Origin of the sequence: Acinetobacter sp. YH01020, from assembly GCF_013420275.1 — a bacterium.
GTDB lineage: Bacteria > Pseudomonadota > Gammaproteobacteria > Pseudomonadales > Moraxellaceae > Acinetobacter > Acinetobacter amyesii.
In genome coordinates this window covers 1-112,942 of sequence record NZ_VOYN01000004.1, presented here as the reverse complement: position 1 = coordinate 112,942, position 112,942 = coordinate 1, and the positions used below count along the sequence as shown (strand labels likewise).

The following is a 112,942-nucleotide window of genomic DNA, read 5'->3' as shown; positions in this document are numbered from 1 at the left end:
AGCGCAAACGCTGCAAGGTGTGGACAGAGCAGGAGAGGTAAATTGCTACATCTTCCTGCGGAAACAACTGTTGATCTGATGCAGTAAGGAAGCGGTTTAAGCGCATATCTTTGTCTTGCTGCGACATTTCATTTAGCTTAATTTTCACTTTTCACCTCCAATCTTTTACCTGCTTTGATTTCTTCATCGGTGGCGTGGGAGATAAGCTCAATTAAGAGCTTTTCCTCATATCCCCACTTAGTTGATGCAACAACATACTTCTCAGCAAATCTTTTAATTTCAAACAAAGCGCTAAACATTGGATGAAAAATAAAATCCCCAACCTCAAAAATATTGTACTGGCGGCGATTCTCTAATGCGGCCTTTTCTCTTAGCTGCTGCATCAAGAGTTGGTTTTCTTCCCAACTAATTCCAATTTGATCAGGACTTCTCACGACACATCTCCCAAAGTCTTTACCACGCCATTCGGCAACCCAAACACATCTTTAAAAGCCTTATCAAATTCACCGCTTGCAATAAACCGATCAATATCAGAACTTGGATGGTCGTGCTCCTTTATATAACTACTCAATGCCTGATATATACCGTTTGAATTTCCCTTTGTTACACCGACATGAATCTTGTCACCAATATTTTTAACTGAAAATTCAACATTCAGATTTGAAGCGTCAATGATTTCCATAAATGGTACAAATTCGTCCTGATTAAAAATCAGATCAAATGGCATTCCTTTGTGTAGCTCGTCGCAAACATAGTTAGCCAGTTGAAGTTTTGTTAATTGAATTTCAGTCATTCCACTCTTCCTCAAACACTGTTTCACTAAGCTCCCCACCACAAAAACAACAAAACTTAAAAGAGTGTTCCGATGGCAGCATACAGTCATTAAAAACAAAGGTTTCACCACACTCTGTTTCCCAATTTGCATCTTGACTCTCAACCCAAGCACATTGTTTTTCAGTCATTGGTTGGCTCCTGTGCTTCGATCATGGCTTTATTCTTTTCAACTATAGCCATGCATTCCTCATGAGTGCCAACAAAGAAATTAGCTTTCTCTGATGGGTCAATCGCTTCAGCAAACCAAGTGCCGGAAAGTTTTTCAGTTTGGATATGCGCTTGGGTGTGCTTATTGATTTCCATAATGTCACCAAGCTCAATACAGTCACCAAGGTTGTCAAAATCGGATTCAGATGAACAAAAGTTTTCAGGTTCATCATTGTCTTGCCAATAACAAAAAATATTTTCTTTCGGCACCAAAACAAATCCCTCAGGAATAGCTTGGGCTTTGGCTGCTTGCCATGTGCACCAGCTTGAATTAATTTCATTCAGGGCTTCGCTATATTCCTCATCCCATTCAATTAGCTCATAAACATTTTCCAATTCGCTATATTGAATATTCGGCAAATATTTGAAATCCACACCTTGTGAAAGCAGGTGTTTTTCATGAGCAATTCTTTCTTTTTTAATATCCATCACGCCACCTCTTCTTGAGAAAGATGCACACCCACTAAGCGGCTACCTTCAACACAGAAATTGACTGTGTTTAAACCGAATACGCTTGATAAAAGCTCACTCAGTTGGTCTTGCTGTAGAGTCAGTTCGCTTTTACGTGTGACCACTGTTTTGATCTGGTCTTTTAATAAAGCGATAGCATCAGGCTCACTTAGGTGAGGATCATGAGCTGGTGTTTCTACTGCAGGTTGCACTTCAATCACATTTTCTTCAGCAACTGGGGCCGCAATAACTTCAGTATTCATTTCTTGGCCATTAGTTTTTAATTGATATTTGTAGCTGCCGAATTTACCAGTGCGGATAATTTCACCATCGTTTTTCAGCTTATAAATGCCATTAGCGAATTGCTTGTCATTCAATTGCAAAGCAGCCATCAATTCAGGCTTTGTTAAACCTACAGGAAAGTCGTGCAAATACTGCAAAATTGCATCACAAACCTTTCCCCGCACCACAGGTGTGACTTGTTCTGCTTGTGGCTCAGTTGAAATTTCTGCTTTAGCCATATCCGACAAGAAATAAACACCGTGCTCTTCTTCAACATCAATAACAGATAAAATGTTTTTGACAGTTTTGATACTTAATTTGCAAACCGTCATGAGCTGAGCAATTGATAATCCCATTGCTTCATGCGCAAGTGCTTCCAACACCTTTTCTTTAGATTTCTGCAGAGCAGTATTTTCATTAAATCTTCTAAGTTCAGCTGCAGAGTTCATCGAATTCTCCAGGTTGCTTCTTTAAATTTTGCGTCGATGATAAGTGCCTCTATTTCACCAGCACTGACGTTATGAAAAATATGGTCCATTTTTGCCCCGAACACTGTCAGTGTTCGGGTGATTGTTGAGTATTTAAATTTCATTGGACAACCTCACTTGCTTGATTTTCAAGCTCGAAGCGACGCTTTTTAACGTAGTCCATTAACTTAGGTTGTATTTCAGGACTACGTGCAGAAACATCAATTTCCAAAGCATCTAATGTAGTTAAGTCAGGTGCATTCTGAATCTGAACCATAAGTGAAGGTGGAGTTTTAATTTCAGCTTCTGCAGGTGCAAGCTCACGTAAGCGCTTATGAATAGCATCCAACAATGGTTTACGCTGTACTTCTGTCCAGTTGCGTGTATAGCCGGTAAGGGCGGTGGCTTCTTTAGGTGTTTGAGCATTTGTTGCACGTGTTAGTAGATCATTTAAAAGGTTTTGATATTCATCATCTGTTGATTCACTCGCTAACTTTTTATCTGCTACTAACTTTTCAGCCTCAACCTGCAAACGTTTGAGTTCTTCAACACTTAAGTTGTCAGTCGTATGTTCTGGCTTAGGTGTATATTGCTCAGGATCTAGTTCAAGCAGCTTGTCCTCAGTTAACTTACATAGGTGCTGAGTGTGTTCACGTTCTAAATGACCATTTGCCATGAACACCGGACGTAATGCCAAGACTGCTTCGTTGGTGGTGCATGCATTAATTTGCATAGTGAACTTTTCAACCAGTTTCACTGGATCTGTTTCAATATCTTCAACTGCAGGTTCAACCGATGTCTTTTCTTCAACATCATTTGATGTTTGAGTTTGGATATTTTCAGCTTCTGTAGCCGATTCATCCTCCCAAGGCAATGATGTATCAGAGGCAGGTTTCTCTTTATTTAAAGACCCGCCACTTACTGAAATCAATGCCTGAGCATGAACTACCGCATTATCTTCATATAGATGAACTAAACCACGAGTGAGTAATTCCAAGTCAGATGCAGAGTTTTTCCATTTGAATGATTTACTCAATTCAGTTGTTAAAAGTGATGGAGCAAAACATGGGGTACCTTTTGCAGGTGCTTCGGATATGGCTTCTGGAACTTGCATGGTACCAATGGTCATATATACGACAGCAATACGGAATTCATGATCAGGGTCAAAGAAAACAGTCGCAGGGAAGTTGCGAATGCTATCAAAATCTAAATCAGATCCAGTATGACGACATTCAATATTTTGACCTGCAGCCATGGCAGCAAATGCTTCTTGTCCGTTAAAGATAATCATGAATTTACTCCCGCTTTAGCAATTTGATCTATTTCCTGTTTTACTTCTTGAATTTTTGATACATCGATTTGCATCAGCGAATCTATACCCAGATGTTCGCATACAGTTTTTGTATCTAATCCACGCTCATCGATGAAGGCTAATAGGTCATCACGTTGCGTATCTGATATGCCATTAAATTCAGGTGGACTCATCCACGTTTCTTTATGCTTATCAAAGGTACAATTCAGTTCTTTGGCCTTAAGTAGCATGGCTTGGCGCATGTTTTGGTAATACATATGGCTCTTATCAAGAGACTCAGTTAACTGGTTTAGATCACTGGCATATAGCGCTTCATCACAGCTTTGTTTCCAGTTTTCCAAGTCTTCAAGTGCTTTTGCTGAAGCCAATTGCGCAGGGGTTAATGTATTGATGTGTGCTTTAGCTGCTGAAATTAATTGTGCTAAAAACATCGGTTCTGTTTTTAAGTCAGGTACCCAAACTTCACCAGTTTCTCCACCAAGAGCACCTGAGTTTTTTGCATGATGAGTTGGAGATGGTTTGAAATTGATGACACGCGCATTCTTACCTTCGCCAGTAGTGACAGTAGTCATGTAGCCCATCATATCTGCAATACGGTACAGCTCATTTCTATTCTTACCACCCAAGTCAGGACGGTAGATGATCTGATCGTTGTTTTGATCCTCAGAGGCATGAGCAATAAAAACAACATCCTTACCCATGCTGATTAGGGTATTCACATACTGCTTGAATGTTTGATTGGCCAAACCTTGGGCTTTAAGTTTTAAAGCGCCATCTTTCTGCCGGTTGTTTGGATGAAGTAGTAGGTGAGTTTTAATGCATTCAAGCATCGCGCCTACAGTATCAATAACGACAGTGTTGTAAGGTGCTAAGTCTTGAGTTGTAAGACCTGCAACGTCAGCCCATTGTTGAACTGGAATTACTGCACCACGACGAAGTTCACCGGTACGATGAGCACCACGGTCGAAGTCAAAGGAAACAGCTTTATCAGCAGTAAAGCCTAAAGAGGATTTACCGAGGCCTGGATCTGCATAGATGTAAGTGATGATGGCGCTGACATTTAGAGCTTGGTCTGCTGGAATAATATTAATAGTCATTACACTTCTCCCAACAAACGGTTTTTAATCATGTGCTGCACCAACATTTCATTGATGTTTCGGTGGTCGTTGTAGTCCGTGAAGTCAGGGAATGGGTTGCCGTATTCATCTGTGATGTGATCTACAGATAGCTGGGTAATTTCAGCCGTATCAAATTCACTGCCAGGGACGCCGTAGCTGTCTTCAAATGGTTCAAAGTCAAAGCTTACATCTAGGGTGAAGTTATCTAAACGGATAACAGCATTACCTGAAGTTTTAGATGTGAGTTGCATTGCTGCGACGGTAGTAACTTCTGGAATGCTTTTATGAAGCACCTGAGTGTTACTTAAAGCAGGCTTATAGGCACATGCTAAAACACCGATTGTTACGGTTGCAGCGACAAGTGTTACCTTGAGGCTATTGAAAGGGGTTAAGGTTTTGTTCATACTTATCTCGCAGTTTGCAAAGCACATCGGGGGTAGAAGATCGATGTGCTTTTTTTGTTGTCTGTGAGACAAATATAACTATAGTTATTTTTATAGTCAATACTATAGTTATAAAAATATTATTATAGTTATATTAATTTATATTTTTAGTTATAGTAGGCAAAAGAAAACCCACTATCGAAGGCGAGAAGATGAGTTTAGGAAACGAGATGCACGAGTGGCGTAAGCAGTTAGTAGAAAAACTATTGCTGAATGGTGTTAAGGCTGAAGATTTGGAGGGGCAGGTGAGTGCAGCTGAGCTGGTTGTGTTTGGTGGTCAGGTTGCTACTGTGACAATTGAAGTGCCACTCAAGCATGCGAAAGAATTAAAAACCATTCTTTTGGATTTCTCGCAAAAGAATGGCAGCTTTGTGATTGCTAAGACTGATAACTAGAACGTGCGTGACCCACTAGCAACAGGTTTCTGATAGGTTCTACCTTTATTACATTCATCTTCAATTTCAGAAAGTGATGCTTTGTAAGTCTCAACCCAATCAGATGCAGTGGTGTCCTTATTGATAAGTTTTGACTTAGTAAGCTCTAACGCTAGGGCTTCTATAATTTCAGGTTTCATATTTTCTCCGGTATTTAGGGATGTTTGAGAACAATGTTGGTGCAGAGTCTCAACTTCATAATATCAGGGAAAATATGGATTTTTTAAAAAAGAAAACCCACCGCAGGGGTGGGTTGTATGGAGTCTCACTATGCTAGATCATAATGAAAAACTAAAACTTGTGATTGAGTTTATTCAGTCTGGTATTAAAGATGCTGATGCAATTATCTTTAATATCAATAAAATTGAGAAAGAGCTTTTTAAGGAAAAGAATTAATTATTCCTCTAGAAGTTTATCAATATCTACACTAGTGCGATTAACAACTTTATGGCATTGATTATAGAGTTTTAAGAAATACTCTCTAGAGTTGGGTTTTAGATAACCCTCACCAGTAGCATTTTCTAGATAGGCGATTCTATCCATTAAATCAAAGGCAACCCTCTCTATAGAGTTGTCTTTGATTTCAATTGGTTTGCTGATTTCAGTTTTATCAACCATTTTTCTCTCCACCCGATCTGTTCTAAAGGACTGCGTCGGGTTCGCAGTTAAGGTATTTTTATGAAATTAGAAACTCTTGTTTTAATAGAAAATAGACTTCATTCAAATTCAACACAGATTTATCTTGAGCACATAAAAGAAGATGTGCCTGAATTTTTCGTTCCGGTCGGCGACTATACAAAACCGATGGGGTATCTAAAATTTAAAAATATCGCTAAAAAAGGCTGCTTTGAATTAAGTTCATTAGAGAACCTAGACCATCCCAACCCACATCCACAATTTTCGTTGACAGGTGTTTTATATTCTCGGCAGGCAGCTCTTGAAGCACATCATGCAATTTCTTCTTATCAGCAGGAGATAAATCAGATTGATCCGTCCTGATCTGAAATATGTACTGCATAAGGTTCGCGTCCAGTTGATCTTGTGATTCAATGCATGTTGCAACAACATCACACAATATAAATACAGGAAAATTGAAATGATAAGCAACAAGGATGCAAAGACTATCAAGGCTTTGTTAATTACATCAATAGCATTTGGCATTGTTAGCTTTATAGCTCTAGTTGTTGTATTTATTTACCTATGAGGCTTTTATACAAGCTAAATACGCATCATTTGCGAAACTGCTAATAACCTTATTTTTAACACTTTCTGAAGAGTATGCAGGGTGCTCATAAGCTGAGATGATCATGTCTTGAGCGATCCTTTGTGTTGCCTTATTGGGACTCTGATTAGCCTCCATCATCTCCTCTATATTTGCACCATTTTGACGTTTTCCCATAATGGTTTTTGCTAGTCTCATTGATGCACTACAAAGCTCTTTTTTCTCTCGTTCAGCTTTTTGAATTTGCCATTCTGGAATAGGCTCTGGTTTATTTTCAGCAATTATAATTGGTTCAACCTGATGTTTTTTTTCAAATTCGGCAGCAATAGCTTTATTTTGAGCTTGGTCTTTTTCTACTCTAATAGCTTTTGCATTAATCTCGCGCTGTTTTGCTTCATTTGCCAATCTCTCTTCATTAGCCTTGTCTTGCTCAAGCTTCTGCTGATGAGCCATTTCAGCCTGTTTTAGCCGCTCTGCATCAGCCTTATTGCTCTGATTCATAGCATAGAACGCGATTACCACAACAGAAATTAGACCAAGCAAAGCGTACTTCATAGCTGAAACCCTCTATATTTATGCAATTAACCAGCTCGCCAAAATTGACGACCAATAACTTTAAAATTTTTGCCGTTTTCTTCTGTTACGACTTTATCTCTATATTTATCATTAAGGCTGTGAAGAACTAATGAACCATCAGCTTCTTTAAAAACCTGCTTGATCATACCTTCACCAGCTAAATAAACCGCATAAATTTCACCATCAATAACGTCGGTTTGCTGCAAATTAATTCCTACCAAATCACCATCTTTAATAAAGTCAGCCATGCTATCACCTTTGGCTTTAATAATTTTCATGGTTTTTTCTGTAACGTTTCGATCTTTTAGAAATGATGGGGGAAAAGGAATTTTTCCATTGATAGCATCAAAATGAAATTCTATTGATTCGCCGGTACCACATGAAAAATTAGCCTCTACCACATCAATCCAAACGAATTGATCACGGAGATCATCAGTAACAACAATTGGTGCTTTGACCTCATTAGCATCAAATGCATCAGGCGAGTCGCCAGTCGAAAGCCACAATGGATCTACGCTAAAAAATTGGGCAATCAAAGGTAGATAAGCTGATTTTTGATTTTTGCCAGACTCAAGTGCTTGATAGGCAGGTTGACTCATTCCCACAGCCTCAGCAACCTCAGCTTGGGTTTTACCAGCCTTGCGGCGGGAGTCTTTCAGGCGATCTTTAAGTGACATAAATCAATACTCTCATTTCTAAAAATAAATATATAACCTTGGTTATATTTATTCAAACAACTATAGTTATTGACGCATGATAACTATAGTTATAATATGGTTATAAATTAATGGAGATATAACCATGATCCAGAGCCAAACAAAGCTCTACCAATCACTTGTTGAACATTTCGGTAGCCAAGAATGCACTGCCGAGGCTTTGCTGGTAAAGCAGCCAGCTGTGTCTGGTTGGGTACGCGGCACCAAAAAAATGTCTGAGCGCGTGGCTTTGCGTGCTGAAAAAAGTACAGATGGAAAATTCAAAGCATCGGATCTTTGTCCTGCGCTTAAGGAATTCAACAAGCTTTCGGTTTAACCAATTATCACTCGGTCAATGTTTTAAATAAACGTGAAATAAAACAAGGATTTCACAATGCAAGAAATAACACTAAGCCGTGAAGCGCAGACGGCAATTTTTAAAATGATTAATCAGACTAAGGGGATTTCACCAAAAGAAATCGCTCAAGTTACTGGCGATTCACATAACACGATTTGCAACTACGGAAACGTAGGCATGCCAAACCATTTACCGAGTTTAAAAAAGCTCGAGACCATCATGATGTATACGCAAAATCCTGAAATTTTACGCGTATGGGCACATCAGTTGGGTTATGCGCTTGTGCCAGTCAGTTGTGATTCAAGCAAACATCATGAGTTATCCATTTTTGAAGCAATGATGCAGCACAACATTAAGAACGGCAAAGCAAACCATGTTGTGTATGAGGCTTATGAAGATGGCGTTATTACACCTGCGGAATATGAAGAAATTCACCAGTTAACGCAGGGCTTAACAGAATTGATTGCAGCAGTAGATCAGGCTGCGCTTAAGCAAATGAAAAAATACACATCAAATTTAGAAATAGAAAAAGCCTGAGGTCAGATCTCAGGCTTTTAGTAATTCAAAACTTTATAGGGAATTGAATATGCGAACAAATTTAACACAACACCAATGCGCCGACAAGTGCACGGAATTTAAAGAAGAGCAGTGCAAAAACTGTTTGGTGCAGCAACCTGAAGTGACTATTGGTCAAGTGATCGATGAGGCGTTTTTGGAAGTATTTGGAGAGGATGGGGAATGAAAAACCGATTTTATCTAGCATGCTTCCGCGACAACGTTGGCTCAAATGTCAGCTTTCAACGTAAAGAATTTAAGGGTTATCACACTGACATTGATCAAGCTCATGAATGCACCCTAGAGGAAGCGCAATGGGAATTTAATCATGCTCGTGAATATGACCTACCAATTTCAGCAGATCATGTTGATGCGTTAGCTGTATGGAAAGTAGATTGCCAATATATCCCAAAAGAAACTCAACCATTCACCGATATTCACAATACCTATGTGGCTTTTGAAAAAGGTATTTGGGATGGAAATGATGTCTATTGGTTGATTTCAGAGAATCAAAATACATCAACTGACTTTGATCAAGCCTATGTAATGGGTATGGATAAGGCAAAAAAATTAAGCTCCAAATTTGTTGTAATTCCCTTTGATCTAGCAAACAAATCCAAACGTAGAACTTTTGATTTTAGAAAAGTAGATAAGCGAACGATGGTTCAAGGAGCGGGATTAAAAACTCCAGAACATTTAAAAAAAGCTAAGCGCAAGAGCCTAAATCCAAAGACACGTTTTAACTGCCCTGAGTGCGGAAAAATCAATTGGCAGCACAACCCGTATGATTTTGAGGTGTGTAATCACTGCTGCCATCATGGAGATGCTGCCTAATGCACTACTACAAAAAGAATATTGGTGACTATCGCTCAGCTACAGCTCATTTAAGTTTGCTCGAACATGGTGTCTACAATTGGTTGTTAGATACATATTACCTGAACGAAAAACCTTTACCGCTTAATGAGCGTGAGCTTTTTCGTATGGCGTTAGCACGTACTGAAGATGAAAAGAATGCAGTACGCGACATTCTTATTGAGTTCTTTGTGGAAACCGAAAACGGTTGGGTTCATAACCGTTGTGAAAGCGAAGTAAAAGCGTATCACGCTAAAGCAGAAACCAATCGCAAGAATGGTGGGAATGGTGGCAGACCTAAAAAGCAAGCCAAAGAAAACCCAAACGGTTTTCAAATAAATGATAAAGAAACCCAGTCGGTTAATTTTGGCATCCCACAAGAAACCTTAACCAAGAACCAAGAACCATTAACCATAAACCAAGATAATACACACACAAACGCGCAAGCAGATTTTTCAGAAAGCGATCATTGGAAACCAGATCTTGAACAACTGGCGATTGCCTTGAGAACCACAAAATATTCTCAACGAGTTTCTGAAATCCTAAGCATGGAAGATTTTCAATTCCATCTTGGGAATTTTAATACTCACCATGAAAACAATCACCAGCTCACTGATAACCAAAAACTTCGGAAGTTTGCACAGTGGATTTTTCAGGAATTTGAAAAGCAACTGGCTAAGGCCGAGCGTGAAGCTAAAAAATCTACAGGTCGTATTCCTGAAAAACAAAACTCTCGCAACGTAAACGATGCATGGGGTGAAGTTCAGCAGTATGCACCTGCCAGTGACAACGTTGAATTGGAGGATTTGGTATGAACGCATCAATCCTGAATACAAAAATCCAAATGAGCACGGAGTTCTGTGAAGCTCACAAGGTTCAAAAAGTTCGAGTTGGGCAAACAGCAATTTGCAAGCAATGTGCTTCAGAGATTTTAAGCAAAGCTCACAAGGATCACGAGGTCGAAGTAAATCGCATGGTTCGTGAAAAGCATTTTGAGGGGGCTAAGTTACCAGCTCGTCATGCGAATAGCGGCTTCAAAGATTACATCGTAAAAAACATTGGTCAGCAGAACGCCAAGCAACACTGCACAGCATTCACAAAGGACTTCAAGCAAGGCGTTAACCGCAATCTGATCATGGTTGGTCGTACTGGCACAGGCAAAACACATCTGGCATGCGCTGTAGCTCGGAACATCTTGGAATCACGCAAATATGCTCGTTACATCACTTCAGAAGATATGGGTAATGAGATTGCGAATGCTTGGAAAAAAGCAGATGACAATGAATCAAACGCAATTCACCGCTTCACTGAATATGACCTGTTAATTCTTGATGAGTACGGCTTGCATGACCGTCATGAAAATCGTTTGCAGCTTGTACATAAAGTTTTATATGCGCGTTATGACGCTGCTAAGCCAACCATGTTGATTTCCAACATGACGATGGCTGAGTTGCAAAAGGATTTGGGTGACCGTTTATGGTCTCGTTTTCAGCATGATGGCCTGGTGATTGTGGAATGTAATTGGGCGGATCAACGTGTAGGAGGTGGGGTGTGAAGCATGGAACTATAAGCAGCTATAAGCACTACAAGTGCCGCTGTGATGATTGCAGAAAAGCCATTGTTGAGTATGAAAAAGCTCGACTACAGAAGCCGAAATTTGTCTACCCAAAACCATTAGAACACGGGACGTCAAACGCATACACCTATCGCGGATGTCGTTGTGAAATCTGTAAGGCCTTCATGCGTGGTTATCAAATGGGGTACATCAAGCTCAACAAAGAAGCTGCGCTTGATGAACTTGAGGGTCTGCCGATGCTTGAGAAACGTCGTGAGCATGGAACTTCGGAAGCATATTCATTCGGGTGTACTTGCGATCTATGTCTAACAAAAGGTCGTAACGAATATCTGGCGGAGATTGCAGCATGACCAGACTTGAGTATTTATCACAGTTCAGTAATGCGGCGCTTAGTCCTGAATTGAATTGCGATCCAAATAACATGCTTCGGGCAAAGTCTGCTGGTAGAGCGATGTTTGAAAATTTGGCTGTGACGCAAGTAAGCCAAAAAGAAAAAGAATTTCGAAAAATGTGGTGTAAGGAACAGCTTGGGTTGATTGGTGAATTTGGCGCGGTGTTAGGAGGTGGGGTGTGAGTTCTCAATTCAGTCAAAAAATTGATTCAAAAATTCAGAAATTACATGAAACAACAATGAGAGCTGAGCAATTTGATAAGCGATTAATGGTTTTAAGTTTTGCTGTGCATTCCTCAGCTCGCTTCTCAATCTCAGATCTGCAAAAAAATGGAATCGATGCGTCAAATTCCTCAATTAGAACCTATTTATTGGATCTCATGAGTGTTGGTTATGTGGAGCGCGTAACTGTGTGGACCTATAGCGCTACTGAAAAAGCAAAGCAGTTATTTGGAGTGAAGGGATGAAAAAGCGCAATAAGAAATATAACCCGAACAAGATGGCGAATCTGTACAAGTCGCAGTCACAGCAACTTCATACGCTTGAGATGTCATTCAATATCGATGAAGTGAATGACAACATTGATGCGTGGCGTGAAGAAAACGATTTTGCTGATAAGGAGTTGACACCAAAGCATGTGGTTTATGACGTATATCACGGTGATCTGATTATTTGTCTTAAAAACCTGTTAATTCCACTTGAGCAAGAGTGGTTTTTTGGTGTGGATTCGCATTATTACTCAGTTGAAAAAGATGAAGTGCTGACAGTGCCGACCCAGTTTCAGATGCCAAAAATGAGCTTTGAGCAGTTTCGTTTTGGTTGTGATTCAACTGTGGATCGTGGGCATGGGCTTAAAACACGATGGAAGGGTATTAGCGAAGAACTGGGCGCAATCTTGGAGCAAGAAGCGCCAGAAGGTTTTGAGCGTGTGCGTAGTGATGCGTTGTTGCGTGTAGAGACGGCATTTAACAATGTTGAGGATTATTTGTATTTCAAACAGGCAAAGGTGCTGAGAGAGAAGGGAGTAGCGGCATGAACTTAACAATCGAACAAATGCGGGAAATTTCCAATCGTGTGAGTTGGGGTAGTCACTACCGAGTTGATACGGATGAGGTTATATGCTGCCACAACGAAGGTCATTTTTATTTTCAAGATATGGTCAAGCAAGGGGTTAAGTTTATTCGCTTAGATTCAATTCGCGCTGCCATCGCAGACCACGACCGTACTGACTATGTAAGTGACATCAAGAACCACATTAGTCCGACTACAAAGGTGATTGAGAGAGGTGAATCTTGATTATCGGCATTGATCCAGACCTAGAAAAATCAGGGGTGGCTGTCTTAGGGCATTCACTGGAACTTAAAAATTTAACATTTTCTGAAACTGTAGATTTATTTCGCAGTCAGCAAGATCAGATTAAGAAAGTTGTGATTGAAGCAGGGTGGGAAAATAAGAAGTCTAATTTTCATAGTCGTATAGGACAGCATAAGAGCGTCGGAGAGCGAATTGCCAAGAATGTAGGGGAAAACCATGCGACAGGTAAATTACTGGCTGAAATGGCGAAATCGTGCGGTTTAGTGGTGGTACTGGTAAAGCCGACGCGTACAAAGTTGAAGGCAGAAGATTTTAATCGAATTACGGGCTGGCAAGGCAGAACGAATCAAGAGCAACGAGATGCGGGAATGCTGATTTGGGGAATGAAGTGATGGATTTGAATTTAATCAAGGCCAATGCGCCAGCAGGAACAGAATTCTTTGCTCCAGCACCTGAGTGGGTTGGTGGGGCTTTTTACTTCAAAGAGTACGCTGGAAAAATATTGATGATGGATATGAACCAAAATTGGGTACATGTGTGTGACACGGTAGAAGACTTGCTTTGTCGTAGAGGTTTGCCAATCACCTATGAGCCTATCAATTGGGTTGAAAGATTAAATTAAGTTTAAGAGGGGATAGGGATGAATGCAGTAGCAGAAAAATTTGAACCGTTTGAATGGTTGACTAAAGGTATTACAGCGAAGTCACCAAACTTTGAACCGCAGGCACATGGCACTGGGGAGAAGCCATTGAATTATGAAGATCGTTTGGGTGCGATTGCGAGTATGGAGACGCAGCTTGCAAAGTCAGTTACAGCGCTTATTGTCTTTGATGGGAAGTGTGAAAGTGATTATGAGTATGTGCGTAATCACTTGGTTAAAATTATGTTGGTCAATGCTAAGGATGATAAAAAGCGCGAGCCTGAGCATATCACCATGAATCATTTGGCATACTTGGTTGCACGTATGGTAATTGACTTTTCATTAAATCCTGAGCTTGAGGGGAATTTTACAGCACAGGGACGATTGTATTATGCGGGTATTAATTCGATGCAGATGCAAGCCGAACTTTATCGTAAGACGTGGAAGCCATACGAAAACCTGATGTGTTTGGCGCTTGAGTCTGCGATTGATGAAGCATCAAATGCAATTAAAGTGTATAAAAAAAATACTTACAATGCGATTAATAGTTAGAAATCCTGTAGGATTGGATTTTATTTAAATCGATAATTTATATGAGAAAAGACATTATTGATCGGCAATTAATTCTAGTAATTATTCTTTGTACATTTGCTTTATTTTTATATGTAAAGACAAGTGATGATCCTCTAATTGATTTTCTAAATGGATCATGTATTGAAAGCTTGTTTCTAAAATTAGAAATAGGAAATAGCCTTTTGAAGGATTTAAGTATAGGAATCCTAGTTAGCACGATTTTTTGGACATTTAACAACTACTTGCCGAGTAGAAAGTTAATTAATCAAAAGATTGGGAGACTAAATAGGGCTCTTTATTTAATATTAGAATCCTTCAAAGGCAACCCTTTTCATCACGATAAGCATTATATTAATTGCCGAGAATTGAATATTAATGATCTATCAGCAATTAAGCATATAAAAGAACTTCTAGATAGTAAGAAAATTTATGGAAGCATGGGGGAAAAATGCTTTTTTGAAATATGTAGTGAAAGTTATGATTTATTCAAATTTTTAAGTATTGCTGCCAATGAAATTTCTCCTGAACATGGTGCACTATGGGATTCTTTAACAAGAAATATTACAGTTATTGGTCGCCTATATGATCAGTGGTTTGAAGATAGAGCTAAAGAGGGGATAAAGGCGGGAGTTGATTATTCTAAAGGTACTTTATGGCTTAACTTAACTGAAATTCTAGAAGCTTTAGAAAAATGGATGGAGTTAAATAATAAATAGTTTCCATTTTAACGGAATCTAAGCTATAGTTTTACTATACTGGTCGTATTACGCAGTTTCTGACCATGACTAAATTAAGCTCACCAAACGGTGGGCTTTTTAATGCCCTGAGAACTGTTTTTGTGTAAGCAATATCAGGGCACCTATGGTGGTTCCTATTAATTTCTAGTGGTTTTTAAATTGATTACCGCCACCAATATTCAGGAGATCCACATGCTCCAATTTTTAAAACGATTGTTCTGCATTCACGATTACGACTATGAGTCGGATATTTTTATTCAAGTTGAATGTAGAAAGTGCGGTAAAACAAAGTAACCCTTGCCACAACTCCAGTGGCATTTGCCGAACGTATTACGGCACATAAGGCCCCTCACATTCTAGATGTTTAGGGGTTTTGTTTTTTAGGAATAATGCAAAATAGACTATTTCTACATGGTTTAGAATGATTTCTTTTTTTGAATGGGTTTATCCTATGAAAACAATCGTAACTTATGTTGATAATACGGAAGATCTAAACTGTGAAATCTTAACTAAAGAGTATGAGGGGTTTAAAAATGCGTATCTCCCTAATATCGGAGATGTCATTGTGGTTTATTCAGAACATGAGCATGATCAAATTGAGTTTAAAGTGATCGAGTTGCGAGTTTTGGTAAATCGCGACTATGATCAATTTCATTTAATACTTGAACGTACTAACTAATTTTGGAGCCCCATTTTTTAATGGGGCTTTTCTTTTCTATTGGTGCATATGCCATTTATATGTGAATCATCAGGAGATCAAAATGTAGTCTTTAACTGTATTTATTTTGACAGAATTGCCTGATTTTCAAGAAATCAGGCTTTGAAAAGTATTTTCACTTTCAAAGTATTTCCAGCTGGCTTAAAATTGAGCAAAGAAATTATTTAAAAAAGGTAGTTATGTCTGACCATTTTGTATTAAAGGGCGGAATAGGAACCATCGATGCCGAGCGAGATATTTTTTTAGAAGACTATTTCTGGGAAACTCAAGTTTTTAATGATTTAACATGCTTCGATGAGGATGATTTTTCATTCACGAAAAGGGTTATTGTGGGTAGAACAGGATCAGGAAAAACGGCACTTTTAAAAAAAATAAATAGCTTAACTAACATGAAGTCTGTGTCAATTGAAGCTGAGTCGATGATCTTTGAGCATATCAAAAATAATGTTTTTATAAATTCACTGATTGAAAATGATATTGATATACGGATTTTCTATAAATCTTTATGGCTTCATGTATTACTAATTAAGGTTATAGAATTAAGCTTTCCAAAAGATAATTTACTTAAATCCTTACAAGCATTAGTTTTTGAAAAAAATAAATTAGCTACTGAATACGTAGAGACATTTGGCGATAATTTCTTTAATGATAATATTATATCGGAAATTACAAATAAGATGCAGCGTGAGCTTTCAGCAACTTTTGGGGGAGATGTTGCGAGTATCAAGGCAAGTGTAGGCGGAAAACAGAATGCTGAGTTTACTGAAAAAATACAGTCCCAAACTAGTAGATATGTAAATACAGAATTATTGACAAAACAAAAACAAGTAATTAAAGCGTTAATTGATGGTAATCGAGATAAAAGAAGAAAATATATAATTAGTATTGATGATTTAGATCGATCTTGGTTGAACGAAAACTCAATAAGATATGATTTTATTAATGCTTTGTTAGATGCTTTTAGAGAATTAATTAATATTAAAAATACTAAAGTTTTAATATCTATTCGTACTGATATCTTGAAAGGGGTCTATAAGAATAAATTAAGGCAAGAAGAAAAGGATGTATCCTTAATCTCGCATGTTGAGTGGAGAAGAGAGGAAATTGTAGATCTTCTTGATAAACGAATTAGTTTTATTATTGAAAGGCAATATACGAATAAGGGTGTAAATTTTGAGGATCTTTTTGGATTTACAGTAGCTGGGAAACAGGCGAAAGAATATATTTTAGAACGAACGATGCTACGGCCAAGGGATGCGATTGAATTTGTGAATATCTGTTTGTCAAAAGTTTCTGGTGATGTAGCTAGGTTGAACTATAGCGTTGTCCTTGAAGCAGAAGAAAATTTTTATTCTAGTCGAAAGTCTGCTTTATGTTCGGAATGGTATAGCTTATATCCAAATCTAAGAACCTACCTCGATGCTTTATCGGTATTTGAGAACAATACCATCAACAATGAAGTCCTTTTAAATAAAAAAGAAGAGCTATGTGAGATATTGCTTAAATCAGAAAATTTAGATGATGATGAGGTAATTAATAAGTGTATGGCGTCAGATTTTAACGATATTCTTAATATCTGGTTCATATGTGGAGTTATTGGGCGAAACAAAATTGAAGATATAATTATTTATTCAAATCATCAAAAAATGGAATTAGATATTACTGATTTTAATAAAAATTTTAGAATTCATCCTTTATTTTTTAGAAACTAATTTGATGATAAATACTGGTTAAATTTCTAATCCAAACCTCCTTCGGGAGGTTTTTTAATGGGTGAAATATGGAACCTGATGCATATAAAGCGCTAACCAAAAAGATACCTCCCAAAAAGAAACTACGCACCAGGTCATTACCAAAAAACAGTGAAAAATACTTAGAAGCATTTGGCCGCTTAAAAGAAATATTAGACCGGATGGAAATGAAGTATGAGGAGTACTTTCATTTCAAAAGTACGAAACATTGGCGTTTTGACTTACACCTCATTGAACATCGTATGCTAATTGAAATAGCAACAGGTCCATGGTCTGGTGGTCGAAAAGGCAAACTTGCTTCAAAAGCTTGGAGTATGGATCGTTATGAGCATGCAGAAGAAATGGGATATCGATTTCACAGGTTTGAATTAGCAGATATCAATATGGGGCGTGCAATGGCCTGGTTAAGACAATTAAAGGCATCACATGGAACAGATCAGACCATTCCCGCCGACTGAACTTATGGATCAGGCTGAGGAAGAAGACGCTATACGTCTTGCACCAGCACAAGAATTACTGGCCTGGGTGAAAGATAATTACTTAACTATGGGTGGCCAACTACATAACCCAGACCATGATCATATCGCTGAGCTGATTCACGATAATGAAGAGTTTTTGGCATTTGCATGGGCATCTTCTGCGGCTATGACTAAAAAGCGCATGGTACTCGGTCAATGTGAAAAAGTGATGTTTAACCAAGGTGGATGGAAGAAAGCTCGTCAAGAACAACAAATGCGAGACTGGTTTGGCTTTGTACCTCAGTACTTAATCACAATTGATGCTGCATTTTGTGAGCAAACCTCTGATCGTGAATTCTGCCGTTTGATAGAACACGAGCTATATCACATTGGGGTAGAGCGCGATGAAGATGGTGAGATCATTTATAGCGATACGACTGGCTTACCGAAGCATTACTTAGCTGGCCATGATGTTGAAGTTTTCTTTGGTGAAATACGTCAGCATGGAATTGATAGTTCGGTTCAGCGATTATTGGATATTGCTAAAAATGCTCCATTTGTATCGGAGACAAACATTGCAGCGTGCTGTGGGAACTGTGTGATTAACTGAGCCGAAAGGCTCTTTTTTTTGCCTATCTTGCGACACGTAGCGACACAAAGAGGAATTTATGGCAACACTTAAAGAGCCTGTGAAAATTTTTATAATTCAGTCTCTTGCTTGCCGTGACACCCCTCAAGAAGTCGCGGATCTTGTGAAGCAAGAGTTTGATCTGATTCTCGATCGATCTCAGGTGGCTTTGTACAATCCAACCAAGCGACGTGGGAAAAACCTGAGCAAGAAATACGTCCAATTATTTGAGAAAACCCGTGAGGATTTTGATGCTGGATTAATCGATATTCCAATTGCGAACAAGTTCTACCGCTTGAAAGAAATCCAAAAGATGTATGACGACTCTGGTAAGAACAAAGTCGCAAAACAAAAGTTATTAAAGCTTGCACATCAAGAAACTGATGGCAGGACAATTCGTCAGGAGCACACTGGTAAAGATGGTGCTGACTTGGAAATCAAAGTTATTCGAGAGTTTATAGATTAGAAGGATTCCACTGTGGAGCTTAGAATCAAAACTCCACGTTGGTCAAAACCTTGGTTTAAGACAGCACGATATAAGGGTGCTCATGGGGGGCGTGGATCAGGTAAGTCACATTTTGTAGGTGAGCAGCTGGTAGAGGAATGCGTCATTGATAAAGATCTTCGCGCTGTATGTATTCGTGAGATTCAGAAATCGATTAAGTACTCAAGTAAGCAGCTTATTGAGGACAAGATTAAGGCTCTAGGCGTATCACATCTGTTTGATGTGCAACGCGACCTAATCAAGCGAAAGGGTGGTGAGGGAGTAATTCTTTTTCAGGGTATGCAAGACCACACAGCTGATTCAATCAAATCCCTTGAGGGTTTTAAGATAGCTTGGATTGAAGAAGCTAATAGGCTTTCAGCAAAATCCCTCAGACTATTACGTCCAACAATGCGTGCTGAGGGGTCACAAATTTGGGCGACATGGAACCCCGAATCGAAAGACGACCCTATAGATGATTTTCTACGTGGTGAGTTTGCACCTGAAGACTCCATCGTTATTGAAGTAAACATCAACAACAACCCATTTGCTCCGCAAACACTGTTGGACGAATACGAGGAAGATCGTAAGCGTGCAATTAGGATGCAGGCTGCAGGTGATGAAAATGCATGGCCTATGTTTGAGCATGTTTGGCATGGTGCTTACCTTGAATTTAGCCAGGCCATTATCTTCTCTGGTCGTTATGTGGTTGATGAGTTTGAACCTGATGCTGACTGGACAGAAGTGTACTACGGTTCCGATTGGGGGTTCTCACAAGACCCAACAACACTAAACCGAATTTTTATTCATGACGATATTCTCTATATACGTAATGAAGCTCATCAAGTGGGTTGTGAGATTGATCATCTTCCAAATCTTTTTGATGAAGTGCCGGGCGTACGTACTCACGAAATCAGAGCTGATAATTCGCGACCTGAAACTATTAGCTATATGAAACGCCAAGGTTTCAAGATTAAGGCAGCAGACAAATGGCCTGGATCTGTAGAAGACGGTGTGACGTATATGAAGAAATTCAAGCAAATCATTATTCACCCTGATTGCCCTGAAACAGCTAGAGAGTTCAAGTTGTATTCATACAAGGTCAATCGTGCAGGTGATGTACTGCCGGATATTTTGGATCTCAACAACCATCATATGGATGGTATTCGCTATGGCTTACAGCCATTGATTAAGGGTCGAAGCAGCAAAAAACCTGCTGGTGCAGGTAGTCGAACTTATTGATAAGGAAAACACATGGCAAAGTCTAAAAAAGACAAAGCGTCAAAGAAGGCTTTGTCTCTTGGCAACCTATACACTCAAGAAGCGGTAACGCGTTTTTTAGTTAATTTTGGCAAGCAACCAGATACCGATGAGGTGCTTCGTAAGGCTGGCATTACACGTCATAGATTACGAGTATTGCTAGATGATGATGAAGTTGCCCAGGCCGTTGAGACTCGCATAGATGCACTACTGGCTACACCGCTAAGAGTTGAGCCAAGTGATACAGATGAGGCCGAAAAATTAACACTTGTTCTCAAAGAATGGTTTCATGAGATTGCGGCCGGTTCTTTGAATGCCTTGTTTTTTGGCTATTCGGTTCAAGAAGCTGTTTATGAACTTAAACCAGAGGGTTACATCGGCCTGGAATGGATTGGTGAAAAGCCAATGCAATGGTTTGAACCTAAAAATGATGGTCGACTAATTTACCGTCAGGAAGGGACTGCTAATGAGCAGGAGGTCGATCAAGTATTTAAATTCTTCTTAACGCGTCGTAAAGCTTCATATGAACAACCTTATGGAAAAGCATTGCTAGCAACACTGTATTGGCTATTTTTCTTTAAGCAGAATGGATTCAAATTTTGGGCTAAATTCTTAGAGCGTTTTGGTACGCCAATTCTTTTAGGTAAATGTAAAGATACTGAAACTGAAGACATGAACAGAGCATTATTAAATGCTCATGCTCAAAGTGTATTGTCGATCGATGCTGAAGACGATGTTCAGGTACTGGGTACATCTGGTGCGAGTGGTACTGCAGGGGCTGCGTTTGAGTCCTTTAACAATCAACTCGTACGACAGATTCAAAAAGTCATCTTAGGGCAAACACTTACTAGTGGGACTGATGGTGTTGGTAGTAGGGCATTAGGTCAAGTCCATGAAAATGTAAGGATGGATAAACTCAAATCTGACATTCGACTGGTTACGCCTACTTTGCAAGCAGTGGTGAATGCGCTATGCGCTCTAAATGGTTGGGGTGCGTATGAGGTTATGCTCGGTGAAAAACCTAAACCACTCAATAAGGATCAAGCCGAGCGTGATGCTCATCTTAAGAATGCTGGTGCAAACCTAACGCCACAGTATTTTCAGCGTGAGTACGGGCTTCAGGATGGTGATATCGCTGAGTCAAACCAACCTTTTCTAAACACCCAATTCTCAGCTATACCCAAACATGCATTTAGCTTTAAAGCCCAGGCCAATAAACTTTCAGCTGAACAGCAAGAAGTTGAGGAATTAACCGATGGCCAAAAGGATCTGCAGCTTTTAAGTAATGAGCAGATTAAGCAGCTTGTTGCTGAGTCAGATAGTCCCGAAGGCCTGGCATTCAATTTAATGCAGTTGATTCCGTCTGTATCTGAATCTCAGTTTAAGGCCAATTTAGATCAGGCTTTATATGCTGCAGATGTATTGGGGTATGCGACAGCAGCCAAGGGGAAATAGATGCAACCAGTCACATTCCTTGAAGCGCTTCAGTACGCGCATGACAAAAAGATTGTGCTACCTGATGAGTTTTACACAATGGACTTAAAGACTCGGCAGATGGCGACAACAGTGAGCTTTCTATCGAGTCTTGAGCAAGTTGAGACAGTGATTAAGTCATTGAATAGGACTTTGGCCAATGGTGGAACGTTTAACGATTTTCAGAAGTTGATTGAAGAATCTGAAATCATTTTGCCAAAGCATTACTTGGATACTGTGTTTCGCACCAATATTCAAAGTGCTTATGGTCATGGGCGATGGCAGCAGCAGAATCGAAATAAAGCCAAACGTCCTTACCTGATGTATTCGGCGATCGATGATAGTCGTGTACGTCCCGCACATTTAGCTTTGAATCGTATTGTATTGCCAATTGATCATCCATTTTGGCTAACGCATTACCCGCCACTAGGTTTTCGCTGTTTCTTACCAGACACAAAAATTGATGGTGCCTCACATGGTGCCATTAAGAGATTTTACAGCGGGAAGATCGTAAAGCTTGTCACTGAGTCTGGACGCAAGCTGAGGGTCACGGCTAATCACCCAATACTTACGAGTCGTGGTTGGGTTGCGGCTGAGCTCATTAAGCAAGGTGAAAATTTGATTGCTTACGATAGACCAGTCGAAAGTCTTAATGCTAACGGTTTGACGCGGGAGGTATACAACAATGAGTTTGTACCCACTGCTGAAAATCTTTTCAAGACGTTCGTTGGTCATGCTCTTGCTGTCGGAGAAGCTTCTTCTTTCAAGTTCGATGGCGATCTTTTCGCCTTTGATGGTGAAATCCACATTGATATCCTGAATGATGGTTTGTCGATCAAGATTAATCCCAAGGGTGGTCAGGGCATCAAACAGCGAGTGTTCGTGATCAGAAATGATGGAAGCTGTTTCGAGAGCTTTGAAGCCAACAGCACGTCTGTAAGTGGGAATGTTATTTCGAATATTGTTCTTTCTAAGAATTCGATCAACATTGCTAACGGAAGTGTTGAGAATACTAGCAACTTTACGCTTGCCGATATTCTGAGATTGATAGAGATCAAGGACAGCAAGCTCCAACTCTCTATTGGAGTCTCTAGCGGCATCCCAGGCAGCCGAGCATTGACGCTCAACTCCGCCTGGAGTCTGTTTGATGGCCTTCCACTTGAGCGCTTCGGCTTGGCTTCGAGTTCTCAAGACAACACCCTTTTTGATGAATTGTCTAGTCACGGAATGTCTGACGATTCCGGTCTGTTTGGATATTTGGTTAATGCTCATGCCAGTCATGTAGCAGTTGATCCAGTAATCGATGTTATCGAGGACTTTTTCAGCGGTCATGTTTATGATTTCCAAAGTGATAGTGGTTTATTATCCGCAGATGGAATTATAGCACATAACTGCCGCTGTACTGTAATAGCTCTCACAGAGGCTCAGGCGCTTAAATACGGTATTACACCGGATGATAAGTTGCCGGAAGTGGCTGAAGCATTGGACTGGTCATCGCATCCTTTGCAGTTTGGTGATTTGGAAGCATTGGTTGATAAAAAGATCAATGTGTCATTGCTGGATAAGGAATACCTCCTCGAGCAGAAGGAGGTTATCAAGGCTGAATGGATTGCATCGAAAAAGCTGACGAGTCTATTTGCTCCTATGGATGACAAGACTCGGGACTTGTTCGATACGGTGGCCAAAACCGTTATTCCATTAGATCCATCGATTCGACCAAGTGCTATTCGTACTTTCTTGGACTATGTGCAAGGCAATGACCAGGCCATCACAGGCTATTTGAATAGCAAAATCTCATCCAAGGCTGACCAAGTGCTTAAGCAATGGCTGGTTCAGGATATGGAAGCGATTCATGCTGTAGCTAAAAACACCTCAGACGTTATTACTGGCACAACCACACTGGTTTACGCAGCTTCACTCGAAGTAGGCAAGGTGGTGACTTTGGATGCACCAATGCTTTTGGCAGGGCAATCGAACATCATGATTCAAATTGAGAATGCTAATGGCCTGGGGATTGATCTTGAAAAGTTGAATGCTGGTGAAGGGGTCTTGCTACCTTTAGGAATCTCTTTTGAAGTTGTTTCGATGGAGATGATTGAAGGGCAAATGGTTTACACGCTGAAAGCATTGGTGAATTAAATTGAAATTAACTAGAGACCGTCCGAAAGGGCGGTTTTTTTATGGAGCATGAAAATGCCAGAAGCTGAAAAGCCTAATCAGTATTGTTTCCAGCTCGGGCAACTGAGTGTTGATAATGCTGAGGAGGGTAAGAAAAAACGTACTTTCTCCGGTGTTGCTTACAGTGGAGAGCCAATCACTGATCACTGGTATTGGGATCGAATCATTTTTGATTTGGACTCAATGCAGCTAAAGGGCCGAATCCCTGCGTTACTTGAACATCGATCAAGTCAGCGAGCAGGAGCAATTAATACCCACTCAATCAACCATCAAACAGGTTTAACTGTTTCTGGCGATTTAATGAGTAATGAGTTTGGCGCTCAGGTTGCCCAAGACTCGGACGATGGTTTCCCGTGGCAAATGTCTGTTCGGATTGAACCCACAGCTATTGAAGAAATTCAGGCAGGTGCATCCGTATCAGTGAACGGAAAAGTTCATCAGGGTCCAATCACGGTATTCCGTGGTGGACGAATCCGTGAAGTTTCGTTTTGTGCCTTGGGCGCAGATGACAACACAAACGCCGTGGCAGCAAGTCACTCACCTAAAAACTTTAATCAACCAGAGGACACCGACGTGACCGAACTTGAAAAAGAAAAAGCTGCTCGTGAAAAAGCAGAGCAAGACCGCGATTCTGCACAAGCCGAACTTAAAAAGTTTAAAGCAGACAAGCGCGAAGAAGACATCAAAGGCTTAGAAGCAGCAATGAATAAGCAATTCAGTGCTGAAGAAAAGAAATCCTATACAGAAATGGATGATGCTGCATTCGCATTCATGTCACAACAATTGAAGCAATTCTCTGCAGGTATTCAACAGCCAGCTGGTCAACAGCAACAAACGCAGCCAGCACCGGGTGTGAATCCAGCATTTGCACATTTATTCACTCATCAAGCGAATAGCAATCAAAGTGGGCAACAAGGCCAAGGCGATCAGCAAGGTACAGCCTTAGATCATGCGTTTAACCAATTTGCTGCAGCTCAACAAGGAGCAAAAAATTAATGGGAACCATTACTCAAACAATCACGACTACACAGCTTGTAGTCGGTGATGGCGTTCGTACGGAAAACGCCAAAGTAAAAACGGCGACTGCATATAAACGCGGTGATTTGTTGAAGGTAGCTACAAACAACCTTGTAGATCACCCCGTAGTAACAGAAGGCGTCGTCGGTGATTGGAATGCCATTGCTAATACAGATATGACTGTGGAGCAGTCTACTTACCATGCAGCCAATGGTCTGGAAATGCCAATTTACGTACAGGGTGCATTTGATATTGCTGTGGTAACCGTGAATGGTACGCCGTTAACGGAAGCTCAATATGACGCAGTACGTGCCCAGGCCTTAATCAACAAAATCGAACTTCGTAAAGTCGTGGGGAAATAATCAATGAGTCAAACTTTTACATTTCAGAATGCACCGGTTGAACTACTGGATGTGCCTCAGTTGGTGCTGTTAACAGATACCACTCAGAAGGTAGACACGTGGTTAATGGACCGCTTCTTTCCTCAACGCGTCTCGTACACCAAAAAAGAAGTGCCAGTAGGTGAGTTAAATACAGCAACGCCGCTCGCGCCATTCGTGACACCAACAGCTGCTGGTCGCCAAATTAAAGTCGGTGAATCTGGCAACGTGAAATTTGTTAAACCGGCTTATTTAAAGCCGATGATGACGGTCATGCCAAGTGATGTGCAAAATACTGCGCTAATCACTCAACTGCGTAAATTTGGTGTCATTGCAACAGGTTCAAATCGTTTAAGTGATGCAGATCTATTGCTGATTGACCAAGCGCAAAAGGCTTTATACCTGCGCCAGTCCATTGAAAATCGAAAGTTGCTGATTGCTCGTGATGTATTGCTCTATGGTAAGACAACCTTCGCTTCTGCAGACTTCCCAATGTATGAAGTAGATTATGAGCGTAATGCAGCTTGTACATTTGCACCATTAATCAAATGGGGGCAAGTGGGCGCGACACCTGTAAAAGATATCCAAACCATGATTGATCTATCTGTAGAACATTCAGGTACGTCTCCAAACATGGCACTTACAACATCTAAGGTGTACAACACTTTAATCAAAGATCCAGAGTTTAAAGAGAAGTTCATTGCACCATATGCGGGTATTAGTGTTCCTTTGACTCCAACCTTTGATCAGATGGATAAACCGCAGTTCCGTGGTACGGTCGATAACATCGAAATTTGGACGTATGACGTTCAGCACAGCATTGGTGGCGGTACACCAGATCGTTTTATTCCGGAAGACTTCTTTGGACTGATCTCTGATGCTAATGGTTGGATCGCTCACTGTGCTATCCAAAACGTAGAGGCTTTTGGTCAGGCTCTAGAGTTCTATCTAAGCCAATGGCAAGAAAAGAACCCTTCAAGCATTCAAATGCTTGCTGAATCATCTCCACTGGCGATTCCAAACAATAAGAATGGCCTGGTAGGCGGTCGCGGGTTCGTATAAGGAAATTATTATGACGAAGTACATTGCAAAGCAGTCACTTGGACCTTTTCGTCCAGGCCAAGAAATCACAGGGCTTGAAGCTAAACAACTTCAGGCCCTTTTAGCATCTGGGGCGATTGAAGAAGAAAAAGCTCCAGCAGAACCCAAGGCTGATGGTGCAGCCGCACGCTTAGTTGAACTGGAAAAAGCCAATACTGATCTTATTGCAGCAAATAAGCTGATGACTGATGAAAAGGTCAAATCAAATCAGGAGAATGGTGAGCTTAAAGCGAAGGTTACAGAGCTTGAAAAAGCATTAGCTGCATCTGAAGCTGCCCTGAAAAAAACAACTGCCGAAGCGAAGAAGGCTGCTTCAGAAGCTAAGTAGGTGACCTATGTATGCGACTAAATCTGACTTGGTAGCGCGATTTGGTGGTGAGTTGGAGCAATTGTTAATGATGCTACCCAATGTCACCGCTGTAGATGATGCCATTCAGGACGCGACAGAGGAAATTAACGGTCACATAGGTGGCCGTTATTCTTTGCCGTTACCCAATGTGCCAAGTAACTTGAAACGTATGGCATGTGATATTGCACGCTATCGCTTATATTTCCAGCAACCAACTGAAGAAGTCCGAAAGCGCTATGAGGATGCAATCTCATTCTTAAAGCGCGTGGCTGAAAACAAGGCACATTTACAGATCCAGTCTGAGGAATCGGACGAGATTATTGATGATGAGCCTACAAAGAAGCCAAGTACTTTACCTATTGGTAGTACTTATCGTGGTGGGGTATTTGGTGACGATGTCTTAAATATGATGCCTAGCATCAAGTGAGGCAATTATGGCGTTTGCAATCTCCATTAAGGCTGATAGCTCACCAATAGAGGCCATTCTTAATGAACTCACTAATTTTGATACCTATAAAGATGATTTATATGTAGAAATTGGTGGGTACGGTGTTGCTTCAACTCAAGAGCGTTTTTTTAACCAACACAATGTAGATGGTAATCCATGGAAGATGTCTTGGCGTGCAAGCTTGCAGGGACGAGAGGGCATGCAAGGTGGTCAGACTGGTCGTGACAATGGCGATTTGATGAATGAGCTGCATTTTAATTTGCATCCAAACGGCGTTGAGTGGGGATCAAATAAAACGTATGCACATGTCTTTCACTTCGGAGCTCATATCACTCCCAAAAATGGCCAGTACATAACTTTTGCCGTTGGTGGTCAATATCGGAAAGTGAAAGAAGTAAACATCCCTTCAAGAACTTTTCTAGGTATTAACGCAGAGGATGAGCAATCAATACTAAACATTGTTGGAGCTTTTATTGATGAGCACCTTCTTCGCGGTACGTGATGAAATTGCAGAAAAACTGAAAGAAATTTCAGAATTTAAGCAGATTTATACCCCGCTAAATTCAGTAGTGGTCACAGAGATGTCTCAGGTCACTCCATCGGCGCATATCAACTTTGTACGCATAGACAAGAAAGCAAGCGCAGGTAAAGGGGGGATTAATCAGATTGGTCAGCAATGGGCGGTGACTGTGGCGTGTCGCAATGCCCAGTCACAGAAGAATGATGGTCGGGCAGTCAGTGATGAAGCGGGGCTTTTAACTGAAAAAGTAATTCAGCTTCTTTCAGGTTGGAAGCCGCAATCTTCTCGCAATGAATTAGATCTGATTTCGGTTCGTGATGGCTATAGCCACGGGTTTGCATACATCACTATTATCTTTGAATCACAAAAATTTATTTAGGAGCCATTCATGGCCAAACAATATATCGCCCGGCAATCTGTCGGGCGTTTTTCTGCCGGCGATATTGTTGGTGGACTGACAGAGAAGCAAATCAGCAAATTACTCGCAGATAAAATCATTGAAGAAGTGAAGTCATCTGCTCCAAATAAACCCGCTAAAGAGGTGAAAACCGATGGCTAAAAATTATATTTCACTTCAAGGTAAATTCTATTTATCTGAGATTGCAAATGGTGTTGCAGGTGCAATGCGCCATATTGGTAACGTGCCTGAATTTGAACTTGAAATCACTACGGATCAGGTAGAGCACACAGAAAGCACATCTGGTCAGCGTACAACAGACTTTGTGCTAACCAAGACCACAGGTGTGAACTTCTCGGGGCAACTTGAAGAAGTGGACGATGCCAACCTTCAGTACATTCTTTCTGGTATGAAGTCTGATGTTGCTAGCGATACAGTGACAGATCAAGCACTTGGTACCGTGAAAGTCGGTGAAGAAATTAAATTGAATGGTTATAGCCTTACGACAGTTTCGTTTAAAGCTGGTTCTACAGCAGTGGATGAAAGCAAATATGACTTAGATGCTGTGTTTGGTACCGTCATCTTTAAAGACGCGATTACTGAGCCAGTCACGGCCACTTACACCACTGGTGCTGTAAGTCATACCACCATTGCGAGTGATTTCAATAAAGAATATGAGCTGTTCTTTAAAGGGATTAACACTGCAACTGGCGACAATATGGCTGTTCGCTTATGGCGTACCAAAAAATCACCAGAAACCACTTTCCCATTGATTCACGAAGAACTTGGCCAGTATGAAATTTCAGGTCAGGCTTTATCTGATGTAAGCAAAGGATCAGATGAAACACTTGGTCTATATGGCCACGTTGTGACAATTCCGAAAGTGTAAAACCTCAGGCACAAAGAACTCCACGGCGCATAAGCGTCTTTTTTTTGTGCCTGTTTTTTAGATGACCCCCTGTAGGGTTTTACGAAACCCTTGACAAGAATCTATATTTTTCAAAGCGAAGCCGGCCTAACAAGTCGGCTTTTTTAATGCCTGAAATTTGGGCAAACCACTGGCTAGGCTGATCCCCGAAAAGAAGATGGTCGTTTCGACTATTCATTGCATCTTCTTGCCAGTGTTTCTTTTTTAATGAGTAGTCGGAGCAGATCAATGAATGCAATCGTAAAAATTGAAAATCAAACTCCATTTATCGAAGTTGAATTAAATGGAAAAATTCAGCTCGGCGTGAATGCGCGCGACCTGCATAAAATGCTAGAGGTTAAGACGGACTTTTCGGATTGGATTAAGCGACGCATTAAACAATGTGGTTTTGAAGAGAATTTTGATTACACCCTTGTCCTCAAAAAAGAGGAGCAGGTGTCAGGTGCAAAATATTTAAACGAATACATCATCTCAGTAGATATGACCAAGCATCTTGGAATGATGGAGCGCAATAAAAAAGGTCATGAGATTCGAAAATACTATATCGAGCAAGAAGAACTAGCTCGTCAGCTTAAAGATGGGCTACAGGTGCGCATTGGTAAGCTTTCAGCACAAGTTGAGCTGATTACACAGTGCTTGTCTGAGGCAGGGCGGTTTTTGTCTGTAGAAGGTAAGCAGACCAAACCAGCCATGCTTAAAGAATTAGATGAACTGATTAAAGAGGCGCAACCATCCTTAGATTTTGATCAGGATAAAGATAATGACAAATAATGTTCCTGCTTACATTGTGGTGGAGTGCAGACCAGGCACAGAAGAGGATGGTTATGCCGATATTGTTGTTCATAACGACAACTACATTTTTGAAAGTGTAGAGCCGGCAGAAAGCCTACGCGCAGCAATACTAATAGCTATTAATATCGAACGAACTAAGCCAAACCATCGACACATCACGCTGCATGCTGAAAGCATCTCGAAATTATGCAGAGGCATACAGGGTGAAACCATAGATTCCAACAAACATTAAACCCCGCCAAGTGTGGGGTTAATTGTCTCCAAACCAGTGCCACCTACGGGTGGCTTTTTAGAGGTTCAATCATGAATGATTTCTTTTTAGCGAATAGCCGCTCGATCACAATCAAAGTGCTTGGCAATGATATTGAAGTGAAGCAATTGCAGATGCATAACTTTGATTTCTGGTCACCGATCGCATCAGTTATTCGTGACAGCCTAAAGCAAAGTGATTATTCAGATTTAATCGGCGCAGGCCTGATAAAAGATTATGGCGCTCATGTATTTCAACTTTGCTCAATGTGTACAAATACTGATGTAAAGATACTTTTAGATCTTGCTGCATCAGACCCTTTAGAGTTTAGTCATTTGCTTAAACATGTGATCGAAGTAAATGGTGCGTATTTCAAAGAGGCCATTAAGCCAGGCCCTAAAATTCGTAAGAAGAAAGGTGGAGTTGAACAAACTTGGTTTGATTCATTCCAGTACTTGATAGCGTATGGCCATCGTCATGAAGATATTCTGCAAATGACTTATGGGGCTTTTATTGGCTACTTAAAGGCGGCTGAAAAGTATCAACGCAGCCGTGGTAAGTTTGATTCGAACATTATTCGAGCAGCACACCATGCAGATAAAAAAGGCTTTACAACGTTCCAAGATGAGCTAAGTAAACATTGATGTAAGTTACGGTTTTCACTTAATATGTGCTCAATAATTATATATTGAGGGTGTTGGGGTGAAAAAGTTAGTTTTGATTTTGGCATTAATTATGTCAGCTCAAGCATTTGCTGTAGATATGAGAGCGCTGCGTGGTAGCAATGGTTTTGTTGAGCTTGGCAACTCAGAAGCTAGACTAAAGGATGTGCTAGGGCAACCTGAATCTGTAGATCGTCAAGTTGTGCATGACCGCAACGGATGGCCACATAAGGGCACGATCTACATTTATAAAGTAGATGGCCAGACCTACACCATTACTGTTATTGGTGGCAATGTTTACAAGATTAATTGGGAGCGTTGATAGTGAACCTTAAGGTTTTGATTGTGGCTGCTGTATTAATTGTTGGTGGGTTGTTTTACTTCGTTAATCAGAGCAATAAGGCTGATATCGAACGTCTGAAGCAAGCTGAAGTTGCACATCAGCAGAAGTTGGAGCAAGAGAAAGTTGATGAGGCGAAAGCCCTCCAATTATCCGCTCAACGACAAGCTGAGCTGGAAAAGACAAAAGCCTTGAAAGTAGAACAGGAAAGGCTGAATGGAGAAAAAAGAGCGAAAGAGTATGAGCAAGCTAAACAAGATAAATTAACTCAAGAGATTAAATTTATTGAAGATAAGGCAAGGGTTGGGCTATTCGATCCAGAAGCTGCGAAATTTAGAAATATTAAAGGGAATTGCGGGGAAATAAACGCTAAAAACAAAGTTGGCGGATATATTGGTTATCGTCGTTTTATTTATGATGCTGATTTTGACACCGTGTCAATCGAAGATGAGAAGGATGGTTTATACAATCCTAAAATGATGGATATTCTTTGGGATAAGAAATGTCCATAAGATAAAAAGTGCCTTCGGGTGGATTTTATTACCAAATTTGAACAGCTCACTTCCGTGGGCTTTTTTTATGCCTAAAGAAAGAGGTCGCCATGTCCGGTAAAAATCTAACGTTTAAACTTATACTTGATGGCGATAGCAAAGGTCTGGTATCCGCTGCAAAGCAATCGGAAGATGTAACGAAAAGACTTTTTGATTCAATTAAGTCTGAATCCGAAAAAATTAAACAAGCTTCAGAAGCGGCGTCAAGCCAAGTTGGGAATATTATTCCAAAGGGCACGACTGAATTAGCTGATAAATTAACTCAATCTCTAACAGCTGCAACTGGGATTATTCAGGATGCGGGGGATAATGCTAAATCCACAGCGGGTAATTTTACTGATTTTGGGAACAAGGCTGAAAAAGCCTTAGGCCAATTAAAAAGTGACTTGACCGAAGCTAAGCGAAATTTAGAGGCATTCTCCAAAACAAATGCATCACCAGCCGATATTGAAGTCGCACAGCGGCAAGTCGATCAACTTGAAAAAGAAGTTCAGCAAGCAGACCAAGCATTTAACGATTTTCACGCTGAAGTTGGCAGGGCAAATAATAATTTAAAAGAAACTGATAATGCTGCTCAAACCGCTCAGAAAGGTATTGCTGGACTTAAGACTGGGTATACGGCTCTTGTTGGTGCTATGGCTGCTCTTGGCATTGGTCTTGGCATTAAAGAATTAGCTGAAACAGCAGATGCTTATACTAATCTTTCAGCACGTATCAATATTGCGACAAGTGAAGGCGGGAATTTCACTCAGGCTATGACGGGTGTTCATCAAGTTGCATTGATGACAAATACAAGCCTTGACGCCACAGCAGGCCTATTCACGAAAGTGAATGATGTTGGCAAGCAAATGGGGATGACTCAGCAGCAAAGCTTAGATCTGGTCAAGACCATTAACATGGCCATCCAAACAGGTGGTGGATCAGCGCAAGCGAGTGAAGCCGCAATTGTGCAATTAACTCAGGCTCTGCAATCTGGCGTACTTCGTGGTGATGAGTTCAACTCGATCATGGAGCAAGCTCCAGGCATTTCAACAGCATTAGCCAAGTCTCTAGGTGTTACCACTGGTGAGCTGCGTGTAATGGCAGGAGAGGGCCAGTTATCGGCTGAGAAGGTAATTAAAGCTTTACAGGATCAGTCAGCAGCGATTGAAGCGGATTACGCTAAATTTCCGACAACCATTGGGAATGCATTACAGCGTATTTCTACACAATGGCAAATCTTGATCGGCACCATGGATCAGGCGAACGGCGCATCAGCAACGGTTGCGCAATGGTTAGTAACTCTTGCCGATAATATGGGTATTGTTGAAACACTACTTAATGATGTTGGTACTGGTTTTGTTTGGATTGGTGATCAGCTTTCATTTATTGATGCATCTATCTTTGAAAGCCTTAAATCCGCTCTATCAAGCGCTTATGATGCAATCAAAGATGTTGTTTCAACTTTATTTGATCTCGGCAAAACGCTTGTTGATATTTTAGGAACATCAATTACCAATGCTTTGGCTGTCCTTTCATCATTTACAGGTGGGGCAACAGCAGCAGGAGAGCAGGTTAGTTTCCTAGAGCGAGTACTTCAAGGGCTATCTATCACGTTTGGCTTTATCGCTGACGGCGCTGCTGCAATAAAAATTGGTGTAAATCTTCTAGCAGGAGCATTCTTCGACTTAGCATCAGCTGCGAATAGTGTCTTAGCGGCAGTCACATGGGGTGATGTCAGTAAACAATTCGCTGCCAATGCTGATGTTATGAAAAACAAAGCAAAGCAGTATTATGCTGAAGCTGATAAGGATGCAATGGCATTTGAGTCGAAAGGCTTGAAGCGCATGGAGGAAGCTGCGCAAACTCAAGACGAAAAAAATGCTGAAACCCTCTCAAAAAACAAAGAGACTTTTGCTGAATTAACCAAACAAAACGAGGACTTTGCTCAAAAATCCAAGTCATTGACAGATGAGCGTGCGGCGATTGATGCACAGCTCAATCAGGCTCGCAAGGACGGCAACCAATCTACTATTGATTCAATCCTTCAGAAATCCAATGAACTGGAAGCTCGTGAAAAAGAACATGCCACAGCCAAAGCAAAACTGGATAGCGATTTATTAGCATCAGCGCAGGCAACTGCAGAAGCTGCCATTGCCGCCAATGGCGGTGTAATGGATGGCGTGATGCAAGCCGATCTATTAACCAAAGGCTACATCGTAACCATTGATGAAGCTGGCAAGGTATCTGTTCAGGCAGGTGAAAGTGCAGCGCAGGCAGCAGAAAATGCCAGAGTAAAGGAAGAAGCACTTAAGCTAGCCAAAGACAATGTCAAAAAAGCTGACGAAGAATTGCTTGCCTATCAAAAACAGGCTGCTGTTGAGCGGATTTTATTGGACAAGCAGATCGAGGAGGCAAAAAGGACTGGTGACTTAAATGCATTGGCCTCAGCACAAGCGTCAGTCGACGCTATCAATGCTAAGGAAAATGAACTTAAGAATAACCGTGATATCCGTATTGCCGAACTCAACAATGCTACAACTGGTTCTGGTCAAGTTGCTGAATCTGCGTACTCAAGAGCATCCGCAGCAGCAAAACTATTTGGTGTTGATCTTGATGTTTCATTAAACAAAGTATCTAAGTCATTTTCGAGTTCTGGGAATGAGTTAGAGGAGTTTAAAAACCGACTGAGTGAAGCAGGAATTACTGGTAAACAAGCCGGCGATGTAACATATCAGGCCTGGTTAAAGTGGCTTGAAACAGCTAAAAGTCAGGCTGAAATTGATTTTGCTAAAGCCAAATTAAAGGAGTTTGGCGACCAAGGTCAAATCTCTACATCGCAAGTAGAACAAGGCTTAATTGCTGTTAAGTTTCAGGCTCAGGAACTACCAGATGATATTGATCCGGTTACGGAATCTTTTAAACGGTTAGGTATTGAGACAAAGGAAAATCTCAAATTGGCAGCTCAGCAAGCATTGATGGATTTCATTAATGTGCGCGATAGCGGTCAAGCAACTGCTGAGGGTGTCCAAAAGGCCTATGAAAAAGCGGCTCAGGCTGCTGCGGCTTCTGGTGATGCAGGACGAATTGCAGCTGTAAACGCAATGAATGCAGGGCGTAACCTTGAAGTCCAAATAGATGAGACTGGAAAAGCTTCTGTTAAATCCATGTCTGATCTTGAACAGTCAGTGCATCGAGTCAGAAATGCAACATCTGGCGCTGAAGATGGATTCCGCAACCTTGGCCAGACTGGTCGTGACGAAGCGGATTCAGTTAAAAGCGCGTGGGAAGAAGCGGTTAGTGCTGCTTCAAGCGGTATGCATGAGACTCGAAAAGGTACCAAGGGCAAGATGGCTAAAAATGCCGGGGATATCGAAGCTGAGCTTAAGGCTATGGGATATTCAGATGCAGCTGCTAAACAGTATGCAAAAGATATCTATGAAGGAACCAAAGGTGTGAATGGCTATAAATCATCAGGCTTTGGATTCTTTGGTGGCTTAAGCAACGTCGAGCAAGTTAATGCAGAGTTAGAGCGTATGCAGCAATATGCGCCTAATAATGTGTCTACCAAGGCGAGTGGATTAGGCTCTTCATCGAAGAGTATTTCATATGAACTCAAACTAGGTAATGAAACAGTTCAACTAACAGGATCGCCTGAGAGTCAATCAAGCCTTGAAGCGATGCTTAAGCAGTTAGGCACATTGAGTAAATCAACATGAAAATAAAACGCATCTCAACAGCAGAAACCGTCTCAATTGAAGACGGTTTTTTTTGGTCTGATGAATTTAGCTGGAAAGCCAAAGAGCAATCTTTGGAGTATGCCATGGATGGTACGCCGATTATTCAAGAGGGCACCAAGCTATCAGGTCGGCCAATTACGCTTCAGCCAGCCGACAGTGGAATGGGGTGGGCTTCATTAGGTGTTGTCCGTAAATTGCAGGCCTGGTCAGTGCTCAATGAGCAGTTTCAGATTCAATTTGAATGGGCACATGACACACGTACTTTTAACGTGGTTTTTAATCATGTTGATGGTGCTTTAGAGGCGACACCTGTGAAAGGCATCCCACCTGTATCACTGGATGATCCTATGAACTTAACGCTCAGATTTTGGAGTGAATAATGCCAATTGAAACTAAAGATCTAGTGATCTATCACGCAGAGCGTGATACCGATAATGCTGATGGTGGTGGGAAATATAACGGCCAGATCGTTGCAGACGGTTTAAGTAATAACTTGTTCAATGACATATCTGAACTAGATCGTACCGTCGGTGATGTATCGATGCGAAAGATCTTTCCAGCTGTGACCACGAATGATACTGACTTACTTATGGGGGCCACGGTATTCATATCTGAGTTACCCGAGGATCCAAACGTATCAGCATTATTGTTTAGCACAAAGTCTTGGACTGATGAACGCCAGGCCGCACAAAACCGAGTTGAAAATTACTTGGCCAAAGGTGGGCAGATAGCGGGAACGCCTCTCGACACACATTGGCAGGGTATGTCATCACTGCAGGTGGTAATGTTTCCACAAGAAACTGAATCCAGTGTGGGTGACACGGTTGTATTGATTTCTGATGAAGGTAAAGCACTTCAATTCGAACAGTATGTACGGATTACTAAGGTTGATACCCGCACAGCAGTGATGGTAATCGATGGTAGAAATGTCGAATACAAAGTTGCGACCTATCAAATCAATGATCCGTTAGAGCGTGATTTTGTGGGTCTGTCGGCGCGTCAGTGGCATGCAGGTAATACACCGTCTAAAACTATTCTCCGCGATACGATTGTTGCTGATACTGGTTTGTATTATTCATCTACTCAACTGGCATCTGATGCGAATGTGGGTGAGTTTACAGTGAATACTAAAAGTATCTTTGCTCAACTCATTCCATCGGCTCAGACAGAAACCCCAATCATTGACGTGAGTGCTGCTGGTGAAAGTGTGGTGTTGGTCGTGGGTAATGAAGGCACGATTACGGCCAGTTACCCAAATATGGTGATCAGTGAGAGCCAAAATCTGTATATCGGCTCTGCGGTTATTCCATCTAGCGTGGCGTTTACATTGCAGGGGCAGCAGATTACCGATCAGGGCAGATTGCTTAAGAACACCCAAGGCACTCAAGTTGGCACGATTGACTACCAGCGCGGTTTAATCCAGTGGACTTCAGCAGCGCCAGCTGGCACCGCAAGTTTGAATATCACATTTAAACCAGCAGCTGCACCGAATCAGTATTACCAGAGTAGTGCTATTCCAGTGACTCAGAATAACCAAAGTACTAACTGGAGCGGAGTTTTAATTCCAATTCCTGCACCTGGTGCACTGTCCATTTCATACATGTCGCAGGGCAAGTTCTATGAGCTTAAAGATGATGGTTCAGGTCAGTTAAAGGCTGCCAGTCCATCTTTTGGTTCAGGCATGATCAACTATGAAACCGGATCATGGTTACTCACTACAGGTGCTTTGCCTGATGTGGACACACCAATTCTGCTGAACTGGGGTACACCGATTGCAACTTATCAGCGCGCTAATCTGCCTGTGCTGCCTGCAAAAATTCCATTTGAACTGGATCATCAGGCAGTGGCAGCAGATAGCCTAACGATCAGCTGGATGCTAAATGGTGTGGCCAAGTCAGCAACATCGAATGCAATGGGAAATTTAACTGGTGATGCAACTGGTTTTGTGAATAGTGCTCTGGGTATTGGTGAAATCATTCCAAATGAGTTACCGCAAAAAGGTGTGGTGTTCACCATCACTTACGATTATGGAGACAAGAAAGAGCAGGCGGTACCGCCAGTTATTCCAAACGCAAGTCAACAGATCAATTTTACCGTAGGAACCGGCAATGAATTGCAGCCAAACTCTGTGATGCTAGAGATTCCATTAACTTCAAATCTAGGCGATCAAGTCACACTGGTTGTTGTGGATGATGGTCTTGGGAACCTGAAGGACGGCTTTGGTACAACACAGGGCACAATCAATTACACAACTGGTGCTGTGGTGATGACCCCAAGTGTTGCTACAGGCTACTTCTATGAAAAAGAGGAGGTTAAGCCAGTGGTAAATAGTGCAACTGCCGCTACCGTTAAAATTGACTCTAGTAGCAGTTCTGGGTCCTCATCAACAATCCCATCGGTAACTGGAACCGCTGTGGCGCAATACAAAGTTCAAGTCAACCCGTGGGCTAACTATGTTTCAGCATAATAGGTGAAATTATGACAATTTATCAGTCACAACCAAGTAATGTGGTGCTTTCAAGTACGACATATAAAGCCTATAGCGAAACTACTGGGATTAAGGCGCATTATCGAGATACATCGGGTACCAATAGCTCAACCGAAACTGTGCAAGCAGATGCAATGAAATTTGATCTAACCTATGGATTTAGTGAACAGATTTTATCTGGATCGGTTCGCTTTAAACTCGGTGACAGTACCTTCATTGATCGAGATGGTTTGATTTATCGTGATATCAATCCAAGCAATGGCAGCGGTATTCAATCCGGCTTAATCCGCCTTGGCACTGGTGAAATTGAACTGAGCTCATGGACACCAGGGCAAACCAACTCATTAACACTGGAGTCCTTGATTACCACAACCGATCTACCACCAATTAATAAAATCAGCTTTAGAACACCAGTTATCCCAATCCGTCCGCAGTCGATGACTATTGTTGTGGCATCACTCGAACATGGACAACTAACTTTAACCGCTGATGAAAACGGGGTGATTGAAACCAGTCGAGCACATGGTCAGGTGAATTGGGATAATGGTTTTGTGACGATTTACTTCTACACCAAGACCGAAGTGACAGTTGATAATCGTGCGGCGTTAGAAGCTGAGGACTGGTACGATCCGCTTCTTGAATATGAAGAAGCCGGTAAAACCTACATCAATGTGCCAGTGTGGGTAGATGCTTCAAGCGTTCGCTATAACGCGATTGCTTATACCTATCTGCCGATTGATTCTGAATTACTGGGCTTGTCTGCCACGCGTTTACCCATCGATGGCCGTGTACCAATCTTCCGTGTGGGTGGTATTGGCATTGTCAGCTCAACTAAGTCACAGGAATTGCCAAGTGCGATTGCTGGTACGACCTATGACTTAAATGATCAGCGTATTGCGTGGTGTGAGCTTGAGGATGCAAACGGGGTGAAAGTCAGTTATGAACTCTACACCGTAGATTATGATTATGGCCGCGTAACATTGGGTGGTGATTTTGTTCTAGCAAGTTTGGTTGAGCCATTGGTTGCCAAGTATCGTTATCAAGATATGGGGCAGATCCGTGATGTGCAGATTAATGGACAAGTCACTTTTACCAAGCCTTTGACACATAATTATGATGCAGAAAATACCATTGTTGGATCTGCGCTAGTTATTAATGACATGCAGGCGCGTTATACCCGTAAATTCGTACAACAGACCTGGTCAAATCAATGGTTGGATGAGCCAACTGGCACTTTGATCAGTGCGAATTACAATGATGCGCTGTATCCGATTCAAGTCACGAACAAAGGCGCAATTCAAGAGCGTTGGTATATCCAGTTTACGGATGGGACAAACTTTAAATGCGTGGGTGAATATACCGGTCAAATTGCAACAGGGACTATTAATACTGACTTCAGTCCGATAAACCCTGTCACCAATGCTCCTTACTTTGTAATTAAAAAAGAAGGTTGGGGGAGCGGCTGGGTAAATGGCAATATTCTGCGATTCAATACAGTTGCTTGCAACTTTCCTGTTTGGGTGATTCGCACAGTAAAACAGTCAGAACCTGCAGTAATTTCGGATGCATTTCAAATCATGCTGCGCGGTGATATTGATCGCGTTGTTTAAAATTTAAATCAAATATGGCCGCTTTAAGCGGTCTTTTTTTATGGGATAAAAAATGAGTGGTCTGGTAAAGTGGTTTACTTTTGAAGATTTTGGCGCACCTGAGCTCAATAATCGACAAGGCGACTTGATTAATGTTCTTGACGCGTGTTTGATCACAGGTTTTGGTGTGCAAACAATCCATTCAATTACGATTGAAAACGGGGTGGCTGTAGCAACATTTAATTCAGCGCACAGGTTAAGCCAATTTCAAGTCGTGGAGCTATCAGGTGCGTCATCAAACATACTAAATGCTGAGTTTAAAATTCTCGGCTTAACATTCAATACTATTGAGTTCTTAGTTGATCTGCCCGATCAGGTAATTGCTGAAAACATTTCGTGCCGACTCGCACCGCTTGGTTGGTCTAAGCTTTTTAATGGGAATCAAAAAGCGGTATATCAAGCAAAAAACAGTGAGCATAATCCTTATTTTTTACGCATTGATGATAGCCGAGATGCTGCATATAGCGCATCTTATGCAAAATTTGCAAAGGTCGGGATTTTAGAATCATGCAATGACATTGATGACTTAACTGGTGTGCAAGCTCCGTTTGATCCCGGAAGCCCAAATAAGAACTGGACTTCAACGGGTTCTGGTTCATCAGTGATAAGTGGCTGGTTTAAATGGTACTACGCAGTAGCAAATAATGCTGCAACCAACTCAGGCATATATGAGTCAACTGGTGTGACTTCGGGTGCTCGCGAGTGGTTACTGGTTGGTGATGATGATACTTTTTACATCTTGCCCAACTTCACCGTTGGTGGCAACGGTTACTCACTATATGGTTTCGGTATTGTGGAAAACCCTAATATTGGGAATTTTTTACCATTTTTGTCAGCAAGTAATCGAAACTTTAGTGCCGGTACAGCACTTAGTATAACAAGTGCGCTCGGTTCACTTTCAGATTTGGCGATGATAAAAAATGACAGTAATGCTTATCAAAACACAGTGTTCGGTTCTGTGAAGTTGCCGTTCGGCATTACTTCTGCTGGATCATACAACACATTCAAGCATGGGAACGGTTACGATTTTCTGTTCGGCCCATTTTATATGATAGATAACGAAAACAGTTTCGTTGGTGAATTCCCAATTTTACTTTGTTCGCTCTATCAAAACGCAAACATTGCAGACAGAGTGCCAGTTGTTGACAATGGTCGCGCACTTATGAAGTTGACATTCAGACCAGACAGGAACTTGACAGGTCGCCTATGGTTTGACCTCGGAGGTGTGGATTGATTATTCGATTAATTCAGAAAAATCCCAAGCGTGCAACCATGCTGGTTAAAGGTGTGACATTTAAACTTGGCTCACCTACATCCTGTCGAGTCCGTGTGTACAATCGAAGTACAGGTGAGCTTTTAAGCGAAACAATATCTAAATCAAACGGAAGTTATATTTTGTTTGGTAATAACTTTGGCTCAAGTTATGTGGTTGCGATAGATCCTGAGCTTGAATACAACCTTGCGTCACAGGATAACGTGAAATGATCCAAACTTCTTTAGAAGCCGGACTTGCTCAACTGCAAGCATTGGCAAATTACATAGATCAAGGTAGCGCAAATGCTACCTTTATTTTTTACAGCGATGAAAAACCCGGATCATTAACGGTCACAGCGGACGAATCAGCTAAATTAGTCACCCTAACCCTTCCCAAGCCATGTTTTAAAAAACTTAATCTGGATAGCATGGAACTACATCAGACTGATGCAGGTACAGTAATACAGGCAGGCATTGCCGTTTGGGCTCGACTTTTCAACGGCGAAGGGAAAGCTGTTGCTGATTTCGAGGTTGGAACTAATATTACTTTGGCAAATCTAAATCTGGTAATCGGTAGTACCTTAATGATGAACTCACTGATTTTACGACCATCAATATAAATGAGGTGGGCATGTGTCGAACTATATTCCACCAAATAGACACCAGGTAAACCTTAACTTTAAAGAGCCTGCCACAGGTTCGACTAATCTTGAATTTGCCGCTAATGATCAGAATCATGCATCACTTAATGTGGTTGTTGATACAGGGATTACTGCTGAATTAAATACTGAAAGCTACAGTAACAACTTACTTGATGCACAGATTAATACGGGCTTTTATGCTGAATTTAATGTTGTATCAGGTCAGTTCTCGCAGCTCGATGTAATTGTTCAAAATAGTTTTACTGCTGAATTTAGGACAGTCAGGATTGATCAGTACGGTGCTATTGATACTGTAATTCAAACTAGTTTGACTGCACAATTTGAAGCGCTATTTGACATCAATCACTTGGTAGGCGTGTCCTATGGTTTTAATACGCAGTTTCAGAAAGCGATTGCATGCCTGAGTACAACAGAAATACCTTGGGCGAAGCCAATTTTAAGAGTCTCAAATGAGGCTCTTTTTTATGAGCAAAGTTTGGTTATTTCTAACCAAGTGAATGTCTTGTGTGATCAGGCAGAATCGTTGAATCGCGCGATCAGATCTACGCATGAGCAAACCACTGGTTTGAATTCTGATGCTTACATGGTTTGGGAGCAAGGAGAGACTCGATTTATTCACCAGCTTTACGTACATGAAGAATCGATCAAGCTACGTCACAATCGTGAATCAAGATGGCAAGAAATGATTCGCAGGCGCAAGCAATTCACTTATTCACATGAAGTCGCTAAGCAATTCGAAAAGCGCTTTTCGCTCGAGTGGGATAAGGGGCTTGAGATTGTCACCAAGTCTGATTTGCCATGGGGTAAAGCCAAGTCCATTCACTACAGAAAACATCCAGTCCAACCTTGGCCAAAGCCTGACCAAAAGCCTAAACGGCAGCCAGTTCATTTAAATTTTTGTTGTCCATCAAAACAAGTGAATCGCTTTAATGTCGCGCTTAACTTTGATGAAGACAAATGTGTAAAGCAATATATTCCGCAGCGGAATAATCCAAAATGGTGGTATATCGTGAATAATTTAAGTGCTGAACGCTTAGATAATGGTGAGCCGATTAAAGTCATTAACGGCACCTATAACTGCAGCCGTAGTACATGGTGCTGGTCTTATTCGATTACTGTGGCACATACGGAGAAAGAAAAACTACAGCCGCTAAATGACCAACCGGTGATTTTAAAATTAATGATCAATGGTTTTGAACATCATGTTTTTCTTGAGACTGAAACAGAAACCATTAAGTTTGCGAATAAGTCTTACACTTATGATGGCCGAAGTGTCACAGCACTCAATGCAGCGGATTACGCGGCTAAACGATCATTTATTCAGGATAATGAGCGAACGTCTGTACAGCTCGTGCAAGCAGAAATTGATCGAGCACAATCTGGTACCGAGCTAGACTGGAAGTTGATTGATGAAGTCGGCTGGATCGCACCAATTGAGAGTCTGAGCTATGCAGAACTGGCACCAATGGACGCGATTAAACAAGTGGTCGAAGCTGGCGGAGGTTTCATCTATAGTCAAAAATCAGGTAATACGCTGTCAATCCTGCCTCGTTATAAAAAGGGCTATTGGGATGCAATGACTGTGGACGACTACGATATTCTGATTTCACAAAGTATTGTGATTCAACAAACCATTGAGCAGAACAAGGATTATATCGCCGACTACAATGCCATTAATGTCGTGAATAGCCGAAGTGGCAACAGCCTGACTGTCATGCAGCGCAATACCGCAGGTGATGTTCATCTTGAAGCTGTCAGTGGTCCAATGTTTGATGTTGTCTCGGGTGCAAGCTTTGGCAAGATGGAGTTAATCAAAGCCAATATTCAAGAATTTCATACCTTGTCAGGTTTGCCAGTCGCTCTAGATGTTGGTGAGATGTTGCCAGGTAAAACTGTGGCATTCGATGGGCAGTGGTGGGGAATCATTGATTCTGTGAGCGGTTCATTTAATCATGGCAAAGTGACTGAATCCATTAAAGTGGAGCGCATCCACCGTGACTAATCCTTTATTTGAACTTCGTAAACTGTTGAATCCAACTCATTCAGAATTAATTGGAACAATCACTTCTGCAAGTCATCCTGAATATCGTGTTCAAGTGGATGGGGGATCTGGACCAGTACTTTGCACAAGCGGGACAGCCTATAACATTGGGCAACGTGTATTCATTTCAAATCAACAAATCTTACGACCAGCTCCATCAGGTCAACACAGTCAGATTGAAGTCTGAATCATTGAAACAATGGCACCGAAAGGTGCTTTTTTATTGCCAAAAATAGGGGGCTTCATGCAGGAGCATGAGAAAAATTTAATTCTGCTTATCGTTATTGGTGCAGCTATCGGCTTTGCAAAACTTCTTGTATCTGACGAAAAGCTATCATGGCGCTTAGCAATTGGCCGGACAATTTTAGGTTCAGCAACTTCAACTATTGCAGGTGCAATTGTTCTGCAAATTCCAGATATCAACCCATTAGCTTTGATAGCAATTGCATCAACGCTCGGCATTTTGGGAAGTACATTTATTGAAAACTGGCTTAAATCACAATCAACAAAGTGGAGTATCAAATGAAGTTAATCGATAACTGGAAACAGGCTTGGAAATTCAAGTCAGTACAAGTAGGCGCAGTAAGCGCCTTTTTTTATGCCCTGATTTTAATTTCAGAGCAATTTTTAAATATCTGGAATGTTATTCCACAGGAACTAAAAAACAAGATTCCTGAAAACATTGCAGAGTGGGTAGGTCTCTTTATTGGTGTGGCCACAGTGCTTGCACGCTTGAAAAAGCAGCCAGAGCTACACGATGTAAATCAATTTGTGACAATTACTGCAGGGCATAGCAATGCAGATCCGGGTGCTGTCAGCGGCAAATATAAAGAAGCTGAATTGGTGCGACAATTTCGAAATGCTGTAGCACATTATCTTGCAGCTGCAGGCCTGTCTTATAAAACTGATGGCGCAGGAACAATCAATCTCCCGCTTACAAATGCTATCGCATTGGCGAAAGGTGCATCGATCGCAATTGAATTCCACATGAATGCATCTGCAAACAGTCAAGCGAATGGAATAGAAACCATTGCACTACCCAAAGACAAAATCTTAGCGCAAAAGTTATCTAAAGCCGTGGCTGATGTTTTTGGCAGTCGATTGCGCGGCGATAAGGGGTGGATTGATCAATCACAGTCAGCCCGTGGAAAACTTGGATTTATCAATGCTGGTGGCTTGATTGTAGAGCTTGGATTTATTTCAAATGAAGATGAACTCGCTCGATTTAATGCGCGTTACTGGCTGGCTGCAAAAGCTGTGGCCAAAGTTCTAATTGACTATGAAAAGTGCAATTAAAGCTCTATTGCTGTGCCTCCTCCTATCAGGTTGCACAGCTCATTCAATTACGACGAATGTGAATGTGGGGATTTGTGTGAAGGCCCTCTGATAAAGGAATTTTATGAGCTAAACTATGTACAATCAGCCAAGTTTAGCTGATAAATGCAACGACCAAAAGAATGACCGCGAAAGATTTTAACAAGGATAGTTAAAGAATAATTGTACTGTAATCAAAAAAATAGATTATTATATAATTGATAATTAATGACATTGACTCTCATAAGAGAGATAGGATAATAAATCATCAAATCACAATTTCGTACTTTGTGTAACGTGATTTAAGCATAATCAAATAGAGAGAATCTTAATGATTTTTTTGAAAAACTCAAATTTTGTCGGGGTACACTCAGATAAAAGTGTAACTGAAATTTCTTATAATAAAAGAATGACAATTCTCACTGGTCACAATGGGGCAGGTAAGTCAACAATACTTAATGGCATATTTTTAGCGTTAGATGGGCTTGGTCAGAAAGTTCAGCGGCCACTTTTTTCTGCTAGAAAAGATTGGGGTGTTGAGCTAACGTTAGTAGATGATAATTTTTATGAAGATTATAAAAACTCTATACCAGGTATAAGTATTCCAAATAGTAGAGTAAATATTAATATTAAAAATATTATTACAAAACCTTATGATTTTGAAAGTGTGCAAAGAGTTTCACAAAAGGTAGCAGGAAAAGAAAATCTTGGAATCAGGGAATATTATGATTATTTGGTAAATGCATTAAGTGATAACCAAGAATCAATTAATATGACAAAAAAAATTGCTAGAGAAGAAAATTCAACTAATATTTTTGCTGTTAATGTTGGATTAGAAAATAGAGTCTATTTTGATGTAACTAGTGTTATGAATAATTATAACAAGGACTTACAATCTAATGTGAGAAAATTATCAGCAGCTTTTTATAAAGATGAACAATTTTTCTATACAAGAAGCTTAAATACACCAAATGATTTAAATGGTTTAGATGTATTTTCACAAAATAATAATCTGGATAAGTCAATATTTTTACTTTTAGCAGAGTTTAGAAGAAGTGTTATATCAAGTGATGATTCTTTGTCTGAAGATTTAGCAAATGAATATTTAAGATCAAAAGAAAAATTTGAAACATTTTCCAATAATGAAATTAAAATATTTTTCAATAAGTTGTTATCGAAAAAAAGGTTTACAGAAGATGCAAATTATTTCTTAGAAAAAATAAATCTATTTTTTGAACAGATTAATAAAAAAGTATGTTTATCGGATGATGGTTTAATTTATTTTAAAGAAACAATATATAAAAGAAGTGGTGATGAAGCAAAAGATATTCAATGGTATGATTGTTCAAAAGGAGAAAAAAACTTAATCTGTTTATTATTAATTGTCTTCTTATATAGAGACTCTAACACTATATTTATTTTTGATGAGCCAGATTTAGCTATGCATGTTGAATGGCAAAGAATCCTATTGAGTACTTTTCTAGATTTGGCTCCAAAATCACAATTTTTTATATCTACTCACTCACCAGCCTTAATTCCACGAAATATAGAAGATGTTGGATTTATTAATGTTACAAAGTTAAAAAATAGCGTGGAGTTTGAAGGGTGAGTGATATAGCATTTGAAGAATCAAGTGAATATTATGAAAACTTTGATTACTTTACAGATCAAAAGTATGTTAAAGTTTTGGTTGAAAATAAGAAAGATGTAAGATTGTGGAGCAATGCATTTCCTACTCTCGACAATTTAGCCTTTGATTTTGCTACAGCAATTGATATGTCAAATCACTTAAATATATTACCTGCTGAGGGTTGTAAGCAGTTAGATAAAATTGGTCATTATAATTTAGGTAAGTACCTCATTATTTGCAAAGACAGTGATTATAATTTTATTGTTTTTTTGATGAATAAAGCTTTGAATCCAAACTTAGGTGAGTATAAAAAGTCAGAGTATATTTTTGAAACTCTAGTTCATTCTGTGGAGAATATTGAATATTTTAAAGAATATGTTCAAAACTATTTGGCTAAAAAGGTTTATATCCATACATCTTTAATGTCGCAAAAAGCTCCTTGGTTGAATAGATTTTATATTGAATTTTCTAAAATTTTATATAAACCACTTTTACAGGCTATTTTCCATGATTTTATTTTTAATTCGAAAAATAGGAATCCTAAATATAATTTAAAATCACTTTATACAATTTTGCAAGATATTAAAAAAATTAAAATTAATAATCTTAGTTGTTTTAATGAAAATTTTTTCACTTGTAATGAGTGGAGATCATTGGAGCAAAAACTTAAGTCTTTTGAAAGCAATATTTCAAAACTTTTTACCACATATAATGCTAATAATGATTTTAATTTAATTATAGATTATCTAAGTAGTCATGGTGTTAATGAAAGTAACTGTTATATGTTTTTTAGGGGGCATGATTTAGAAAGTCTACTTAACGATATATTAACAACATATTTTAGTAAGCTATATGATAGCTATATTAATGCTGAGTGTGATAAGTTATCAGGTCAACAAAAAATAGATAAAAGGAAAGAACTGTTTAAAAGTAAGGGGCAATTTGATATAAAAAATGAACAACGAAATCTAGGAATTGTTGATCATTTTAATGAAACATTAAAATCTATACATAGTATGTATACACCCTAAAAGTTCTTTTTTAAATAGACTTTTCTTATTTAATTTAGTGGCTGAGTTTAATTTTATCAGCCACTCTAAAAGCTTCATTACTAAATGAAAACTTTTTAATTACCCACTATCTATAATATCAGCCTAATCCCACACTTCATTTCCTCACACCCCACCCAGACTCCTTCCTAAAAATCTCCCCATTCTTAATCGTGTGTTCTATGTAAAAGTAGGTCCATGTTTTCATATCCATCTCTTGTAGTTATTTTTCCCATCTAAATTATACCTGTATATAGTCATTAAAAAAATGTAGACTGATTTGTAGACTGTTGAATTATATTTGTAGACTACTAGTGGTTGTTAGTGCGAAGTGTTGCATATATACAATATATTTAAAAACAATGATCTACTGTTATTTACAACCAATCAGATTAAACGCAAAACAATGTTATCAGAACTGGCGCTTCTAAGTGAAGTAAAATTTGAGTATAAAAAACGCAGCTTAGGCTGCGTTTTTTATACAAATGATGAGCTGAGAAATCAATCTTTAAACGTATCATTCAGTGCCTGTTGTACCGCTTCAACACGAGACTTACAGGCTTTATAGGCTTGCATCGACTCTTCAACGATTTTCATAAGATTATCAATGTCGGGTTCTTGCTGAGATTCGAGTAATTCAGCATTACGTTTTAAAACTTCATAGCCTTCTTTAAAACTTAGTGTATCAGTCGTCATGATTTTTTACCTGTATATGTTGAATGTCAGCCGTGATGACACCGTCTTGCATTTCAATTTCAATCGGTGAATGCGTTGAAGGCTGAAGATTTTTCGTTGCACGAATGGCGTGACCTTGCTGTCGGACGATGGCATAACCTTTGGAGAGCACATGTGCAGGGTTTTGCAGCAAAGTCTCACGCATGAGTATTTCAATATTCTGTGCAGCTGTTTTAAGTTGTAACTGAGCAAAATAAGCAGTGTTATCTTGGTATTGTTGTAATAGCCGAGTTGAGTCATTGATTTGACTCTGTGCCAAGGTCTTAATGGCCTGTAGCAACTGATCATTTTGATTTTGATAAAGGGCAATTTGATGTTGTGAGCGTAGTTGAATGCTTTGTAATGCCTCTAAAACTTCCTGAGTTCGCTCAACAATATGATTACGAATCCCCCCAATCACTTTACTCGGGGTGTCGAAAGAACGATGTGTAATTTCATCTAAGATCGTACGGTCTTTTTCATGGCCGATACCGACCCAAATTGGCACGCTACGCTTAGATAGAAGTACAGCCAAATCATAATCATTCAGATAAGCAAGATCGTTAACAGCACCGCCACCACGAATAATCACGATCAAATCTGGCGCAGTTTGAAAGTCATTGGCCCATTGTCTTAAACCCAGTGCTAAAGCATCTCGGATACTTTGTGCTGCGGTATTTCCTTGAAAGGTGGCAGCATGATAGACAAATTCACACACGCCAGCATGTTGTAGTGTATCTGCATCTTTTTTAAAGTCACCTAAGCCAGCCGCATTTTCAGGCGCAATAACAAAGACATGCTGAATATCAAATGGCGCAGGCAAGTTTCGATTTTTATGAATCAGACCTTCGCTGGTGAGTTTTTCTAAAATTTGTTGATAGCGTCGAGCCAGATCACCCAAAGTAAAACTCGAATCAATTTCTTCGATATTGACTGAAAAGCCGTACTGCGGGTCAAATTTGGCACGCACTTTAACCAAGACATTTAAGTCACGACTGAGCTCAATGCCGCTTTCACGTTCAAATTTTCCGACAACTTTATTTGCAGTAAATTTCCAAATTGTGGCCTTACAACTGGCAATGACTCTATGACTTTCTTATTCTTTTTCAGCCAATTCTAAATAGTAATGTCCACCTTTGATGTTTAAATTTCGAATCTCGGCTTTGACCCACACGGCATCATCAAAAGCCAATTGAATGACTTCTTTGACCGCAGATAGGTATTCGCTCAGCGTTAATTGAACATCAGACATAATTTAAAATAGGAGAATATACAAATGAATATTCATTTAAATACTAAATAAATATTCAGCAATTGCAAATGATCATTTCGGTTAAAACAGCAGACATTATCAACGCCACTACAGCGTAGCGTTTCAATCAAACGTTTCATTTCACACGGAGCAGTTCGTTCCAATTACTCAGGTAAGCGGGGGAACACAGATTTTTTTTCATCCGCCATGTTGCAGCATCGTCCTGCGTTAAGCCGATCGAGACAAAATGATGCCCAAATTTTTTTTGAATATCGTCGATGGTGTCGGACAGTTTCAAACGGCTTTGTCTTAACGCCATATCGCAAAACAAATCTGGGGTAAAGTTTTGTTTTGGAATGATTTCTAATAACACCACACCGGCTTTTTTATATTTAAATCCCGCTTTAAAGATTTTTTCGGCGGCACGCGTTGCTGCTTGGGTGATACTAATTAAGTCATCGGTATGCTCATTCAGTGTAATGGCCAGATAAGGTGCGTATTTTTCAGTAGAATTAAAGCGACTCGTTTGAATAAACACTCCCACCATACGACATAGAGAATGATCTGCTCTTAAACGTGTGACGGCTCGCGCGATATATACACGAATAGAGGCTTTAATATCTTCCAGTTCGTAGACTGGCTGACCATAGGAACGACTACTGATAATTTGCTGTTTGCTCGGTGCTTCTTCTTCAATAGACAGACAAGATAGACCTTGCAGTTCCAAGACGGTTTTTTCCATCACCACACTAAATTTTTTTCGAATATCTTTAGGCTGTGCATTGATCAGATCTAAAACATAATGAATGCCAAGCTGATTCAGGGCTTTTGTATGATTGCGACCGACGCCCCAAACTTCATTGACTGGTGTCTGCGCAAGGAGTTGTTCTGAGGAACAAGGGTCCATTTCAACTAAATTGCACACACCGTTCAAATAAGCATTTTTTTTGGCAAAATGGTTGGCCATTTTGGCTTCCGTTTTAGAGCGACCAATCCCGACACAGCAGGTTAAACCTAGCCATTTTAGGATCGTATCTCGTATTTCTTTAGCATATAGGCTCAAATCAAACAGTTCTTGATAGGCAGTGAAATCTAAAAAACACTCATCGATCGAGTAAACTTCACGGTCTTCGGGGCCGACATACATGCCTAAAATATTCATAAATCGATTAGACATTTCGGTGTAGAGAGCATAGTTACTCGACAACACCTGAACATGATGCTGTTGGATTAAATCCTGAATTTGATAGACCGGCACAGCCATTTTAATCCCGAGGTCTTTGGCTTCCTGACTTCGAGATACAACACAGCCATCGTTATTGGACAGCACGACGACAGGGACATTATTGAGCTTTGGGTTAAAGACACGCTCGCAACTGACGTAGCAGTTGTTGAGGTCAACTAACGCAAATATTTTATTTTCAGCTTTCATGACGAATTCTTGTGTTTAGGTGTGTGATGAGCGCTTATAAAATTGCTTTAAATTAAAAGTCACAACACCCTGAACAACGATAGATTCGCTATCTGAAGGGATAATATGCGCATAGGCAGGGTTTTCTGCTTTCAGCCAAATTTGGGGTAAGACTTTATTAGGGTCACCAAAAATGTCGGCAATTTCTTCTTTTGACATTTTCGCGGTGATCATCAAACGCTTTAAGGTGATTTCACGATTATCAATTAGTGCGACTACGATATCGCCATGTTTGGCTTCTAAGCTTCGATCCACCAAAAAAGTATCATTAATTTCAAAGCCAGCATTGAGTAAAGACTCGCTATCGACATGCGCAATAAATGTAGCGAGCGGGTTAATTACCAAATAATCATTTAGGTCTAAGACTTTTTCAAAAACATCTTTATTGGCGAAAGCTGGGCCAGCAGGAATACGTTCCAAGGCAACGGGAAGTTCAATACGGGTATTTTTCTGAACAGGCTGAACATTGAGCGAAGAATCCAAAAATGGATCCATAGATAGTTTTTGAGATTGCCTTTCAAGCAGGGCATTGATGGTGGGACTGGGTTTGCCATCTGCGCCCATGAGCTGTTGCAAAGACGACCAAGCTTCGTCCGAAAAATAAATCGGCAGTTTTTTTGACATATTTTGCTCCTACGCAACGTGGCGTGTTTGAAGAAAAGTACTTTTTTAGCATACGCGTTGAGCAGGTCATTTTTCAAATTTATAAAACCTTTAAAATCAAAGCTGCGACAAGTTTAGTCGTTTTAAATATTGCAAAAATCATCATCAGTTCAAAGAAAATGACGTTCTGTATTTTGAACATAGGGCACATTGCTGCCTAATTACAGAAAGTGGAATGACAACTAAAAATTTCAATAAACAACTCGTTTATTTACCACAAACTTGGTAAGTTAAATTTTTATATTCAGAAATAGACTTAATGAAAAATATATGGATTTTAGCTGCACTGACAGCATTTATGGCGGGTTGTAGCACAACACAGCAAACTGAAACGACACCAGAAAAAATTGGTATGGCAAATCCAGCCAGCCAGTATTGTGTAGAACAAAAAGGTAAACTTGAAATTCGTGATGAAGCAAATGCTCAGGTCGGGTATTGTCATCTGCCAAACGGACAAGTGGTTGAAGAGTGGGCATTATTCCGTAGTAGCCAAACTGAATGTGTCGCGGATAAAGCCAAGACGCTGATTGGCCAAGCAAAATTGACTGAAGATCAGATCAAGGCGATTAGCCAAGCTCAAATTGTCCGTTTAGTCAAACCTGGGCAGCCAGTAACAATGGATTATCGTGTAGAGCGCGTCACCGTCACTGTAAATCCAATCAATCAAAAGATTATTCAAGCAACTTGTGGTTAATTTAAACGCATAAAAAAGGCCCGAAAGGGCTTTTTTTGTTTGTTCGGTTGCGACTAATTTAAATGACAAATCCATTACGATCTTTTATATTGCCCCTCGTAAGGAGAAGTTCATGAAAAAGTTATTTGCTTTATCCGTTATGGTGGCTTTGGTCGGCTGTGCTGAAAAAAAACCATTAACCCCTGAAGAGCAGTGGCAGGGTTACTGCCGCAGTGTAGGTAATGCTGCACGTACGATTATGTTAGATCGTCAAAATGCAATTGAAAAAGACAAAGCAGTTGAGCATGCCAACAAAATTGAGGATGAAACCACCAAAGGATTTATCCTGAACATCATTGATGAAGTTTATGCCTTGCCGCAAGCTGAGATTAATACTGATGTTGAAAAAGCACGTGAAAAAATTCGTGCTGAGTTTACTGAAAAATGTATCGCAACACCGCATACTGAAATGCCAGATTACAAACCGTTCTAAGGAACGGTTTTTTTATGCGAGAAAGCGCGTAAAGTAAAACCTAAAGGCTGTATTTATCAGTTGCCAGTTATAAATGGCAATATCCAACAATCCGTCGTTTATCTATATGATGGAGTTCATACTTATTTTGCGGATGCATATTTCTCTTCGGGTTATTTGGAGCATGAGATGCCTAAAGATTTAAAAATAGCCTAAGCAGAGCGAAATACAAATTGTGACAACTTGCTAAATCATAAATATAGAAAAGCAAATCTTTTTAATGAATAATGAAATGGAGAATAAAAAAACAGTAGAGGGGCAGAATATGGACGTTATAGGTTATATGCATCACTCAGATCTACTCCTAGAAGATGAACAAGGCGTAGCAATTATCGGTGGTGGGAACTACGTGCTCAGCATTGGGGATAAAGTCACATTACGCCAAAAAGTAGATGAATTTTCTCAACGCTATTTGGTTGATATCAGCTTTGCAAGTAATCAACATCAAACCACATGTCAGGACGAATGGTGCCTCAGATTTACAGGCGATCGAGCAGAACTTCAGCAATATATCACTGCAACCACTGTACACTAAGGTGGAATATCCAATACTGATAAAAACAGGCAACATTTAGTTGCCTTTTTTTGATGGTTAATTTTAGTCAAAAGTTAATATGCGCAAGAAAAGCGTGTTCTAAGTATTGATTTTGCTTAATGTATAAACGATATGAGGATCATTTATTTATAAAATAACGGGCATCACGAAGAAACACTTGTAGTGCATTAACTTTTAACTGGAATTTTAGTAAAATTTAGCAGTCCATATTATTTGCGTAGCTTTATTTAAAGCAGGAATACGTAAATAATTTTTTAAAAAAGAGGAATAACACCGTGCTAGAAGCTTACCGCCAACACGTTGAAGAACGTGCCGCACTCGGAGTCCCACCGAAGCCACTTGACGATGCTCAAACAGCTGCATTAGTTGAATTATTAAAAAACCCACCAGCTGGCGAAGAAGCATTTTTAGTTGATTTACTAGAAAACCGTGTTCCAGCGGGTGTTGACCAAGCTGCATACGTTAAAGCTGCTTTTTTAGCTGCTTTGGCAAAAGGCGAAGCGACTTCTCCATTAGTAACTAAAGAACGTGCGGTTTACCTACTAGGTACTATGCTTGGTGGTTATAACGTTGCTCCTTTAGTTGCACTTCTTGATGATGCAGAGCTTGCTGAATTAGCTGCTGAAGCACTTAAGAAAACTCTTCTTGTATTTGATGCGTTCCACGACGTTGCTGATAAAGCAAAAGCGGGCAATGCAAATGCACAAGCAGTTATGCAATCTTGGGCTGACGCTGAATGGTTCACTAGCCGTAAAGATGTTCCTGAAGAAATTAAACTTACAGTTTTCAAAGTAACTGGCGAAACTAACACAGACGACTTGTCACCTGCACAAGACGCGTGGAGCCGTCCAGACATTCCGTTACACGCTAACGCAATGCTTAAAAACGTACGTGACGGTATCAACCCAGAAGTTCCTGGTGAAGTTGGTCCACTTAACCAAATTAAAGACCTTATCGCGAAAGGCAACCAAGTTGCTTACGTAGGTGACGTTGTTGGTACTGGTTCAAGCCGTAAGTCAGCAACTAACTCTGTACTTTGGTTCTTCGGTGACGAAATTGCTCACATCCCGAACAAAAAAGACGGTGGTTACTGCTTAGGTTCTAAAATCGCTCCGATTTTCTTCAACACAATGGAAGATGCTGGTGCATTGCCAGTAGAAATCGATGTTCAAAACATGAACATGGGCGACGAAATCACGCTTAAAATCGACCACGCTGCTGCTAAAGTTACTGCGTTCAAAGACGGCGCTCAAATCGCTGAATCTGAACTTAAAACTCCAGTTCTTCTAGACGAAGTACGTGCTGGTGGCCGTATCAACCTTATCGTTGGACGTGGTTTAACAACTAAAGCTCGTGAAGCTCTTGGTCTTGCACCTTCAACTTTATTCCGTACTCCAGTTCAACCTGCAGCTACTGGTAAAGGCTTCACTCAAGCTCAAAAAATGGTTGGTCGCGCTTGTGGTCTTCCTGAAGGTCAAGGTGTACTTCCAGGTACTTACTGCGAACCTAAGATGACGACTGTTGGTTCTCAAGATACAACAGGTCCAATGACTCGTGACGAACTTAAAGATCTTGCTTGCCTAGGCTTCTCTGCTGACCTAGTTATGCAATCTTTCTGTCACACAGCTGCGTATCCAAAACCAGTTGACGTTCAAATGCAACACTCGCTTCCTGATTTCATCATGAACCGTGGTGGTGTATCACTACGTCCAGGTGACGGTATTATTCACTCTTGGTTAAACCGTATGCTTCTTCCAGATACAGTAGGTACTGGCGGTGACTCACATACTCGTTTCCCAATCGGTATTTCTTTCCCAGCGGGTTCTGGTCTTGTAGCGTTTGCTGCTGCAACTGGCGTTATGCCACTAGACATGCCTGAGTCTGTTCTTGTTAAGTTCAAAGGTAAAATGCAACCTGGTATCACTCTACGTGACCTAGTACATGCGATTCCTTACGTTGCGATTCAACAAGGCGACTTAACTGTAGAGAAAAAAGGTAAGAAGAACATCTTCTCTGGTCGTATCCTTGAGATCGACCTTACAGAAATGGAAACGGACCTTACTGTTGAGCAAGCGTTCGAACTTTCTGACGCATCTGCTGAACGTTCAGCTGCTGGTTGTTCTATCACGCTTTCTGAAGAGAAAGTTGCTGAATACCTTAAATCAAACATTACTATGTTGAAATGGATGATTTCTGAAGGTTATGGCGATGCTCGTACTATGGCGCGCCGTGTAGAAAACATGGAAAAATGGTTGGCTAACCCATCACTTCTTAAAGCTGATGCTGACGCTGAATACACTAAAGTGTATGAAATTGACCTTTCTACAATTACTGAACCAGTTCTTTGCTGCCCGAACGACCCAGATGACGCTAAATTGCTTTCTGACGTTGCTGGTACAAAAATTGACGAAGTATTCGTTGGTTCATGTATGACTAACATCGGTCACTTCCGTGCAGCTGGTAAACTTCTAGACAAAGTTCCTGGTGGTTCTTTATCTACTCGTCTATGGTTGGCTCCTCCAACTCGTATGGACGAACGTCAATTGATGGAAGAAGGTTTCTATAACATCTATGGTAAAGCTGGCGCTCGTACAGAAATGCCAGGTTGTTCATTATGTATGGGTAACCAAGCACGTGTAGCTCCGAACACTACTTGTGTATCGACTTCTACTCGTAACTTCCCGAACCGTCTAGGTCAAGGTGCGAACGTTTACTTAGCTTCTGCTGAGCTTGCTTCTGTTGCTGCTGTACTTGGTAAATTACCAACTCCAGCTGAGTACCAAGAATACGCAGCTCAAATTGATAGCATGTCTGCAGACATCTACCAATACTTAAGTTTCGACAAAATGAGCGACTATACTGACGCTTCTAAAGATGTTGATACTAAGAAAATTGCTGCTGCTCAATTAAGCTAAGTTATTGAAAAATAATTTTAATTGAGTTAAAAATAAGGGCTGATTAATCAGCCCTTATTTTTTGAGAATAATTATTAATGGAATTATCAAATTTATCAGTTTGGTTTTTTAGTACATTAGGTTCTACAGGTTTGCTTGTTGGCATTGGATATTTGTCTAAAGATATTATTTTTAAGTACTATGAAAAGAAAATTAATATTAAATTTGAAAAAGAAATGGAAGAATTTCGACAAAAAATAAGAGAAAAAGACAGTCATGTAGCGTTAATAAATAATTATTTAACTGATTTAGAAACAAATCGTTCAAAAGTAAGAAATGATAAGCAATTAATTGCTGCGGAAGATTGTTTAAAATTAATAAAAATATTTAATAAAACAAATTTCCTGATTCAAATGCTAATAAGAATTAATTTTAAAAAAGTATATGCTGAAAAAAGAGAATTAGAATTACAAGAGGTTGGTGAGCAGCTATACCGTGACTGTAATATTGAAAATATTTTAAAAGAAATTAAAGACTTAAATAGTCATTTTATAGACCTTTATTTAGATCGTGAAAGTTTAAATAGTTTGCGTATTTTTCAGGGAATAACAGTTACTGCAATAACATTAATAGCGGCTTTTAAAGACAAAACTACAGAATTTTTAAAAAAAGAAGATAAAGAACTTGTTGAATTAATAATTAAATACTTACCAAGTACTAAAAGTTCCTTTGAGAAATATGGTGACGAGTATATGTTTATTTGGCACGATTATTTTTATGAGAAAACTTTAATCTCATTACGTAGTTTTGTTAGTGGTAAAAAAATAAATGATGATATCGTCAATATTCAAAAAATAACAATGACAACTAGAAAAATTTATAATAATTTACCTGATGATTTAAAATTTCAAAGAAGTTGAAGTAATCAATGCCCAAACAATCCCGCTTCCTCTGCATAGGTGGTTTCCTTAACGGAACCCAAGTCAAAGATCAAGGCGAAAGCTTTGTTTGCGTCGAAAATGGCAAACAGATGACTTACCACAAAAAAGAAATCTTTAACCAAGATGCGTGGGATCAAGATTACTATGTCTGTGAAACCACCAGTGATAAAGAAGCGCATAACTGGGTATTCGATATCAAATAATGTCTCAAAATTCCTGTTTTTCAGTCATAAACGACCAATGCTCAGCACATCACATACGCTGAGTATTTTTATTTATTTCACTTATTAGGCTTCAAAAATGTGTAGTAGAAGAAGGGGGGTAAATAGCTTATTTACATTTTTCTAGCTGAAAAAATCAAATAATTATGTAAAAAGATAAATAAAATTGAGCACTTAAGATTAAATTATGAATTATGAGATAGATGCTTTTTTGACAATTGTCGTGGCGGTTTTGGTTTTATTTATCGGTTATTTCTTCATACACAAAATTTCCATCCTGAAAAAATACAACATTCCTGAACCTGTAGCAGGCGGTTTGGTCGCTGCGATTATCACATTTATATTATTTAAAAACTTTAATATCACCGTAAATTTTGATGCCAAAATTCAGCAAATATTCATGTTGATGTTCTTTACCTCTGTAGGCTTGAGCGCAAGTCTTGGAAAACTTAAAGAAGGTGGAAAGGCACTGGTACTGTTTTTAGGCTGTGTCATTGTATTTGTCATACTGCAAAACATCGTCGGAATCAGCTTGGCCAAAGTTTTGGGACTAGATCCACTCATCGGCTTAATTACAGGTTCCGTTACGCTTACGGGCGGTCATGGTACAGCAGGCGCATGGGGCACAGTCTTTGAACAAGATCATGGCATACAAGGTGCAGTCGTACTCGGTATGGCAAGTGCAACCTTCGGCTTGGTGATTGGAGGCATAATGGGCGGGCCAGTGGCGAAATTCCTCATCCGCCGTTTTCAGTTGGCAGAAGAACTTGTACCGACATCAGGGCGTAATGAAGCACCGCCTGCATCTGAAACGGCACCATTCGAATATCCTGAAAAAACTCGTTTAATTACCGCAGATGATGCCGTCAAAACGATGGGGATGTTTGCCGTCTGTATCAGCTTTGCTTATTTCATGACAGAGTTTGCTCGTGGACAGTGGTTTGAATTACCTACCTTCGTTTGGGCTTTAGCGTGTGGTGTATTTTTAAGAAACACCCTTGAACTTGGCTTTAAAATTGAAATGTTTGATCGCTGTATCGATGTATTTGGTAACGCATCCTTGGCATTATTTTTATCCATGGCGCTGATGTCATTGCAGCTCTGGTTATTGGCAGATCTTGCAGGCCCGCTGGTGATTATTTTACTGGTACAAACCCTCGTTTTAGCACTGTATCTGTACTTTGTAACTTTTAGGATCATGGGAAAAAGCTATGACGCAGCCGTACTTTGTGCAGGGCAATGTGGTGTAAATTTGGGTGCAACACCGACAGCGATTGCCAATATTCAGGCAGTGACCAATACCTATGGGCCATCACATAAAGCCTTTTTGATTATTCCTTTGACAGGGGCATTCTTTGTAGATATTGTCAATGCTGTGGTCATTCAGGCAACGATAGGCTTCTTTGGTTAATACTATATATAGCTTTAAAAAATGCTAAAGCATCTAGATAGAGTGCTTTAGCATTTCATTTTTCACCATCTTATTGATCAAGAATAATAAACAATGAAAGTTTTAAAATATCATTTACCTTACATCAAATTGTTCATGCTATTTGTATTAACAGCACTTCCATTTTCTATAACCTTTTCAGCCGAAATTGATGTCCAAAAGACCATCATTCAAGCGAAAAATAACGATAACAGGCGCTGTATGATTTGGCTGTACTGAAACATATGGGGCTAGAAGGTGTGGAGATTAATCTGCCTGAAGCCATAGCGCTGTATAAGCGTGCTTCTGCCTTAGGGCACCGCTCTGCAAATCAAAATTTGGGATTGATGTATTACAAAGGTGTCGGTGTAAACGTAGATTATGTAGAAGCTGCAAAATGGTTTGAGATTGGTGCTGAAAGAAATTTAGATGATTCAAAGCGTATGCTTTTGATCATGAATAAATATGAACTCATTCCAAGAAATGATAAAAAATTGGAAAGTCTATTGATTGAATTTGCTCATAAAGGCAAGCAAGAAGATATCGAACAATTGGCCGACTATTATTACTATACAAAGAATGATCTACTGCTTGCAGAAAAGCCTACAGTACTTTTAGCAGAAAAAGGATTGGCAAAATATCAGCATCGCTTAGGCATGATTTATTATAGAGGTACAGATGGAAAGCCAAATTATAAAAAGGCTTATCCGTGGTTTTTAAAGGCTGCGGAAGCAAATGATTTGAACGGAAAAATTAGCGTAGCAAATTTTTATTTAGGTGGGCTAGGCGTACAGCGAGATTTTGAAAAAGCTGCTGCATGGTTTAATTCGGCTTATGAGCAAGACCCTGTGAAAACATGTGAAATTCACAGTCTTGTTTTGTCAAAATTGAACAATGAAATACAACAATGTGAGCTAAGTAGAAAACAATAAAAAGCCCCATGGTTAGGGGTTAGTCGTATCACTCGCGTGATACTCATATAAGGCTCATCTCATACTGTGTATATTAAAGCATAAAATTGAAAAAAATGCTGAGTAAATTGACATTTCAAACTTGGTTGTTTTAGGAAAAAGCGATCGCTATACTTTGCCATGAACATTTGTTCAATTCACTATAACCATAAAGAACTATATTGATGAAAGAATATAAAGTTGTTATCTATCAAGAAGGTATGCTGGGATCTTTGCTGCTTGGCTCTTCAAAAGTTGATCCTGTTAAATTCACCAATTTTTTAAATCAAAATGCACAGCAAGGTTGGGCGGTGATTACGATGGAAAAGGATATCCGTCGTATGCTGCTTTTTTGGAAGCGCGAAGCTTATGTAGTTGTTTTGGAGAGAGAAAAATGAAATACGGTGTCTTTAGTGCACTTATTATTTCAGTTTTATGGGGTTTATTAGCCATCGCTCAATTATGGTTTGAGTTGCTCAGTGTCGAAGTATTTACCAAACTAACCGTCACAGTAGCGATCTTAGAAGCCATCATTATTATTGCAACATTGGTCATACGTGAGTATTTGACAGATAAAAAATTGAAAAAAGATGGCTATATAGATTAGAACACATAAATAGGGCAATTGGGTGCTGAGCTCAATTGCCTTAAAATTTTAAAGTCATTTTATAGATTAGATCTATATTGACTCATTACTCAATCATCATGAGGTCAGCACTGCTGGCAGATTTTAATTGTCGTAGCGCAAAAATGGAGCGGGTATGGCGTATACCTTTCATAGAATATAAATTTTTACGTAAAAAACGCTCATAGTGTTCAGCATTTTTAACTGCAACTTTCACCAAATAATCATAATCGCCAGTGACTAAATGTGCTTCTACCACTTCTGGCATATTGGCTAAAGTTTCACTAAATTGATCTAAAATTTCATCGTCGTGACGTTCTAATGTAATTTCAATAAAGAATAATTCATTGATCCCAATCGATTTTGGGTTGATGTTGGCTGTATAGCCGTCGATAATTTTTAAATTTTCTAGACGCTTTAAGCGTGTCCAACACGGCGAAGAGGAGAGACCAACACGTTCAGAAAGCTGGGCTATGGTGAGTCGTCCATCTTCTCTTAATGCGGATAATATTAAACGATCAATTCTGTCGAGGTTGTGTCGTGCTTCACTCATGCCAAAATAGAATATAATTGAGAAAAAATAGTTATATCATTTTTTGCAATGGTCGGCTGATGAAAATAAGTACACTTGGACGTTCAGTGCAGATTTTAAAGATAGAAAAATAAATTATGTAAGGTGTCAGGCAGTTTGAATGAATCTAAAAGTAGAAATTATTGTGCAGTCCATAAAAAGACCACTCAGCCGGATTACTGACTGAGTGGCAAAAACTTAAGCGTGTAACTGTTGTTCAATGATCGGCCATAGGTTTTGATGTGACGATTTAAACATCAACATATGTCCGATGGCTTTATGACCTGTTTCTTTCGGTTTTAACTCAATCATTTGAGTCAAAGCATTCGGGTATAAACGCAGCAAGTCTTTGACATTGGCTTCCGTAGCGATTTCATCATCAGAGCTCCATACGGCAGTGATCGGACAGCTCACCTGTTGATGAAAATCATGCTGAACAGTTTTGCCTAAGGCATTGATGACATAACCGGGTTTGCTACAAAATTCAGCCCATTCACGAGCAACATCTTTTGGTAAATTTTCACCCATACCAATCGCATTGGTCGGACCATAGCCAATGGTATAGCGTGCAATCGGGAAGATCACATTAAACATCACCGGAGCTAAAAGCTTGGTGCGACCTTTAAGATCTTTGACATGTCCCGTAGAGCCAGAAACAGCAACCACTTTGGCAACTTTGTCATAATTTGGCACGATACCTAATAATTGTCCGCCTGCACTATGACCGAGTAATATGACTTTAGGCGCCTGCGTTTTACTGATCAAAGCGTCGATTGCCGCAGGGATATCAAGCTGCCCCCATTGCACAATACTTGCTGTCGATTGTTTTAAAGGACTATGTAGCGACTCACCAATACCACGAAAATCAAAAACTAAAACGTCATAGCCTTGTTGGCTCAACCATGTTGCATAGCTATTATAAAATTGCTTGGTAATGCCTGTGGCTGGACAAATCAACACAGGTAAAACCTGTTTGAGCTCTGTCTGGTGCGGATAAAAGCGCGCACTCAGTGAATAACCGTCTTGGCAATGAATCGTGAGTTTTTCAGATGATGACATGATTCAAACTTCATGGGTGTGTTCCGATGACTCTAATTTACACAAGTTCCAAAAAGAAACCTGAAAAGAGTATGACTCTAAAGTCATGTCATAACAGGTTTGAAGCAAGTACTATTGCAGTAGGAATACAGATAAAAATAATGCGTGTAATTGAATAATGGATTTGAATTAAAAATGGATATATTTCAACTTTCAAGTGCAGTAAAAATTGCGATAGTTTTTAGTGGGATTTATTTATGGGTAGGTATGCTCACGGGGGTGTGGAAATATGCACAAATAAGACATTCTGAACTGGCACGTGCGCATTATTATGTCGATATTGCACATCGGAGCAGTTTGTTATACGCCCCAGCAACGCTCATTTTGGCGGTATTGGCCTATTTTTCAGCACTTTCACATACACTCAATTTACTCTTTGTAATCATCAATTTGTTCTTTTTTAGCTTTTCGATTTTAAGTTATGTACTGCATGGCTATTTAGCCGATACCACCAATCAATTTAAAGTCCCGCACGTCTTAGGCAAATGGCATTTACCTAAATGGATGATGAGTATGGCAATGCTTGGATTGGTGATAGGCGAGTTAATTGCAACACTCGGATTGCTCTTCGGAGTCATCGTTAAATTTTGGTTTTAAACAAAGCAATATCAATTAGAAATGGTTTGCATGAGATTGGAAGCTAATCAAGAACTAAAAGCTTTTAAAGTGCAGACGATGGCTATGTAGAAGAATTTATAAAACAAAATTTGAAGTTAAATAGAATCGAAAATTCATGAGAAAAGGCTGATGATTTTCTGGTTATTTTAGGGATTATTTGTATTGTTTTTTAAAATGGATTGAATAATCGAGAAGGTAGGGGTGGCATCTTTTCTTTTTTCAAGATGGATGATGCCTCATCCATCTTCTAACTTAAAATTCTGTTGATTTTTGCTTTCGATATTTGTGGTCAATGACTGCCCATAAATAAAAGGCTACCGAGACAATAAGAGCATAAGCAAAGTATTCAGGTCTTAAATTTCCTTGTATTAAGCCTTGAATAAGTAGTGTCAGCATGAGAGCAATAGTGGTGCTTGTATAGGTCACCATGTTCTTATTTGCCTTCAGAGCGTTAATGAAGAATTGCTTTTTGAAATGTACTGATAACATCTCCACCCCTCCTTGTTGTTGTTTCGCCAAAACCCATGATTTTGGTCAGGTTTGAACTACTGTTGTACTTCGAAACTAGAAGTATTTCAATAGCAAATGTCATTATTTTGTCATAAAACTATGTTAGATCATCGTATAAGAATAATCATTTTATTCATATACTAAATATTATGAATCTAAAGGTGTTGACTGGTGAGTAAAAGGGTCAATGCATAATATCTATGTATGAATAAGCAATATATATACCAACACGGGTATATCGGCTTTATGACACGAAACCGCCTAGCTTACAGTCTGAATCGGGCTTAATCATGGAGTTTGTGTACGGTGTATTTTGCAGAAAGTATTTGTATTTTAACTATTATTATATTTTGTAGCCAAAGGGCTGGATTTTTTTCTCATCATGAAAATAAAACTTTATTAAAAAAGTTCAATGACTTAGGATTTTTGCGCTGTAGTAGGACAAATAAAAGTCAGTTTGGGTAAAACTCGACAATTATTGGTCACAGGTAAAATCGTCATTCGGGTAAAACTCCGATTTTAGACAGGTCAAAAAAGGTTATTTTTTAACTTTGTCAATTACAGCAGCAATAATCAGCACAATCACAGAAGGGATCAGCCATGCTAAATTCTGTTGAGCAAGCGGTAGATTGGCAATAAAGCTTGGAAGCGCATCTTCGAAACCAGCTACTTTTAAACCATCAAAAATACCGAAAATAAACGCACAAGCGGTAACAGGAGCAATAACTCGTGATGGTGAAATAAACCATTTAGAGCAGAAGCTCAGTAGGATAACTACAATCGCAGGTGGATAAATCGCACTTAAAACAGGAACTGAAACGGCAATGAGTTTGGTTAAACCTAAGTTTGAAATAAGCAGTGAGAAGCCAACTAAAATGAACACAAAAACTTTGTATGGAATTTTAGTCAATTCTGAGAAATATTCAGCACATGCGCAGGTTAAGCCAATTGCGGTCACCATACATGCAACAAAGATCATTGCAGATAGGAAATAAGCGCCCATATCACCAAAAGCATGTTGTACATATGCATGCAGGATCACTGCACCATTTGTTGCATTTGGAGCAATATCATGGCTGCCCATACCGAGTTTGAATAAGCTGATATATACCAGTGTAAGTCCAATACCAGAAATAATACTGGCAATGACAGCATATTTGGTGACGAGCTTACTATCCGTTACGCCGCGTGAAGTAATGGCTTTGACGATCACAATACCAAAAACTAAAGCGCCTAATGTATCCATGGTTAAATAACCATTTACTACACCTTCAGAAACTGGTGCAGTTACGTAGTTACCAATGGCAGGTGGAATCACACCGGCTGGGATAAAGAACGCAGAAATACCCAGTACAATGAGACCTAAGATCTTGAGCGGTGAAAGGAAATAACCCACAGTATCCAAAATTTTGTTTGGATAAAGTGAAACAATGGTCACTAATGCAAAATAAATCACGCTATAAATTAGCAGACTGTTTGCGCCGTTACCAAAATAAGAAGAGAAACCAATTTCATATGAAACGGTAGCTGTACGAGGTGTTGCAAATAAAGGTCCAACAGCTAAGTAACACGCGACAGTAAGGATAATGCCGGCTGCTTTACCCAAAGGTGAACTTAAAACTTGAATAGAACCCTCAACACGCGACAAAGCAATAATCGTGATGACAGGTAGACCAACTGCGGTGATTAAGAAACCAAATGCAGCTAACCAAACATGTTCACCCGCTTGCTGTGCGACAATTGGTGGGAAAATAATGTTACCTGCACCAATAAACAGTGCAAAGGTCATAAAACCTAAGGCAACAATATCCCGTGTACGAAGACTTGTCATAAAGGGGAGATGAACTGTGAAAAAAGGCAATTTTAGTGCATTTAAGCTCGTTTTTGGAGCAAAATTTATAAATCGTATAGATAGTTTTTATAATACGAATTATGAATATATTTACAGATAAAATAATGTTTTATTTATATTTATGATAAATAAAAGAAATTTATTGTATATAAAATTTTTATAGGAATAAGTTTAGCTATTAAGATTTATCAGATATAAATCAATTGTTCTAATTTTCAGCACTAAATAGGATGCTATAAGCCGAATAAATGCAGAAATATTGGCTGAATAAAACAAAAAAAATCTAAAAGGTCTATAATTCGGTGTATTCAAATTTGAGGATATTCAGATGAAAGCTTCCAAAATCACGATTAAAACCGAGCAAGATATTGAAAAATTACGCATTTCAGGTCGTTTAGCTGCTCAGGTTTTAGAGATGATCGGGGAGTATGTCAAGCCGGGCGTGACGACTGAATATTTGGACGATATCTGTAATGATTTTATCATCAACACACTTAAAGTGATTCCTGCCAATGTTGGCTACTATGGCTATACCAAAACCACCTGTATTTCACCGAATGAAGTGGTTTGTCATGGTATTCCTTCGAAAGAAACCGTATTGAAAGATGGCGACATTATCAATATTGATGTCGCCATCATTAAAGATGGTTATTTTGGTGATACCAGTCGTATGTACTATGTGGGTGAAGTTTCACCTGCGGCTAAAAAGTTAGTCGAAACTACCTACGAGGCCATGGTTGCTGGGATTCATGCAGTTAAACCGGGAGCAACATTGGGAGATGTAGGTTATGCCATTCAACAAGTTGCTCATCGTGAAGGCTACAGCATTGTACGTGAATACTGTGGTCATGGGATTGGTAAGGTTTATCATGAGCAACCGAGCGTTTTACACTATGGTCAACCGGGTCAAGGTGTAATTCTAAAAAAAGGCATGGTCTTTACCATTGAGCCGATGATTAACAGCGGTAAAGCGCGAACTAAAGAGTTAAAAGATGGCTGGACAGTGATTACTGCAGACCGCTCTTTATCTGCACAGTGGGAGCATATGGTGGTTGTAACCGATAGTGGTTTTGAGTTGCTATCTCCATGGCCAGAAGGTACAGGTACATATCCTGCAATCTAAGCTAAATCGCGAATTTAATCCTGAATCTGCTGTACCTAAAGGATTGAAGTTAAATTAAATTGTACAAGTGTATATTTTTTGACTTTAGTCTAATAAGTTGTAGTGTGTATGAGCGTTATAGGTTTTAAGACTAAGAGGTTTTCTCTATAGCTTAATTTATAAGGTTTTGCTTATAACTCTGAAAATCAGTTAGAGCTATTAACGATTTAATAAAGATGTATTTTATTTATATAATATGATTATAGATTCTGCTGTAGTTTCTTAGTTTTTAAGTTTTCGCTTACCCATCACATGGGTAAGCTTTTTTTTGCCTAAAATTTAGCGTGTTCATGTTGGCTGAGTTTTTCAACTAAATAATCAATGAAAACACGTACAGCCGGTAATAAGCCACGACGAGATGGATATACAGCATGGAAAATACCATGTGCAGCTTTCCATTCAGGTAATACATGAACCAAAGCACCTGATTTCACATGATCGGACACAATACTGTCGGGTAATAACACCACGCCACAATCTTGGCAGGCTAGTGCAGCTAACATCGATAGGTCAGAACCCATCACGGTTGGGTTAACTTTGATTTTTTTCTGATGATGCTGTGCGTCGGTCACAATAATATGTTGATCGAGATGCTCATCCGCCATACTTAATATTTGATGTTGTGATAAGTCTTCGGGCTGTTTGAGTTCACCAAATTTATTCAGATAGGCCTGACTGGCAAATAAGTGCTGCTCAATCGTTTCAAATTTACGAATGACTAAATTTGGGTCGTCATCTAGATTTGAACGTACACGCAGCGCAAGGTCGAAGCCTTCGTTAATGATATCTACGCGGCGATTGGTCACCATCATTTGCACTTTAATTTCTGGGTATTGCTTTAAAAATTCAGGCAAAATTTTGGTCATTTCATTTTGCGCGATGGAAACCGGTAAGCTGACTTTAATTAAGCCGCGCGGCTGCGTACTGAGATGATCAACCAAATCGTGTGCGGCTTGAGCGGCATTCATCATGACTTGTGCATGGCGATAGATATTCATACCAATATCTGTAACAGCAAAATGTCGTGAGCTACGTTGAATCAGGCGGACACCTAAACGTTCTTCTAAGTTATAGACCCGACGACTCAGTTTTGATTTTGGAATATCTGTTGCACGCTCTGCTGCACTAAAACCACCATGTTCGACCACTTGGGCAAAACAATAAAAATCATCTAGATCACTCAGCACTGTGCTTATTCCATATTTGCAACGATTTTGCTAATTAACTTGAATTGTTTCATGAAGTCAATCACGTTTTGTAGTTTTTCATGTGAGAAGTTTGAGCAAAATTGCCAAGACTAAAGTCGGGTTAACCTTGTAATCGTTTCACATTAGCATGACCAAACAATAAATGTGGTGTATACATCTTTTAAATAACCGAATTTGAAGGATGTGATTTGAGTGTCGTCCTGATATATTCAAATAAAAGACCATTATGAAAGAAATTCGACATTAAAGGACAATGTCATGGAATTAAGACATTTACGTTACTTTGTCGCCGTTGTAGAAGAACAGAGTTTTACGAAGGCTGCTGAAAAGCTATTTATTGCTCAACCTCCTTTAAGTCGTCAAATTCAAAATTTAGAAGAAGAGTTGGGTGCACAGCTTTTTGAGCGTGGCAGCCGTCCTTTGAGAACCACCACCATTGGCCGTTTCTTTTATCAGCAAGCCGTGAAATTACTTTCAAATGCAGAAGAAATTAAGCTCATTACGCAGCGGGCCAGTGCTACTGAACGTACCATTAATATTGGGTATGGCGGTTCCTTACTCTGTGGTTTATTACCTCGAATTGTTTATTTGTTCCGCCAGCAATATCCACACTTAAATGTAAATTTAATTGAACTGAGTGCAGTTGATCAGATTCAGGCATTAAAAGAAGGTCGGGTTGATGCATGTTTTAGTCGAGTTCGTGTGTCGGATCAGGCGGTTAAACGTGTGCTATTGCGTGAAGAGCCTCTGATTGTTGCGGTGCATTCAAGCCATCCTTTATCTTCACAGCAGCAGATTGCATTAAATAATCTCAAAGATGAGCAGATTTTTATTTATCCTGCAACGGATGGTCAAAGTTATGCAACGCTGATCAAGTCTTTATTTTTAGAATATGGGATGGAGCCGAAACGCTTCAATACTCAAGCAGATTTGCAGCAATCACTGGGTATGGTCGCTGCGGGCGAAGGCATTTGTATTGTTCCTGAATCTGTCCAAATTATGCAGTTTAGGCATGTGAATTATGTGAAATTATCGGACAGTGCCGCCATTAGCCAAATTTATTTGATTGTGCGGAATGATGATGAAGGGGAATTGGCACGTCCTTTATTTGATTGTGTTTACCAAGTATATGATTTGGAAGCAATTGAATACGATCGTCGAGTTTTCTAACATTTGTTTTAAAATTAATTTAGATGTTAATTTCGAAATTCAATTTAGAAGCAAACAGTTAAGTAACACTTTCCTTCATACAAAAATAGGCTCAATCTTGAAAGTTTTGAGCCTATTTTTTTTATTTAGTGTTATTAGACCGCTTGTTTTAAAAACTTGGTGACTTCACGGCTAAATTTGACCGGTTCACTGAGCAATGGCGTGTGCCCCGATTTCTTAAAAATGATTTGCTCTGCATTGGTTAGGCTGCCAGCAATAATTTTTTGACCTTGGGCAGGATAGAGGATCGATTTTGCACCTGTGAAAAAAGTTGTTGGTGCGGTGAGTGCTGCAATGGCTTCACGATAATCTTCAGTATGGTTCAAATAGTTTTGAATATACCAATATAAATAGGTCACACTTTGTGAGGGTAACATCAGCTTCTGTAAAGTTGGTTGTTGGTATGCAAAACGGAAAGCGGATAAAGCATAAGGATTGCTATTTTGTAAGTCTATGAATCTTAACCAAGCGTCGACCAGACCTTGACGGTCATGTTTATTCATCTGCTGTGCAAATGGCACGGAGAGGTTGGTTGCAAGTACCTTCGAGATGTCTTCTAAAATACTTAAAACTCATTGTGGCGTTTGCCATATAAACCATATTGCCAATCTGCATCTACTCGTATTTTAGGGGTTTGATCGATGTGTAAATAGCGTTTAATTTTTTCAGCAAACTGACCGTATTTTAAACCGTGCATGGTGGTCGTTGCCCCCATGGAGTAGGCAATCACCGTGATTTTATCGTAACCGAGCTGGGAAACTAAGCTGTCAATATCTCGCCAATGGCTTGAAATGGTGTCCGTATTTGGAATTTGACAATGTTTAGAGCCGCCAAATCCACGCCAGTCTGGAATGATAAATTTAAAATGCTTTCGGTGTTGATATAGAAAAGGGTGCCATTGCCAACTTTGCATGCCCAGTCCAGATAAAACCAGAATGGGTTCTCCTTGACCATATTCTCGAACATACAGTTGTTGCAGATCGGGCATTGTATAGTGTGGCATGCGGCTTTCTATTTATTTTTTGTTTTAGCGATTAAACTTATGCAACTGTGGAATGATGGTTTCGAGCCATTTGATCCAACCGATTTCCAAATCTATCCCAAGCTGTAAAATCATTTTATGAATGTACAAAGTACGGTCTTCATCATGCGCATGTGCAAAGTCTTTTGCAAAAATAGACTGGTACACTTTTAGTTTTTCTTTGTGAATTTCTAGGTGACGTTCTAATTCGGGTAATACGTCGTTTGTGCCCAGTTGAGCTTCTGCACGTAAACGGACCATTAACTCTTCACGTAACTGAGCCGGAGGGCTTTGCTCAACCATCCAATTGGCTAATTCAACACGTCCAAGCTGTTCAACTTGGTAGGTTTTTTTACGAGTTGTACTGTGCTCATCTTCAATGGTGCTGATCCAGCCTTTTTGCTGCATACCACTGAGTTCACGGTAGATTTGCTGATGTGTCGCATTCCAAAAAAAGCCCATAGAGCGGTCAAAACGGCGTGCAAGGTCAATTCCTGTACTCGGTTTTTCAAGTAAGCTCGTGAGTAAAACATGGGCTAAAGACATATATGGCTCAGTCAAAATAGTTTTGTACTTTTTATTATGCAACATGTTGCATAAAAATCAAATCTCGCATATAAATTAGTGCAACAAGTTGCAAAAATATTGTATGCGTAGATGGAAATAGAAAGCTCGTATACAAGCGAAGATAAAAATAGCCAGCTTTTCAGCACGCTAAGGAGAAAAAATGTCAAATTATCCAAATTTATTGGCACCACTAGATTTAGGTTTTACAACGCTAAAGAACCGTGTATTGATGGGTTCTATGCATATCGGCCTTGAAGAAGCACCGGGTGGCTATGAACGCATCGCAGCTTTTTATGCAGAACGTGCGAAAGGTGGTGTAGGTCTGATTGTAACTGGTGGTATTTCTCCCAATGATGATGGTGTGACATTTGCTGGTGGTTCAAAATTAGACTCTTTAGAAGAAGCAGAAAAACATAAAGTGATTACGCAGGCGGTACATGATGCTGGCGGTAAAATTGCGATGCAGATTTTGCATACAGGCCGTTATTCGTATCAGTCCAATAATGTTGCACCTTCATCTATTCAAGCACCAATTAACCCAGTAAAACCGCAAGCTTTAAGCACAGCAGACGTCGAACGCACGATCAATGACTTTGCTCGATGTGCTCAGTTAGCACAGACAGCGGGTTATGACGGTGTAGAGGTCATGGGGTCGGAAGGTTATTTAATTAATGAGTTTATTGCTGCACGTACCAACCACCGTGATGATGAATGGGGCGGCAGTTATGAAAACCGGATTCGTTTTCCAATCGAGATCGTGCGTCGTACGCGTGAATTAGTCGGTGAAAATTTTATTATTATTTACCGTCTTTCTATGTTGGATTTGGTTGAAGGTGGTTCGACTTTCGAAGAAGTAGTACAACTTGCAAAAGCCATTGAAAAAGCTGGTGCAACCATTATCAATACCGGTATTGGTTGGCACGAAGCACGTATTCCGACCATTGCAACCAAAGTGCCACGTGCTGCATTTACATGGGTGACCAAGAAATTAAAAGGTATAGTGAATGTTCCTTTAATCACCTCAAACCGTATCAATACCCCTGAAATGGCTGAGCACGTACTTGCTTCGGGTGATGCAGATATGGTGTCCATGGCACGTCCAATGCTGGCTGACCCACGTTTTGTGGAAAAAGCAGAACAAGGTCGTAGTGATGAAATTAATACCTGTATTGGTTGTAACCAAGCCTGCCTAGATCATATTTTTTCGATGAAAATTGCAACATGTTTGGTTAACCCTCAAGCTTGCTATGAAACTGAACTGATTTTTAAAGAATCTGCACAGGTGAAAAATATTGCTGTGATTGGTGCGGGACCTGCGGGTTTAAGCTTTGCAACTTATGCTGCAGAGCGTGGTCATAACATAACTATTTTTGAAGCATCGAGCCAAATTGGTGGGCAGTTCAATATCGCGAAAACGATTCCTGGTAAAGAAGAGTTTTATGAAACGCTGCGTTATTTCAAACGCAAAATAGAACTATTGCCTCAGATTAAATTGGTACTGAACCATACGGCAACGTATGAAGAATTAGCTCAGTCTGATTTTGATGACATCGTGGTGGCGACGGGTGTAACGCCGCGTCAGTTAGATATAGATGGTATTGATCATCCAAAAGTATTGAGTTATTTACAGGTTTTACGTGAACGTCAACCTGTGGGCAAACGTGTAGCGATCATTGGTGCAGGCGGTATTGGTTTCGATACGGCTGAATATTTAACGCATGAAGGTGAAAGCGGTAGCCTCAATCCTGAGAAATTTTATGATGAATGGGGTATTGATACCACTTATGCGCAAGTCGGTGGCTTGAAACATCCAGACGTCGAAGAATCGCCGCGTGAAGTGTATTTATTGCAACGTAAGGCTAAATCGGTTGGTGCTGGCTTAGGTAAAACCACGGGTTGGATTCACCGTACAGGTTTGAAACACCGCGATGTGAAAATGATTGCGGGTGCAAGCTACGACAAAATTGATGATCAAGGTTTGCATATTACCGTTGATGGTCAATCACGTATTTTAGATGTTGATCATGTGGTGATTTGTGCAGGTCAGGAATCCTATACCGCGATGTATGAACAGCTACAAGCAGATGGCAAAAATGTGCATTTGATTGGAGGTGCGAAAGAAGCCGGTGAGTTGGATGCTAAACGTGCCATTCGTCAAGGTGCAGATTTGGCTGCGGTGATTTAATCAGCCTCATACTAAACCACGACAACTTCATTCAATTTAATATGCAGTTGTCGTGCTTCCTCTCCATTTGGGAGAGGAGTTCGAGGAAAGGGAAATGATTCATCAAAAAAAAGGACATAAACATGACTATTGAAACAACAAAAAAATCTGTTGCACGTTGGCACGAAATGCTTAACACACGGGATATGAATATTTTAAATGAACTCTTGGCAGAAGATGTGGTGTTTCGTTCACCTGTCGCGTTTAACCCATATCCAGGTAAGCCTGTAGTAACTTTTATTTTGACCAATGTGATTCAAATTTTTGAAAATTTTACCTATCACCGTGAGTTCTACACAGAAGATGGCTTGAACGTAGTTCTTGAGTTTTCTGCCAATGTTGGCGAGAAAAAGTTAAAAGGGATCGACATGATTCAGTTTAATGAACAAGGTCAGATGATTGATTTTGAAGTCATGCTTCGTCCAAAAAGTGGCTTAGAAGCATTGGCTGCAAAAATGGGTGAGCGCATTATGCAATATCAGCCTTAAATCTGCTGATTTTAAATGCTCATCACAGAATGATAAAAAGCATGATGGATATTGTCATGCTTTTTGCTTTTGAGGCTTAAGCAAACAAATATTGCTAGCGAGATATGGTTTTGTAGATACGTTTTTTTTAATGGGCATTGTTAGTCAAAGTGAAAAGATTGGAATAATTTGCTGTGGTGCGAAGCGAGGTGAAGGTAAGGTCAATGAATAATGTGATTCATAAAGGGCGTCAGGCTCTTTTAAATTTTGTAGATCATGCCATCGGTGCAGAATTACCACAGCTTTATTATCATCCTGAAGGGCAAATGCAACATGTGCTGCCGAAGTTAAAGCAACTACATGAAAAATATCGTCCTACGCCTTGGCTGTCGAATACCCATGCACATTTACTGTATTTTGATGTCATTAAAAAGCAGCAAGTAAAGCTCAAATACGACGCCATAGAGCAGCTAACCATGGCTGATGGTGGAATCACAGCCATTGCATGGTTAGGTTTAGATTTACCTGCGGCTGTGCCAACTGTGGTGCTCATGCATACGATTACGGGAACGCCTGAAAGTATGCGAGAAGTGGTTCGGGATCTTCATCTATATACAGGTTGGCGCATTGCACTGTGTTTAAGACGTGGTCATGCCAATTTACCTATGCCTGTTGCCAAAATAAACTTATTTGGTTCAACCGATGACCTGCGTGAACAGATTGCCTTTATTCAGCAGAAATTTCCCGCATCGAGTTTGTATGGCGTCGGTTCATCTGCAGGAACGGGGTTATTGGTCCGCTATTTAGGCGAACAAGGGGAGGAAACACCATTTAAAGCGGCTTTTGCGTTATGTCCGGGCTATGACACCGAGCTTGGCTTTAAAAATGTTCATCCTTTTTACAGTAAAATGATGACGAAAAAGCTCTTTCAGAAATTTGTAGAACCCTATTCTGCAACATGGTCAACAACATCATCTTTAATAGAAGTACTAAAAAGTAAAAATTTGGCGCAGTTTGAGCGTGCTTATTTCCAAATGGCGGGTTTTGCCGATTATGAAAGTTATGCAAAATCTACCAATCCAGTTTATGTATTTGAAAATCTTAAAATTCCTTTGATGATTTTAAATGCCGAAGACGATCCTATTTGCCACATTCAAAACTTTGAACCCTATAAAGAATTAATCCGTTCTTTGCCGAATGTAGTGGTGGTGACCACTAAAAAAGGCAGTCACTGTGGTTATTATGAAGGTCTAGTGGAAACCCATTCATGGGCAACCAAATTGATGGCAGATTTTTTAAAGTTATATGCGAATTAAAAAATAGCCTATTTTTAATAGGCTATTTTTTGTGAAATTACTCAGCTTGTGCGCAACATGCAGATGTTTGAGGTTTAAGCTTCATTTGAATCAATACTAAAATCAACGCTATAGCGCTCAGTGTAGCGCCTGCATAAGACACTGCAGCATAGCTTAGGTTAAGATTTAGCACTGCGGCACCTGTGACTGCACCCAATGCATTTCCAAGATTAAATGCACCAATATTCACAGAAGAAGCAAGGCCAGGGGCATCGTGAGCGACTGTCATAACACGCATTTGTAAAGGTGGTACAACGGCAAAGGCTGCTGCTCCCCAGATGATTAATGCAATCGCCGCGCCAATGGTGGTTGTTGCTAAAATTGGAAATAACAGCATCATCAGCATGAGTAAGACTAAAAAGCCAATCAAGGTTTTATCTAAGGATTGATCGGCGAACTTACCACCGAAATGGTTACCAATTGAAAATCCGATCCCGATTAAGACCAACATGAAAGTGATAAGTTCGGGGCTTGCATGAGTAAAGACTTTTAAGCTTGGTGCGATATAGGTATAGAGCGAGAACATAGCTCCAGCACTCATGACCGTGGTGAGCAGTGCTAAAACAACAGGCATGCGTGTTAATACTTTTAACTCTGCTCGTACATCCGGTTTTTCGGTCTGTTGCTGATGGGGCAGTGCTTTCCATAATGCCAACATGGTGATGATGCCAAGTAAGGTGATGGCCGCAAAAGACATACGCCAACCGATATTTTGCCCCACCCATGTTGCGAGTGGCACGCCGCCAATATTGGCAATGGTCAAGCCCATAAACATCATAGCAACGGCACTGGCTTGTTTATCTTTTGGAACAACACTTGCTGCGACGACAGAGCCTAAGCCAAAAAAGGCGCCGTGGTTCAAACTCGTCACTAAACGCGCAGCCATTAAACCTAAATAATCTGGCGCAACTGTGGCAAGCAGATTGCCAAGGGTGAAAATTGTCATTAATAACATGAGTGATGTACGTTTTGGAAAACGTGCTAACCATAAGGTCATCAATGGGGCACCAATCATGACGCCAACGGCATAGGCACTAATCAGTAAGCCCGCTTGAGGAATAGATACCGATAAATCTGCTGCGATTTCAGGCAAAAAACCCATCGGTGAAAATTCTGTTGTGCCAATTGCAAAAGCACCTACGGCTAATGCAATTAATGGAAAATTGAATTTCATATTAAATATCCCACACTGGAGCAAGTTCAGGTGGGTTCACTTCACGCGCATTTCTGTCTAGTGTGGTAATGGCCTGCATCTGTTCTGGTGTTAAATGAATCTCTTGAGCTTTTAAATTACTGATTAAATGTTCACGTTTGGTTGATGATGGAATCACGGCATAACCTTTTTGCAGTGCCCATGCGAGTGCAATTTGGGCCGAAGTGACTTGGTGTTCGGCCGCAATATTTAACAGGGTTGGGTCTTGCAAAACTTTGCCATAAGCCAAGGTCATATAGGATGTGACATCTATATTGTTCGTTTGCAGATAATTGACCAATTTTTGATTTTGCAAATATGGACTAAGTTCAATTTGATTGGTTGCAATATTTTCTAGCCCGATGTGATCAATGGCTTGTTGAGTGAGCTCAATATTAAAATTAGATACACCAATATGTTCAGTCAAACCTTGTTTTTTTGCTTCAAGTAAATGTCCCATTAATTCAGGAATATCGACTCCTAGAGCAGGTGCTGGCCAATGAATAAGTGTGAGGTTAACTGCATCAGTCCTCAATTTAATTAAACTGTCTTTTAGACTGGGTATTAGTTTGTCGGCAGCATAATTTTCAGTCCAAATTTTCGTGGTTAAGAAAATATCAGCTCGATTGACCTGACTTTCATGGAGTGCTTGGCCTACTTCTGCTTCATTAGCGTAAATTTGTGCGGTGTCTACAGCACGATATCCTACCTCTAAGGCTGTTTTAACTGAATGAATGACAGTTTCACCTGCCAAACGGAAGGTACCGACACCAAATTGGGGAACAATCATCAGGAATTCTCTTTTTTGAATTGATGCTATTGTGCTGCTAATTTTAATGAAGAAAAATGCATGAGTTTGGAATATATTATTGATTAAAAATCACGAATTCGAATATGCAATGAAATCGACCATTGAGGAGCTGCAGGCTTTTACTGTTATTGTAGATAGTGGCTCTATTATCAAAGCAGCAGAAAGACTGGATCAGACAGCATCGGGTGTCAGCCGCGCATTACAGCGTCTGGAATCTAAATTAAATGTAACCCTGTTAGAACGAACAACCCGCAAAATTAAGCTGACGCAAGAGGGGCAATTGTTTTTAGCTAAAACACGGCGGATATTGAATGATTTGAGCGAAGCGGAAGATTCTCTGCTGAAATTAGATGCAGATACTTCGGGGTTAGTGCGAGTCGATTCTGCGATTTCGTTTATTCTGCATATGATCGTTCCCTTGATTCCAGAATTTAATGCACGTTATCCACATATACAGATTGAATTGGTGAATCATGATCAAGTGATTGACTTATTAGAGCATAAAGCGGATGTCGCAATTCGCTTTGGAAAATTAAACGATTCAAGTTTGCATGCAAAACTCATCTATAAGAGTCGATTGTGTTTGGTGGCGAGTCCTGAATATCTTCAGCAGCATGGACGACCGCAAAATGCTGATGAGCTAACAGCACATGCTTTACTTGGATTTAGTCAAATTACCCATATGAATACTTGGCCGTTCCAAGTCGCAGGGAAGCCCCTGACGATCCGACCCAACATCAAGGCATCAAATGGTGAAACACTACGGGAGCTTGCGATTCATGGGATGGGCATCGCTTGTCTTTCGATTTTTATGTTAGAAAAAGATATTGCAGAAGGGCGATTGGTACAATTTTTAGACGATCAAATTGAACCGCATGAACAGCTTATTCATGCTGTCTATTATCAACAAGAGCATTTACCGAAACGTGTTCGTTTATTTATTGAATATTTAGCTGAAAAATTACAAGAATAGTTGTGAGAAAAAACAGTGCATCGTCGGGTACAGATTTTTATTTACATAGAAACAATAAAAAACCCGACTTTTGCCGGGTTTTTTTGATCATTTGTTTGATAAAACTTCGATCTTAGTTCTCTAAGGCTGGTGTTGCAGCAGCAATGGCAGCAGCTACGGCGTCATCTTCAGACTGTGCAGAACCTGAGTTTTGTTTAGGTTGAGCAGCTTGTGCAGGTTTTTCTGCAGCTTTAGGTGCTTCTGCTTTTGGAGCTGGAGCTTCTGCAGGAGGAGTAGGTTCACGACGAATTTCAGTTGTTGTATTCGGTGTTTCTTCACGAATCACTTCAACTTGCTGTTGAGTCGTTTCTTCAACAACTGGTTGTTCTTCAACTGGTTCTAATTGTGTAGGTACAGATGCTGTTGGTTCAGATGCTGCAACTTCAACCTGTTCCTGTTCTTCTTCTTTTGGTGCTTCTTTTTTTACACATGCTGTAAGAAGTAGACCTGTTGCGATTGCACCGCAGATTAAAAGTTTCTTATTCATAATTACACAAAACAAAAAAGTGTGGATTGGATAAATGCATTATAACAGCAAATAAGAATATAGAAATGATAAGAACTTACTCTAAATTTTTATGATAATTGCTGTTACAATAGCCAATTGTTAATTGTTCTATGAATTGATGCGGAATGACTTTGCTTTCTTGGTACAGAGTAAAGTAAAATCGCACAACATTGTAGGCCAATTTAGGCTCCATTGTACGAGAAACTTAATGACCCATTTTATTTTCGTTACTGGTGGTGTTGTATCATCACTAGGTAAAGGTATTTCAGCCGCATCAGTGGCTGCGCTTTTAGAAGCCCGTGGTTTAAAAGTAACCATGGTAAAAATGGATCCATACATTAATGTCGATCCAGGGACTATGAGTCCATTCCAACACGGTGAAGTTTTTGTCACAGAGGATGGTGCTGAAACTGACTTAGACTTGGGTTATTACGAACGTTTCTTGCGTCGTGCGAAAATGACCAAACTGAACAACTTTACTTCAGGACGAGTGTACCAAGATGTCTTGAATAAAGAACGTCGTGGTGACTACCTCGGTGGTACAGTTCAAGTTATTCCACATATTACTGACAATATTAAAGAACGTGTTCTTCGCGCAGGTGAAGGCTATGACGTTGCGATCGTTGAGATTGGCGGTACAGTAGGTGACATTGAATCTCTCCCATTCATGGAATCTGTACGTCAACTTATGGTCGAACTAGGTCATAAGCGCACAATGTTAATGCACTTAACTTTACTCCCATACATTAAGTCAGCTGCTGAATTAAAAACTAAACCAACTCAACACTCTGTAAAAGAGCTTTTGTCGATTGGTATTCAACCAGACATTCTGATCTGCCGTACAGAGCATGATGTTGATGCTGACACTACACGTAAAATCGCGTTATTTACGAACGTTGAAGCACGTGCAGTTGTGGTATGTAAAGATGCGCGCTCAATTTACCAAATTCCACGTACTTTCTATGAGCAAAACGTTGATGATTTAATCTGTGAACGTTTTGGTTATAACGATCTTCCAGAAGCTGACCTTACAGACTGGGATAACGTTGTAGATGCATTACTGAACCCTGAATACACTGTTCGTGTAGCGATGGTTGGTAAATACGTTGAACTTCCAGATGCATACAAATCTGTAAACGAAGCACTTTTACATGCGGGTATTCAAAACCGTGTGAAAGTTCAAATTGACTACGTCAATGCAGAAGAACTTGAAAGCCAAGATGTAAACGACGTATTAAAAGACGCGGATGCAATCTTAGTGCCGGGTGGTTTCGGTGAACGTGGTACAGAAGGCAAAATGAAAGCGATTCGTTTTGCACGTGAAAACGGTGTGCCATTCCTTGGTATCTGTTTAGGTATGCAGTTGGCTGTGATCGAATATGCACGCAACGTTGCGGGTATTAGCGATGCAACTTCAACTGAATTTAACCGTTCTACAAAATCACCATTGATTGGTTTAATCACTGAATGGTTAGATGAGCGCGGTGAAGTTCAACAACGTAATGCAGATTCTGACTTAGGCGGCACAATGCGTCTGGGTGCTCAAAAATCTGAATTGGTTGCAGGTACAAAAACTGCACAAGTTTACGGTTCTGAAGAGATCGTTGAACGTCATCGTCACCGTTATGAAATGAACAACCGTTATATCCCAATGCTTGAAGAAAAAGGCATGAAGATTTCAGGTTATTCTCCAGTACAGCGTCTTGTTGAAACTGTTGAAATTCCTGAACATCCTTGGTTTATTGCTGTACAATTCCATCCGGAATTTACAAGTTCACCACGTGATGGACACCCATTATTCGCAGGCTTTATTGATGCTGCTAAAAAGCAGTACCAAAAAGCGAAATAATGTGTTTTTGACTAAACCAGGAAGAGTTTAAATGTCACAATTAAAACCACAGGAAATTGTACGTTTAGGCGATATACAAATGGCAAATCATTTGCCATTTGTACTATTCGGCGGCATGAACGTACTTGAGTCAAAAGACCTTGCTTTTGAAATTGCTGAAACCTATGTTGATATCTGCAAACGCTTGCATATTCCGTATGTGTTTAAAGCAAGTTTTGATAAAGCCAATCGTTCAAGCTTGAACTCTTTCCGTGGCCCAGGCCTGGAAAAAGGAATCGAGTGGTTAGCTGACATAAAAAAACACTTTAATGTGCCAATTATTACTGACGTACATGAACCATATCAAGCTGCGCCTGTTGCTGAAGTTGCGGATATTATCCAGCTTCCTGCATTTTTAAGCCGTCAAACTGACCTTGTTGAAGCGATGGCGAAAACTGATGCCATCATCAACATTAAAAAAGCACAGTTCCTCGCACCACACGAAATGCGTCATATTTTGCATAAGTGTTTGGAAGCAGGGAATGACAAACTGATTCTTTGTGAACGTGGTTCAGCATTTGGTTACAATAATTTAGTTGTAGACATGTTGGGCTTTGACATCATGAAAGAAATGAATGTCCCTGTGTTCTTTGATGTTACGCATGCGCTTCAAACGCCGGGTGGTCGTGCGGATTCTGCAGGTGGTCGTCGTGCACAAATCACGACACTGGCACGTGCAGGTATGGCGACTGGTTTAGCAGGTTTGTTCTTAGAAGCTCATCCAGATCCAGAAAATGCCAAATGTGACGGTCCATGTGCGCTACGCATGTCACAGTTGGAACCTTTCTTGGCACAGTTAAAAGAGCTCGATACCTTAGTTAAAGGTTTCGCAAAGTTAGACACACACTAATTCGATACACATTGATGCGTCACTTTTGACGCATCATTTTTATTAATCAACTGAGGAATTGTTCATGAGCCAAATCGTTGACATTCGTGCACGTGAAATTTTGGACTCTCGTGGTAACCCTACCATCGAAGCAGACGTAATCTTAGCCTCTGGCGTTGTAGGCCGTGCATGTGCACCATCTGGTGCTTCAACTGGTTCTCGTGAAGCTTTAGAACTTCGTGACGGCGACAAAGCTCGTTACTTAGGTAAAGGCGTTAAAACTGCGGTTAACAACGTTAACACAGTAATTCGTGATGCATTGTTGGGTAAATCAGTATTCGAACAAAAAGACATTGATAACACAATGATCGCGCTTGACGGTACTGAAAACAAAGAAAAATTAGGTGCGAACGCAACTTTAGCGGTATCGCTAGCTGCTGCACGCGCTGCTGCTGACGAAAAGAAAATTCCACTTTTTCAATACATTGCAGACCTTCGTAATAACAGCATTTTGACTATGCCTGTTCCAATGATGAACATCCTAAATGGTGGTTCACATGCAGACAATAACGTAGACATTCAAGAATTTATGATTGAGCCAGTTGGCTTCACTTCATTCTCTGAAGCTTTACGCGCTGGTGCTGAAATTTTCCATTCTTTAAAATCAGTTTTAAAGAAACAAGGTTTAAATACTGCTGTTGGTGATGAAGGCGGTTTTGCACCGAACCTTCGTTCTAACGAAGAAGCAATTACAGTAATTCTTGAAGCAATTGAAAAAACTGGCTACAAAGCAGGTTCTGATATTATGCTTGCGCTTGACTGTGCATCTTCAGAATTCTACAAAGATGGTCAATACATCCTTGCAGGTGAAGGCAATAAAGCATTCACAAGCAACCAATTTGCTGACTACCTTGCTGGTTTTGCAAAACAATACCCAATCATCTCAATTGAAGATGGTTTGGACGAGTCTGATTGGGAAGGTTGGTCTTACCTCACTTCAATCCTTGGCGACAAAATCCAATTGGTTGGTGATGACCTATTCGTTACGAATCCTAAAATTCTTCAACGTGGTATCAATGAAAAAGTGGGTAACTCGATTCTGATCAAGTACAACCAAATCGGTACGTTGACTGAAACTCTAGATGCAATCTACCTTGCAAAAGCAAATGGTTACACTACAGTAATTTCACACCGTTCTGGTGAAACTGAAGATTCAACTATTGCGGATCTTGCAGTGGGTACAGCAGCGGGTCAAATCAAAACTGGTTCACTTTGCCGTTCTGACCGTGTAGCGAAATATAACCAATTACTTCGTATTGAAGAATTGACTAATGCAGCATATCGCGGTAAAGCTGAGTTCAAAGGTTTGAACTAAGCAGATCATGCTATCTATGTTAAATGTATTTGACTCCAAAGCGAGTAAAGCATTGTTGGGCCTTGCGATCTTTTTGATCGCAGGGTTTCAATATTTATACTGGTTCGGTGAAGGTGGTTATCATCAACATCAACAACTGAGTCAGAAAATACAACAACAAGTCGAACTCAATGACGAATTAAAAGAACGAAATCGCGTGCTTGCCGCTGAAGTATACGATTTAAAAAATGGCGTTGAAGCTATTGAAGAGCATGCTCGTCTTGATTTAGGTTTAATTAAACCGCATGAAACTTTCGTGCAGATGAGTACGATCAGTACTCAGTACAAACCAATTTATATTGATCCAAACGCAAAAGTAGACCTACGTACCAATGAGTCAGAACCAGCCGAACTTCCACCCGAACCTTAAATTGTGGGCTATTATTCCTGCTGCTGGTTCAGGAAGTCGATTTTCTAAAACTGAACTAAAACAATATCAAAACATTGCGGGTCTAACTGTGCTTGAACACACAGTTGCACGTCTCAACCAATTGCCGTTGATGGGTTATGTATTGGCTATAGGCGAGCAAGATAATGTTGCGCAGACCTTGGCACTCACTAATCAAGAGAAGGCTCATTTTTGTCTAGGCGGTGCAGAGCGTGTGCATTCTGTACTCAATGCACTGCAATATCTATCTAAGATTGCCAATGATGATGATTGGGTATTTGTTCATGATGCAGCACGACCATGTGTCTTGCAGTTGAGTTTAGAAAATTTAGTTCAATCGGCAGTAAATTCTGAGCAAAGTGCGATTCTCGCCATTCCAGTGCGCGATACTTTAAAGCGAGTTGAAGCGGCGCCACTTATATCAACAACGGTAGATCGTTCAACTTTATGGCAAGCGCAGACACCACAAATTGCCAAATTGGGTGTGCTGAAAAATGCCATTGAACAAGCGCTTGCCGCTGGTGCGACCATCACAGATGAGGCTAGTGCTTTAGAATTTATCGGTGAGCATGTCAATGTCGTCCAAGGTCGTTCGGACAATATTAAAATTACCTATCCAGATGACTTGGAATTGGCACGTTTAATTTTAGCGTCTCAAGTTAATAGATGATTATTTCAAGGAATATTTAAGGGACAGTGATTTTTACTGTCGCTTTAATCTATAATTCCCGCATCCTTTTTAGATCTGTTTCGCAATGATCCCTTCTCAACAGTATCGTTTTTTACGTCAGTCATTACGCGATGGCCGCAGTATAAAACACGATTCTTCTCGATGGGCTAAACTTCATTTAGACCCGTGGTTACTTTGCTTCTTGGTACTCAATGCAATATTGGGGCTGATGGTTGTCTATAGTGCGACCGCGGAAGATTCGGGAATGGTACTACGCCAAGCCACAAGTTTTGGTGTGGGCTTTATTGTGATGCTGATCTGCGCGCAAATTCCACCCAAAGTTTACCAATCTATGAGTCCGTACTTATATGCCATCGGTATATTTTTACTGTTGTTGGTTTTGGTCATTGGTGAAAAAAGGATGGGGGCGAAACGCTGGATTAGCTTGCCGGGTATCGGCAGTATGCAGCCGAGTGAGTTTATGAAATTTGCCATGCCACTCATGATGGCGTGGTATTTTGCGCGAAAACCTTTTCCACCGAAATTTTTACAAATCGTCGGGGCATTAATTTTATTATTGATTCCATTTGCATTGGTCGCTTTACAGCCCGACTTGAATATTGGTTTGATTATTCCAGGTATTTTTGTTTTATTTTTAAGTGGAATGTCTTGGCGTTTAATTGCAGCTGCTTTAACCGCCTTTGCGATTGCAGCACCTGTACTCTGGATGTTCTTTTTGCAGGAATATCAGAAAAAACGTGTACTGACGTTATTTGACCCTGAATCTGACGCGCTTGGTGCAGGTTGGAATATTATTCAGTCTAAAATTGCCATTGGCTCAGGTGGTTTAATGGGTAAGGGGTATACCGAAGGGACACAGTCGCATTTGGGTTATCTGCCAGAGCATCATACTGACTTTATTATGTCGACCTATGCAGAAGAATTTGGCTTTATTGGTGTTTTCCTTTTATTTAGTTTGTTTACAGCAATTATTGTTCGCTGTTTGATTATTGGACTAAATTGCTTCCATAATTTTGGACGACTTTATGCAGGAGCGATAGGATTAACTTTCTTCTTTTTTGTATTTTTAAACTCGGGTATGGTCAGTGGGATTTTACCGGTAACAGGTGATCCACTACCGTTGATGAGTTATGGTGGTACAGCCGTAATTGCGATGCTCGCAGGAATGGGAATTGTGATGTCGATTCATACGCATCGCTAAGCATTAATGTAAACGGAATAATCAAGCCGGACCAATGTCCGGCTTTTTTTATGCGCTGGACGTACGGGAAAATGCTGTAGCAGAATGTATTGAGCAGTCCGTCAGGCCGTAAATCAATGTTTCTGTGCAGATGATTGGCAGGTCGAATGCCTTGGTTGTAGTTGTTTAAGCTATGGCGGACTGGCCGGCCAGCGCTCATAAGCGCCCGCAAGTATAATCTGTCAGTATCTGGGCAGGCGCCGGCTAAGCGGATAAAAACAGCCGGCTTCATGCCGGCTTTGGGTTTAGTTGAATAACTGATTGATTTTTCTGGCTATTTCTTTGTTGTAAATTCGATAGTCGCTGATGGCATAGGGGCTGAACAGGGCATATTTGCAGCTGGTGCTGGAACCGTTTTTGGCGGCAGCGGTGCGGCAGTTCAAGATGGAAAAGACCTTCGCGTCAGCCGATTTAAGCTCAAATGAGCTTAAGTAAATTTTTTCATTGGCAATATCCTGAGTAGTAACGGTATAGCCATTTTTTACTAGCACATTGCTGAGGCTGGAAATCGTGCGTTTGCTGCTGACTGTCAGCGCATCTTCATAGCCGAAGGTTTTAATCAGGGTTGCAGTGTTCAGCTGCTCGGCATTTTTAAATAATTCCGGCGCTGCGTTTTTGATAAAGAAGCCGAAGTCTTCTGTGCTGATATCGGCCGTAATAGGCTTGAAGGTCATGCGTACGCCATCACTCAGCCTGTCGTATGCGACGCGCATCTGTATATCTGCGCAGGAACTGGAGTCGTTGGCGCTGCGGCGGTGATCAGCGCTGACCGTATTGCAGACTTTTATTTTAACCCGGTCTTGCGCCAGGCGCCGGAATTGCGCGTCATAAATATGATGCACACTCCAGTAACGGTCTTGTTTTAACTGGTTAAAGAACGGGGCATTGCTGATCAGCCCTTTGTTTAAATCCAATTCATTATAAGCCGAGAGCGGTACTGTCAGGGAAAAACTGTTCAGTTCTGGATTGAGCTGGATATGCTGGGTTTTAGGCCCGAAGCCGCCTAGCACATTTTGATAGAGGCTGCCGCGTTCCCCTGTGACTTGGCAGCCGGATAGCCCGGCTGCTGCGGCAAGAAACAATAATGTTTTTTGCATATTTTGATTTTTTCTATAGATAACGATTATTCGAAATTGAAGCTGACGTCAGAAGCCGTGTTTGGAGACGGATGCTGGAAAATACGCTCGTTCTGATGGTCAAAGTAAACTTTCCAGCTGTTTTTGATATTTTTGCACTGGAATAAGCCGTAGTATTTTTGCAGATTCGGTGTAGACAGCACCTCAGAGCCTTTATAAGGAATCAGCGGTGATGGATGGCTTTTAATTTGTACAAATTCACCGCCGTCACGCGCACAATAGGTGTTTGCGCGTTCCCACATAATGGTGCCTGCACCGTAAGATACGTTATTCATGGTGATGGTGCGCGGATTTTTATACTTGGCTTGGAAAAATTCCTGCACCGTCGGATACTGTTCAAAATCCTTATCTGTCAGCTGCCCCAAGGTATTCCATTTATCAATAGCTTTTGACAGCCATCCTTTTTTTGCTTCTTCTGCAGATGCGTAAGTACTGGCAATAATGCATGCTGCAGCTAAAAAGGTTTTAGTTTTCATTATATAACTCCAATTCAGGTGCAGAGCATGCTAAAGGCCATGCAGCGGCGATGCAACTTTGCGGGCGCTAATATGTATAATCAAATGTTAGAAAATGTTTAATTTTTAATAAAAATTTATAATATTTTGTTTTATTAATCTGCATTGAAAAATCAGCGCTTTAAGGCAAACATAAAAAAAGCCCTCAATTGAGGGCTTTATTTAGATATTAATTAATGTAGGAACCACGTGTAATAGCCCCACAACATTAGTGGCCAAGCGAGGAAGGGGCTAAAAAGCCATTTCCAGAACCAATGGTGTGGTGTAAAACCCACACCATGCACAAAACCACCTGAAATACCTATCATGATGAACATCAGCGCTCGATGGCTATATCCACCATTGTCATCCAGCATGGCAGCAGGATGTACAAGTAACACGGCTGCCAAAGGAAAAGCTAACAGGCAGGAAATGACCATTGCAAATTTATTTGGCTTCTTTTCTACAAGTGATTTTTCTACAGCAGCATCAGTCATTTGTTATTCCTCATCTAGATCTTGATGATGTTCGATGTAAAGCGCACTAAGTACACCTGCAAAACATGCCATCAAAATACCGAGAATCCAAGCAAAATACCACATCGTCTTTTCTCCTTAGACACAGCCTTAGTATAGGCTGTGTGAATTCTCTTCAATATGTTTGTTTGTGACCACACCCCACATCTTGTAGTAACACCAAGTTGTGTAGCACAGGATAATTGGGACAAAAATACACGCGGCAACTGTCATCACAGTCAGGGTGTTTTTACTTGATACCGCATCCCACATAGTCAAACTTACAGTTGGGTTGATGCTCGATGGCATAAGGAAAGGGAACAATGCAAAACCAGCAGTTAAGATTGCGCCAATGACTGCCAAGCTTGAACCAAGGAAGCTAAAACCTGCTTTACCTTTACCTGCGGCAAGGATGATGATCAAAGCACCTAAAATTGCCATGATTGGCGCAATCATAGTAATAGGATAAATACTATAATTGTTCATCCAACCTGGATTGGCATTGGTGATCACTTCTTTAGCTAAAGGGTTAGCAACGCCATTCGTGTCAAACGGTTGAGCTAATGTGTAGCCTTGGATATTACCGAAGTATAACCATGCGCCAGCCAGTAAGAAGCAAACCAAGAATACGATACCCATAAGCTGAGTCGCTTTTGCAGAGCGTGCACGTAGGTCGCCGTCTGTACGAAGCATAAGCCATGCACCACCGTGTGCGCAAAGCATAGATAAACTCACGATACCGCAAACTAAAGCAAATGGGTTAAGCAGTGCAAAGAAGCTACCTGTATAAGTTGAGCGAACAGTTTCGTCCATAGTGAATGGAACACCAAGGAACATATTACCAAATGCAACACCAAATACGAGGGCAGGAACGGCACCACCAATTGCTAAACCCCAGTCCCAAGAATTACGCCACTTGGTATTTTCGAGTTTAGAACGGTAGTCAAAACCGACTGGACGTAAGAAGAGGGCGAAGAGTACCAGTAACAGTGCCCAGTACATGCCTGAGAATGCAGTTGCATATACCATTGGCCATGCTGCAAAAAGTGCACCACCGGCAGTAATAAACCAAACTTGGTTACCGTCCCAGTGTGGGGCAATCGTATTGATTGCCGCACGACGTTCTTCGTCTTTTTTACCTACGAATGGCATGATCGCCATTGAGCCCATATCGAAGCCATCGGTGAGGGCGAAGCCGATCAGTAGGACACCGACTAAGACCCACCAAATGATTTTGAGTAATTCATATTCGATCATGCTTGAGCCTCCTCATTTGCCTTTTTTGCAGCTTCAAGTTTCTCGAAGTGGTATTTACCAGTATGTAGAGAACTTGGGCCAAGGCGTGAGAATTTAATCATTAAGTACATTTCAATGATCAGCAGTACAGTGTAGAACGCTGCTAATGCAAGGATAGAACCCCATACATCACCTGTACTTAAGCTAGAAGCTGAAAGATGTGTAGGTAGAACTTCACCGATAGTCCAAGGTTGACGACCAACTTCGGCAACATACCAACCTGTTTGTGCAGCAATCCAAGGTAAAGGTAGAGCAAACAAAGCAAACTTTAATAACCAAGGTTTGTTTTCTGCATTACGTTTACCGACAGCAAAGGTAGCAAGTACGAACAGAAGGAGCATTAAGAAGCCAGAAGCAACCATTGCACGGAATGCCCAGAACAAGCTTGGAACATGTGGAATAGTGTCTTTTGCAGCAGCTTTGATTTGTTCGTCAGAAGCATCGACAACTTTGTCTGTGTATTTTTTCAGAAGCAGACCATAACCCAAGTCTTTTTGAGACTCAGCAAATGCTGCTTTAAGTTCAGGAGACGTATCGCCTGCACGAAGTTGTTCTAACTGTGAGTAAGCCACCATACCGTTACGAATACGCGCTTCGTGTTGTACGATCAGGTCTTTAATACCTGTCACTTCTTTATCAGTTGAACGTGTTGCGATAATCCCCATGACATAAGGAATTTTGATCGCGTAGTCAGTAGACATGGTTTCTTTATTTGGAATACCAAACAAAGTAAATGGCGCTGGAGCTGGGTGAGTGTCCCATTCAGCTTCAATTGCAGCAAGTTTAGTTTTTTGTACGTCACCAATTTCATAACCAGATTCATCACCTAGTAAGATCACTGAAAGTGTAGACGCTAAACCAAAGATAGCAGCGATAGCGAATGAACGACGCGCAAATGGCAAGTCACGCTTTTTCAATAAGTAGTAACTTGAAATTGCCAGTACGAAAATAGCACCAGTCACATAACCTGCAGATACGGTATGTACGAATTTAACCTGAGCCACAGGGTTGAAAATCAGTGCGCCGAAGTCCACCATTTCCATACGCATAGTTTCATAGTTAAACGCGGAACCAACAGGGTTTTGCATCCAACCATTTGCCACTAAAATCCATAGTGCGGACATGTTCGAGCCAAGTGCAACTAACCAAGTGACAGCCAAATGCTGAACTTTAGATAGGCGATCCCAGCCGAAGAAGAATAAACCAATAAATGTTGATTCAAGGAAGAATGCCATCAGACCTTCAATGGCTAATGGTGCACCGAAAATATCACCAACATAGTGTGAGTAATACGCCCAGTTAGTACCGAACTGAAACTCCATGGTCAAACCAGTAGTAACACCTAATGCGAAGTTAATACCGAAGAGTTTTCCCCAGAATTTAGTCATGTCTTTATAAATTTCTTTGCCAGAAATCACATAGGTGGTTTCCATGATGGCAAGAATAAAAGCCAGACCTAAAGTCAGTGGAACAAAAATAAAGTGATACATCGCGGTCATTGCAAATTGGAACCGCGAAAGATCGACCACGCTTTCAGAAATCATCAACGTGTCTCCTTGATTTGGGAAGGACTGCCAGCAATATGCTCGGCAACTTGATTGTCAAAGTTTTTAGGGATAGTAGGGGCGTCGAACCAGATGTTCTTAATGATCATTAAAATAATCACTTTAATTATTAGTATTGCGGTTATTTCTCTGACCACACGACGATTTAAATCTTTGAATTTTAAGCTCATGGAGATAAGCCTATTCTTAAAACTTGTACTATATTATTAACAAATATATACAAAAAGCAAATAGGTTGAACAGTTAAAATAAAAATATATTATTAAGCATAGTAAATACAAAGACTTATTGTGTTTGATAGTTAAAAAATAAACTAATTTTTTATTTTAAATACTTGACTAAAACACTTGTGTTTAAATATTTTAAATCCGACTAAAACGCTTATATTTATATTTTAAATTCTGACTAATTTACTATATTTACTAAAAGTTATATTGTTAATAATGAGAATCTTTATTGAATGAATAAGATTTGTATTTATTATTTTTAAGTTTAGCTAAATAAATCCGTTGTTGATGTGGTGCTAGTAAACGATCGTTATACGGATGATATTGAATAGGCGTGTCTAGTTTTTTTAATTGTTTTTATAAACCACTGATAAATGATGAAATTAGCTTATTTTAGTTCTGAGACATTAAATTTGAGTAAAAAAAAGACATACCGAAGTATGTCTTTTTGGGGAGATATTGTAGCTTAGAAGTCGTAACGCAGACCAAGAGAAAGTGCAGTTGCATTTTCATCACCGATCCCTGCGATACCGTTACCGAAGCTACGACCTTCTTTCCAAGGGTTGAGTTTAGAGTTTTTGTCGTTAAGCACAGTTGCTAGGTTGCCATATACGCGTAAAGTGCTATCCAACTTATGTTCTACACCCACACCGATCAAGCTTGCATTAGCATCATCAGCATCTACATCACGGTAGAAGTATTCACCGCGTACTGACGTTTTAGGCGTTACTTTATATTCGCCAGCTACACCAAAAACTTGAGCATCTGGGTTGGCTGTATCGTTGTCGTGTTTCGCAATTTGGTATAAAGCACCCAAGTTAAATTCTTCAGTTAACTTATATGCACCAGCAATACGGAAGGCATCACGACTTGCGCCACCTGCTGCGTTTGCTGCATTTTCATCATACTTTTCGTAAGCTGCTGCAAAATCAATAGGACCTTCTTTATAAGTTAGAGCAAGGTCATAGGCTTTGTTATCATCTTTGCCTTCGCCATCTGCTTCACGGTCAATTTGTGTACCTGAATGCATCGACATTGCAGCTAATACATTGAAACCACCGCCAAATTTTGGCGATTTATATTCAATGGTGTTTTCATTACGTTCATCAAATTTTAAGTTGCCTACACGTGTTACGTTACGAACGTCACCAACCATGTCACCGAAGAAGTTCACAGGGCTACGTGCGACTTTAAACGGGCTGTCAAAACGACCTACACGTGCTTGTCCATAAGTCGAACTTTTTAAACCCACGAATGTGTCACGTGTTGAAAAATCTACGCCTTTGCTGTCTTGGCTACCGCTTGCAAAGTTTACTTCTTGCTCAATTTGAGCGAATACGTTGAGGTCATCATTAATTTTTTGATCTACTTTGAAGCCTAAGCGTGAAGCGTTAGAAGAAAGACCAACTTCGTTGTAATCTTTACCATCATCTAGATAGTCAAGAGAGACATGTGCACGGCCATAAATTTTTACATCAGCAGCAGATGCCATCATTGGTGTAAGAATTGTTGCCCCGATTGCTAATGCACATAGATTTTTTTTCATTTGAAGCTCCAGAAGACTTTTCCAGTCATATCAATATGTTTTATCAGTAGCTTGGCTAGAAGTAATTTCGCTATCTAATGGCGCTAAGTATTCATTACAAATAAGACAGTTCTATTAAGGAAATATTTCAAAACGGTGAAAGGTGATTTTTGGTTTAAATTGTATTTTTATTTATAAAGATTGATATTTATTAAATACTTATGGTTATTTTTAAATATTAAATTTTGCAGTTAAAATGACTTGGCACAATATTCTAAACATAAAAAAATGGAGCCGAAGCTCCATTGATCATCACTTTAAACTCAATTGGACTTAAAGTGCTGCTTTGATTTTTTCGCCAATAGCTTTAATTTTTTCCATGTCGCCCATTTGTGCGGCATGTTTACCTAATTCATGGACTGAAGTCGGAATTAGGTGGAAATGCACATGCGGAACAGTTTGACCCGCAGCAGCACCAGACAACTGCATCAATACGATACCTTTCACGTCTAAGGCTTTCTCCATTGCTTTCGCAACTTTTTGGACAATCTGAATGGTATAAGCAGCCGCTTCAGGATCTAAATCAAGTAGCGTAATAGCAGGGGTTTTAGGAATTACGAGCGTATGACCTTCGGCCTGTGGCATGACATCCATAAAAGCGAGTACTTGATCATCTTCATAGACTTTAAACGCGGGAAGTTCTCCACGTAAAATCCGAGCAAAAATATTTTGATCATCATAAGTCATTGCTAAATTCCTTGAGCGAATTGAATCGTAATTATTTACAGTTCAATTCTTTCTGACGATCTTTGATCGCGTCAAGTCGTTGTTGCTCTTTTTCTGAAAATTTAGGCTTAGTTGTGTAGCAATTGTCATTGCCAAACTTCGCTTTAGCGTCAGGATCTTTAAAGCAGAAACCTTTCGATGCATAAATCACGTCATGGTCATTTTTCAACTTTTGGCATTCTTGCTCAGATGCTAAAACAGCAGTAGAAGCCCCGATTAAAGTTACAGCACCTAGCAAAGTTGCGAGGGTAAATTTGTTCATGCGAGTTTCCTCTGTCATTTGTAACAATGTGTGTTATGACACTAGAGTACAATATGATGGTTATTTATCGTTATTCAATGGCGAGTTATTACTCAATTGTAATTTTACTCCATTTTTCATACATAATCATAGCGCTTGAAAAATCACTGTTTTCTTCAGCTTGATCGCTTGCTGCTTGGATTAAATTTTGCGTCAAAGAGAGCACCGGTGCTGAAAGTTTTGCTTGTCGCACCAGATCAACAGCAATTCCCGTATCTTTTGCAAGTAATGGAAGTGCAAAGGTTAATGGGAAGCTACGATTCAGTACGCGCTGCGGTAAAACTGTTTCAGTCACATTACTTTTACCGCTCGACGCATTAATACAATCGAGTGCTTCATGTAAGTCCACGCCATGCGCTTTTAAGGTGGTGAATCCTTCAGCAACTGCACAAAGATTTACAGCCATTAACATGTTGTTTACAGCTTTAACAGCAAAACCCGCACCCGGTTCACCCACATGTTTAATCAGTCTGCCAAATGTTTGGATCGCAGGTAATGCACGTTCAAAGGCTGCTGCGTCACCACCAATCATGACGGTTAATGTTCCCGTTTCAGCGCCAATGGTTTGTCCACTCACAGGGGCGTCTAAGAATGAAACGTTTTGTTGCTTTAAGGCTGAAGCGAGTTTTTTTGCAGATTCTGGCACACCGCTGGTACAGTCGACCCAAATCGAGCCTGATTTCAGCGTCACACTCGCAATTAAATTTTCAACATCTTGGCTGATGGGTAGGCAAGAAAAAATAATGTCCGCTTGTACTGCTTGTTCTAAAGCAACCGCTTGCGTACCAAATTCAGCAGCATGTTGCTCTGCCTTGGTAAAGTTTCGATTCCAGACATAAACCGTGTCGAACTGTTTTGGTAGGTGCGCTGCCATACGGGAACCCATTGCGCCCAATCCAATAAATGCAACTGACTGAATCATCTTTACTTTACCCTCTAAATTTTTATTTCAATAAACTGGATCTTTGTGTAAGCCACTGGGTCAAAGTTGGCCAAAATTGATTGGCACTTTTTTGACTCGACATCAGGCCGAGGTGACCACCGGGAATGAGAGTAAACGTGACATCTTGACTACTTGTCAATTCGCCTAAAGGACTTGCTGCATCTGCCGTAACGATTTGATCGGTAGAACCCGCGCCAATTAACAATGAACAGTGGATATTTTTTAATTGAATAACTTTATCTTTCAATTGAATAATGCCGTTTTTAAGCGGATTTTGCAGCCAAACATTGAATACCATGTCTTGGTTAATGCCACCAGGATAGTCAATCATGTGATTGAGAAAATCGCCCATGGTTGCATGTTCATACAGATCATGCAGATTATCTAAGTTGGAAAGAAATTGTTTTTGGCTTTTGAACCAACCCATTGGATCGACGATTTTAAAGCCAATCGCATTGAGCACACCCGGTGTATGGATAAAATGTTTAGGGATTTTCCCGGTGTAGACCGTATCTTGTAAATTCTTACTACGTGAAAGCAAGCGATTGGTTTTTTGAAATAACTTTCCGATACGACCTGAGGCATAGCTATCTATCGGCGCGCCCATCACCATTAGATTTTTAACATGTTCAGGTTGATGTAATGCGGTATACAGCGTGACAAAGACTCCAGCCATACTCCAACCATGTAGCGAGATGTATCGACTATCTGCATGCTGAGAAATTTGATCAATACAATGTGGAATCACATCATCAATAAACGATAGAAAATTTAAGAATCGATCTTGATAGTTTAATTTTCCCCATTCCAGCAAATAGACATCAAAGCCACTGTGTTGAAAATGTTTCACCAATGAGCGATATGGATACAAATCATAAATCGCCATATTGATGGCCAGTGGTGCAACAAACACTAAGGGTTCTTTGTATTTACGATCAGGCGAAGCGTAATACCGAACTTTTGCATGTTTATATTCAGTAATTACTTCATAGGGTGTCGATTGAGAAAGGACCAGCGATTTTGCATTAAACACACGTGTAGACAGGTGTTTAATTTTCTTTTGCTGCGCTAGAAATTTCTGTTTGAAAGGATGCATAACTGTCAATTGCCTAAGTCCTTGTAGGATTGGTCGAAGTCTAAGCGATAATTTCGTATTTTACCTTGACCTTAAATAGCTTGGACGCTCAAAATATTGGCAATTCTTCACAAAGGCAGTTCTTCGCGACTGAGTAATACAGATGAGCCAACAAGACGACATCGAATACCAATTAGAGACTTTAGCGATTCGTACAGGTCATACTCGTACTTTTGAGGGTGAACATAGCGAGCCAATTTTCCTGACTTCATCATTTGTTTGTGAAAGTGCAGCAGATGCCGCAGCAAAATTTTCAGGTCAAATTGAAGGCAATACCTATTCACGTTATACCAATCCAACTGTACAAGCTTTCGAAAAACGTTTAGCTGTTTTAGATGGTGCTGAAGCCGCAGTTGCGACAAGTTCGGGTATGGCAGGCGTACACGCGATCACTTTGGCATATTTGAAAGCTGGCGATCATGTGGTGTGTTCACGTGCTGTCTTTGGTTCGATCATTTCTCTGTTTGAAAAATATGTCATCAAATTTGGTGTTGACGTTACTTTTGTTGATTTGGAAGATTTAGATGCTTGGAAACAAGCGATTCGCCCAACTACACGCCTCTTGTTTATTGAAACACCGTCAAACCCATTGGCTCAAGTAGGGGATTTACAAGCCATTGCTGATATTGCACATGCGCATGGGGCATTATTTGCAGTCGATAATACTTTCTGTACACCGGTGTTACAGCAACCGATTAAATTAGGTGCGGACCTCGTGATCTACTCATCAACAAAATATATTGATGGTCAAGGTCGTGCGCTCGGTGGTGCTGTTGTAGGTAGTGCAAAATTGATGGAAGAGATTACAGGTGTTATTCGTACACTGGGTAACTCGATGAGTCCATTCAATGCATGGATCTTCCTGAAAGGCCTAGAAACTTTAAGCTTACGTATGAAAGCCCACTGTGCAAGTGCTCAAACTTTAGCTGAATGGTTAGATGCACACCCGAAAGTTGAAAAAGTGTACTATGCGGGACTTCCAAATCACGAAGGTCATGAGTTGGCGAAAAAGCAACAAAAAGGCTTTGGCGGAGTTGTATCGTTTGTTGTGAAAGGCGAACGTGAAGGCGCTTGGACAGTGATTGATAATACCAAGTTCCTTTCTATTACAAGTAACTTGGGTGATGTAAAGTCAACAATTACCCATCCTGCAACGACTTCTCATGGCAGAATGTCAGCAGAAGCGAAAAAAGCAGCAGGGATTAGCGAAGGTTTAATTCGGGTATCTGTTGGTTTAGAAGATATTAATGATATTATTCGCGATCTTTCACGCGGTTTAGATCTTATCTAAAGTGAATTCATCAGTTTTGTTCGGAGATTTTTATGAACATTAATATGCTCATGCAGCAAGCTCAACGCATGCAAAAAGAAGTTGAGAGCAACATTAAAAAAGCCAAGGAAGAGCTTGCACAAGTTGAAGTTCACGCTGAAGCAGGTGGTGGTCTGGTTAAAGTTACTATGACTGCACGTCATGTAGTGAAACGTATCGAAATTAATCCTGAACTACTTCAAGATGATGCAGATATGATTGAAGACTTAATTGCAGCGGCAATGAATGATGCTTCACGTCAAGCTGAAGTGATTTCAGAAGAAAAACTGAAATCTGCAAACTCTGGTATGGGGCTTCCACCAGGTCTTTCAGGTTTATTCTAAGGAATACGTTGAATGTTTAGTGATCGTTTTGATCAACTTGTACAGGCATTGCGTATTTTGCCAAGCGTTGGGCCAAAGTCGGCTCAACGTATGGCACTGCACTTAATCATGAAAAATAGGGAGGGTGCTGTTGGTCTGGCACATGCCTTGACTGAAGCAACCAACTATATTCATGAATGTTCCATTTGCCATTCATTGACTGAAGATGAAGTATGCAATATTTGCATCTCTTCAGAGCGTGATGATCAGCTGCTTTGCGTGGTTGAATCTCCAGCAGATGTCATGGCAATCGAGCAAAGTGGCAGTTTTAGAGGGAAATATCATGTATTGGGTGGACATTTGTCACCACTCGATGGTATTGGCCCCGACGAAATTGGTATTCCATATTTAATTCAACGACTAAGTGATGGTAAAGTGCTGGAAGTGATCTTGGCGACCAATGCAACGGTTGAAGGTCAAGCGACAGCACATTATTTGGTTGAAGCGACCAAGCATTTACCAATACAAATGACCCGTATTGCACAGGGTGTACCACAGGGTGGTGAGCTTGAATATGTGGATAGCCATACCTTAAGTCAGGCCGTGCATAACCGAATGCGAATGAAATAACTATAGAGCGAAACTCGTTTCGCTTTGTATAAAATTCACCTAATTATTTATACTTAATAACGATTAAAGTTTTTGTTTATAATGAATAAAAAAGCCAAATAAAGGAAATAAGTCACTAAAATAACGTTTTTCCTTATAGATAAATAATATATATCAGTTAATATAAGCTCATAGAGCATCTAAAATTAGACTCAGCAACTTATGTATCAATTCATTCAAAATCAGCCAGATTTAAATTCCGTTTTAAATCTTATGGACCAAAGCTCGATTTACGGACTCGACACCGAGTTTATAAAAGTAGATACCCTGTGGCCCAAACTTGGACTTTTCCAAATTAATGTACAAAATCAAGTGTATTTACTTGATGGTACAACCCTCGATTTAAGCCAATTCTGGCAAAAATTATTTGCGGCTCAGCAAAACATTTTTCATGCTTGTAGTGAAGATATCGACCTGATTTATCACTATGCACAGCATAAGTCTTTAGAAAATGTCTTTGATACACAAGTTGGGATGTCATTTTTAGGGCATGGCTTACAAGTCAGCTATCAAAATGCCTTAAAAACCATGCTCGATGTCGATATTGATAAAGATCAGACTCGTTCAGATTGGTTGGCTCGCCCACTCAGTGCCGAGCAAATGAATTATGCAGCGAATGATGTACATTATTTAATGAATTTAAGCCAAACGATTCAAAACGAGTTGGCTGCGAAAAGTTTATTAAATTGTGTGCTTGAGGACTGCAAAAATTTAACTTATGAAATTGGCACTGAAACGCCGATCCATTTGTTGTATCACGATGTTGGTAATTATCGACATTCACGTCGACAGCTCATGCAAATTCAGCAATTGGTAGTTTGGCGTGAGCAAATGGTGAAAGCCTTAAATCAGCCACGTAGTTTTATTCTTAAAAACTCAACCATCATTGATATGGTAGAAAAAAATCCAAAAAATAATTTTCAATTGAGTGCGGTGAAAGACATTCGTCCGAACATTGTGCGTGAGCATGGTAAAATTATTTTAGATTTGTTGAAGTTTTTACCTGAACAAGCTGAATGGCCGCTGCGTATGGCACGTCCAATTCGTCATTCTTCTCAGGATATTGGTTCGCGCGTCGATACAGTCATTCAACGTGCAGTGCAAGAAACCTCTGTGCCTAAAGAAGTTTTAATGCGCAAAAAATGGTTAAATGCCTTGTATCAGCATGTGGTTTTTCATAATGATGAGCAGGATTTACCGAGCTACCTATTGGGCTGGCGCTATGATTTGCTGACGAAGCCTTTAATTGAAGTGCTGCATGCCGATGAAAGTTATCTTTCTGGTCAAATGAAAGTGTTGGAATAAGTTCTGATTGATTAAAGAACTATCACTTATACAAATTCACGACTGATGCGTTAATAAACACTAATGTATCAGTCTTTTTTTTGATGTATCCTTTGCCTTGCGTTTAATGAGTATTGATTCAATTATGTACTGTTCTATCTACAAATCGAGCAAAAAAGATGAAATGTATCTTTATATTGCTCATCCTGAAGTTAATGAAAACGAAACTGAAGCGACAGATCCGCTTGCAGTAATGCCTGATGCTTTACGTACAGCATTTGGTCGTGCCACATTTGTCATGGATCTAGAACTCAGTGAATCACGCAAACTTGCACGTGTGAACGTATTGCATGTACTAGATTCAATTGAAACAAAAGGATTCTTTATTCAGATGCCTCCAGAAGGTTTAATTGACCCAAATGCAGTTGAGCCAGAAGGCTTGCGCGGCGCTTAAGTTAATTCAGGAGTTGTGAAAATGAATGGTGTAGTATCGGTATTGGACTCAATTCCTGAAAGCAGTATTGCAATTACGGTTTACTTAGGTGGGGCTGTAATTGCTTTGTTGTGTTGGTATGGTCTGATGAAGCGCTTACCCAAAACGATCGGTGCCATTGGTTGGCTTATCGTATTTGCTATTTTATTAACACCAACCGTTTCTGAAGGTTCAAATGCAGCAATCGCACCTGCGATTTTTGGTTTGATTTTTGGTGTATTAACAAAAGATCAGCCATTGGTTTGGTTGAATCTATCGCTGATTCTCTTTGTGGTGGGTATTGGTTTAGTCCTTGGATATTTTTGGACAAAATACAATGCAGCGAAACCACAGCACGTTGTAAATAAGAAAATTTCACCGCTTTAAATAAAAAAATAAGGTTATGTCATGTCTGTTGAAACTCAACAATTTACTGGTACAGATCAATATATTGCGACCGATAGCTTAAAACTTGCAGTAAAAGCTGCACGTTCATTGCAAAAGCCACTTTTGGTTAAAGGTGAGCCGGGGACAGGTAAGACACTTTTAGCCGAACAAGTGGCTGAAAGTTTAGGCCTTAAGCTCATTACTTGGCATATCAAATCTACAACCAAGGCTCAACAAGGTTTGTACGAGTACGACGCCGTATCTCGTCTGCGTGATAGTCAGTTGGGTGATGACCGTGTTTATGACATCAAAAACTATATTAAGCCGGGTAAACTTTGGGAAGCGTTTACCAGTGAAGAACGTTGTGTGCTTCTAATTGACGAGATTGATAAAGCAGATATCGAATTCCCAAATGATTTGCTACACGAACTCGATAAAATGTCCTTCTTTGTGTATGAGACGGGGGAAACGATTACGGCAACACAACGTCCAATCGTGATCATTACTTCAAATAATGAAAAAGAACTTCCAGATGCCTTTTTGCGTCGTTGTTTCTTCCATTATATTGAGTTCCCTGACGAAGCAACCATGCGTGAAATCATCGATGTACATTTTGAAAATATTTCAAGTACCTTGGTTTCTGAAGCACTACAAATCTTCTTTAAATTACGTCAAATTCCGGGTTTAAAGAAACCGCCTTCAACCTCTGAGTTGATTGATTGGTTGAGTTTGCTGATGGCGGATGATATGCCAGAAGATATTTTACGAAATACGGATAAATCGAAATCAATTCCACCACTTTATGGTGCCTTGATTAAGAATGAACAAGATGTGCAATTACTTGAGCGTCTAGCATTTATGTCACGTCGTTAATTGATATCAATTCTATCAAAGATTTAAAAGCCGGTTATCCGGCTTTTATTTTGAGCATTAAAAAATATAAAGGTGAATTATGCAGACAAATGCATACGTATCTCGTGTACACATAGCTGTACCTAGGAGATTAAAGCCGACTGTACTTTTGTTGGCTGCGAGCTTGTATTTATCTGGGTATAGCTATGCGATGGATGATGCTCAGTTTGAACAGCAGCATCAACAGCTACTCCAGGATGCGTATTGGGCGCAAGTTGCAGAACATCAACTTAAAGAAAAGCTCATTGATCAATCAGATCATCTCGCAGCTCAAACGGCCATTCAACAAAAGGCCTGTGCTGCAACTGTACTCGAGCTGAAATACTATGATTTTGTGATCTTGAACCTAAGCGATTTTAACCGCTATAGAAACCATCAAGGTTTTCATAAAATCGTGTCTATTGAAAAGTTGCAGCAAGATCGTCTCGATGTTCAGCGCAAATATGAAACTCTTAAAAAATCACTTAAAGAAAGAAATGCAACTTGCGATTAAATCATGTCATTTACCTTTCTTTGGGTAGTAGGGCAATGTATATGAACACGCAGTAAAAGCTTTTGGCTTTACTTGTAGAGATCAATTTTTCATAATGGTATGCGTAAAGGCAAGACTCAGTTGCAGATGAAATAACAAGATCACATGCATTCACACTGGATTTGACCTCCTGATATTTAATTTTTATTGGATTTTATTCGCCTATGTTTGTGCGATTGTTTTATACCCTTCGAAAATACGGTGTTCCTGTTTCAACTCGTGAATTGATTGACTTGAACCAAGCGGTGGCAGCAGGGCTGGTCTTTGCAGATCAAAATGAATTTTATCAGCTTGCAAAAACAGTCATGGTCAAAGATGAACGTTACTTTGATAAGTTCGACCGTGCAATGAAGGACTATTTTGACGGTATTGCCACCTTTGATTTGGATGAGCTATTAAATCAGGTACATAAACTGCCAAAGGATTGGTTTGATCTTGAACTCATCGAAAAGCATCTAACACCAGAACAACGAGAAGAATTAAAAAAAGCCGGATCATTAGAAGAACTGATGAAAATGCTCGAAGAGCGTTTGCGCGAACAGCATAAAAAGCATCAGAGTGGTAATCGGATGATTGGGACGGGTGGTACGTCGCCGTTTGGTGCCTATGGCGACCATCCTGAAGGCGTGCGTATCGGTGGGCCTGGTCGTAAACGATCTGCGGTGAAAGTTTGGGAACAACGACAATACCGAAACCTAGATGATGAGCAGATTCTCGGAAGTCGTCAGATGCAGATGGCTTTGCGTCGTTTGCGTAAATTTGCCCGTCAAGGTGCAGCAGAAGAGCTAGATATCGACGGAACCATTCGTGAAACGGCCAAACAAGGTATTTTGGATGTGCAGTTGGTTCCAGAAAGACGTAACCGCATTAAAGTATTGATGCTGTTTGATGTGGGGGGGTCGATGGATTCACATATTGCCCAATGTGAGAAGCTCTTTACCGCTGCAAAAACTGAATTTAAAACCTTAGAATATTTCTATTTTCATAACTGTTTATATGACTATGTATGGAAAGACAATATTCGCCGTTCAAGCACGCGTATGAATACATGGGATCTATTCAACACCTATGGTCGAGATTACCGCGTCATCGTGGTTGGTGATGCAAGTATGGCACCATATGAGTTGAACTCGGCAGGTGGATCTGTGGAATATATGAATGATGAAGCAGGTCAGGTGTGGTTACAGCGCTTACGCAATCATTTTGATAAAACAGCATGGTTAAACCCAGAAGAAGAAAGTTATTGGCATTACACCCAAACCATTGCTGCGATTAAACAAATCTTTGAAGATCATATGTTCCCAATGACCCTCAAAGGTGTAGAAGATATGACGAAATATTTAGCGCGCTAAAGCGTTAAAAACGATACTTTTTCTTATCAATGATGTTTATATTACTTACTCCAATTTTGCATTGTTTCTTATTTTCAAAATTGGATAGTATTTAAAAGTCTTTGTTTTGCATACAACATGAAGGAAATATGATGGATCATCAAATTAATGGTATCGCATTACCTAATGAAGAAGGTTTCTTCGGTGAATACGGTGGGCAGTTCATTCCACCAGATTTAAAACAGGCAATGGATGACATTAATGTTGCTTATGAGCAAATTCGTCATACAGAAGAATTTCAAAATGAATTGAAAGAGTTGTTTGCAAACTATGTTGGACGTCCAAGCCCATTGTTTTATGCGAAGCGCTTGTCTGACAAATTAGGTGGTGCACAAATCTACCTCAAGCGTGAAGACCTCAACCATACTGGCGCGCATAAAATTAACCACTGCCTTGGCGAAGCCTTATTAGCAAAATACATGGGTAAAACCAAAGTGATTGCTGAAACCGGCGCAGGTCAGCATGGTGTGGCATTAGCAACGGCTTGTGCCTTGGTGGGTATTCCATGTGAAATTCACATGGGGCAAGTGGATATTGAAAAAGAACATCCAAACGTGGTGAAAATGAAGATTTTAGGTGCCAACCTAATCTCTGTTACTCGTGGTACAGCTACGCTCAAAGATGCAGTAGATAGCGCATTTGAAGAATATTTAAAAGATCCAACCAATTTTATTTATGCGATTGGTTCAGTGGTTGGTCCACATCCATTCCCGAAAATGGTTCGTGACTTCCAGTCAATTATTGGAGATGAAATTAAAGTTCAGACCAACGAGCGTTTTGGTGCAAATCCTGACTATGTGGTTGCATGTGTGGGTGGTGGATCCAATGCCGTTGGTGCATTTACAGCATTCCTCAATGACACCGATGTTAAACTTGTGGGTGTAGAGCCGGCTGGTCATGGCTTAGATACCAATATGCACTCTGCGACGTTGACATTGGGTAAGCCAAGTCAAATTCATGGCATGGCATGTTATGTCCTTGAAGATGAACAGGGTGAACCATTACCAGTGCATTCAATTGCATCAGGTTTGGATTATCCAGGAGTGGGGCCACAACATAGCTTGTTAAAAGACCTAGGCCGTGTTGAATATACAACAGCGACAGACCAAGAATGTTTAGATGCATTCATGACGCTTTCACGTGTGGAAGGTATTGTTCCTGCACTAGAAAGTTCACATGCGGTTGCTTGGGCAATTCGTGAAGCGCCAAAACTTGCTAAAGATGTGAAGATTGTGGTTAACGTTTCAGGCCGTGGCGATAAAGACTCAGACTATGTGGCTGAAAAATTAGGTTTAAATTAATTACTGCCATTAAAAAAGACTAAGCTGCTCATCATCTGTTGATGGTGCAAAAATCTTTTGCAGTTGTATAGCCCGATCTATATTCGAAGTATCCCAGTTTTTAACTGGGATATTTTTTTTGACATAATTTTTATAAAAAGTGTGGTTAACGCTTGATGTAATTGGAATTAACTCAGGATGTAGCGCATAAATAATAGCTTTTGCATCTAAAATTTCAGCGATAGAAGTAGCAATCTCCAAATTAATCGTACGTCGGTGGTATTGCAGCAGTTCATCGTCTTTCATAGAAGCCATCAAGCGTTCCAATTCTAAAATGATGGCATCAAGGTGGGCTAATTTATCTAAAGCAGGTTTCAACATAAGAAAGGAAATTGAGAAAAGTAATTAATTTATAATGTGTATGTCATTACATTTTGTGAATTATATGAAAAATTTTGATTTCTAGATTCCCCCCCTTAAACTTTATTAAGGGGGGATTATTGAGTTTAGCCAGAAATATATTGTTGAAGTTGTTCGATCAGTTTGCGTTGATCATCCATTGCTGCTTTTACAAGGTCGCCGATGGAGATTAAGCCAGTTAATTTCTGTTCCTCAACGACAGGTAAATGACGTAAATGGCGATCTGTCATAAGTTCTAAACATTCTTCGACAGTCGCTGCACTTGTGACAGTGATGACACTACCCGTCATAATCTCGCTGACAGAGGTATCGAAAGATGTTCTTTCCATCAGGGCGATTTTACGTGTGTAATCACGCTCAGACAAAATCCCAACAACTGTGCCTTCATGGGTCACAACGAGGGCACCAATGCCTTTTTGTGCCATCAGGGAAATGGCTTCGAGTACAGTCGCATCTGGAGTGATGGTGTAGATTTCTTGATAAGCTTTGTCTTTAAGTACTTGGGCAACTGTAGTCATATTTTCATTCCTTTATAGTAGTTTTTGTTTAATTTAAATTAGCGCGAAATTTGAAAAAAGCAAATACTTTTCAGTGCATGTTGGGGTCAAACATGCACTGAGGGTTTTATGCCATTTGAATCTTATTTTGGTTAAAAAAGAATAAACGCATTTGCGAGGTTGTGAGCTTGAGACGGATGTGGCTAGAGCTATGCAACGCAGGGATAACTTTAAGACGTGTTAATGTCGGTAATAGCGATGCCTCAAAATCTTGTGATGTAATGCGTCGTGGAGTGTAGTTGGGCCAATGCTTTTTGGCATATTTATGCGCTTGAATGCCATTTAGCCAAAACGGGAAGATAATATGATCTTGATCGCTGGTCATTGCCCAACCTTGTTGGTGGTAGAGACCCCAAAGGACTCCACAGTACATCATGGTTTTTAAAATACTAATTTTATAAAATAAATCTTTTGGAATAGGTTTATATTGCTTTAATTTAGACATCATATGCAGCGTGTTGTTGATGTTGCTCCTATTGTAGGAAATTCTTATGAAAAAGCTGTGTAAGCTTTGAACTTGATTGTAAGAATTTATGTAGTTAAAAGTTGAAGGGTGTAAAAAACGCCACTTTAGTGACGTTTTGTTATGCTTGCAAGGTGGCCATGTTCTGCCAATATTGCGCTTTGAGTGAGTCACGTTCTACGCGGAAGCCTTGATAATAAAGTTCAGCCAAAAATAACGCTGCTTTACCATGTCCAGCACGAGCTGCATCTTCCAATTCATGAACTGCATCGCTGAAGTTCATTTGAGATTGAATTGTGTTTACCGCATTTGCGTATACATGTTCGAGTTCATGTTGAGAGAATTGTTGAATCATATTTAACTCCTTATTCTAATTATGATCATTAAGGGCCCATTCTTTAGCCCTATTAACTAATTTAACTAAGTATTATTAAACTAATATTACAATTATCTTGAATTGTCAACTATTCACGTAAATATTTCTAATTTGCTATGGTTTACATGATTAAACAATGGACAATTGTTTTCGTGAGTAAAATACTATCATAAGAAGTTGTAGATAATAAGGAGAAGTAAAATGACAAGAGTTTTAGACGGTTTAACTTTAGATTATCCTCCGACATTAGCGCAAATTGTGGAGTTGGCACATCTACATCGTCGCAATCTTGATGAAGCAATTTTTCATCAAGAAATTCATTTAGGGGATTTTGGTTTGGCACAGCGCAAACGTGTATATGATTTCACACGGGATTTAGATAAGGGACAGCGCTTAGAATTTTACAATGCATATAATGGCGAATTACTCAAAATTGCCGATGATGATGATTTACATCCTGCGCATGCAGAAGGTGGAATGAGTATTTTTGCAGTATTTATCGTTTTGGCGATTATTGCATTAATTCTTTATTTTGCGGTGATACGTACCATTATTCAGTAAATTGTTTAGCTAACTCACAGACTGAAACAGTGGACTGATGCAGTTTTAAGCGCTGTGACTTGAACTTCTTGAACGTCAGCCATACACTACTTTGAACCTGAGGTAGTGTATGACTATTGATTTAGAAAAAATTATTCAATTCAAATCTAAAATACAGCTAGAGCAAATTTATAATATCTTTGTTTCAGTCATGATCGTGGTGATTTTGGTATTGGCTGTGATTGCCTTATATCGACCTATTTCTGTACAGCAATACCAAAACGTATCACGACTTGCGTTTCAGCAAAGTTATCCTGAAACTCAGGAAATGGCGATGTTGCTGAGACAGCAAGATCGCATCCGTGTGGGTGCTTATCTTAAATTGATGCATGCTTATCAGGTGGAGTCTGTACGGGCACATCAACTTCCGGCTTTGGCAGAGGAACAGCCTTAGTCGCAGGGATTATCTTGGTTGGAGTTGCTTGTACATTCTCCTCCAATATCTGCTGTACTTCATTTTTATCTAAGGTTTTACTGACCACAATCACCGTCATATTTTCAGGGTGCATGTAGGTACGAACCGCATTTTGTACATCAGCTACAGTTATTTTTTCCAATAATTTAGGGTACTGGGTCAAATAATCTGGGTCTTGTTGATAAAAGCCCAATAGACCAAGCTGTGCATTGATCGTTGCATTACTGCTGTAATTATTTGGAAAAGCACGCAGCATACCGGCTTTGGTTTCTTCCATTTGTTTTTGATCAATAGGCATTTTGACAAAATCATTAAAAGCCTTATGTGCCACTCGAATACTATCTATCAGCTGATCTTGACGTGTTCCATAGCTAAAGCTAAAGATACCGGGTGCTTGGCTAAAGCTAAATGCACTATAGGCACCATAAGTATAGCCACGTTTAACGCGAAGCTCTTGCATGAGGACTGAGTTAAAACCTCCACCACCAAACACTCGATTGGCTACTTCTAAGGCTAATCGATCTTTGTTATCGCGTGTCGTTCCTAAATGTCCAAATATGACGTTGGCTTGGGTGGAATTGTAGGGAAGATGGATAATATCAAAGCCTTGTTTTTCTTCTGGTTGTGCAAGCGCTTTGGCTTTTTCACCTTGGTTTAAGTTTCCAGAAATACGTTCTGCTAGGTTTTGCGCTTCTTTTTTGCTGAGTTTACCTGTAATGGCAATATTCATGTTTTGAGCAACTAAAAATTGATCACGAAACTTCTTTAAAATGTCTGGTGTTATTTTTTTGATACTGCCATTGGTTCCCGTAATCGGTTCTGCATAAGGATGTGTGCCGTATACAGCCCGATAGAAACGAATATTCATTAAGCGACTTGGGCTTTCTTGGAGTTGTTTCTGACCAGCTTGGTTATTGCTGAGTGCTAAGTTGAGACTGGAGTTTTTAAAAGTCGCATTTTTAATCACGTCCACCATCATACTTAAAGCAGGTTCTAATTTTTTAGGGTCTGACAATACGCGTAACCGAACGACAAACATATCTCGATGTGCTTGCACGCTAAATTGAGCACCTGTTTGGTCAAAAACCGAGGCAATTTGCGTTGCATTGTATTTTTCTGTGCCTTCATCGATTAAACGTGCAGCCATGTTGGCAACACCATACAAGCCTTTTCCGACTTCTTCATCACGAGCAGAACCTGCATTAAAGGTCAGTTGAATATCCACCATGGGTAGATCTTGCGATTCAACAAACAGGCTATTCACACCATTTCGGTTTTTCAGCACTTGAACAAGTGGAGCACGGTAGTCTTTATCAATCTGTAAATTCTTTAAACTTTGCAGCATGGGGATAGATTGTAATTGGCTCGGATTATCGTTGAGGTCAGGAACATTTTCCGTATATGTTTCTGCATGGAGGATTGAGCCAAACGCAGTGAGTAAGCTTAGGGATAAAATTTTCGTAATAGTCATCACTAATCCTTACAAGACGCTATCTGTGTTTTGGGTTGAGCTGATTTGTTGCTCTGGAATAACAACTTCCGTTTGAGCGGATTTTACTGTTTGATCTGCTTTATTTGAGGTTGTTGGAACCTCCGTCTGTTCTGGAAGTAGATACATGGTGCTTAAATTTTCTCGGACAAAATACGCATTGGCGACACGTTGAATATCCTGTGCGCTGACGTTTTCATATAATTTTGGTAATTCGTCCATTAGCCTGAAACTGAGCCCATTGACTTCTAAGTTACCGATAGTCTTGGCTTGGCTGCTGATGTCATCTTGGTTATAGACTAAATTGGAGACAAAACGTGTGGTGATACGTTCAACTTCAGGTGTTTTGACTAATTCTGTTTTTAAAGTGTCGATTTCATCTTGTATAGCTTTTTGCGCTTGTTCCATTTTGACGCCATCGGCAGGGAGTGCTGAAATGGTAAACAAGCTGTCTCCACGATTGTATGGATCATAAGAAACGCTTACAGCCGTGAGTAATTTTCTATCTCGTACCAGTTTGTCTTGTAGGCGAGATGAGATCCCACTGTCTAAAATATTGCGAATAATATTGAGTGCATAAGCATCTTGTGGATTTTTTGCGGTAGCCAGTGAGCGTACATTCCACGCCATATACAAATTGGGCACTTGTACGGGCAAATTTAGTTCCATGTGACGATAGCCCACACGTTCGAATTCCATCACATCGTTACGATCAGGTGTTTTACGTGATGGAATATCACCAAAGTATTTTTGAACTTGACGTATTGCTGCTTCGGCATCGACATCACCGACAATCACCAAAATGGCGTTGTTTGGGGTATACCAATCTTTATACCACTGTTTTAAATCTGCTAATTTGATGTTTTGCAGATTTTTCATGTGTCCAATGACGGGTTGACGATAGTGACTGGTTGGGTAAGAGATCCATTTGAAACGTTCATAAGCCAAAGAACGAGGGTTATCATCTGTACGCTGTCTGCGTTCTTCCATAACCACTTTAATTTCAGGCTCGAAATCTTGTTGTTGCAATCGTAAATTACTCATACGATCCGCTTCGAGCTCCAGCGCCATAGGAAAATAGGCTTTTGGATACAACTGATAATAATTGGTGTAATTGGTAAAGGTTGCAGCGTTGATGCTGCCGCCATAGATACGGCTGAGACGTGTAAATTCATCATTAGGAACTTTGGTGGTTCCTTTAAACATCATATGTTCGAGCGCGTGGGAGATCCCTAATAGATTGCCCGACTCATCACTACTGCCAACACGATACCAAATATGGGTCATTACCATCGGCGCACGGTGGTCTTCACGGATAATGACCTTTAAGCCATTTTTAAGTGTGGTTTCAAAGGTGCTACGTGTTAATTGGGTACGTGTGTCTGCATGTAGATGAGTTGCAGACCAAAGGCAACTGCTGATGACACAGATAGGAAGCGCAGAGCGAAATAAAGTTTTAAAAAAATAAGGAGAAAATCTGTTTTTATGGGACACAAAGGAATCCATTAAAATGCATTTTATAGCTATCTAGTTTTCCTAAAGTTAATTTTGATTGCAAGTTCAACATGTTGTTTTTTAGTGTGCTTCGCTCTGACAGGCGTGTATCGACTCAATTTAAGATAACTTATGATAGAATCGGTTTTTTTAACGCAGTGCTTTTCAAGGATTCGGCATGCAACAGCAATCTCATGGGCAGAATAAATTTTTGATTGATGCTGATATCGGTGATGACGATGTCACGCTACCGAGTTTACCTGCGGTAAATGTGCCGATTATCGAGACACCGAAAGTACAGCAAGAAGTTGCTGCACCATTACAAGAAACAGAGTCAGAAACTGAAGACTCGAAGGCGAAAGGCGGCTTCTTTAGTCGAATGAAAGAAGGTCTAGCAAAGTCACGTAAGAACTTGGCAGACGGCATGGTGAATATCCTGATCGGTGGGAAGGAAATTGACGATGAACTTTTAGAGGAAGTTGAAGAGCAACTTTTGGTTGCTGACATTGGTGTCGATGCAACGAAAACGATTATTGCGAACTTAACTGAACGTACTGAACGTGGCGATTTAATTTACTCGCACTCTTTATATAAAGCGCTTCAAGAAGAACTGGTGGCATTACTTGCACCACGTGTTAAACCGCTACATATCGACAGCAATAAAAATCCGTATGTGATTTTGGTTGTTGGTGTGAATGGTGTGGGTAAAACCACCACGATTGGTAAATTAGCGAAACGCTTACAAGGTGAAGGTAAAAAAGTAATGTTGGCTGCTGGTGATACATTCCGTGCAGCAGCCACAGAACAATTACAAATTTGGGGCGAACGCAATAATATTGCCGTTGTGGCGCAAGGTCATGGTGCAGATTCTGCATCTGTTATTTTTGATGCATTTGAAAGTGCTCGTGCAAAAGGCGTAGACGTGCTGATTGCAGACACCGCAGGTCGTTTACACAACAAAGGACACCTCATGCAAGAGTTGTCTAAAGTAAAACGTGTAATGCAAAAAATTGACGCTACAGCTCCACATGAAGTGATGTTGGTTGTTGATGCAGGTACAGGTCAAAATGCCATTAACCAAGTTGAAATGTTTGACGAGGCAGTAGGGCTTACAGGTCTAACTATTACTAAGCTTGATGGTACAGCAAAAGGTGGTGTGTTATTTAATATTGCAAGCCGTACCCATGTGCCAATTCGTTTTATTGGTGTAGGTGAGAAAATTGATGACTTACGTCCATTCTCAGCTAAATCATTTGTCGCAGCATTATTTGAAACTGATAAATAAAATGCGTTAAATGTCACATAAACTCCGCAAAATGCGGAGTTTTTTGTTTTAGGGTTTATTGATTGATTTAAAAAGCAACATGTGAATAAATCATAATCAAAATTCAGCCTAATAAACCCTTAGAATAAGTAAGGAATTGTTGTTTATATATAAAAATTGCTTTGGGGTGTTTAGGGTGGCGTTACTCGATAAAATTGGTCATGTATTGACTGCGGATATCACTAAAGATTTTAAATTAAAAAAGAAAAATACTGACCGAGAAGTAGAAGCGTCATTTGTCGACCAACTAAAGAAACGTCGCAGTATTTACGAGCTTGGAAACAAGGTACATTATAGTCAGGCTTATTTGGCTGAACTGATTCAAGAGTCTGTAAGAAGTTGTCCATCTGCATATAATTCGCAAAGTACACGTATTGTGGTTTTATTTGGCGAATCTCATCAAAAATTTTGGGACATTGTAAAAGATGTACAACGCAAGAATGTTGCGAGTTATATTTTTGAAGGTGTGGCGCTCAAAATAGATCTGTGTGCAGCTGGCCTGGGAACTGTACTTTTCTATGAAGATCAAGCTGTGATTCAACAATTACAAAAGAAAGTGCCATTAAGTGCAGAAGATTTTCCAGTGTGGTCGGAGCAAACGTCTGGCATGGCCCAATTCGCAGTATGGACTTCGATCGCAGATGCAGGTCTAGGCGCATGTTTACAGCACTATAATCCACACATTGATTATGCTGTTGCCCAACACTTTGATATTTCAAAACAATGGCTGCTACGTGCGCAGTTGGTCTTTGGTTCAATTGAAGGCCAAGCGCCTGAACGCTTAGAACCAGAAGATCAAGATCAGTTTAGAATTTATGAGTAATTTCTATGTTCTGTAAGTTGCTTTGATTTCTGCTGTCCTAAAGACTGTGAACCAATATTTGAATGTAAGTGGGTTGTAGGTATTTAGATGCTTGCAACTGATTGTTCTAGAAATAAGACACAATGTTGTAAATATCGTCATGCAACTGTTAAAAACATCACCTATTATAAATCTCAACTTAGTCAGCTAATTGAAAATAAAAAGAGGTCTTGTAATGTCATTCTTGAATCAAATCGAACAACGTCGCACAATCTATTCTATTGGTAATAACGTTACTTTATCGCAAGATGAAATTGAGCAAACCATTAAAAATGCAGTACGTTTAAGTCCGTCATCATTTAACTCTCAAACGTCTCGTGTCGTTATTCTGTTTGGTGATGCACATCAAAAATTCTGGAATATCGTACGTGAAACTTTACGTAAAATTGTACCTGCAGATGCATTTGAAGGAACCAATGGCAAGATTAATAGTTTTGCAGCAGGTTTTGGTACAGCATTATTTTATGAAGATCAGGCTGTAGTAAAAGCACTCCAAGAACAATTTGCACTTTATGCAGATAATTTCCCAGTATGGTCTGAACACTCAACGGCGATTGCTCAATTTGCTACTTGGACGGCTTTGGCTGAAAAAAATATTGGTGCGTCATTACAACATTACAATCCAATTGTTGATGCTGAAACAGCCGCGGCATTTGATGTGCCAGATCAATGGAAACTACGTGCACAACTTGTTTTCGGTTCGATTGAAGCGCCTGCAGGTGAAAAAACCTTTATTGCAGATGAAGAACGATTCAAAACATTCAAGTAATGATGGTGTGTTGAATTAAAAAGGATGCATTAAGCATCCTTTTTTTATATGCAAAATTCTTGAATGAATATCAAAATAATGTCTTGAAACAAAATATACAGTGATTGTTAGATGTCATAAGATTGTCACATATGCATTGCATAGTGCATTCGAAACTAAATAATTGATAAAGAGTGATAATGATGACTTTAAGATTAACTGTTGCTGCTGCAGCGCTGATATTAAGTAGTGCCGGATTTGCAGCTGTAACTTTGACTGTTCAGGAAGAAATTAAAATAGTTGCAGTTAATGATCAAGAAGTTACTGGTGGTTTATTTCGATCTACGGAGAAGTATAAGCTTGATGCAGGTGAAAACCTATTAACGGTACGTTATAGCGAATTTTTTCAACATGCTGATAATTCTCACGATATTTTAAAGTCAGGTGTGGCCGCTATTCGTACTCCAGCACTGATTGATGGGCAGGAGTATCGTTTGGGTCTAGTCAATGCACCAAAAGATTTTGATGCTGCGCAAAAATATAAAGACCAACCGATATTTGGTTTGTATGACAGATCTAATCAATTACTTGTGCAGCAAGCTGGGGCGAAGAAAGAACAAAAATCGATTTTCTCCAATGGTGTTTTAGGTAATGCTGTAGATTTTACGAAGAAAGAAGCTGTACCAGAAAATCAACCGGCACCTGTTTATGCACAATCCTTAAATGTAAAACCAACAAATGTGGCAGCTCCTGTGGTCGCTCCAAAAAATATAGCTGTTCATCAAAATGGGGTAGATCAACAATTAATTCAGCTTTGGCAGAAGGCTAGTAAAGCTGAACGACAAAAATTTATGAGTTGGTTGGCTGAGCAAGCAAACTAAAGTCACTTTTGTAATTTCATTAGTTTTCTTAAAATCCGTGTTATTTGAAAAGTCCGTTGAATTACGGGCTTTTTAGATTGAAGAATATAAAAATCACCAAGAATTATAAAATTCGTCTTTCATAAAGCAAAATATACGGATATATTGATCTTTAAATAAGCAATAAATTGCTTTTAGTTTAAAAAATATACACTCAAGCAGAATATTATAGAAATTTCTATGATAGGGGCTTGTGTTTGTTTTGAAACTCTATACAATATGCTGCATACCAACGCAGACAGCGATAAACGTAAGGTTTTTAGTTGTTTGATGTTGTTTTCTTATTTGCTGACGAAGTATTAAGAAAATCATTAAGAGATTATGAAGAACAACTTGTGTGGATTTTTACTGGTTGATTGATCGAAATTATTTTCATTGATTGATGGTAGAAATTACTCGAAGTTTATTTGAGCAAATTTTTGTCAGTAATTGATGAGCCAAGATTGGTACACTATATGTACTATTGATTTTAAACTGAAGAGTTTGATCATGGCTCAGATTGAACGCTG

General features: G+C 39.9%; 133 protein-coding genes and 5 pseudogenes (1 of these 138 cut by a window edge). 93 read left to right on the top strand and 45 right to left on the bottom strand.

Annotated features, from left to right (window positions below):
• From FTT85_RS03190 to FTT85_RS03150, 9 genes are all read right to left on the bottom strand, one after another.
• Positions 1-148, bottom strand: partial view of a helix-turn-helix domain-containing protein gene (locus FTT85_RS03190; RefSeq protein WP_373886875.1) — the 5' portion only. The gene continues 119 nt to the left of window position 1, outside the view; 148 of the gene's 267 nt are visible here — the first part of the coding sequence; it begins with the start codon at positions 146-148; its stop codon lies beyond the left edge, outside the window.
• Positions 138-434: a hypothetical protein gene (locus tag FTT85_RS03185; protein WP_180182844.1), complete on the bottom strand. Its 297-nt coding sequence runs from the start codon at positions 432-434 to the stop codon at positions 138-140. The genes FTT85_RS03190 and FTT85_RS03185 overlap by 11 nt, the downstream gene beginning before the upstream one ends.
• Positions 431-793, bottom strand: a complete 363-nt coding sequence (locus tag FTT85_RS03180; RefSeq protein WP_180182843.1) for a hypothetical protein — start codon at positions 791-793, stop codon at positions 431-433. Before FTT85_RS03180 ends, FTT85_RS03185 begins: the two co-directional genes overlap by 4 nt.
• Complete coding sequence (locus FTT85_RS03175) at positions 786-962, bottom strand: hypothetical protein (RefSeq protein ID WP_180182842.1); 177 nt, start codon at positions 960-962, stop codon at positions 786-788. The genes FTT85_RS03180 and FTT85_RS03175 overlap by 8 nt, the downstream gene beginning before the upstream one ends.
• The gene (locus FTT85_RS18660; protein WP_257232068.1) at positions 955-1,470 is read right to left on the bottom strand and encodes a hypothetical protein; all 516 of its coding nucleotides are present in this window, start codon (positions 1,468-1,470) and stop codon (positions 955-957) included. Before FTT85_RS18660 ends, FTT85_RS03175 begins: the two co-directional genes overlap by 8 nt.
• Positions 1,470-2,222, bottom strand: coding sequence for a hypothetical protein (locus FTT85_RS03165; RefSeq protein WP_180182841.1), 753 nt, complete (start codon positions 2,220-2,222; stop codon positions 1,470-1,472). The genes FTT85_RS18660 and FTT85_RS03165 overlap by 1 nt, the downstream gene beginning before the upstream one ends.
• Positions 2,223-2,361: 139 nt before the next feature.
• On the bottom strand, positions 2,362-3,531 hold the full coding sequence (locus tag FTT85_RS03160) for a hypothetical protein (protein ID WP_180182840.1): 1,170 nt from the start codon (positions 3,529-3,531) through the stop codon (positions 2,362-2,364).
• A complete protein-coding gene (locus FTT85_RS03155; protein WP_180182839.1) occupies positions 3,528-4,649 on the bottom strand; it encodes an ATP-binding protein in 1,122 nt (373 codons plus the stop codon). The genes FTT85_RS03160 and FTT85_RS03155 overlap by 4 nt, the downstream gene beginning before the upstream one ends.
• Positions 4,649-5,074, bottom strand: coding sequence for a hypothetical protein (locus FTT85_RS03150; protein WP_257232067.1), 426 nt, complete (start codon positions 5,072-5,074; stop codon positions 4,649-4,651). Before FTT85_RS03150 ends, FTT85_RS03155 begins: the two co-directional genes overlap by 1 nt.
• 191 nt (positions 5,075-5,265) lie before the next feature.
• On the opposite strand from FTT85_RS03150, the gene FTT85_RS03145 reads away from it, so the two are divergent.
• Positions 5,266-5,508 (top strand): hypothetical protein, encoded by a 243-nt coding sequence (locus tag FTT85_RS03145; RefSeq protein ID WP_180182837.1) that lies wholly within the window; start codon positions 5,266-5,268, stop codon positions 5,506-5,508.
• Here the strand turns inward: FTT85_RS03145 and FTT85_RS03140 are convergent.
• Positions 5,505-5,687 carry a hypothetical protein gene (locus FTT85_RS03140; protein ID WP_180182836.1) on the bottom strand — a complete coding sequence of 61 codons (183 nt, stop codon included), beginning with the start codon at positions 5,685-5,687 and terminating at the stop codon, positions 5,505-5,507. The genes FTT85_RS03145 and FTT85_RS03140 overlap by 4 nt on opposite strands.
• A 130-nt stretch (positions 5,688-5,817) precedes the next feature.
• Between FTT85_RS03140 and FTT85_RS18655 the strand changes: the two genes are divergently transcribed.
• Positions 5,818-5,943 carry a hypothetical protein gene (locus FTT85_RS18655; protein WP_257232066.1) on the top strand — a complete coding sequence of 42 codons (126 nt, stop codon included), beginning with the start codon at positions 5,818-5,820 and terminating at the stop codon, positions 5,941-5,943.
• Here FTT85_RS18655 and FTT85_RS03135 read toward each other — a convergent pair whose 3' ends face one another.
• Entirely contained in the window at positions 5,944-6,165 is a 222-nt protein-coding gene (locus FTT85_RS03135) for a hypothetical protein (protein ID WP_180182835.1), read from the bottom strand.
• 60 nt (positions 6,166-6,225) lie between these two features.
• Between FTT85_RS03135 and FTT85_RS03130 the strand changes: the two genes are divergently transcribed.
• Positions 6,226-6,546, top strand: coding sequence for a hypothetical protein (locus FTT85_RS03130; RefSeq protein WP_180182834.1), 321 nt, complete (start codon positions 6,226-6,228; stop codon positions 6,544-6,546).
• A gap of 199 nt (positions 6,547-6,745) precedes the next feature.
• Here the strand turns inward: FTT85_RS03130 and FTT85_RS03125 are convergent, their stop codons facing one another.
• Positions 6,746-7,324: a hypothetical protein gene (locus FTT85_RS03125; protein WP_180182833.1), complete on the bottom strand. Its 579-nt coding sequence runs from the start codon at positions 7,322-7,324 to the stop codon at positions 6,746-6,748.
• Between the two features lie 26 nt (positions 7,325-7,350).
• A complete protein-coding gene (locus tag FTT85_RS03120; protein ID WP_180182832.1) occupies positions 7,351-8,022 on the bottom strand; it encodes a S24 family peptidase in 672 nt (223 codons plus the stop codon).
• A 124-nt stretch (positions 8,023-8,146) separates the two neighbouring features.
• Between FTT85_RS03120 and FTT85_RS03115 the strand changes: the two genes are divergently transcribed.
• The 51 genes and pseudogenes from FTT85_RS03115 (at position 8,147) to FTT85_RS02865 (ending at position 47,509) form a co-directional block, all read left to right on the top strand.
• Entirely contained in the window at positions 8,147-8,377 is a 231-nt protein-coding gene (locus FTT85_RS03115; protein WP_180102179.1) for a YdaS family helix-turn-helix protein, read from the top strand.
• Between the two features lie 57 nt (positions 8,378-8,434).
• On the top strand, positions 8,435-8,935 hold the full coding sequence (locus tag FTT85_RS03110) for a phage regulatory CII family protein (RefSeq protein ID WP_180113400.1): 501 nt from the start codon (positions 8,435-8,437) through the stop codon (positions 8,933-8,935).
• 49 nt (positions 8,936-8,984) lie between these two features.
• Entirely contained in the window at positions 8,985-9,140 is a 156-nt protein-coding gene (locus FTT85_RS03105) for a hypothetical protein (RefSeq protein WP_180182831.1), read from the top strand.
• On the top strand, positions 9,137-9,787 hold the full coding sequence (locus FTT85_RS03100; protein ID WP_180113331.1) for a hypothetical protein: 651 nt from the start codon (positions 9,137-9,139) through the stop codon (positions 9,785-9,787). The genes FTT85_RS03105 and FTT85_RS03100 overlap by 4 nt, the downstream gene beginning before the upstream one ends.
• The gene (locus tag FTT85_RS03095) at positions 9,787-10,620 is read left to right on the top strand and encodes a YdaU family protein (protein WP_180182830.1); all 834 of its coding nucleotides are present in this window, start codon (positions 9,787-9,789) and stop codon (positions 10,618-10,620) included. Before FTT85_RS03100 ends, FTT85_RS03095 begins: the two co-directional genes overlap by 1 nt.
• A complete protein-coding gene (locus FTT85_RS03090; protein ID WP_180182829.1) occupies positions 10,617-11,360 on the top strand; it encodes an ATP-binding protein in 744 nt (247 codons plus the stop codon). The genes FTT85_RS03095 and FTT85_RS03090 overlap by 4 nt, the downstream gene beginning before the upstream one ends.
• A complete protein-coding gene (locus tag FTT85_RS03085; RefSeq protein ID WP_257232065.1) occupies positions 11,357-11,731 on the top strand; it encodes a hypothetical protein in 375 nt (124 codons plus the stop codon). The genes FTT85_RS03090 and FTT85_RS03085 overlap by 4 nt, the downstream gene beginning before the upstream one ends.
• The gene (locus FTT85_RS03080; protein WP_180182827.1) at positions 11,728-11,955 is read left to right on the top strand and encodes a hypothetical protein; all 228 of its coding nucleotides are present in this window, start codon (positions 11,728-11,730) and stop codon (positions 11,953-11,955) included. Before FTT85_RS03085 ends, FTT85_RS03080 begins: the two co-directional genes overlap by 4 nt.
• A complete protein-coding gene (locus FTT85_RS03075) occupies positions 11,952-12,239 on the top strand; it encodes a hypothetical protein (RefSeq protein WP_180182826.1) in 288 nt (95 codons plus the stop codon). Before FTT85_RS03080 ends, FTT85_RS03075 begins: the two co-directional genes overlap by 4 nt.
• Complete coding sequence (locus FTT85_RS03070) at positions 12,236-12,808, top strand: hypothetical protein (protein ID WP_180182825.1); 573 nt, start codon at positions 12,236-12,238, stop codon at positions 12,806-12,808. Before FTT85_RS03075 ends, FTT85_RS03070 begins: the two co-directional genes overlap by 4 nt.
• A complete protein-coding gene (locus FTT85_RS03065) occupies positions 12,805-13,068 on the top strand; it encodes a hypothetical protein (protein ID WP_180182824.1) in 264 nt (87 codons plus the stop codon). The genes FTT85_RS03070 and FTT85_RS03065 overlap by 4 nt, the downstream gene beginning before the upstream one ends.
• Positions 13,062-13,478 carry a hypothetical protein gene (locus tag FTT85_RS03060; protein ID WP_180182852.1) on the top strand — a complete coding sequence of 139 codons (417 nt, stop codon included), beginning with the start codon at positions 13,062-13,064 and terminating at the stop codon, positions 13,476-13,478. The genes FTT85_RS03065 and FTT85_RS03060 overlap by 7 nt, the downstream gene beginning before the upstream one ends.
• Entirely contained in the window at positions 13,478-13,708 is a 231-nt protein-coding gene (locus FTT85_RS03055; RefSeq protein WP_180182823.1) for a hypothetical protein, read from the top strand. Before FTT85_RS03060 ends, FTT85_RS03055 begins: the two co-directional genes overlap by 1 nt.
• An 18-nt stretch (positions 13,709-13,726) precedes the next feature.
• Positions 13,727-14,278, top strand: coding sequence for a hypothetical protein (locus tag FTT85_RS03050; RefSeq protein WP_180182822.1), 552 nt, complete (start codon positions 13,727-13,729; stop codon positions 14,276-14,278).
• 41 nt (positions 14,279-14,319) lie between these two features.
• Positions 14,320-15,015 carry a hypothetical protein gene (locus tag FTT85_RS03045; protein WP_180182821.1) on the top strand — a complete coding sequence of 232 codons (696 nt, stop codon included), beginning with the start codon at positions 14,320-14,322 and terminating at the stop codon, positions 15,013-15,015.
• Positions 15,016-15,487: 472 nt separating this feature from the next.
• Positions 15,488-15,715, top strand: coding sequence for a hypothetical protein (locus tag FTT85_RS03040; protein ID WP_180182820.1), 228 nt, complete (start codon positions 15,488-15,490; stop codon positions 15,713-15,715).
• 218 nt (positions 15,716-15,933) lie between these two features.
• On the top strand, positions 15,934-17,466 hold the full coding sequence (locus FTT85_RS03035) for a P-loop ATPase, Sll1717 family (protein WP_180182819.1): 1,533 nt from the start codon (positions 15,934-15,936) through the stop codon (positions 17,464-17,466).
• A gap of 68 nt (positions 17,467-17,534) precedes the next feature.
• On the top strand, positions 17,535-17,963 hold the full coding sequence (locus tag FTT85_RS03030; RefSeq protein ID WP_180182818.1) for a hypothetical protein: 429 nt from the start codon (positions 17,535-17,537) through the stop codon (positions 17,961-17,963).
• On the top strand, positions 17,932-18,573 hold the full coding sequence (locus tag FTT85_RS03025) for a putative metallopeptidase (RefSeq protein ID WP_180182817.1): 642 nt from the start codon (positions 17,932-17,934) through the stop codon (positions 18,571-18,573). The genes FTT85_RS03030 and FTT85_RS03025 overlap by 32 nt, the downstream gene beginning before the upstream one ends.
• A 58-nt stretch (positions 18,574-18,631) precedes the next feature.
• Positions 18,632-19,057: a DUF2280 domain-containing protein gene (locus FTT85_RS03020; RefSeq protein WP_180182816.1), complete on the top strand. Its 426-nt coding sequence runs from the start codon at positions 18,632-18,634 to the stop codon at positions 19,055-19,057.
• Between the two features lie 12 nt (positions 19,058-19,069).
• Positions 19,070-20,317: a PBSX family phage terminase large subunit gene (locus FTT85_RS03015; RefSeq protein WP_180084061.1), complete on the top strand. Its 1,248-nt coding sequence runs from the start codon at positions 19,070-19,072 to the stop codon at positions 20,315-20,317.
• Positions 20,318-20,329: 12 nt separating this feature from the next.
• A complete protein-coding gene (locus tag FTT85_RS03010) occupies positions 20,330-21,790 on the top strand; it encodes a DUF935 family protein (RefSeq protein ID WP_180128183.1) in 1,461 nt (486 codons plus the stop codon).
• Positions 21,791-22,249, top strand: a pseudogene (locus tag FTT85_RS03005) (phage minor head protein); the annotation flags it as partial.
• A gap of 939 nt (positions 22,250-23,188) precedes the next feature.
• A pseudogene (locus tag FTT85_RS03000) lies at positions 23,189-23,947 on the top strand (phage head morphogenesis protein); the annotation flags it as partial.
• Positions 23,948-24,001: 54 nt separating this feature from the next.
• Complete coding sequence (locus tag FTT85_RS02995; RefSeq protein WP_180182815.1) at positions 24,002-24,982, top strand: hypothetical protein; 981 nt, start codon at positions 24,002-24,004, stop codon at positions 24,980-24,982.
• Positions 24,982-25,365 carry a hypothetical protein gene (locus tag FTT85_RS02990; protein ID WP_180182814.1) on the top strand — a complete coding sequence of 128 codons (384 nt, stop codon included), beginning with the start codon at positions 24,982-24,984 and terminating at the stop codon, positions 25,363-25,365. The genes FTT85_RS02995 and FTT85_RS02990 overlap by 1 nt, the downstream gene beginning before the upstream one ends.
• 3 nt (positions 25,366-25,368) lie before the next feature.
• The gene (locus FTT85_RS02985; protein WP_180182813.1) at positions 25,369-26,445 is read left to right on the top strand and encodes a major capsid protein; all 1,077 of its coding nucleotides are present in this window, start codon (positions 25,369-25,371) and stop codon (positions 26,443-26,445) included.
• A gap of 10 nt (positions 26,446-26,455) precedes the next feature.
• Positions 26,456-26,812, top strand: a complete 357-nt coding sequence (locus FTT85_RS02980; protein ID WP_180182812.1) for a hypothetical protein — start codon at positions 26,456-26,458, stop codon at positions 26,810-26,812.
• Between the two features lie 7 nt (positions 26,813-26,819).
• A complete protein-coding gene (locus FTT85_RS02975; protein WP_180182811.1) occupies positions 26,820-27,260 on the top strand; it encodes a gp436 family protein in 441 nt (146 codons plus the stop codon).
• A 7-nt stretch (positions 27,261-27,267) separates the two neighbouring features.
• A complete protein-coding gene (locus FTT85_RS02970; protein WP_180182810.1) occupies positions 27,268-27,783 on the top strand; it encodes a phage virion morphogenesis protein in 516 nt (171 codons plus the stop codon).
• Entirely contained in the window at positions 27,758-28,180 is a 423-nt protein-coding gene (locus FTT85_RS02965; RefSeq protein WP_180182809.1) for a hypothetical protein, read from the top strand. Before FTT85_RS02970 ends, FTT85_RS02965 begins: the two co-directional genes overlap by 26 nt.
• A 9-nt stretch (positions 28,181-28,189) precedes the next feature.
• Entirely contained in the window at positions 28,190-28,360 is a 171-nt protein-coding gene (locus FTT85_RS02960; RefSeq protein ID WP_180182808.1) for a hypothetical protein, read from the top strand.
• On the top strand, positions 28,353-29,087 hold the full coding sequence (locus tag FTT85_RS02955; protein WP_180182807.1) for a hypothetical protein: 735 nt from the start codon (positions 28,353-28,355) through the stop codon (positions 29,085-29,087). Before FTT85_RS02960 ends, FTT85_RS02955 begins: the two co-directional genes overlap by 8 nt.
• Before the next feature lie 267 nt (positions 29,088-29,354).
• Positions 29,355-29,897, top strand: a complete 543-nt coding sequence (locus FTT85_RS02950; protein ID WP_168378344.1) for an antA/AntB antirepressor family protein — start codon at positions 29,355-29,357, stop codon at positions 29,895-29,897.
• Positions 29,887-30,150: a hypothetical protein gene (locus FTT85_RS02945; RefSeq protein WP_180182806.1), complete on the top strand. Its 264-nt coding sequence runs from the start codon at positions 29,887-29,889 to the stop codon at positions 30,148-30,150. Before FTT85_RS02950 ends, FTT85_RS02945 begins: the two co-directional genes overlap by 11 nt.
• 71 nt (positions 30,151-30,221) lie before the next feature.
• Positions 30,222-30,812 (top strand): hypothetical protein, encoded by a 591-nt coding sequence (locus tag FTT85_RS02940; RefSeq protein WP_180182805.1) that lies wholly within the window; start codon positions 30,222-30,224, stop codon positions 30,810-30,812.
• A gap of 58 nt (positions 30,813-30,870) precedes the next feature.
• Positions 30,871-31,152, top strand: coding sequence for a hypothetical protein (locus FTT85_RS02935; protein WP_180182804.1), 282 nt, complete (start codon positions 30,871-30,873; stop codon positions 31,150-31,152).
• 23 nt (positions 31,153-31,175) lie between these two features.
• Positions 31,176-31,682: a hypothetical protein gene (locus FTT85_RS02930; RefSeq protein WP_180182803.1), complete on the top strand. Its 507-nt coding sequence runs from the start codon at positions 31,176-31,178 to the stop codon at positions 31,680-31,682.
• An 89-nt stretch (positions 31,683-31,771) separates the two neighbouring features.
• Complete coding sequence (locus FTT85_RS02925) at positions 31,772-35,419, top strand: tape measure protein (protein ID WP_180182802.1); 3,648 nt, start codon at positions 31,772-31,774, stop codon at positions 35,417-35,419.
• On the top strand, positions 35,416-35,820 hold the full coding sequence (locus FTT85_RS02920) for a hypothetical protein (RefSeq protein ID WP_180182801.1): 405 nt from the start codon (positions 35,416-35,418) through the stop codon (positions 35,818-35,820). The genes FTT85_RS02925 and FTT85_RS02920 overlap by 4 nt, the downstream gene beginning before the upstream one ends.
• Complete coding sequence (locus FTT85_RS02915; protein ID WP_257232064.1) at positions 35,820-37,907, top strand: hypothetical protein; 2,088 nt, start codon at positions 35,820-35,822, stop codon at positions 37,905-37,907. Before FTT85_RS02920 ends, FTT85_RS02915 begins: the two co-directional genes overlap by 1 nt.
• 11 nt (positions 37,908-37,918) lie before the next feature.
• Positions 37,919-39,538, top strand: coding sequence for a hypothetical protein (locus FTT85_RS02910; protein ID WP_180182800.1), 1,620 nt, complete (start codon positions 37,919-37,921; stop codon positions 39,536-39,538).
• A gap of 52 nt (positions 39,539-39,590) precedes the next feature.
• Entirely contained in the window at positions 39,591-40,811 is a 1,221-nt protein-coding gene (locus FTT85_RS02905; RefSeq protein ID WP_180182799.1) for a hypothetical protein, read from the top strand.
• Positions 40,808-41,062: a hypothetical protein gene (locus FTT85_RS02900; protein WP_180182798.1), complete on the top strand. Its 255-nt coding sequence runs from the start codon at positions 40,808-40,810 to the stop codon at positions 41,060-41,062. The genes FTT85_RS02905 and FTT85_RS02900 overlap by 4 nt, the downstream gene beginning before the upstream one ends.
• Positions 41,059-41,451 (top strand): hypothetical protein, encoded by a 393-nt coding sequence (locus FTT85_RS02895; protein ID WP_180182797.1) that lies wholly within the window; start codon positions 41,059-41,061, stop codon positions 41,449-41,451. The genes FTT85_RS02900 and FTT85_RS02895 overlap by 4 nt, the downstream gene beginning before the upstream one ends.
• 13 nt (positions 41,452-41,464) lie before the next feature.
• Positions 41,465-43,495, top strand: a complete 2,031-nt coding sequence (locus FTT85_RS02890) for a hypothetical protein (RefSeq protein ID WP_180182796.1) — start codon at positions 41,465-41,467, stop codon at positions 43,493-43,495.
• Entirely contained in the window at positions 43,488-43,721 is a 234-nt protein-coding gene (locus tag FTT85_RS02885) for a hypothetical protein (RefSeq protein WP_180182795.1), read from the top strand. The genes FTT85_RS02890 and FTT85_RS02885 overlap by 8 nt, the downstream gene beginning before the upstream one ends.
• A gap of 57 nt (positions 43,722-43,778) precedes the next feature.
• Positions 43,779-44,060, top strand: coding sequence for a holin (locus FTT85_RS02880; protein WP_180182851.1), 282 nt, complete (start codon positions 43,779-43,781; stop codon positions 44,058-44,060).
• On the top strand, positions 44,057-44,830 hold the full coding sequence (locus FTT85_RS02875; RefSeq protein WP_180182794.1) for an N-acetylmuramoyl-L-alanine amidase: 774 nt from the start codon (positions 44,057-44,059) through the stop codon (positions 44,828-44,830). The genes FTT85_RS02880 and FTT85_RS02875 overlap by 4 nt, the downstream gene beginning before the upstream one ends.
• A 358-nt stretch (positions 44,831-45,188) precedes the next feature.
• Positions 45,189-46,457, top strand: coding sequence for an AAA family ATPase (locus tag FTT85_RS02870; RefSeq protein ID WP_218955417.1), 1,269 nt, complete (start codon positions 45,189-45,191; stop codon positions 46,455-46,457).
• Positions 46,454-47,509, top strand: coding sequence for a hypothetical protein (locus FTT85_RS02865; protein WP_180182792.1), 1,056 nt, complete (start codon positions 46,454-46,456; stop codon positions 47,507-47,509). The genes FTT85_RS02870 and FTT85_RS02865 overlap by 4 nt, the downstream gene beginning before the upstream one ends.
• Positions 47,510-48,028: 519 nt before the next feature.
• Here the strand turns inward: FTT85_RS02865 and xseB are convergent.
• From xseB to FTT85_RS02845, 4 genes and pseudogenes are all read right to left on the bottom strand, one after another.
• Complete coding sequence (gene xseB / locus FTT85_RS02860) at positions 48,029-48,223, bottom strand: exodeoxyribonuclease VII small subunit (protein ID WP_180004957.1); 195 nt, start codon at positions 48,221-48,223, stop codon at positions 48,029-48,031.
• Positions 48,213-49,493 (bottom strand): annotated as a pseudogene (gene xseA / locus FTT85_RS02855) (exodeoxyribonuclease VII large subunit). The gene xseB and the pseudogene xseA overlap by 11 nt, the downstream one beginning before the upstream one ends.
• A gap of 136 nt (positions 49,494-49,629) precedes the next feature.
• Entirely contained in the window at positions 49,630-50,925 is a 1,296-nt protein-coding gene (locus FTT85_RS02850; RefSeq protein WP_180182791.1) for a Y-family DNA polymerase, read from the bottom strand.
• A 15-nt stretch (positions 50,926-50,940) separates the two neighbouring features.
• The gene (locus FTT85_RS02845; RefSeq protein ID WP_180182790.1) at positions 50,941-51,588 is read right to left on the bottom strand and encodes a LexA family transcriptional regulator; all 648 of its coding nucleotides are present in this window, start codon (positions 51,586-51,588) and stop codon (positions 50,941-50,943) included.
• Positions 51,589-51,886: 298 nt separating this feature from the next.
• Between FTT85_RS02845 and FTT85_RS02840 the strand changes: the two genes are divergently transcribed.
• The 10 genes from FTT85_RS02840 to FTT85_RS02795 all read left to right on the top strand — a co-directional run bounded on the left by FTT85_RS02840 (position 51,887) and on the right by FTT85_RS02795 (position 60,430).
• The gene (locus tag FTT85_RS02840; protein WP_111884976.1) at positions 51,887-52,321 is read left to right on the top strand and encodes an I78 family peptidase inhibitor; all 435 of its coding nucleotides are present in this window, start codon (positions 51,887-51,889) and stop codon (positions 52,319-52,321) included.
• Positions 52,322-52,433: 112 nt separating this feature from the next.
• A complete protein-coding gene (locus FTT85_RS02835) occupies positions 52,434-52,793 on the top strand; it encodes a hypothetical protein (RefSeq protein WP_078193938.1) in 360 nt (119 codons plus the stop codon).
• A gap of 304 nt (positions 52,794-53,097) precedes the next feature.
• Entirely contained in the window at positions 53,098-53,367 is a 270-nt protein-coding gene (locus FTT85_RS02830) for a hypothetical protein (protein ID WP_078189189.1), read from the top strand.
• 296 nt (positions 53,368-53,663) lie between these two features.
• On the top strand, positions 53,664-56,303 hold the full coding sequence (locus FTT85_RS02825) for a bifunctional aconitate hydratase 2/2-methylisocitrate dehydratase (RefSeq protein ID WP_180182789.1): 2,640 nt from the start codon (positions 53,664-53,666) through the stop codon (positions 56,301-56,303).
• A gap of 77 nt (positions 56,304-56,380) precedes the next feature.
• Positions 56,381-57,202, top strand: coding sequence for a hypothetical protein (locus FTT85_RS02820; protein ID WP_180182788.1), 822 nt, complete (start codon positions 56,381-56,383; stop codon positions 57,200-57,202).
• An 8-nt stretch (positions 57,203-57,210) separates the two neighbouring features.
• Positions 57,211-57,426 carry a hypothetical protein gene (locus FTT85_RS02815; RefSeq protein WP_078193934.1) on the top strand — a complete coding sequence of 72 codons (216 nt, stop codon included), beginning with the start codon at positions 57,211-57,213 and terminating at the stop codon, positions 57,424-57,426.
• Between the two features lie 205 nt (positions 57,427-57,631).
• Positions 57,632-58,855, top strand: a complete 1,224-nt coding sequence (gene gltS, locus FTT85_RS02810; RefSeq protein ID WP_180182787.1) for a sodium/glutamate symporter — start codon at positions 57,632-57,634, stop codon at positions 58,853-58,855.
• A 245-nt stretch (positions 58,856-59,100) separates the two neighbouring features.
• Complete coding sequence (locus FTT85_RS02805) at positions 59,101-59,805, top strand: tetratricopeptide repeat protein (RefSeq protein WP_180182786.1); 705 nt, start codon at positions 59,101-59,103, stop codon at positions 59,803-59,805.
• A 203-nt stretch (positions 59,806-60,008) separates the two neighbouring features.
• Positions 60,009-60,221, top strand: coding sequence for a DUF4177 domain-containing protein (locus FTT85_RS02800; RefSeq protein ID WP_078193931.1), 213 nt, complete (start codon positions 60,009-60,011; stop codon positions 60,219-60,221).
• Positions 60,218-60,430: a hypothetical protein gene (locus FTT85_RS02795; RefSeq protein WP_180004964.1), complete on the top strand. Its 213-nt coding sequence runs from the start codon at positions 60,218-60,220 to the stop codon at positions 60,428-60,430. Before FTT85_RS02800 ends, FTT85_RS02795 begins: the two co-directional genes overlap by 4 nt.
• 85 nt (positions 60,431-60,515) lie before the next feature.
• Here the strand turns inward: FTT85_RS02795 and FTT85_RS02790 are convergent, their stop codons facing one another.
• Together FTT85_RS02790 and FTT85_RS02785 are read right to left on the bottom strand one after the other, a co-directional pair.
• The gene (locus FTT85_RS02790; RefSeq protein WP_078188537.1) at positions 60,516-61,001 is read right to left on the bottom strand and encodes an Lrp/AsnC family transcriptional regulator; all 486 of its coding nucleotides are present in this window, start codon (positions 60,999-61,001) and stop codon (positions 60,516-60,518) included.
• Positions 61,002-61,217: 216 nt separating this feature from the next.
• A complete protein-coding gene (locus tag FTT85_RS02785; protein ID WP_180182785.1) occupies positions 61,218-62,078 on the bottom strand; it encodes an alpha/beta fold hydrolase in 861 nt (286 codons plus the stop codon).
• Between the two features lie 174 nt (positions 62,079-62,252).
• Here FTT85_RS02785 and FTT85_RS02780 point away from each other — a divergent pair, with 174 nt between their 5' ends.
• Positions 62,253-62,714, top strand: a complete 462-nt coding sequence (locus FTT85_RS02780) for a hypothetical protein (RefSeq protein WP_180182784.1) — start codon at positions 62,253-62,255, stop codon at positions 62,712-62,714.
• Between the two features lie 273 nt (positions 62,715-62,987).
• On the opposite strand, the gene FTT85_RS02775 is transcribed toward FTT85_RS02780, so the two are convergent.
• Positions 62,988-63,224: a hypothetical protein gene (locus tag FTT85_RS02775; protein ID WP_078188534.1), complete on the bottom strand. Its 237-nt coding sequence runs from the start codon at positions 63,222-63,224 to the stop codon at positions 62,988-62,990.
• A gap of 559 nt (positions 63,225-63,783) precedes the next feature.
• Positions 63,784-65,076 carry a branched-chain amino acid transport system II carrier protein gene (gene brnQ, locus FTT85_RS02770; RefSeq protein ID WP_180182783.1) on the bottom strand — a complete coding sequence of 431 codons (1,293 nt, stop codon included), beginning with the start codon at positions 65,074-65,076 and terminating at the stop codon, positions 63,784-63,786.
• Positions 65,077-65,425: 349 nt separating this feature from the next.
• Here brnQ and map point away from each other — a divergent pair, with 349 nt between their 5' ends.
• Complete coding sequence (gene map / locus FTT85_RS02765) at positions 65,426-66,220, top strand: type I methionyl aminopeptidase (RefSeq protein ID WP_180109183.1); 795 nt, start codon at positions 65,426-65,428, stop codon at positions 66,218-66,220.
• A 311-nt stretch (positions 66,221-66,531) separates the two neighbouring features.
• On the opposite strand, the gene FTT85_RS02760 is transcribed toward map, so the two are convergent.
• On the bottom strand, positions 66,532-67,446 hold the full coding sequence (locus FTT85_RS02760; RefSeq protein WP_180011275.1) for a LysR substrate-binding domain-containing protein: 915 nt from the start codon (positions 67,444-67,446) through the stop codon (positions 66,532-66,534).
• A 279-nt stretch (positions 67,447-67,725) separates the two neighbouring features.
• On the opposite strand from FTT85_RS02760, the gene FTT85_RS02755 reads away from it, so the two are divergent.
• Entirely contained in the window at positions 67,726-68,637 is a 912-nt protein-coding gene (locus FTT85_RS02755; protein WP_078188530.1) for a LysR family transcriptional regulator, read from the top strand.
• Positions 68,638-68,771: 134 nt separating this feature from the next.
• Here FTT85_RS02755 and FTT85_RS02750 read toward each other — a convergent pair.
• Both FTT85_RS02750 and FTT85_RS02745 read right to left on the bottom strand, forming a co-directional pair.
• Positions 68,772-69,679, bottom strand: a pseudogene (locus tag FTT85_RS02750) (alpha/beta fold hydrolase).
• A 24-nt stretch (positions 69,680-69,703) separates the two neighbouring features.
• Complete coding sequence (locus tag FTT85_RS02745; protein WP_168378633.1) at positions 69,704-70,243, bottom strand: PadR family transcriptional regulator; 540 nt, start codon at positions 70,241-70,243, stop codon at positions 69,704-69,706.
• A 181-nt stretch (positions 70,244-70,424) separates the two neighbouring features.
• On the opposite strand from FTT85_RS02745, the gene FTT85_RS02740 reads away from it, so the two are divergent.
• The 3 genes from FTT85_RS02740 (at position 70,425) to FTT85_RS02730 (ending at position 74,271) form a co-directional block, all read left to right on the top strand.
• Positions 70,425-72,449 (top strand): NADPH-dependent 2,4-dienoyl-CoA reductase, encoded by a 2,025-nt coding sequence (locus FTT85_RS02740; protein WP_180182782.1) that lies wholly within the window; start codon positions 70,425-70,427, stop codon positions 72,447-72,449.
• Between the two features lie 122 nt (positions 72,450-72,571).
• The gene (locus FTT85_RS02735) at positions 72,572-72,976 is read left to right on the top strand and encodes a nuclear transport factor 2 family protein (RefSeq protein WP_180026266.1); all 405 of its coding nucleotides are present in this window, start codon (positions 72,572-72,574) and stop codon (positions 72,974-72,976) included.
• Between the two features lie 203 nt (positions 72,977-73,179).
• Complete coding sequence (locus FTT85_RS02730; RefSeq protein ID WP_180182781.1) at positions 73,180-74,271, top strand: YheT family hydrolase; 1,092 nt, start codon at positions 73,180-73,182, stop codon at positions 74,269-74,271.
• 37 nt (positions 74,272-74,308) lie between these two features.
• Here FTT85_RS02730 and FTT85_RS02725 read toward each other — a convergent pair whose 3' ends face one another.
• Together FTT85_RS02725 and dkgB are read right to left on the bottom strand one after the other, a co-directional pair.
• Positions 74,309-75,484, bottom strand: coding sequence for an MFS transporter (locus FTT85_RS02725; RefSeq protein ID WP_180182780.1), 1,176 nt, complete (start codon positions 75,482-75,484; stop codon positions 74,309-74,311).
• Position 75,485: 1 nt separating this feature from the next.
• Complete coding sequence (gene dkgB, locus FTT85_RS02720; protein ID WP_218954473.1) at positions 75,486-76,292, bottom strand: 2,5-didehydrogluconate reductase DkgB; 807 nt, start codon at positions 76,290-76,292, stop codon at positions 75,486-75,488.
• 109 nt (positions 76,293-76,401) lie between these two features.
• On the opposite strand from dkgB, the gene FTT85_RS02715 reads away from it, so the two are divergent.
• Positions 76,402-77,286, top strand: coding sequence for a LysR family transcriptional regulator (locus tag FTT85_RS02715; RefSeq protein ID WP_180005111.1), 885 nt, complete (start codon positions 76,402-76,404; stop codon positions 77,284-77,286).
• A 112-nt stretch (positions 77,287-77,398) separates the two neighbouring features.
• On the opposite strand, the gene FTT85_RS02710 is transcribed toward FTT85_RS02715, so the two are convergent.
• A complete protein-coding gene (locus FTT85_RS02710; RefSeq protein ID WP_180041001.1) occupies positions 77,399-77,812 on the bottom strand; it encodes an internalin in 414 nt (137 codons plus the stop codon).
• A gap of 229 nt (positions 77,813-78,041) precedes the next feature.
• Here FTT85_RS02710 and FTT85_RS02705 point away from each other — a divergent pair, with 229 nt between their 5' ends.
• The 6 genes from FTT85_RS02705 (at position 78,042) to rodA (ending at position 84,244) form a co-directional block, all read left to right on the top strand.
• Positions 78,042-79,682: a CTP synthase gene (locus FTT85_RS02705; protein ID WP_180145865.1), complete on the top strand. Its 1,641-nt coding sequence runs from the start codon at positions 78,042-78,044 to the stop codon at positions 79,680-79,682.
• Positions 79,683-79,713: 31 nt separating this feature from the next.
• Complete coding sequence (gene kdsA, locus FTT85_RS02700) at positions 79,714-80,571, top strand: 3-deoxy-8-phosphooctulonate synthase (RefSeq protein ID WP_180182779.1); 858 nt, start codon at positions 79,714-79,716, stop codon at positions 80,569-80,571.
• A 64-nt stretch (positions 80,572-80,635) separates the two neighbouring features.
• A complete protein-coding gene (eno, locus tag FTT85_RS02695; protein ID WP_078188521.1) occupies positions 80,636-81,925 on the top strand; it encodes a phosphopyruvate hydratase in 1,290 nt (429 codons plus the stop codon).
• A gap of 16 nt (positions 81,926-81,941) precedes the next feature.
• Entirely contained in the window at positions 81,942-82,334 is a 393-nt protein-coding gene (locus FTT85_RS02690) for a septum formation initiator family protein (RefSeq protein ID WP_078188520.1), read from the top strand.
• Positions 82,297-83,022, top strand: coding sequence for a 2-C-methyl-D-erythritol 4-phosphate cytidylyltransferase (ispD, locus tag FTT85_RS02685; protein ID WP_180182778.1), 726 nt, complete (start codon positions 82,297-82,299; stop codon positions 83,020-83,022). Before FTT85_RS02690 ends, ispD begins: the two co-directional genes overlap by 38 nt.
• An 85-nt stretch (positions 83,023-83,107) precedes the next feature.
• Positions 83,108-84,244: a rod shape-determining protein RodA gene (rodA, locus tag FTT85_RS02680; protein WP_111884954.1), complete on the top strand. Its 1,137-nt coding sequence runs from the start codon at positions 83,108-83,110 to the stop codon at positions 84,242-84,244.
• Between the two features lie 284 nt (positions 84,245-84,528).
• Here rodA and FTT85_RS02675 read toward each other — a convergent pair whose 3' ends face one another.
• The 12 genes from FTT85_RS02675 to FTT85_RS02620 form a co-directional block, all read right to left on the bottom strand.
• Positions 84,529-85,380 (bottom strand): hypothetical protein, encoded by an 852-nt coding sequence (locus tag FTT85_RS02675; RefSeq protein WP_180022129.1) that lies wholly within the window; start codon positions 85,378-85,380, stop codon positions 84,529-84,531.
• 26 nt (positions 85,381-85,406) lie between these two features.
• Positions 85,407-85,895 (bottom strand): hypothetical protein, encoded by a 489-nt coding sequence (locus tag FTT85_RS02670; protein ID WP_180022130.1) that lies wholly within the window; start codon positions 85,893-85,895, stop codon positions 85,407-85,409.
• A gap of 212 nt (positions 85,896-86,107) precedes the next feature.
• Positions 86,108-86,410: a cyd operon YbgE family protein gene (locus FTT85_RS02665; RefSeq protein WP_078188516.1), complete on the bottom strand. Its 303-nt coding sequence runs from the start codon at positions 86,408-86,410 to the stop codon at positions 86,108-86,110.
• Between the two features lie 3 nt (positions 86,411-86,413).
• Entirely contained in the window at positions 86,414-86,515 is a 102-nt protein-coding gene (cydX, locus tag FTT85_RS02660) for a cytochrome bd-I oxidase subunit CydX (RefSeq protein WP_002120988.1), read from the bottom strand.
• Positions 86,516-86,539: 24 nt separating this feature from the next.
• Positions 86,540-87,685: a cytochrome d ubiquinol oxidase subunit II gene (gene cydB / locus FTT85_RS02655; protein ID WP_078193913.1), complete on the bottom strand. Its 1,146-nt coding sequence runs from the start codon at positions 87,683-87,685 to the stop codon at positions 86,540-86,542.
• The gene (locus FTT85_RS02650) at positions 87,682-89,268 is read right to left on the bottom strand and encodes a cytochrome ubiquinol oxidase subunit I (RefSeq protein WP_078188514.1); all 1,587 of its coding nucleotides are present in this window, start codon (positions 89,266-89,268) and stop codon (positions 87,682-87,684) included. Before FTT85_RS02650 ends, cydB begins: the two co-directional genes overlap by 4 nt.
• On the bottom strand, positions 89,268-89,459 hold the full coding sequence (cydP, locus tag FTT85_RS02645) for a cytochrome oxidase putative small subunit CydP (RefSeq protein ID WP_078188513.1): 192 nt from the start codon (positions 89,457-89,459) through the stop codon (positions 89,268-89,270). The genes FTT85_RS02650 and cydP overlap by 1 nt, the downstream gene beginning before the upstream one ends.
• A 523-nt stretch (positions 89,460-89,982) precedes the next feature.
• The gene (locus FTT85_RS02640; protein ID WP_180182777.1) at positions 89,983-91,062 is read right to left on the bottom strand and encodes a porin; all 1,080 of its coding nucleotides are present in this window, start codon (positions 91,060-91,062) and stop codon (positions 89,983-89,985) included.
• A gap of 312 nt (positions 91,063-91,374) precedes the next feature.
• Positions 91,375-91,788, bottom strand: a complete 414-nt coding sequence (locus tag FTT85_RS02635) for an HIT family protein (protein WP_180005095.1) — start codon at positions 91,786-91,788, stop codon at positions 91,375-91,377.
• A 31-nt stretch (positions 91,789-91,819) separates the two neighbouring features.
• Positions 91,820-92,089, bottom strand: coding sequence for a YARHG domain-containing protein (locus FTT85_RS02630; protein ID WP_078188510.1), 270 nt, complete (start codon positions 92,087-92,089; stop codon positions 91,820-91,822).
• Between the two features lie 88 nt (positions 92,090-92,177).
• Positions 92,178-93,050: an NAD(P)-dependent oxidoreductase gene (locus FTT85_RS02625; RefSeq protein WP_180005093.1), complete on the bottom strand. Its 873-nt coding sequence runs from the start codon at positions 93,048-93,050 to the stop codon at positions 92,178-92,180.
• A 22-nt stretch (positions 93,051-93,072) separates the two neighbouring features.
• A complete protein-coding gene (locus tag FTT85_RS02620) occupies positions 93,073-94,167 on the bottom strand; it encodes an alpha/beta fold hydrolase (RefSeq protein WP_180005092.1) in 1,095 nt (364 codons plus the stop codon).
• Between the two features lie 142 nt (positions 94,168-94,309).
• On the opposite strand from FTT85_RS02620, the gene FTT85_RS02615 reads away from it, so the two are divergent.
• From FTT85_RS02615 to trpB, 10 genes are all read left to right on the top strand, one after another.
• Complete coding sequence (locus tag FTT85_RS02615; protein ID WP_180182776.1) at positions 94,310-95,497, top strand: O-succinylhomoserine sulfhydrylase; 1,188 nt, start codon at positions 94,310-94,312, stop codon at positions 95,495-95,497.
• A gap of 32 nt (positions 95,498-95,529) precedes the next feature.
• Positions 95,530-95,859: a YbaB/EbfC family nucleoid-associated protein gene (locus tag FTT85_RS02610; protein ID WP_078188506.1), complete on the top strand. Its 330-nt coding sequence runs from the start codon at positions 95,530-95,532 to the stop codon at positions 95,857-95,859.
• 12 nt (positions 95,860-95,871) lie between these two features.
• Positions 95,872-96,468: a recombination mediator RecR gene (recR, locus tag FTT85_RS02605; RefSeq protein ID WP_180182775.1), complete on the top strand. Its 597-nt coding sequence runs from the start codon at positions 95,872-95,874 to the stop codon at positions 96,466-96,468.
• 201 nt (positions 96,469-96,669) lie between these two features.
• Positions 96,670-97,812: an HRDC domain-containing protein gene (locus FTT85_RS02600; protein WP_180063087.1), complete on the top strand. Its 1,143-nt coding sequence runs from the start codon at positions 96,670-96,672 to the stop codon at positions 97,810-97,812.
• A 124-nt stretch (positions 97,813-97,936) separates the two neighbouring features.
• Positions 97,937-98,245 (top strand): YcgL domain-containing protein, encoded by a 309-nt coding sequence (locus FTT85_RS02595; protein WP_180182774.1) that lies wholly within the window; start codon positions 97,937-97,939, stop codon positions 98,243-98,245.
• A gap of 21 nt (positions 98,246-98,266) precedes the next feature.
• Positions 98,267-98,650, top strand: coding sequence for a hypothetical protein (locus FTT85_RS02590; RefSeq protein ID WP_078193907.1), 384 nt, complete (start codon positions 98,267-98,269; stop codon positions 98,648-98,650).
• Between the two features lie 21 nt (positions 98,651-98,671).
• Positions 98,672-99,523, top strand: a complete 852-nt coding sequence (locus tag FTT85_RS02585) for a MoxR family ATPase (protein WP_111884943.1) — start codon at positions 98,672-98,674, stop codon at positions 99,521-99,523.
• A 79-nt stretch (positions 99,524-99,602) separates the two neighbouring features.
• Positions 99,603-100,055, top strand: coding sequence for a hypothetical protein (locus tag FTT85_RS02580; RefSeq protein ID WP_180182773.1), 453 nt, complete (start codon positions 99,603-99,605; stop codon positions 100,053-100,055).
• Positions 100,056-100,258: 203 nt separating this feature from the next.
• Positions 100,259-101,446: a VWA domain-containing protein gene (locus FTT85_RS02575; RefSeq protein WP_180182772.1), complete on the top strand. Its 1,188-nt coding sequence runs from the start codon at positions 100,259-100,261 to the stop codon at positions 101,444-101,446.
• Positions 101,447-101,577: 131 nt separating this feature from the next.
• The gene (trpB, locus tag FTT85_RS02570) at positions 101,578-102,786 is read left to right on the top strand and encodes a tryptophan synthase subunit beta (protein WP_180182771.1); all 1,209 of its coding nucleotides are present in this window, start codon (positions 101,578-101,580) and stop codon (positions 102,784-102,786) included.
• A gap of 9 nt (positions 102,787-102,795) precedes the next feature.
• Here trpB and FTT85_RS02565 read toward each other — a convergent pair whose 3' ends face one another.
• The 4 genes from FTT85_RS02565 to FTT85_RS02550 form a co-directional block, all read right to left on the bottom strand.
• A complete protein-coding gene (locus tag FTT85_RS02565; RefSeq protein ID WP_180182770.1) occupies positions 102,796-103,146 on the bottom strand; it encodes a hypothetical protein in 351 nt (116 codons plus the stop codon).
• A gap of 125 nt (positions 103,147-103,271) precedes the next feature.
• Entirely contained in the window at positions 103,272-103,703 is a 432-nt protein-coding gene (locus tag FTT85_RS02560; protein ID WP_078193901.1) for a CBS domain-containing protein, read from the bottom strand.
• Positions 103,704-103,809: 106 nt separating this feature from the next.
• Complete coding sequence (locus FTT85_RS02555) at positions 103,810-104,187, bottom strand: DUF2750 domain-containing protein (protein WP_180182769.1); 378 nt, start codon at positions 104,185-104,187, stop codon at positions 103,810-103,812.
• A 139-nt stretch (positions 104,188-104,326) separates the two neighbouring features.
• The gene (locus tag FTT85_RS02550; protein ID WP_078188494.1) at positions 104,327-104,560 is read right to left on the bottom strand and encodes a hypothetical protein; all 234 of its coding nucleotides are present in this window, start codon (positions 104,558-104,560) and stop codon (positions 104,327-104,329) included.
• Positions 104,561-104,782: 222 nt separating this feature from the next.
• Between FTT85_RS02550 and FTT85_RS02545 the strand changes: the two genes are divergently transcribed.
• Positions 104,783-105,142 carry a hypothetical protein gene (locus tag FTT85_RS02545; protein WP_180040979.1) on the top strand — a complete coding sequence of 120 codons (360 nt, stop codon included), beginning with the start codon at positions 104,783-104,785 and terminating at the stop codon, positions 105,140-105,142.
• Positions 105,143-105,251: 109 nt separating this feature from the next.
• On the top strand, positions 105,252-105,575 hold the full coding sequence (locus FTT85_RS02540; protein WP_180182768.1) for a hypothetical protein: 324 nt from the start codon (positions 105,252-105,254) through the stop codon (positions 105,573-105,575).
• Here the strand turns inward: FTT85_RS02540 and FTT85_RS02535 are convergent.
• Both FTT85_RS02535 and FTT85_RS02530 read right to left on the bottom strand, forming a co-directional pair.
• Entirely contained in the window at positions 105,499-107,067 is a 1,569-nt protein-coding gene (locus FTT85_RS02535; RefSeq protein WP_180182767.1) for a pitrilysin family protein, read from the bottom strand. The two genes, FTT85_RS02540 and FTT85_RS02535, sit on opposite strands and share 77 nt — an antisense overlap.
• A gap of 126 nt (positions 107,068-107,193) precedes the next feature.
• Positions 107,194-108,507 (bottom strand): annotated as a pseudogene (locus FTT85_RS02530) (M16 family metallopeptidase); the annotation flags it as partial.
• A gap of 250 nt (positions 108,508-108,757) precedes the next feature.
• Between FTT85_RS02530 and ftsY the strand changes: the two are divergent.
• The 4 genes from ftsY to FTT85_RS02510 all read left to right on the top strand — a co-directional run bounded on the left by ftsY (position 108,758) and on the right by FTT85_RS02510 (position 112,394).
• A complete protein-coding gene (ftsY, locus tag FTT85_RS02525) occupies positions 108,758-109,864 on the top strand; it encodes a signal recognition particle-docking protein FtsY (RefSeq protein ID WP_078188489.1) in 1,107 nt (368 codons plus the stop codon).
• 175 nt (positions 109,865-110,039) lie between these two features.
• Positions 110,040-110,726 (top strand): nitroreductase family protein, encoded by a 687-nt coding sequence (locus tag FTT85_RS02520; protein WP_180182765.1) that lies wholly within the window; start codon positions 110,040-110,042, stop codon positions 110,724-110,726.
• Between the two features lie 214 nt (positions 110,727-110,940).
• Positions 110,941-111,534, top strand: a complete 594-nt coding sequence (locus tag FTT85_RS02515; protein WP_168379659.1) for a nitroreductase family protein — start codon at positions 110,941-110,943, stop codon at positions 111,532-111,534.
• Between the two features lie 182 nt (positions 111,535-111,716).
• The gene (locus FTT85_RS02510) at positions 111,717-112,394 is read left to right on the top strand and encodes a DUF2057 family protein (RefSeq protein ID WP_180182850.1); all 678 of its coding nucleotides are present in this window, start codon (positions 111,717-111,719) and stop codon (positions 112,392-112,394) included.
• Positions 112,395-112,942: the final 548 nt, after the last annotated feature.

Bases quoted from the DNA above. Each gene is read 5' to 3' on its own strand.
- FTT85_RS03180 (WP_180182843.1), bottom strand. From the start codon at position 793: ATGACTGAAATTCAATTAACAAAACTTCAACTGGCTAACTATGTTTGC.
- FTT85_RS03175 (WP_180182842.1), bottom strand. From the start codon at position 962: ATGACTGAAAAACAATGTGCTTGGGTTGAGAGTCAAGATGCAAATTGG.
- FTT85_RS18660 (WP_257232068.1), bottom strand. From the start codon at position 1,470: ATGGATATTAAAAAAGAAAGAATTGCTCATGAAAAACACCTGCTTTCA.
- FTT85_RS03165 (WP_180182841.1), bottom strand. From the start codon at position 2,222: ATGAACTCTGCAGCTGAACTTAGAAGATTTAATGAAAATACTGCTCTG.
- FTT85_RS03160 (WP_180182840.1), bottom strand. From the start codon at position 3,531: ATGATTATCTTTAACGGACAAGAAGCATTTGCTGCCATGGCTGCAGGT.
- FTT85_RS03155 (WP_180182839.1), bottom strand. From the start codon at position 4,649: ATGACTATTAATATTATTCCAGCAGACCAAGCTCTAAATGTCAGCGCC.
- FTT85_RS03150 (WP_257232067.1), bottom strand. From the start codon at position 5,074: ATGAACAAAACCTTAACCCCTTTCAATAGCCTCAAGGTAACACTTGTC.
- FTT85_RS03145 (WP_180182837.1), top strand. From the start codon at position 5,266: ATGAGTTTAGGAAACGAGATGCACGAGTGGCGTAAGCAGTTAGTAGAA.
- FTT85_RS03140 (WP_180182836.1), bottom strand. From the start codon at position 5,687: ATGAAACCTGAAATTATAGAAGCCCTAGCGTTAGAGCTTACTAAGTCA.
- FTT85_RS18655 (WP_257232066.1), top strand. From the start codon at position 5,818: ATGCTAGATCATAATGAAAAACTAAAACTTGTGATTGAGTTTATTCAG.
- FTT85_RS03135 (WP_180182835.1), bottom strand. From the start codon at position 6,165: ATGGTTGATAAAACTGAAATCAGCAAACCAATTGAAATCAAAGACAAC.
- FTT85_RS03130 (WP_180182834.1), top strand. From the start codon at position 6,226: ATGAAATTAGAAACTCTTGTTTTAATAGAAAATAGACTTCATTCAAAT.
- FTT85_RS03125 (WP_180182833.1), bottom strand. From the start codon at position 7,324: ATGAAGTACGCTTTGCTTGGTCTAATTTCTGTTGTGGTAATCGCGTTC.
- FTT85_RS03120 (WP_180182832.1), bottom strand. From the start codon at position 8,022: ATGTCACTTAAAGATCGCCTGAAAGACTCCCGCCGCAAGGCTGGTAAA.
- FTT85_RS03115 (WP_180102179.1), top strand. From the start codon at position 8,147: ATGATCCAGAGCCAAACAAAGCTCTACCAATCACTTGTTGAACATTTC.
- FTT85_RS03110 (WP_180113400.1), top strand. From the start codon at position 8,435: ATGCAAGAAATAACACTAAGCCGTGAAGCGCAGACGGCAATTTTTAAA.
- FTT85_RS03105 (WP_180182831.1), top strand. From the start codon at position 8,985: ATGCGAACAAATTTAACACAACACCAATGCGCCGACAAGTGCACGGAA.
- FTT85_RS03100 (WP_180113331.1), top strand. From the start codon at position 9,137: ATGAAAAACCGATTTTATCTAGCATGCTTCCGCGACAACGTTGGCTCA.
- FTT85_RS03095 (WP_180182830.1), top strand. From the start codon at position 9,787: ATGCACTACTACAAAAAGAATATTGGTGACTATCGCTCAGCTACAGCT.
- FTT85_RS03090 (WP_180182829.1), top strand. From the start codon at position 10,617: ATGAACGCATCAATCCTGAATACAAAAATCCAAATGAGCACGGAGTTC.
- FTT85_RS03080 (WP_180182827.1), top strand. From the start codon at position 11,728: ATGACCAGACTTGAGTATTTATCACAGTTCAGTAATGCGGCGCTTAGT.
- FTT85_RS03070 (WP_180182825.1), top strand. From the start codon at position 12,236: ATGAAAAAGCGCAATAAGAAATATAACCCGAACAAGATGGCGAATCTG.
- FTT85_RS03065 (WP_180182824.1), top strand. From the start codon at position 12,805: ATGAACTTAACAATCGAACAAATGCGGGAAATTTCCAATCGTGTGAGT.
- FTT85_RS03055 (WP_180182823.1), top strand. From the start codon at position 13,478: ATGGATTTGAATTTAATCAAGGCCAATGCGCCAGCAGGAACAGAATTC.
- FTT85_RS03050 (WP_180182822.1), top strand. From the start codon at position 13,727: ATGAATGCAGTAGCAGAAAAATTTGAACCGTTTGAATGGTTGACTAAA.
- FTT85_RS03045 (WP_180182821.1), top strand. From the start codon at position 14,320: ATGAGAAAAGACATTATTGATCGGCAATTAATTCTAGTAATTATTCTT.
- FTT85_RS03040 (WP_180182820.1), top strand. From the start codon at position 15,488: ATGAAAACAATCGTAACTTATGTTGATAATACGGAAGATCTAAACTGT.
- FTT85_RS03035 (WP_180182819.1), top strand. From the start codon at position 15,934: ATGTCTGACCATTTTGTATTAAAGGGCGGAATAGGAACCATCGATGCC.
- FTT85_RS03030 (WP_180182818.1), top strand. From the start codon at position 17,535: ATGGAACCTGATGCATATAAAGCGCTAACCAAAAAGATACCTCCCAAA.
- FTT85_RS03025 (WP_180182817.1), top strand. From the start codon at position 17,932: ATGGAACAGATCAGACCATTCCCGCCGACTGAACTTATGGATCAGGCT.
- FTT85_RS03020 (WP_180182816.1), top strand. From the start codon at position 18,632: ATGGCAACACTTAAAGAGCCTGTGAAAATTTTTATAATTCAGTCTCTT.
- FTT85_RS03010 (WP_180128183.1), top strand. From the start codon at position 20,330: ATGGCAAAGTCTAAAAAAGACAAAGCGTCAAAGAAGGCTTTGTCTCTT.
- FTT85_RS02995 (WP_180182815.1), top strand. From the start codon at position 24,002: ATGCCAGAAGCTGAAAAGCCTAATCAGTATTGTTTCCAGCTCGGGCAA.
- FTT85_RS02990 (WP_180182814.1), top strand. From the start codon at position 24,982: ATGGGAACCATTACTCAAACAATCACGACTACACAGCTTGTAGTCGGT.
- FTT85_RS02985 (WP_180182813.1), top strand. From the start codon at position 25,369: ATGAGTCAAACTTTTACATTTCAGAATGCACCGGTTGAACTACTGGAT.
- FTT85_RS02980 (WP_180182812.1), top strand. From the start codon at position 26,456: ATGACGAAGTACATTGCAAAGCAGTCACTTGGACCTTTTCGTCCAGGC.
- FTT85_RS02975 (WP_180182811.1), top strand. From the start codon at position 26,820: ATGTATGCGACTAAATCTGACTTGGTAGCGCGATTTGGTGGTGAGTTG.
- FTT85_RS02970 (WP_180182810.1), top strand. From the start codon at position 27,268: ATGGCGTTTGCAATCTCCATTAAGGCTGATAGCTCACCAATAGAGGCC.
- FTT85_RS02965 (WP_180182809.1), top strand. From the start codon at position 27,758: ATGAGCACCTTCTTCGCGGTACGTGATGAAATTGCAGAAAAACTGAAA.
- FTT85_RS02960 (WP_180182808.1), top strand. From the start codon at position 28,190: ATGGCCAAACAATATATCGCCCGGCAATCTGTCGGGCGTTTTTCTGCC.
- FTT85_RS02955 (WP_180182807.1), top strand. From the start codon at position 28,353: ATGGCTAAAAATTATATTTCACTTCAAGGTAAATTCTATTTATCTGAG.
- FTT85_RS02950 (WP_168378344.1), top strand. From the start codon at position 29,355: ATGAATGCAATCGTAAAAATTGAAAATCAAACTCCATTTATCGAAGTT.
- FTT85_RS02945 (WP_180182806.1), top strand. From the start codon at position 29,887: ATGACAAATAATGTTCCTGCTTACATTGTGGTGGAGTGCAGACCAGGC.
- FTT85_RS02940 (WP_180182805.1), top strand. From the start codon at position 30,222: ATGAATGATTTCTTTTTAGCGAATAGCCGCTCGATCACAATCAAAGTG.
- FTT85_RS02925 (WP_180182802.1), top strand. From the start codon at position 31,772: ATGTCCGGTAAAAATCTAACGTTTAAACTTATACTTGATGGCGATAGC.
- FTT85_RS02920 (WP_180182801.1), top strand. From the start codon at position 35,416: ATGAAAATAAAACGCATCTCAACAGCAGAAACCGTCTCAATTGAAGAC.
- FTT85_RS02915 (WP_257232064.1), top strand. From the start codon at position 35,820: ATGCCAATTGAAACTAAAGATCTAGTGATCTATCACGCAGAGCGTGAT.
- FTT85_RS02910 (WP_180182800.1), top strand. From the start codon at position 37,919: ATGACAATTTATCAGTCACAACCAAGTAATGTGGTGCTTTCAAGTACG.
- FTT85_RS02905 (WP_180182799.1), top strand. From the start codon at position 39,591: ATGAGTGGTCTGGTAAAGTGGTTTACTTTTGAAGATTTTGGCGCACCT.
- FTT85_RS02895 (WP_180182797.1), top strand. From the start codon at position 41,059: ATGATCCAAACTTCTTTAGAAGCCGGACTTGCTCAACTGCAAGCATTG.
- FTT85_RS02880 (WP_180182851.1), top strand. From the start codon at position 43,779: ATGCAGGAGCATGAGAAAAATTTAATTCTGCTTATCGTTATTGGTGCA.
- FTT85_RS02875 (WP_180182794.1), top strand. From the start codon at position 44,057: ATGAAGTTAATCGATAACTGGAAACAGGCTTGGAAATTCAAGTCAGTA.
- xseB (WP_180004957.1), bottom strand. From the start codon at position 48,223: ATGACGACTGATACACTAAGTTTTAAAGAAGGCTATGAAGTTTTAAAA.
- FTT85_RS02850 (WP_180182791.1), bottom strand. From the start codon at position 50,925: ATGAAAGCTGAAAATAAAATATTTGCGTTAGTTGACCTCAACAACTGC.
- FTT85_RS02845 (WP_180182790.1), bottom strand. From the start codon at position 51,588: ATGTCAAAAAAACTGCCGATTTATTTTTCGGACGAAGCTTGGTCGTCT.
- FTT85_RS02840 (WP_111884976.1), top strand. From the start codon at position 51,887: ATGAAAAATATATGGATTTTAGCTGCACTGACAGCATTTATGGCGGGT.
- FTT85_RS02835 (WP_078193938.1), top strand. From the start codon at position 52,434: ATGAAAAAGTTATTTGCTTTATCCGTTATGGTGGCTTTGGTCGGCTGT.
- FTT85_RS02830 (WP_078189189.1), top strand. From the start codon at position 53,098: ATGGACGTTATAGGTTATATGCATCACTCAGATCTACTCCTAGAAGAT.
- FTT85_RS02820 (WP_180182788.1), top strand. From the start codon at position 56,381: ATGGAATTATCAAATTTATCAGTTTGGTTTTTTAGTACATTAGGTTCT.
- FTT85_RS02815 (WP_078193934.1), top strand. From the start codon at position 57,211: ATGCCCAAACAATCCCGCTTCCTCTGCATAGGTGGTTTCCTTAACGGA.
- gltS (WP_180182787.1), top strand. From the start codon at position 57,632: ATGAATTATGAGATAGATGCTTTTTTGACAATTGTCGTGGCGGTTTTG.
- FTT85_RS02800 (WP_078193931.1), top strand. From the start codon at position 60,009: ATGAAAGAATATAAAGTTGTTATCTATCAAGAAGGTATGCTGGGATCT.
- FTT85_RS02795 (WP_180004964.1), top strand. From the start codon at position 60,218: ATGAAATACGGTGTCTTTAGTGCACTTATTATTTCAGTTTTATGGGGT.
- FTT85_RS02790 (WP_078188537.1), bottom strand. From the start codon at position 61,001: ATGAGTGAAGCACGACACAACCTCGACAGAATTGATCGTTTAATATTA.
- FTT85_RS02785 (WP_180182785.1), bottom strand. From the start codon at position 62,078: ATGTCATCATCTGAAAAACTCACGATTCATTGCCAAGACGGTTATTCA.
- FTT85_RS02780 (WP_180182784.1), top strand. From the start codon at position 62,253: ATGGATATATTTCAACTTTCAAGTGCAGTAAAAATTGCGATAGTTTTT.
- FTT85_RS02775 (WP_078188534.1), bottom strand. From the start codon at position 63,224: ATGTTATCAGTACATTTCAAAAAGCAATTCTTCATTAACGCTCTGAAG.
- brnQ (WP_180182783.1), bottom strand. From the start codon at position 65,076: ATGACAAGTCTTCGTACACGGGATATTGTTGCCTTAGGTTTTATGACC.
- map (WP_180109183.1), top strand. From the start codon at position 65,426: ATGAAAGCTTCCAAAATCACGATTAAAACCGAGCAAGATATTGAAAAA.
- FTT85_RS02755 (WP_078188530.1), top strand. From the start codon at position 67,726: ATGGAATTAAGACATTTACGTTACTTTGTCGCCGTTGTAGAAGAACAG.
- FTT85_RS02745 (WP_168378633.1), bottom strand. From the start codon at position 70,243: ATGTCTTTAGCCCATGTTTTACTCACGAGCTTACTTGAAAAACCGAGT.
- FTT85_RS02740 (WP_180182782.1), top strand. From the start codon at position 70,425: ATGTCAAATTATCCAAATTTATTGGCACCACTAGATTTAGGTTTTACA.
- FTT85_RS02735 (WP_180026266.1), top strand. From the start codon at position 72,572: ATGACTATTGAAACAACAAAAAAATCTGTTGCACGTTGGCACGAAATG.
- FTT85_RS02730 (WP_180182781.1), top strand. From the start codon at position 73,180: ATGAATAATGTGATTCATAAAGGGCGTCAGGCTCTTTTAAATTTTGTA.
- FTT85_RS02725 (WP_180182780.1), bottom strand. From the start codon at position 75,484: ATGAAATTCAATTTTCCATTAATTGCATTAGCCGTAGGTGCTTTTGCA.
- dkgB (WP_218954473.1), bottom strand. From the start codon at position 76,292: ATGATTGTTCCCCAATTTGGTGTCGGTACCTTCCGTTTGGCAGGTGAA.
- FTT85_RS02715 (WP_180005111.1), top strand. From the start codon at position 76,402: ATGAAATCGACCATTGAGGAGCTGCAGGCTTTTACTGTTATTGTAGAT.
- FTT85_RS02710 (WP_180041001.1), bottom strand. From the start codon at position 77,812: ATGAATAAGAAACTTTTAATCTGCGGTGCAATCGCAACAGGTCTACTT.
- FTT85_RS02705 (WP_180145865.1), top strand. From the start codon at position 78,042: ATGACCCATTTTATTTTCGTTACTGGTGGTGTTGTATCATCACTAGGT.
- kdsA (WP_180182779.1), top strand. From the start codon at position 79,714: ATGTCACAATTAAAACCACAGGAAATTGTACGTTTAGGCGATATACAA.
- eno (WP_078188521.1), top strand. From the start codon at position 80,636: ATGAGCCAAATCGTTGACATTCGTGCACGTGAAATTTTGGACTCTCGT.
- FTT85_RS02690 (WP_078188520.1), top strand. From the start codon at position 81,942: ATGTTAAATGTATTTGACTCCAAAGCGAGTAAAGCATTGTTGGGCCTT.
- ispD (WP_180182778.1), top strand. From the start codon at position 82,297: ATGAGTCAGAACCAGCCGAACTTCCACCCGAACCTTAAATTGTGGGCT.
- rodA (WP_111884954.1), top strand. From the start codon at position 83,108: ATGATCCCTTCTCAACAGTATCGTTTTTTACGTCAGTCATTACGCGAT.
- FTT85_RS02675 (WP_180022129.1), bottom strand. From the start codon at position 85,380: ATGCAAAAAACATTATTGTTTCTTGCCGCAGCAGCCGGGCTATCCGGC.
- FTT85_RS02670 (WP_180022130.1), bottom strand. From the start codon at position 85,895: ATGAAAACTAAAACCTTTTTAGCTGCAGCATGCATTATTGCCAGTACT.
- FTT85_RS02665 (WP_078188516.1), bottom strand. From the start codon at position 86,410: ATGACTGATGCTGCTGTAGAAAAATCACTTGTAGAAAAGAAGCCAAAT.
- cydX (WP_002120988.1), bottom strand. From the start codon at position 86,515: ATGTGGTATTTTGCTTGGATTCTCGGTATTTTGATGGCATGTTTTGCA.
- cydB (WP_078193913.1), bottom strand. From the start codon at position 87,685: ATGATCGAATATGAATTACTCAAAATCATTTGGTGGGTCTTAGTCGGT.
- FTT85_RS02650 (WP_078188514.1), bottom strand. From the start codon at position 89,268: ATGATTTCTGAAAGCGTGGTCGATCTTTCGCGGTTCCAATTTGCAATG.
- cydP (WP_078188513.1), bottom strand. From the start codon at position 89,459: ATGAGCTTAAAATTCAAAGATTTAAATCGTCGTGTGGTCAGAGAAATA.
- FTT85_RS02640 (WP_180182777.1), bottom strand. From the start codon at position 91,062: ATGAAAAAAAATCTATGTGCATTAGCAATCGGGGCAACAATTCTTACA.
- FTT85_RS02635 (WP_180005095.1), bottom strand. From the start codon at position 91,788: ATGACTTATGATGATCAAAATATTTTTGCTCGGATTTTACGTGGAGAA.
- FTT85_RS02630 (WP_078188510.1), bottom strand. From the start codon at position 92,089: ATGAACAAATTTACCCTCGCAACTTTGCTAGGTGCTGTAACTTTAATC.
- FTT85_RS02625 (WP_180005093.1), bottom strand. From the start codon at position 93,050: ATGATTCAGTCAGTTGCATTTATTGGATTGGGCGCAATGGGTTCCCGT.
- FTT85_RS02620 (WP_180005092.1), bottom strand. From the start codon at position 94,167: ATGCATCCTTTCAAACAGAAATTTCTAGCGCAGCAAAAGAAAATTAAA.
- FTT85_RS02615 (WP_180182776.1), top strand. From the start codon at position 94,310: ATGAGCCAACAAGACGACATCGAATACCAATTAGAGACTTTAGCGATT.
- FTT85_RS02610 (WP_078188506.1), top strand. From the start codon at position 95,530: ATGAACATTAATATGCTCATGCAGCAAGCTCAACGCATGCAAAAAGAA.
- recR (WP_180182775.1), top strand. From the start codon at position 95,872: ATGTTTAGTGATCGTTTTGATCAACTTGTACAGGCATTGCGTATTTTG.
- FTT85_RS02600 (WP_180063087.1), top strand. From the start codon at position 96,670: ATGTATCAATTCATTCAAAATCAGCCAGATTTAAATTCCGTTTTAAAT.
- FTT85_RS02595 (WP_180182774.1), top strand. From the start codon at position 97,937: ATGTACTGTTCTATCTACAAATCGAGCAAAAAAGATGAAATGTATCTT.
- FTT85_RS02590 (WP_078193907.1), top strand. From the start codon at position 98,267: ATGAATGGTGTAGTATCGGTATTGGACTCAATTCCTGAAAGCAGTATT.
- FTT85_RS02585 (WP_111884943.1), top strand. From the start codon at position 98,672: ATGTCTGTTGAAACTCAACAATTTACTGGTACAGATCAATATATTGCG.
- FTT85_RS02580 (WP_180182773.1), top strand. From the start codon at position 99,603: ATGCAGACAAATGCATACGTATCTCGTGTACACATAGCTGTACCTAGG.
- FTT85_RS02575 (WP_180182772.1), top strand. From the start codon at position 100,259: ATGTTTGTGCGATTGTTTTATACCCTTCGAAAATACGGTGTTCCTGTT.
- trpB (WP_180182771.1), top strand. From the start codon at position 101,578: ATGGATCATCAAATTAATGGTATCGCATTACCTAATGAAGAAGGTTTC.
- FTT85_RS02565 (WP_180182770.1), bottom strand. From the start codon at position 103,146: ATGTTGAAACCTGCTTTAGATAAATTAGCCCACCTTGATGCCATCATT.
- FTT85_RS02560 (WP_078193901.1), bottom strand. From the start codon at position 103,703: ATGACTACAGTTGCCCAAGTACTTAAAGACAAAGCTTATCAAGAAATC.
- FTT85_RS02555 (WP_180182769.1), bottom strand. From the start codon at position 104,187: ATGTCTAAATTAAAGCAATATAAACCTATTCCAAAAGATTTATTTTAT.
- FTT85_RS02550 (WP_078188494.1), bottom strand. From the start codon at position 104,560: ATGATTCAACAATTCTCTCAACATGAACTCGAACATGTATACGCAAAT.
- FTT85_RS02545 (WP_180040979.1), top strand. From the start codon at position 104,783: ATGACAAGAGTTTTAGACGGTTTAACTTTAGATTATCCTCCGACATTA.
- FTT85_RS02540 (WP_180182768.1), top strand. From the start codon at position 105,252: ATGACTATTGATTTAGAAAAAATTATTCAATTCAAATCTAAAATACAG.
- FTT85_RS02535 (WP_180182767.1), bottom strand. From the start codon at position 107,067: ATGACTATTACGAAAATTTTATCCCTAAGCTTACTCACTGCGTTTGGC.
- ftsY (WP_078188489.1), top strand. From the start codon at position 108,758: ATGCAACAGCAATCTCATGGGCAGAATAAATTTTTGATTGATGCTGAT.
- FTT85_RS02515 (WP_168379659.1), top strand. From the start codon at position 110,941: ATGTCATTCTTGAATCAAATCGAACAACGTCGCACAATCTATTCTATT.
- FTT85_RS02510 (WP_180182850.1), top strand. From the start codon at position 111,717: ATGACTTTAAGATTAACTGTTGCTGCTGCAGCGCTGATATTAAGTAGT.